Below are 112130 nucleotides of genomic sequence, written 5' to 3'. Positions count from 1 at the left end.
GTCCAGCTGCCCGGCCTGATCCTCAGCGGCATCGGCATGGCCCTCTTCTTCGCGCCCGCCTCCGCCCTGGTCATGGGCAGCGTCATCGCCAAGGAACAGGGCATCGCCTCCGGCGCCAACAACGCGCTGCGCGAGGTCGGCGGAGCGCTCGGCATCGCGATCATGTCCTCGATCTTCGCGGCCCAGGGCGGCTACGAGACCCCGCAGACGTTCGTCGACGGGCTGCGGCCCGCGATCGCGGTCGGCGCCGGGGTGGTCGCCCTGGCCGGGATGGCGGCCCTGCTGATCCCCGCCCGCCGCAAGGCCGTCCTCACGACCCCCGAACCGCCCGAGCCGGAGCCCGCCGCGCCGCTCGCCGAGACCGCGGCCCGCTGACTCGGAGAACGCCCGGAGAGACCCGAGAACACCTCTTCGACAGACCTGAGGAACACCCGCAAGAACACCGAGAACATCCGCAAAGAGACCGAGAACACCCGCAAAGAGACCGAGAACACCCACAGAGACACCGAGATCACCCACAGAGACACCGAGATCACCCGGAAAGGAGTACGACATGCCGACCCTTCCCTGGACCGAGCCCAACACCCCGCCGCGCGACACCGAGGTGCACGTCTTCGCCTCGCGCTTCGAGACGCGGACCCTGTGGGGAGCGCTCAGGTTCCTCGTCCGAACGCCGGGAGTCTGGCGGCAGGTGAGCCGGGCGCCCGGCGCCTACGGGGCCTCCCTGAAGGCCGAGCCCTTCAAGCGGACCTTCTGGACGCTGTCCGCCTGGGAGTCGCCCGACGCCCTCAAGACCTTCGCCCACGGGGGCATCCACGCGCCGACCGCGCGGGGCCTGGCCCCGCAGATGCGGGACGCGAAGTTCGCCTCGTGGACGGCGTCCAGCGCCGACCTCCCACTGAGCTGGTCGGAGGCGGCGCGCCGCCTGACGTGAGCGCACGCGCGCGTACGGCCCCGTCGGCAAGGACGGGGCCGTACGCCTGGGCGCCTGCCCGGTACCGGGGCCGTACGCGCGCGTGCCCGCCGCCCCCTCGCCGCCGTCCGGGGCTGTCAGTGCCGTCTCGTAGTCTTGGGCGCGTGCAGGAACTCCACGACGCCCCCCTCGCCCCGCTGACCACCTTCCGGCTGGGCGGCCCCGCCACCCGGCTGGTCACCGCGACGACCGACGCCGAGGTGATCGCCACCGTACGCGAGGCGGACGCCAGCGGTACGCCGCTGCTGGTGATCGGCGGCGGCTCCAACCTGGTCATCGGCGACAAGGGCTTCGACGGCACCGCCCTGCGCGTCGCCACGTCCGGCTTCGAGCTGGACGGTACGCGGCTGGAGCTGGCCGCGGGCGAGGTCTGGACCGACGCGGTCGAGCGCACCGTGGCCGCCGGGCTCGCGGGCGTGGAGTGCCTCGCGGGGATCCCCGGCTCGGCGGGCGCGACGCCGATCCAGAACGTGGGGGCGTACGGGCAGGAGGTCTCCTCGACCATCACCGAGGTGATCGCCTACGACCGGCGTGCGGGCGAGACGGTGACGCTCTCCAACGCCGAGTGCGCCTTCTCCTACCGGCACAGTCGCTTCAAGGCCGACCCCTCCCGGTACGTGATCCTGCGGGTCCGCTTCCGGCTGGAGGACGCCGGAGGGCTCTCGGCGCCCCTCAAGTACCCCGAGACCGCGCGGGCGCTCGGGGTCGAGGCGGGGGAGCGGGTGCCGCTCGGGGACGCGCGCGAGACGGTGCTCAAGCTGCGGGCCGGGAAGGGGATGGTCCTGGACCCCGAGGACCACGACACCTGGTCCGCCGGGTCCTTCTTCACCAACCCGATCCTCACCGACGCCGACTTCGCGGAGTTCCACGCGCGCGTGCGCGCCCGCCTCGGCGACGGCGTCGAGCCGCCCGCCTACCCGGCCGGTGCGGGCCGTACGAAGACCTCCGCGGCCTGGCTGATCGACAAGGCCGGATTCACCAAGGGCTACGGCACCGGCCCCGCCCGCATCTCCACCAAGCACACCCTCGCCCTCACCAACCGCGGCGACGCCACCACCGAGGACCTGCTGACGCTGGCCCGGGAGGTCGTCGCCGGGGTCCATGAGGCGTTCGGCATCACCCTGGTGAACGAGCCGGTGACGGTGGGCGTCGCCCTGTAGGGACCGCCACAGAGCGATCCGCGTCAGCCCGCGAGCCAGTCGTCCACGCCCGCCAGCAGCTTGGCCTTCACGTCCTCCGGAGCCGCGGACCCCCGCACCGACTGCCGGGCCAGTTCCGCGAGTTCCCGGTCCGTGAAGGCGTGGTGGTGGCGGGCGATGTCGTACTGGGCCGCCAGGCGGGAGCCGAACAGGAGGGGGTCGTCGGCGCCCAGGGCCAGGGGGACGCCCGCCTCGAACAGCTTGCGCAGGGGTACGTCCTCCGGCTTCTCGTAGACGCCCAGCGCCACGTTCGACGCCGGGCACACCTCGCACGTCACGCCCCGGTCCGCCAGCCGCTTCAGCAGCCGGGGGTCCTCCGCGGCCCGTACGCCGTGGCCGATGCGGTCCGCGTCCAGGTCGTCCAGGCAGTCCCGCACCGACGCCGGGCCGGTCAGCTCGCCGCCGTGCGGAGCCGACAGCAGCCCGCCCTGCCGGGCGATCGAGAACGCCCGGTCGAAGTCCCTCGCCATGCCCCGCCGCTCGTCGTTCGAGAGCCCGAAGCCCACCACACCCCGGTCCGCGAACCGCACCGCCAGCCGTGCCAGCGTCCGCGCGTCCAGCGGGTGCTTCATCCGGTTGGCGGCCACCAGCACCCGCATCCCCAGACCGGTCTCCCGGGACGTCGTCTCCACCGCGTCCAGGATGATCTCCAGCGCCGGGATCAGCCCGCCCAGCCGGGGCGCGTACGACGTCGGGTCCACCTGGATCTCCAGCCAGCCCGAGCCGTCCTTCAGGTCCTCCTCGGCGGCCTCCCGCACCAGCCGCTGGATGTCCTCGGGCTCCCGCAGACACGACCGGGCGGCGTCGTACAGCCGCTGGAAACGGAACCAGCCCCGCTCGTCCGTGGCCCGCAACTGCGGCGGCTCCCCACTGGTCAACGCCTCACTCAGCGCCTCCGGCAGGCGCACGCCGTACTTGTCGGCCAGCTCCAGGACGGTCCCGGGCCGCATCGACCCGGTGAAGTGCAGATGCAGATGGGCTTTCGGCAGCTCGGAGACATCACGTACACGTTCCATTCCGTGATACTGCCAAACGGCCCTCCGGCCCCGGTACCGCTTTCCCCGTTCGTGGTCTTGCTCGCACGAAAAAGCGGGCCCTCAGGTACTCACCATGAGCACCTGAGGGCCCGCCCGGGGCGGCGGGACCTCAGTCCCGCGCCTCCGCCAGCAGCTTCTGGATCCGCGAGACGCCCTCGACCAGGTCCTCGTCACCCAGCGCGTACGACAGCCGCAGATAGCCGGGCGTGCCGAACGCCTCGCCGGGCACGACGGCGACCTCGGCCTCCTCCAGGATCAGCGCGGCCAGCTCGACGGTGTCCTGCGGACGCCTGCCGCGGATCTCCTTGCCGATCAGGGCCTTCACCGACGGGTAGGCGTAGAACGCGCCCTCCGGCTCCGGGCAGACCACGCCGTCGATCTCGTTGAGCATCCGGACGATCGTCCTGCGGCGCCGGTCGAAGGCCTCGCGCATCTTCGCGACCGCCTCCAGGTCGCCGGAGACCGCCGCCAGCGCCGCCACCTGGGCCACGTTGGAGACGTTGGACGTGGCGTGCGACTGGAGGTTCGTCGCTGCCTTCACGACGTCCTTCGGGCCGATGATCCAGCCGACCCGCCAGCCGGTCATCGCGTAGGTCTTGGCGACGCCGTTGACCACGACGCACTTGTCCCGCAGCTCCGGCAGGACCGCGGGCAGGGACACCGAGGTCGCGTCGCCGTACACCAGGTGCTCGTAGATCTCGTCGGTCAGCACCCACAGGCCGTGCTCGACGGCCCAGCGGCCGATCGCCTCGGTCTCGGCCTCGCTGTAGACGGCGCCGGTCGGGTTCGACGGCGAGACGAAGAGGACGACCTTCGTCTTCTCGGTGCGGGCCGCCTCCAGCTGCTCCACGGAGACGCGGTAGCCGGTGGACTCGTCGGCGACGACCTCGACCGGGACACCCCCGGCCAGCCGGATCGACTCCGGGTACGTCGTCCAGTACGGGGCCGGGACGATGACCTCGTCACCCGGGTCGAGGATCGCGGCGAACGCCTGGTAGATGGCCTGCTTGCCGCCGTTGGTCACCAGGATCTGGGTCGGGTCGACCTCGTAGCCGGAGTCGCGCAGCGTCTTCGCGGCGATCGCGGCCTTCAGCTCGGGCAGGCCGCCCGCCGGGGTGTAGCGGTGGTACTTCGGGTTCTTGCAGGCCTCGACGGCCGCCTCGACGATGTAGTCCGGGGTCGGGAAGTCGGGCTCGCCCGCGCCGAAGCCGATCACCGGACGCCCGGCGGCCTTGAGTGCCTTGGCCTTGGCGTCCACGGCGAGGGTGGCGGACTCGGAGATCGCGCCGACTCGGGCGGAGACCCGGCGCTCGGTGGGAGGGGTTGCAGGGCTCATGGGGCCCATCGTTTCAGACCGGAAATGTCCCCGGCACGCGGGTTTCACGTACTGAACAGGAGCGGGCAAACCGCTGAACACCTGACCGAAGCGTCACCCCGGACCGCCGGGATCCGGCCGTCGCTTCGGCGATCTTTCTCCCGATCTTTCCACCGGGAGCGCCCTCACGGGCACTTTCTGTTCGACGCCCGGGCCAGGAACACGTACACTCACACGTCGTTGGCCTTCAGCGAGCCGTGCTCAACGGGTGCATACACCGAGCACCCGTCCGGATGCGGTACGTTGGGGGAGACACAAAGGGTCGTAGCTCAATTGGTAGAGCACTGGTCTCCAAAACCAGCGGTTGGGGGTTCAAGTCCCTCCGGCCCTGCTACACACACCGCCAGGATGTGTGCGCAGGTACGTACAGCATTGCACCGCCGTGCGGCTCAGACCGGGCGCGGCACGGCCACGACCCGGGATCAGGTGAGGATGAATGTCGGACGCCGTGGGCTCCCTCGACACGCCTGATGCCCAGGACGAGGTTCCCGAGTCGAGGAAGAAGACCCGAAAGGGTGGCAAGCGCGCCAAGAAGGGCCCGCTGAAGCGCCTCGCACTCTTCTACCGCCAGATCGTCGCGGAGCTTCGCAAGGTCGTCTGGCCTACGCGCACCCAGCTGACGAGGTACACGACCGTCGTGATCATCTTCGTGGTCGTGATGATCGGCCTGGTGACCGTGATTGACTATGGGCTCGACCACGCAGCCAAGTACGTCTTCGGCTGAGCCAAGAGCGAAGGGCGCCGTGATCGGCGCCCCTTTCGCGTGTTCCACCCGTATGTATCCAGGAAGAAGCAGCCACCGTGTCTGACCCGAACGTGAACGACGCCATGGAGCCTCGCGAGGACGTCGTCGAGTCCGTGGATGACGATCTCGACATCGTCGCGGGCGCGGACGAGGTCGACGAGACCCAGGCCGACGAGGCCGAGGCTGCGGACACCGCCGCCGACGAGGAGACGGAAGAGGCCGCCGAGGCTGAGGCCGAAGAGGCCGCCGAGGCTGAGGCCGAGGAGCCCGAGGCCGACATCGACCCCGTCGAGAAGCTCCGTCAGGAACTGCGCATCCTGCCCGGCGAGTGGTACGTGATCCACACCTACGCCGGTTACGAGAACCGCGTGAAGACCAACCTGGAGCAGCGCGCCGTCTCGCTGAACGTCGAGGACTACATCTTCCAGGCCGAGGTGCCGCAGGAAGAGGTCGTCCAGATCAAGAACGGCGACCGCAAGACGATCAAGCAGAACAAGCTCCCGGGCTACGTCCTGGTCCGCATGGACCTGACGAACGAGTCCTGGGGCGTCGTCCGCAACACCCCCGGCGTCACCGGCTTCGTGGGCAACGCCTACGACCCGTACCCGCTGACGCTGGACGAGATCGTCAAGATGCTCGCCCCGGAGGCCGAGGAGAAGGCCGCCCGCGAGGCCGCCGAGGCCGAGGGCAAGCCCGCGCCGCAGCGCAAGGTCGAGGTCCAGGTGCTGGACTTCGAGGTCGGCGACTCGGTCACCGTCACCGACGGCCCGTTCGCCACGCTCCAGGCCACCATCAACGAGATCAACGCCGACTCCAAGAAGGTCAAGGGTCTGGTGGAGATCTTCGGTCGTGAGACCCCGGTCGAGCTGAGCTTCGACCAGATCCAGAAGAACTGATCCCTTCTGGACGAACCGCTTCCGAGCAGGTCAGGCACTGCCTGACCTGCTCGGTTTTTGGCCGCGCATCTATACCCGTTATCGTTGTGCGGTATGCCTGCGTTCGGTTGGTCCCGTCGCGCGGGCATGGACCCGATTGAAAGGACCCGGAGAGCTATGCCTCCCAAGAAGAAGAAGGTCACGGGGCTCATCAAGCTCCAGATCCAGGCCGGTGCCGCCAACCCGGCCCCGCCGGTCGGCCCCGCGCTGGGTCAGCACGGCGTGAACATCATGGAGTTCTGCAAGGCCTACAACGCCGCGACCGAGTCGCAGCGTGGCTGGGTGATCCCGGTGGAGATCACGGTCTACGAGGACCGTTCCTTCACCTTCATCACCAAGACCCCGCCGGCCGCGAAGATGATCCTCAAGGCCGCGGGCGTGGAGAAGGGCTCCGGCGAGCCGCACAAGACCAAGGTCGCGAAGATCACGCGTGACCAGGTCCGTGAGATCGCCACCACCAAGATGCCCGACCTCAACGCCAACGACCTGGACGCCGCCGAGAAGATCATCGCCGGCACCGCCCGTTCCATGGGCGTCACGGTCGAGGGCTGAGCCCCAACCTCCCCACCAGCAGATGAGTGGCGGGGCCTGCTCGGCCCGGACCACGACTCCTAAGAAAACCCAGGAGCAGTAGTGAGCAAGCGCAGCAAGTCTCTCCGCGCTGCGGACGCCAAGGTCGACCGGGAGAAGCTCTACGCCCCGCTCGAGGCCGTCCGTCTCGCCAAGGAGACCTCCACGACCAAGTTCGACTCCACCGTCGAGGTCGCCTTCCGTCTGGGTGTCGACCCGCGCAAGGCCGACCAGATGGTGCGTGGCACCGTGAACCTCCCGCACGGCACCGGTAAGACCGCCCGGGTCCTGGTCTTCGCGACCGGCGACCGTGCCGAGGCCGCGCGTGCCGCGGGCGCCGACATCGTCGGCGCCGACGAACTGATCGACGAGGTGTCGAAGGGCCGTCTGGACTTCGACGCCGTCGTCGCCACCCCGGACCTCATGGGCAAGGTCGGCCGCCTCGGCCGCGTGCTCGGCCCGCGTGGTCTGATGCCGAACCCGAAGACCGGCACCGTCACCCCCGACGTCGCCAAGGCCGTCACCGAGATCAAGGGCGGCAAGATCGAGTTCCGCGTCGACAAGCACTCGAACCTGCACTTCATCATCGGCAAGTCGTCCTTCGACGACAGCAAGCTGGTGGAGAACTACGGCGCCGCGCTGGAGGAGATCCTCCGTCTGAAGCCGTCGGCCGCCAAGGGTCGCTACATCAAGAAGGCCGCCATCACCACCACGATGGGCCCCGGCATTCCGGTCGACCCGAACCGCACCCGCAACCTCCTCGTCGAGGAGGACCCGGCCGCCGTCTGATCCTGACGACGACCGAGGCGCGCGTACGCGTATCCGTCGACGGGCCCCGCGACCTTCCGAGGTGCGGGGCCCGTTGTCGTACCCGCGGGTTAGCGTGGGGGGAGTGGCCGGGACGTCCGAGGGGGGCACGGGTGAGGTACGGGCTGGTGGGGCGGGGGATCGCCGTGGTGGCGCTGGTGCTGGCGGCCGCGTGCGGCTCGCCCGGGGGCTCGGAGAAGCCGACGAAGCCCACCGCCGCCCCCACCGGCACGAGGGGCGCTCCGGCGGCCGTGAGCGAGGAACTGCGTGCCGTGGAGAAGGCCACCGGCAAGGCCGGTTCCGCCCGGGTGACCTCCACGACGGTCATGGGCAGCGTCCTGTCCATGGAGACCACCGGCGCCCTGTCCTGGGCCGAGCGCCCCGTCGGCCTCCTCACCCTCACCTACACCGGCGGGGAGGTCGCCGACACCATGCGGAAGCTGGGCAGCGTCTCGATGCGGGCGCGGCTGCTGCCCGACGCCTACTACGCCGAGTTCGGCGACGCCTTCGCGGACCGGATGCACGGCAGGCACTGGATCAAGTACGACCACGACAGCCTCCAGGAGCTGCCGGGCGGCTCCGGGGCGCAGCTGAAGGAGGAGCTGGAGCGCACCGCTCCGGTCCAGCCGATAGAGCTGCTGCTGGCCTCGCCGACCACACGGCGGGTCGGTGTGGAGGGCGTCGGCGGCCGGACCGCTACCCGCTACTCGGGCACGCTCGACGTGGCGGAGCTGGCCGATTCCGCCCTGAAGCGGCGGCTCACCGACGCCGGGGTGGTCACCCAGACCGTGGACATATGGGTGGACGAGCGGAACCTGCTGGTCAAGAAGGTGGAGAAGGGGGAGCTGGAGGAGACCGGCGAGCTGAGGCAGACCGCTTTCTACGACGACTACGGCCTGAAGGTCTCTGTCGAGAAACCGCCGGTCGATGACACGGTGGACTTCACGGAGCTGCTGGAGCATCACGACACAGGCTCCTGAAGCACCCGAAACGGCCAGCTATATGAGTCACACGAGTCACACCGGCCCCACAGCAATTGAGCGGACTCTGTCAGTCCCCTGAGATACGCTCACGTTTCGTTGAGGGTCGGCCATGCTCCTTGGGGGGAATCAATGGGTCTTTCCGTACGTACGCGCCGTACTCGGCGCGGGGCGATGGGCGCCGGACTGTCCGCGCTGCTGCTGGCCGCGGGCGCGGTCGGCTGTTCCTCCGGTGACGGTGGCGACTCGCCGGAGATGGAGCCCGCCGCGGCGGTCGCGGCGGCGGCGAAGAACGCCGAGGAGATCAAGTCCCTCCGGTACAGGATCAGCGGCGACATCCCCGAGCAGGGCACGATCGACGGCGAGGCCTCGATGTCCCTGGACCCGCTGGCGATGGACATGAAGATGTCGGTCGAAGGTGCCAGCCCCACCCAGTCCGGCGAGGCGGAGATCCGTCTGCTCGACCAGGTCATGTACATCGGCGGTGGCGCCGAGATGGCCAAGGAGCTGGACGGCAAGAGCTGGATGAAGATGGACCTGTCCGCGCTCGGCGAGGACAACCCGCTGAACCTCGACGAGCTGGGCGCGGGCCAGGCCGGTCAGAACCCGGCCGCGGAGTCCGGTTTCTTGGCCGGTGCCGAGGACGTGGAGAAGGTCGGCACCGAGACTGTCGACGGCGTCGAGACCACCCACTACAAGGGCACGGTCGACCTCGATGACCTGCGCAAGGCCACCAAGGGCGAGAGCAGGACCCTGCGCGAGCAGCGGGAGAAGAGCATCGAGCAGTACGAGAAGATGGGCGTCGAGTCCCTCAAGATGGACATGTGGATCGACGGCGAGGACCGGGCCAAGCAGTTCCGGATGCAGGGGGACGCCACCGGCGGCCCGCTGGACATGACCGTCACCTTCCTCGACTACAACCAGCCGGTGGACATCGAGGCCCCGCCCGCCGCGGACACCGTCGACTTCGCCGAGATGATGGAAGAGGCCATGGCCTCCGAGAGCTGAGTCACGGAGAGCCGAGCCTCACCCGCGTGACCGGATTTGCTTGACGGCGATCCGGTCACGTACTCTCTCCACGAAGCCAAAGACCGCTGGTCGTTGCCGTGTGCTCGTTCGAGGGCACGGTGGCCGAAGGATCCGCTGAACAGCGGACGACCCGCGCAGGTGACAGTGGAAGAACTCCCGGAGTGCGTGCGTCCCGCGTATGCGCGTCCGGTCGAGTCCGCCCCGTGCGCCTGCGCCGGGGCGTTTCGTTTTCTCCAGTCCTCCTTCGGGTCCGCGCGGTCCGAATCACCCGGAAGGAGGCCGAGGCTCTATGGCGAGGCCCGACAAGGCTGCCGCGGTTGCCGAGCTGACGGACAAGTTCCGTAGCTCCAACGCCGCCGTGCTGACCGAGTACCGCGGTCTCACCGTGGCCCAGCTCAAGCAGCTGCGCCGTTCGCTCGGTGAGAACGCCCAGTACGCCGTGGTGAAGAACACGCTGACCAAGATTGCGGCCAACGAGGCCGGGATCACCACGCTGGACGACCAGTTCAATGGTCCGACGGCGGTTGCCTTCATCACCGGTGACCCGGTGGAGTCGGCGAAGGGTCTTCGTGACTTCGCCAAGGACAACCCGAATCTCGTCATCAAGGGCGGTGTCCTTGACGGCAAGGCGCTGTCCGCCGACGAGATCAAGAAGCTTGCGGACCTCGAGTCGCGCGAGGTTCTGCTCTCCAAGCTGGCCGGTGCCTTCAAGGCGAAGCAGTCCCAGGCTGCCTCCGTCTTCCAGGCGCTGCCGTCGAAGCTCGTCCGCACCGTGGACGCGCTCCGTGCCAAGCAGGACGAGCAGGGCGGTGCCGAGTAACTCGGCTCGCACTCCGGCCGCCGCTGCCTGAACGCGGAGGCCGTCGCGGGCCAGACGTACGCCCGCCACACCAGTACATCCGGCACCTGCCGAATTAGTGGAAGGACCGCCATCATGGCGAAGCTCAGCCAGGAAGACCTGCTCGCGCAGTTCGAGGAGATGACCCTCATCGAGCTCTCCGAGTTCGTGAAGGCGTTCGAGGAGAAGTTCGACGTCACCGCCGCCGCTGCCGCGCCGGTCGTCGTCGCCGGTGGTGCCGCTGGTGGCGCCGCCGCCGAGGCCGTCGAGGAGAAGGACGAGTTCGACGTCGTCCTCACCGGCGCCGGTGACAAGAAGATCCAGGTCATCAAGGTCGTGCGTGAGCTGACCTCCCTCGGCCTGAAGGAGGCCAAGGACCTGGTGGACGGCGCCCCGAAGCCCGTCCTCGAGAAGGTCGCGAAGGACGCCGCGGACAAGGCCAAGGAGGCCCTCGAGGGCGCCGGCGCCTCCGTCGAGGTCAAGTGACACCACTGAGGTGACCGCGGCCCCCGCAGGGCTGTAACACCGACGTACCGAAGAGCGATCATCCATCCGGGTGGTCGCTCTTCGGCGTGTTCGGGGGTGTGGCCACGGTTGCCTTGCACCCGCGTATGCGAGGGGTATGGTGATCTTCGTCGTGTCTCTGGGTGGCCCCGTTCGGGCAGGGGGTTCGGGCAGGGGGGCCTTGACGAACCGCACGCAGCGCGCAATTCTCAGGACGCGTCGTCACAAGGATCCGAATCCGAGGCATGGATCGGCGACGAAGAGGGCAGTATCAACGTGCGTTGAGGGCAGGGCCTTGTCGCAGAGGTTGAGAACAACGAGGACAACGAGGGTCAACACGGGTGCCAAGAACCCGCACTGGACATCAGTGTGCCAAGTGGCTACACTGACCCTTTGCGCTGCCTGTTAGCTGTCCCCTGCCCGTCACCAGGGGTCTGCCCTCGCCTCAGCATCGATGACCAGTAAGTCCCCGACCTGGGATTTCTGTCTCCCTGCGGCGGTGAGGGGCCGGTACGCGCGTAGTGAGTCCGAGCCCTCGGAAGGACCCCCTCTTGGCCGCCTCGCGCACTGCCTCCGCGAATACGAACAACGGCGCCAGCACCGCCCCGCTGCGCATCTCCTTTGCAAAGATCAAGGAGCCCCTCGAGGTTCCGAACCTTCTTGCGCTGCAAACCGAGAGCTTCGACTGGCTGCTCGGCAACGACGCGTGGAAGGCTCGTGTCGAGCAGGCTCTGGACAACGGTCAGGACGTCCCCACCAAGTCCGGGCTCGAGGAGATCTTCGAGGAGATCTCCCCGATCGAGGACTTCAGCGGGTCGATGTCGCTGACCTTCCGCGACCACCGTTTCGAGCCGCCGAAGAACTCGATCGACGAGTGCAAGGAGCGTGACTTCACCTACGCGGCTCCGCTTTTCGTCACCGCCGAGTTCACCAACAACGAGACCGGCGAGATCAAGTCCCAGACCGTCTTCATGGGCGACTTCCCGCTCATGACGAACAAGGGCACCTTCGTCATCAACGGCACCGAGCGTGTCGTGGTGTCGCAGCTGGTTCGTTCGCCGGGTGTGTACTTCGACTCCAGCATCGACAAGACGTCCGACAAGGACATCTTCTCGGCCAAGATCATCCCGTCCCGGGGTGCCTGGCTGGAGATGGAGATCGACAAGCGCGACATGGTCGGTGTCCGCATCGACCGCAAGCGCAAGCAGTCCGTCACCGTCCTGCTCAAGGCGCTCGGCTGGACCACCGAGCAGATCCTCGAGGAGTTCGGCGAGTACGAGTCCATGCGCGCCACCCTGGAGAAGGACCACACCCAGGGCCAGGACGACGCGCTGCTCGACATCTACCGCAAGCTGCGTCCGGGCGAGCCCCCCACGCGTGAGGCCGCGCAGACGCTGCTCGAGAACCTCTACTTCAACCCCAAGCGCTACGACCTCGCCAAGGTCGGCCGCTACAAGGTCAACAAGAAGCTGGGTGCAGACGCTCCGCTGGACGCGGGCATCCTGACCGTCGAGGACATCATCGCGACGATCAAGTACCTGGTGCAGCTGCACGCCGGTGAGACCGAGACCGTCGGTGACAACGGCGACAAGGTCGTCGTCGAGACCGACGACATCGACCACTTCGGCAACCGCCGTCTGCGCAGCGTCGGCGAGCTGATCCAGAACCAGGTCCGTACGGGTCTGGCGCGTATGGAGCGCGTCGTGCGTGAGCGCATGACGACCCAGGACGTCGAGGCGATCACGCCGCAGACCCTGATCAACATCCGGCCGGTCGTCGCCTCCATCAAGGAGTTCTTCGGCACCAGCCAGCTGTCGCAGTTCATGGACCAGAACAACCCGCTGTCGGGTCTCACCCACAAGCGCCGTCTGTCGGCGCTCGGCCCGGGTGGTCTCTCCCGTGAGCGGGCGGGCTTCGAGGTCCGTGACGTGCACCCGTCGCACTACGGCCGCATGTGCCCGATCGAGACCCCCGAAGGCCCGAACATCGGTCTGATCGGCTCGCTCGCCTCCTACGGCCGGGTCAACGCGTTCGGTTTCGTCGAGACGCCGTACCGCAAGGTCGTCGAGGGCCAGGTCACCGACGAGGTGGACTACCTGACCGCCGACGAGGAGGACCGCTTCGTCATCGCGCAGGCCAACGCGCCGCTCACCGAGGACATGCACTTCTCGGAGCGCGTCCTGGTGCGCCGCCGCGGCGGCGAGGTCGACTACGTCCCCGGTGACGAGGTCGACTACATGGACGTCTCGCCGCGCCAGATGGTGTCGGTCGCGACCGCCATGATCCCGTTCCTCGAGCACGACGACGCCAACCGCGCCCTGATGGGCGCGAACATGATGCGCCAGGCCGTTCCGCTCATCAAGGCGGAGGCCCCGCTCGTCGGCACCGGCATGGAGTACCGCTCCGCCGTCGACGCCGGTGACGTCGTCAAGGCCGAGAAGGCCGGTGTGGTCCAGGAGGTCTCCGCGGACTACATCACCACCGCCAACGACGACGGCACCTACATCACCTACCGCCTGGCCAAGTTCGCCCGCTCCAACCAGGGCACCTCGGTCAACCAGAAGGTCATCGTCAACGAGGGCGACCGCGTCATCGAGGGCCAGGTGCTCTCCGACGGCCCGGCCACCCAGAACGGCGAGATGGCGCTCGGCAAGAACCTGCTGGTCGCGTTCATGCCGTGGGAGGGTCACAACTACGAGGACGCGATCATCCTGTCGCAGCGCCTCGTGCAGGACGACGTCCTCTCCTCGATCCACATCGAGGAGCACGAGGTCGACGCCCGTGACACCAAGCTCGGCCCCGAGGAGATCACCCGGGACATCCCGAACGTCTCCGAGGAGGTCCTCGCCGACCTCGACGAGCGCGGCATCATCCGCATCGGCGCCGAGGTCATCGCCGGTGACATCCTCGTCGGCAAGGTCACGCCCAAGGGTGAGACCGAGCTGACCCCGGAGGAGCGCCTGCTGCGCGCGATCTTCGGTGAGAAGGCCCGTGAGGTCCGTGACACCTCGCTGAAGGTGCCGCACGGCGAGACCGGCAAGGTCATCGGCGTCCGCGTCTTCGACCGCGAGGAGGGCGACGAGCTTCCCCCCGGTGTGAACCAGCTGGTGCGCGTGTACGTCGCGCAGAAGCGCAAGATCACCGACGGTGACAAGCTCGCCGGCCGCCACGGCAACAAGGGCGTCATCTCGAAGATCCTGCCGATCGAGGACATGCCGTTCCTGGAGGACGGCACCCCGGTCGACATCATCCTCAACCCGCTCGGTGTGCCGTCCCGAATGAACCCGGGTCAGGTCCTGGAGATCCACCTCGGCTGGCTCGCCAGCCAGGGCTGGGACGTCTCCGGTCTCGCCGACGAGTGGGCGCAGCGCCTCCAGCAGATCGGCGCCGACGTGGTCGAGCCCCGGACGAACGTGGCGACGCCGGTCTTCGACGGCGCCCGTGAGGACGAGCTGACCGGTCTGCTCGAGAACACCCTGCCCAACCGCGACGGCGACCGCATGGTCCAGCCGTCCGGCAAGGCGCGGCTGTTCGACGGCCGCTCGGGTGAGCCGTTCCCGGACCCGATCTCGGTCGGCTACATGTACATCCTGAAGCTGCACCACCTGGTCGACGACAAGCTGCACGCCCGCTCCACCGGCCCGTACTCGATGATCACCCAGCAGCCGCTGGGTGGTAAGGCGCAGTTCGGTGGCCAGCGGTTCGGCGAGATGGAGGTGTGGGCCCTCGAGGCCTACGGCGCCGCGTACGCCCTCCAGGAGCTGCTGACCATCAAGTCCGACGACGTCACCGGCCGCGTGAAGGTCTACGAGGCCATCGTCAAGGGCGAGAACATCCCCGAGCCCGGCATCCCCGAGTCCTTCAAGGTGCTCATCAAGGAGATGCAGTCGCTCTGCCTGAACGTGGAGGTGCTGTCCAGCGACGGTATGTCCATCGAGATGCGTGACACCGACGAGGACGTCTTCCGCGCTGCGGAGGAGCTCGGCATCGACCTGTCCCGGCGCGAGCCGAGCAGCGTCGAAGAGGTCTGACGGGAGTCCGGCGGTGCCCCTGACCGACCAGGGGCCCCGCCGACCCCCAGGCCCCCGTACAGACCAAAGACTTACGACCCTGAGAGGGATTGACGCATAGTGCTCGACGTCAACTTCTTCGACGAGCTCCGGATCGGCCTGGCCACCGCTGACGACATCCGTCAGTGGAGCCACGGCGAGGTCAAGAAGCCCGAGACCATCAACTACCGCACCCTCAAGCCCGAGAAGGACGGACTCTTCTGCGAGAAGATCTTCGGTCCGACCCGGGACTGGGAGTGCTACTGCGGCAAGTACAAGCGCGTCCGCTTCAAGGGCATCATCTGCGAGCGCTGCGGCGTCGAGGTCACGCGCGCCAAGGTGCGCCGTGAGCGGATGGGCCACATCGAACTGGCCGCGCCCGTCACGCACATCTGGTACTTCAAGGGCGTTCCCTCGCGCCTCGGTTACCTGCTCGACCTCGCCCCGAAGGACCTGGAGAAGGTCATCTACTTCGCGGCGTACATGATCACGTTCGTCGACGAGGAGCGCCGCACCCGCGACCTGCCCTCGCTGGAGGCCCATGTCTCCGTCGAGCGCCAGCAGATCGAGCAGCGCCGGGACGCCGACCTGGAGGCCCGCGCCAAGAAGCTCGAGACCGACCTGGCCGAGCTGGAGGCCGAGGGCGCCAAGGCCGACGTGCGCCGCAAGGTGCGCGAGGGTGCCGAGCGTGAGATGAAGCAGCTGCGCGACCGTGCGCAGCGCGAGATCGACCGCCTCGACGAGGTGTGGAACCGGTTCAAGAACCTCAAGGTCCAGGACCTGGAGGGCGACGAGCTGCTCTACCGCGAGCTGCGCGACCGCTTCGGCACCTACTTCGACGGCTCGATGGGCGCCGCGGCGCTGCAGAAGCGCCTGGAGTCCTTCGACCTCGACGAGGAGGCCGAGCGCCTCCGCGAGATCATCCGTACCGGCAAGGGCCAGAAGAAGACCCGTGCGCTCAAGCGCCTGAAGGTCGTCTCCGCGTTCCTGCAGACCAGCAACAGCCCCAAGGGCATGGTGCTGGACTGCGTGCCGGTCATCCCGCCGGACCTGCGTCCGATGGTGCAGCTGGACGGTGGCCGCTTCGCGACCTCCGACCTGAACGACCTGTACCGCCGTGTCATCAACCGCAACAACCGCCTGAAGCGGCTTCTCGACCTCGGCGCGCCCGAGATCATCGTGAACAACGAGAAGCGCATGCTCCAGGAGGCCGTGGACGCGCTGTTCGACAACGGCCGTCGTGGCCGCCCGGTGACGGGCCCCGGCAACCGTCCGCTGAAGTCGCTGTCCGACATGCTCAAGGGCAAGCAGGGCCGCTTCCGTCAGAACCTGCTCGGCAAGCGCGTCGACTATTCGGCGCGTTCCGTGATCGTCGTCGGCCCGCAGCTGAAGCTGCACCAGTGCGGTCTGCCGAAGGCGATGGCGCTGGAGCTGTTCAAGCCGTTCGTGATGAAGCGGCTGGTCGACCTCAACCACGCGCAGAACATCAAGTCGGCGAAGCGCATGGTCGAGCGTGGCCGGACCGTGGTGTACGACGTCCTCGAAGAGGTCATCGCCGAGCACCCGGTGCTGCTGAACCGCGCGCCCACCCTGCACCGCCTCGGCATCCAGGCCTTCGAGCCGCAGCTGGTCGAGGGCAAGGCCATCCAGATCCACCCGCTCGTGTGCACCGCCTTCAACGCGGACTTCGACGGTGACCAGATGGCCGTGCACCTGCCGCTGTCCGCGGAGGCGCAGGCCGAGGCCCGCATCCTGATGCTGTCCTCGAACAACATCCTCAAGCCCGCCGACGGCCGTCCGGTGACGATGCCGACCCAGGACATGGTGCTGGGTCTGTACTTCCTGACGACCGACAGCGACGCCCGTGAGGTCAAGGGCGAGGGCCGGGCGTTCGCGTCCGTCGCCGAGGCGATCATGGCCTTCGACGCGGGCGAGCTGTCGCTCCAGTCGAAGATCGACGTCCGCTTCCCGGTCGGCACCATCCCGCCGCGCGGCTGGACCCCGCCGGTCCGCGAGGAGGGCGAGCCGGAGTGGCAGCAGGGTGACAGCTTCACGCTGCGCACCACGCTGGGCCGCGCGCTGTTCAACGAGCTGCTGCCCGAGGACTACCCGTTCGTCGACTACGAGGTCGGCAAGAAGCAGCTCTCCCAGATCGTCAACGACCTGGCCGAGCGCTACCCGAAGGTCATCGTGGCGGCGACGCTCGACAACCTGAAGGCGGCGGGCTTCTTCTGGGCGACCCGTTCCGGCGTCACCGTCGCGTTCTCCGACATCGTCGGTCCGCCGGAGAAGCCGCAGATCCTGGAGCGCTACGAGGACCAGGCGCTGAAGATCCAGAAGCAGTTCGAGCGCGGCCTCGTCACCAAGGAAGAGCGCACGCAGGAACTGATCGTCATCTGGAACAAGGCGTCCAGCGAGGTCGCCGAGGCGATGCAGCGCAACTTCCCGCGCACCAACTCGATCTTCATCATGATCGAGTCCGGCGCCCGAGGAAACATGATGCAGCTGCGTCAGATCGCCGGTATGCGTGGTCTGGTGTCCAACGCCAAGAACGAGACCATCCCGCGGCCCATCAAGGCCTCGTACCGTGACGGTCTCACCGTGCTGGAGTACTTCATCGCCACGCACGGTGCCCGTAAGGGTCTGGCGGACACCGCCCTGCGTACCGCCGACTCGGGTTACCTCACCCGTCGTCTGGTCGACGTCTCCCAGGACGTCATCATCCGCGAGGAGGACTGCGGCACCGAGCGCGGTCTGCGGCTGCGGATCGCCGAGCGCAACGCCGAGGGCACGCTCCTCAAGGCGGACGACGTCGAGACGTCCGTGTACGCGCGCTGCCTCGCCGAGGACATCGTCGTCGACGGCAAGGTGCTCGCCCCGGCGGGTACCGACCTCGGTGACGTGCTCATCGACGAGCTGGTCCGCTACGGCGTCGAGGAGGTCAAGACCCGCTCGGTCCTGACCTGCGAGTCCGCCGTCGGCACCTGCGCCATGTGCTACGGCCGCTCGCTGGCCACCGGCAAGCTGGTCGACATCGGTGAGGCGGTCGGCATCATCGCCGCCCAGTCCATCGGTGAGCCCGGCACCCAGCTGACGATGCGTACCTTCCACACCGGTGGTGTGGCCGGTGACGACATCACCCAGGGTCTGCCGCGTGTCGTCGAGCTGTTCGAGGCCCGTACCCCGAAGGGTGTCGCCCCGATCTCCGAGGCCTCCGGCCGGGTGCGGATCGAGGAGACCGAGAAGACCAAGAAGCTCGTCGTCACCCCGGACGACGGCAGCGACGAGACGGCGTACCCGATCTCGAAGCGCGCCCGTCTCCTGGTGTCCGAGGGCGAGCACGTCGAGGTGGGCCAGAAGCTCACCGTGGGTGCCACCAACCCGCACGACGTGCTGCGCATCCTGGGCCAGCGGGCCGTTCAGGTCCACCTGGTCGGCGAGGTCCAGAAGGTCTACAACTCGCAGGGTGTGTCGATCCACGACAAGCACATCGAGATCATCATCCGGCAGATGCTGCGCCGGGTGACGATCATCGAGTCCGGCGACGCCGAGCTGCTGCCCGGTGAGCTGGTCGAGCGCTCGAAGTTCGAGACCGAGAACCGTCGTGTGGTCCAGGAGGGCGGTCACCCGGCCTCCGGTCGTCCGCAGCTGATGGGTATCACCAAGGCCTCGCTGGCGACGGAGTCCTGGCTGTCGGCCGCCTCCTTCCAGGAGACGACCAGGGTCCTGACGGACGCGGCGATCAACGCCAAGTCCGACAGCCTCATCGGCCTCAAGGAGAACGTCATCATCGGTAAGCTCATCCCGGCCGGTACGGGCCTGTCCCGCTACCGCAACATCCGGGTCGAGCCGACCGAGGAGGCCAAGGCCGCGATGTACTCGGCCGTCGGCTACGACGACATCGACTACTCGCCGTTCGGCACCGGCTCCGGCCAGGCCGTTCCGCTGGAGGACTACGACTACGGTCCGTACAACCAGTAAGCGAGTCGCCTGAGCCGAAGGGCGGTCACCCCCGGGGGTGGCCGCCCTTCGGCGTGCCGGGGGGACGCACCGGTGCCGTACGGGCCGCTTTCGGCGCACTATGGAGTGAGTCCGGTGCCCGGGAGGTGCCCCGTGTCGCAGCCGCCGTATCCGCCGCAGCCGTCCTGGCAGCCCTGGGGGCAGCCGTCGCCGTCCCCGGCCCCGCAGCACATGCTCGCCTCGCACGCCGACCGGGAGCGGGCCGTGGACGTGCTCAGAGCCGGTTACGGCGAGGGCCGCATGGAGCAGGAGGAGTTCGAGAAGCGGGTCGCACGGGCGTACGGGGCCCGCACGGTGGGAGAGCTGGCCCTGCTGGTGGCCGACCTGCCCCAGGGGCCCGTACCGCAGCCCGCGGCCGTTGTGGAGGTCCCGCGGACGTTCCTGCCGACGCCGCGGCCACAGACGAACGGGAAGGCGGTCGGGGCGGCCATCTGCGGGCTGCTGTGTCTGCCGACCTTCGGGCTCACCGGCATCCCCGCGGTCGTGCTCGGGCACGCGGCGCGCGCCGAGATCCGGCGTTCCGGGGAGGGCGGGGACGGCCTCGCGCTGACCGGGCTGGTTCTGGGGTGGTTGTCCACCGCGGGCTGGGCACTCGTACTGGTGCTGCTGACCATGGTGTCGGTCGCGGTGGGCTGACACCGGTGTGGTGATTAGGGCGAGGTCCATTTGTTTTGACCGCAGCGAATGCGGTAGGTACGCTCAGACCTTGTGCCTGGGGTGTGCCCTGGCCCTCGTGCGTGCCTTCACACCGCACAGCGGGGCCGCGAGCGGCCACCGTAATCTGCGCTTCTTTCTGCCTAGCGGCGGGAGTCCGCGGGATTCGACACACCCGACCGCGTGGGTCGGCGACGTTCCAGGTTAGCTGTACCCATCGGCACACAGAAACCGGAGAAGTAGTGCCTACGATCCAGCAGCTGGTCCGGAAGGGCCGGCAGGACAAGGTCGAGAAGAACAAGACGCCCGCACTCGAGGGTTCCCCTCAGCGTCGCGGCGTCTGCACGCGTGTGTTCACGACCACCCCGAAGAAGCCGAACTCGGCCCTGCGTAAGGTCGCGCGTGTGCGTCTGACCAGCGGGATCGAGGTCACGGCCTACATTCCGGGTGAGGGACACAACCTGCAGGAGCACTCCATCGTGCTCGTGCGTGGTGGCCGTGTGAAGGACCTGCCGGGTGTTCGCTACAAGATCATCCGCGGTTCGCTCGACACCCAGGGTGTCAAGAACCGCAAGCAGGCCCGCAGCCGCTACGGCGCCAAGAAGGAGAAGTAAGAATGCCTCGTAAGGGCCCCGCCCCGAAGCGCCCGGTCATCATCGACCCGGTCTACGGCTCCCCTCTGGTGACCTCCCTGATCAACAAGGTGCTGCTGAACGGCAAGCGCTCGACCGCCGAGCGCATCGTCTACGGCGCCATGGAGGGCCTGCGCGAGAAGACCGGCAACGACCCGGTCATCACGCTCAAGCGCGCTCTCGAGAACATCAAGCCGACCCTCGAGGTCAAGTCCCGCCGTGTCGGTGGCGCCACCTACCAGGTGCCGGTCGAGGTCAAGCCCGGCCGTGCCAACACCCTGGCGCTGCGCTGGCTGGTCGGTTACTCCCGCGCCCGTCGCGAGAAGACCATGACCGAGCGTCTGCTCAACGAGCTTCTCGACGCTTCGAACGGCCTCGGTGCGGCCGTCAAGAAGCGCGAGGACACGCACAAGATGGCCGAGTCCAACAAGGCCTTCGCGCACTACCGCTGGTAGTCGCAGTCCACATCGAGACCGAGAGAAGACGAAAGCCTTATGGCTACCACTTCGCTTGACCTGGCCAAGGTGCGCAACATCGGCATCATGGCCCACATCGACGCGGGCAAGACGACCACCACCGAGCGGATCCTGTTCTACACCGGCGTCTCGTACAAGATCGGTGAGGTCCACGACGGCGCTGCCACCATGGACTGGATGGAGCAGGAGCAGGAGCGTGGCATCACGATCACCTCTGCTGCCACCACCTGCCACTGGCCGCTGGAAGACGTCGACCACACCATCAACATCATCGACACGCCGGGCCACGTCGACTTCACCGTCGAGGTGGAGCGTTCGCTGCGCGTGCTCGACGGTGCCGTGACGGTGTTCGACGGCGTCGCCGGCGTTGAGCCCCAGTCCGAGACGGTGTGGCGTCAGGCGGACCGCTACGGCGTTCCGCGTATCTGCTTCGTGAACAAGCTCGACCGCACCGGTGCGGAGTTCCACCGCTGCGTCGACATGATCACCGACCGTCTGGGCGCGCAGCCGCTGGTCATGCAGCTGCCGATCGGTGCCGAGGCCGACTTCAAGGGCGTCATCGACCTCGTGACGATGAAGGCCCTGGTCTGGTCCGCCGAGGCCACCAAGGGCGAGATGTACGACGTCGTCGACATCCCGGACACCCACCAGGAGGCCGCCGAGGAGTACCGCGGCAAGCTCCTGGAGGCCGTGGCCGAGAACGACGAGGAGCTGATGGAGCTGTACCTGGAGGGCGAGGAGCCCTCCGTGGAGCAGCTGTACGCGGCGATCCGCCGTATCACCATCGCCTCCGGCAAGGGCGACGGCACCACCGTCACCCCCGTCTTCTGCGGCACCGCGTTCAAGAACAAGGGCGTCCAGCCCCTGCTCGACGCGGTCGTGCGCTACCTGCCCTCTCCGCTGGACGTCGAGGCCATCGAGGGCCACGACGTCAAGGACCCGGAGACGGTCATCAAGCGCAAGCCGTCCGACGACGAGCCGCTGTCGGCGCTGGCGTTCAAGATCATGAGCGACCCGCACCTCGGCAAGCTCACCTTCGTCCGGGTGTACTCCGGCCGCCTGGAGTCCGGCACCGCCGTGCTGAACTCCGTCAAGGGCCGCAAGGAGCGCATCGGCAAGATCTACCGCATGCACGCCAACAAGCGTGAGGAGATCGAGTCGGTGGGCGCCGGTGACATCGTCGCCGTCATGGGCCTGAAGCAGACCACCACCGGTGAGACGCTGTCCGACGACAAGAACCCGGTGATCCTGGAGTCCATGGACTTCCCGGCGCCGGTCATCCAGGTCGCCATCGAGCCCAAGTCGAAGGGCGACCAGGAGAAGCTGGGCGTCGCGATCCAGCGGCTCGCCGAGGAGGACCCGTCCTTCCAGGTCCACTCGGACGAGGAGACCGGCCAGACCATCATCGGCGGTATGGGCGAGCTGCACCTCGAGGTGCTGGTCGACCGTATGCGCCGTGAGTTCCGGGTCGAGGCCAACGTCGGCAAGCCGCAGGTCGCGTACCGCGAGACCATCCGCAAGTCGGTCGAGAAGGTCGAGTTCACCCACAAGAAGCAGACGGGTGGTACCGGCCAGTTCGCTCGCGTGATCATCGCGATCGAGCCGATCGAGGGCGGCGACGCCTCGTACGAGTTCGTCAACAAGGTCACCGGCGGTCGCATCCCGAAGGAGTACATCCCCTCGGTCGACGCCGGCTGCCAGGAGGCCATGCAGTTCGGCATCCTCGCCGGTTACGAGATGACCGGTGTCCGCGTGACCCTGCTCGACGGTGCCTACCACGAGGTGGACTCCTCCGAGCTGGCCTTCAAGATCGCCGGTTCGCAGGCGTTCAAGGAGGCCGCGCGCAAGGCGGCCCCCGTGCTCCTCGAGCCGATGATGGCCGTCGAGGTCACCACGCCCGAGGACTACATGGGTGACGTGATCGGCGACATCAACTCCCGCCGTGGCCAGATCCAGGCCATGGAGGAGCGGGCCGGTGCCCGCGTCGTGAAGGGCCTCGTGCCCCTGTCGGAGATGTTCGGCTACGTCGGGGACCTCCGCAGCAAGACGTCGGGTCGCGCAAGCTACTCGATGCAGTTCGACTCCTACGCCGAGGTTCCGCGGAACGTCGCCGAGGAGATCATCGCGAAGGCCAAGGGCGAGTAACGGACCTCGTCCGTACGCCGTAGGCTTGACTCCGGAGCCTCCCGGGCCATTCCTCCGCATTCATGGCGGAATGGCCCGAGGCCCGGGACCTAACAGCAAAGATCACCTGGCGCCGTTGAAGTAAGGCGTACAGAACCACTCCACAGGAGGACCCCAGTGGCGAAGGCGAAGTTCGAGCGGACTAAGCCGCACGTCAACATCGGCACCATCGGTCACATCGACCACGGTAAGACGACCCTCACGGCCGCCATTACCAAGGTGCTGCACGACGCGTACCCGGACCTGAACGAGGCCACCCCGTTCGACAACATCGACAAGGCGCCGGAGGAGCGTCAGCGCGGTATCACCATCTCCATCGCGCACGTCGAGTACCAGACCGAGGCGCGTCACTACGCCCACGTCGACTGCCCGGGTCACGCGGACTACATCAAGAACATGATCACGGGTGCGGCGCAGATGGACGGCGCCATCCTCGTGGTCGCCGCCACCGACGGCCCGATGCCGCAGACCAAGGAGCACGTGCTCCTGGCCCGCCAGGTCGGCGTGCCGTACATCGTCGTCGCCCTGAACAAGGCCGACATGGTGGACGACGAGGAGATCATGGAGCTCGTCGAGCTCGAGGTCCGTGAGCTGCTCTCCGAGTACGAGTTCCCGGGCGACGACCTGCCGGTCGTCCGTGTCTCCGCGCTCAAGGCCCTCGAGGGCGAGCAGGAGTGGGTCGACTCCGTCCTCAACCTGATGAAGGCTGTCGACGAGTCCATCCCGCAGCCCGAGCGTGACATCGACAAGCCGTTCCTGATGCCGATCGAGGACGTCTTCACGATCACCGGTCGCGGTACGGTCGTCACCGGCCGTATCGAGCGTGGTGTCCTCAAGGTCAACGAGACCGTCGACATCATCGGCATCAAGACCGAGAAGACCACCACCACGGTCACCGGCATCGAGATGTTCCGCAAGCTGCTCGACGAGGGCCAGGCCGGTGAGAACGTCGGTCTGCTGCTCCGCGGCATCAAGCGCGAGGACGTCGAGCGCGGCCAGTGCATCATCAAGCCGGGCTCTGTCACCCCGCACACCGAGTTCGAGGCCCAGGCCTACATCCTGTCGAAGGACGAGGGTGGCCGTCACACCCCCTTCTTCAACAACTACCGCCCGCAGTTCTACTTCCGTACGACTGACGTGACCGGTGTCGTGCACCTCCCCGAGGGCACCGAGATGGTCATGCCGGGCGACAACACCGAGATGCGCGTCGAGCTGATCCAGCCCGTCGCCATGGAGGAGGGCCTGAAGTTCGCCATCCGTGAGGGTGGTCGGACCGTGGGCGCCGGCCAGGTCACCAAGATCGTCAAGTAAGTACCGCTTGCTTGGTCGTCTGACCTGAGTGCTCGAAAGGGCCCGTACGACTTCGGTCGTACGGGCCCTTTTGCCGTGTACGCGGGGACCTTCGGCCCCGGCGCCACGCGGGCGCGCTCGTCGAGAGTGGGGGGCGTGGAGTCACCCCTACGCCGGGCACGCGGCCCCCGCGCCGCGCTGCTCCTTCTGCTCGCCGCCCTGCTCGCCCTCCTGCTGCCCGCCTCCCCGGCGGTCGCGAGCGCCGCGGACGAGAAACCGGTCACCCTCACCCTCTTCTGGGGCGACGGCTGTCCCAAGTGCAAGTCCGAGCGCGCCTTCCTGGAGGACTTCGGCGCGGACCACCCGGATCTGGAGATCGTCCAGTACGAGGTCTGGAACGACACCGGCAACCGCGGTCTGTTCAAGGAGTACGCCGACCGGCACGGCATCAAGGCCACCGCGGTCCCCGCCACCTTCGTGGGCGAACGGGCCTGGGTCGGCTGGACCGACGCCATTGAGGCCGACCTGCGCAAGGTCCTGGAAGGGGCGCTGCGGGGCGAGCCGGTGCCCAAGGGGGTCTACGGCACCGGCGGATCGTCGTCGACGTGCGACATCACCGAGAAGTGCGAGGTGCGCGAGGAGAGCAACAAGGTCGACGTACCGTTCGTCGGGACCGTGGAGCTGGCCGACGACTCGCTGGTCGTCTCCACCCTGGTGATCGGCTTCGTCGACGGCATCAACCCCTGCTCGCTGTGGGCCATCTCGATTCTGCTGGCGATCGTGCTGCGTACCGGGAGCCGACGCCGGGTGGCCGCGGTGGGCACGGTGTTCCTGCTGGTCACCGCCGGGATGTACGCGGTCTACATGGCCGGTATCTACAGCGCCCTGACCGTCGTGGGCTATCTGGACGCGATCCAGGTCGGCATCGCGGTGGCGGCCGGTGTCTTCGGGGTGCTGAGCGTCAAGGACTACTTCTGGTTCCGCAAGGGCGCGACCCTGTCCATCCCGGAGGGCCGCAAGCCCGCGCTGTACAAGCGGATGCGGGACATCGCCCTGCACCGCTCGCTGCTGCCCGCGCTGGCGGCGACGACCGCGCTCGCGGTGGCCGTGTCGCTGCTGGAGACGCCGTGCACGGCGGGCTTCCCGGTGATGTGGACGGGCATGCTGGCCGCGCAGGACGTGCCGTTCGCGGAGGCGGCGGGGCTGTACGGGCTCTACATGATCCCGTTCCTCGTCGACGAGTTCCTGGTGTTCGGCGTGGCCGTGGTGACCATGCGGGCGGCGAAGCTCCAGGAGAAGCACGGGCGGCTGCTGAAGCTGGTCAGCGGGACGGTCATGCTGGCGCTGGCCGGGGTGATGGTGACGGCGCCCGAGGTGATGGAGGACGTGGTCGGGGCGACGGTGGTCTTCCTGGGGGCGCTGCTGCTGGCGGTCGGCGTGCACCTGGTGACACGGGCCTTCGCGCGCAAGGGCGAGGCGGAACTGCCCGTGACCTGAGAACGCGGAACGAAGGGGCCCGTACGAGTGATGGCGTACGGGCCCCTTCGCCGTGTGGTGCGGTTACGCCCGCTGCCAGAGGGCGGGCACGTTCGGGGGCTCCCAGCCCGCCTGTGCCTGGTGGCCCTGGAGGCAGCGGTAGGTGGCGCCACCGTAGGTCACCGTGTCGCCGGGCTGGTAGACGGTACCGGCGGCCCAGGTGCCGCCGGGGTCGCCCGGGTCGCCGGGGTCACTGGTCGTCGTCTTCAGGGTGAGGCCGTAGTTCTGCAGGAGCGGGTTGATCGGCTGGTAGAAGGTGGTGCCGCCGCTCGAGCAGTTGCCCGAGCCGCCCGAGGTGACGCCCTGGGCCTGGCTGCCGGAGATGTAGGAGCCGCCGGAGTCGCCGGGCTCGGCGCACACGGTGGTGCGGGTGACGCCGGAGATGGTGCCCTCGGGGTAGGTGACGCTGGTGTTGTGCTGCTGGATGGTGCCGCAGTGCCAGCCGGTGGTGGACCCGGAGCGGCACACCGAGGCGCCGACGGGCGCCTGGGTGGACCCGGTGACCTGGACGTTCTGCCCGCCCGCACCCTTCACGTACGGGGTCGCCGTCCACTGGGAGTTGGTGGCGACCCAGGCCATGTCCAGGCCGGGGAAGGTGGAGGCCTGGAAGGTGCCCTGCGCGACCCGGTTGTGGCCGCTGGTGCTGGCCCCGGCCCGGCCGCAGTGACCGGCGGTGGCGAAGCCCTGCTGGGTGCCGCGGGTGACCGGGAAGCCGATCGAGCAGCGGCCGCTGTTGTTGATGTAGTACGCCTCGCCGCCGCGCAGGTCGTACAGCGGGCGGGGCCGCTCGGCGGACTTGGCCACGCGGGCGAGGGAGGCGTCGACGCCCGCGGCGCGCAGCAGGTCGTGGGCGGCGGAGGGCCGTATCGCCTGGACGACGAGGGAGTTGCTGCGGACGTCGACGTACCAGACGGGGGTGTCGGTGGTGTCGTGGCTCTGGGCGGCCCGGTCGAGGCGGGACCTGGCGGCGTCGAGCGTGGCCAGGGAGTGGGCTACGACGGTGGCGTGGGCGCCTTGCTTCTTGATGGCGGCGGTGTCGGCGGGGTCGGTGGTGGCGACGGTGAGGGTGCCGGAGTCGGCGCCCCGCACCCAGGCGCCCGCGAAGTCGGCGCCGAGGGCGGCGCGCAGGCGGCCCGCGGTGGCGCCCGCCTCGGCCTCGTTGGCGAGGCGCCGTTCGGCCTGCGGGGCGGTGAGCCCGAGGTCGCGCTGCAGGGCGCCGAGGAGGGCGGGCGGGGCCTGGTCGGTGCGGAGGGTGTCGGCGGCGGTACGGGTCTCACCGGCGTTCGCGGTGCCGGTGAGACCGGTGAGACTCGTGAGCAGGAGGGCACCGGTGGCCGCGGCGGCGGCGCAGGCGGCTCTGGTGTGGCGTCGGAGCATGGGGGAGGTCTCTCCTCGGTTTCGGGGTCTCCGCGGGGAGGCGCTGCGAGAGCTACGGAGGTGCCGAAACCGTAGGGAGGGCGGATCCGTGGGCGTAAGGAATCAGTTGGCCCCCTGCCCGGCGTTATGGAGGGGATACGGCCAGCTCGGGGTGGGCGGCGCGGGCCTGGGCGAGGACGCGGGCGGCGGCGTCGGGGGACTGGACCGCCGGGTGCCAGCCCAGCAGATGCCGCCAGGTGAGCGGCGTACCGGCGAGAGGGCGGACGGTGATGCCGGGGGTGCCGGGGAAGGTGGCCCGGCACAGTCCGACCGCCCGGCCCACCTGCGCGAGGTGGACGCAGGACGCGGTGTCCGTCTCGTACAGGCGCCGTGGGGTGAACCCGGCGCGGGCGCAGGCGGCGGTGAAGCAGTCGCCGAAGCAACTGTCGCCGGGGACGCAGGCCCACTCCTCGTCGGCGAGGTCGGCGAGGTCGATCTGGTGGGCGTGGGCCAGGGGGTGCTGTTCGGCGAGCATCACGCACACCGGGTCCACGGCGATTTCCCGCCAGGTCAGCCGGTCGGGGCCGGGTGGGGGAGCGGAGCCGCAGGCGCCGGTGAGGGCGTAGTCGAGGCGGCCCTCGGTGAGCAGGTCGGCCAGTTCGCGCTCGGACCAGGAGGTGCGGGTGGTGACGTCGGTGCCGGGGGCGGTGCGGGCGAGGCGGTCGACGAGGGCGCCGAGGAGGGGGCCGTGGGTGGAGCCGATGCGCAGGCGGGGGGTGTGCCTGTGCTGGGGGGCGTGGGCGAAGCGGGTCGCCTCCTGCTGCAGCTCGGTGACGGCGGGCAGCAGGATGCGGGTCCGCTCCAGGACGAGTTCACCGAGGGCGGTGGCGCGCACGCCGTACCGGTGGCGTTCGAAGAGGGGGCCGCCGAGGGTGCGTTCGATGCGCTTGAGCTGTGCGCTGAGCGCGGGTTGTGCGAGGCCGAGCGCGGTGGCGGCCCGGGTGAGGCTGCCCGCGTCGGCGATGGCGCGGACGGTTCTGAGATGGCGCAACTCCAGCTCCATGAGGGGAGCTTGGAGGGTGGGCGGGGGCGAGGCAAGGGTTTGGTACGGACCAGCGTGGGACGAGTTGTGGAGAAAGGGTCCACCTGCGTGTGAATTCGCGTGTTCCCGGGCGGTGGGCGAGGGGTGTACCCCCTAGCGTGCTGTGGGTGTTCCGTGGATCGTCCGTAGCGGCGCGTGGTGTCGCGCTCGCCGACCGCCGCCCCGCCGTCTCCTTCCCGCCGCCGGTGCCCACCGCCCGTGGCCGACCCCGCCTCTATGTGCTCGACGGAATCCGGCTGGCCGCGGCGCTGATGGTGGTCCTGCACCACTACGTCGGCACCCGCCGGGTCAACGAGCCGGGCAACCCGGTCTGGGACCGCCCGGTCTCGGAGATCGTGCCGACGTGGTTCCGGCTGACGTCGTTCGGCTGGATCGGCGTGGAGATCTTCTTCGTCATCAGCGGCTTCGTGATCTGCATGTCGTGCTGGGGGCGGACGCCGAGGCAGTTCTTCGTGTCACGGGTGATCCGGCTGTACCCGGCCTACTGGTTCGCGGTCTTCTTCACCACGGCGGTCGTGACGCTGCTCCCCGGGGTCTGGGAACGGCTCCCGGTCCGGGAGGTGCTCCTGAACCTGACGATGCTGCAACAGGGCTCCGGGGTGCCGCACGTGGACCTCGTGTACTGGACGCTCTGGTCGGAACTGCGGTTCTACCTGCTGTTCATGGTGGTGGTGGCGGTCGGGCTGACGTACCGGCGCGTGGTGGTGTTCTGCTGCGTGTGGGGCGCCGCGGCGATGCTCGCGCCGGTCTCCGAGTTCCCGCTGCTGGTCCTGGTCGCCAATCCGACCGGCGCGTGGTTCTTCATCGCCGGGCTCGCGCTCTACCTGATGTACCGCTTCGGGCAGGACCTGCTGTTGTGGGGGATCCTCGGGATGGCCTATCTGATGGGCCAGTTGGAGCTGGGGGAGCGGGCGGCGTACGAGCAGGTCAGCAGCTGGCGGGGCGCCGTGCTGATCTATACGGCGTTCCTGCTGGTGATGGTGGCCGTCGCGCTCGGGTACACCGACCGGGTGCGGTGGCGGTGGCTGGTGACGGCCGGGTGTCTGACGTACCCGCTGTATCTGACGCACTACGCCGCCGGGACGGCCCTGATCGCGCGGTTGCGGGACGTGGTCGATCCGCGGTTGCTGGTGGTGGGGTTGATCGCGGGGTTCCTGGTGTTGAGCTGGGGGGTTCACCGGTGGGTGGAGCGGCCGGTGGGGCGGGTGGTCAAGCGGGGGTTGGACGCGTCGTTCGCTCGGGTTCGGGGGGTGTGAGGGGGCCTCCCACGGTCGCCGCCTACCAGCCCAGGTCGTACGTCGGAGGCGTCCTCGCGGGACCCGGCCCCGCACAGGGCGCAGCGATTGCCACTCCATGGCCGTGACGAACGCCCCGTCCTGCGTCCGCTGGATCTCCGGCAGACGACCGGGGACGATCCATGTGCTGGAAGAGGCGCCGCCGCGGAGGCCCACCGGGGGCACACTGGTGTGGCGACGGCAGCTCGAACGGCTGCCGGAGGCGGGGCAGCTGCGTGACGTCGTGCTCCAGGTGACGCCGCTCGACTGCGAGACGCACTCCGGCCTTGACGGCAGGATCGAACTGCTGAAGTTCGTGGACGGCACGGCGGTGGGGCGTTCGGACGGGGCCTGCAACGGCCGCCCTGCGACGGAACCCGAGTTTCCTGTGGTGCGGAGCCCGGGGCGGGCGGTCCGCGGTGATCCGAGTCGGTGCGGTGGGTTGTACGCCGTCTATCCGCCAGGGGCGGTCTGCCAGCGGTGCACGATGCCGCCCGACGGGTCCACGCCGAAGATCACCATTCCGGCTCCGTGGTCCACCACCGACGGGATCCCGACGCTGACGCGGGCTCTCGGCGGTGGGCCCGTCGCCTCCGCCGCCTCCGCCAGCAGGGCGCGTGCCTTGGACTCGGCCTGGTCGTAGCGGTCGGGGAAGGCGGAACGCTGGACCTTCTGGGCCGTCTGGCCCGCCGTGAGGTGGGGGTGCTGCTGCTCCACCCGGACGGCGCGGGTGAAGAACTGCTCCGCCGCGTACGGGACGTGCAGGATCTGCTCGGGGGTGCCCCAGCCCTGGCTCGGGCGTTGCTGGAAGACGCCCAGGGAGTCGCGGTCGCCGCAACGCAGGTTGTTCATGTGGGACTCGACCCAGCCCGCCTCGAACCCGGCGAGCATCACCTTGTCGGAGACGCCGAGGCGGCGGCCGACGCCGTACACCGCCTTCGTCACTTCGAGGTCGCGGTCGGGTGGGACGTGGCACGGTGCCATCGTGGTGTTCCTCTCGACGTGAAGGGGTGGGTGGGCGGGCCCCCGTGCGCCCCGCCCACCCACGATCTCGGCCTCAGCGGCTCAGGGATGGCTGACGTCCTGGGCGAGGTTGCCGCCCATGTCCACCCATGTGTCGTTCCAGGCGTGACCGTGCTCGGGGCCGCGCTGCCAGGTGTGCGTCACCCGGCCCTCCGGGTCGCGGCCGAACACCGAGAGGTCGCCGCTGGGGTTGAGGACCACGGCCGGGTCGTCCGTGAGCCGTCCGTGCAAGGGGGCCCAGTCGGACCAGGGGCCGCCGGTGCCGGTCTGCCAGCGGTGGTGCAGGGCCTTGTCGGCGCCCCGGGCGAAGAGGACCATGCCGCCGTCCCGGCCGACGAGGGCCGTGGGGCGGCCCTGGATGGCGCCGCCCATGTCGGCCCAGGAGTCGTTCCAGGCGTGGCCTTGCTCCGGGCCGTGCTGCCAGGTGTGGGTCACCCGGCCGTCCGGGTCGCGGGCGAAGACCGACAGCGCGCCGTTCGGGCTGAGCAGTACCACCGGGTCGCTCGTCAGCCGTCCGCCCAGCGGGCTCCAGTCGGACCAGGGGCCGCCGGTGCCGGTCTGCCAGCGGTGGTGCAGGGCGTCGTCGGTGCCCCGGGCGAAGAGGACCATGCCGCCGTCGCGGCCGACCAGTGCCGTGGGGCGGCCCCGGACCGAGCCGCCCATGTCGGCCCACGACGCGTTCCAGGCGTGGCCCTGTTCCGGGCCGTGCTGCCAGGTGTGGGTCACCCGGCCGTCCGGGTCGCGGGCGAAGACCGACAGCGCGCCGTTCGGGCTGAGCAGCACCGCCGGGTCACTCGCCAGCCGCCCGCCCAGGGACACCCAGTCCGGCGCCCACTCGCCCGCCTCCGACTGCCAGGTGTGCCACAACGCCCCGTCGGCACCCCGCACGAACACCGCGAGCTTGCCGTAGCGGCCGACCAGCGCCCAGGGTCGCCCCACCGCCCCGGGCGACGGGCGTCCCAGGGGCGTCCAGTCCGACCAGGCCCCGCCCGCCCGGTGCTGCCAGCGGTGCGCCACCTCGCCCGAGCCCTCGACGCCGGACACCACCATGCCCGCGCCGTGGTCCACCACCGACGGCACCCCGACACTCACCCGGGGCGCGGCCCGGCCCGGCTCGGTCCACCAGGTGGTCTCCTTGCGGGCGCCCGCCCAGCCGAAGCTGAAGTGGACGTGGTCGGTGTGCGGGCTGCGGCCGGTGTACGGGGTCCAGCCCTCGTGCGCCCGGTACGACTCCCAGATCCGCCGGTTCCAAATCATGTACATGATCCCGAAGCGGCGGGCCAGGGCGTGCGGGTTGCCGTGCCGGTCGGTGGCCAGGAGCCAGTTCAGGAGGTCGGCGGCCAGGTGTTCCTGGGTGTGCACGTCCACGCCCCAGTCCCAGGCGCGGCCCTCCTTGTGCTCACTGACCCCCGGCGCGTCGCACGACCTGCCGATGCCCAGGCTCCGGGTGACCGGGTAGGCGGCCAGCACCAGTTCGCGGAAGGCGAGCAGTCCCGGCTTGGCCGTGGGGTCGCAGCCCTGCTGGCCCTCGTACGGCGCGTACGGGTCGATGTGGGGACCGAAGTCGGGGGCGGTGGGCGGCATGAGGGGGCTCCAGGACTCGCGTCGTGCCGTCGGCGCCTTCGCCTCCGGCCTCTCCTGAACCACTGTCGCGACCCGCCCTCTCACCCCGGTCACGCCTCGGTCACTCCCGTCCGCGCCAGCCGGGCCGGGCTCGCCGCCGTCCGCCGGTGGGTCCCGCGCGCGATGCCGAGGGCCATCGCCACACCGTCCTCGGCCGTCGCGCCCCGCTGCCACGCCTCGGCGTACGCCTCCTCCGTCAGGTGTTCCCGTACGCACGCCCGGGTGCGGGTGTGGAGTACGGCGAAGGGGCGCAGGCCGGTGATGTTCGCCCCGGTCACCTGGCGATGACGGTGCGCCGCCCCCAGGACGACGGCCGAACCCTCGTACTGCCCGAGGGCGGCCAGCGTCCAGGCCAGGGTCTCCAGCATCCAGGCGGGGCCCCAGTTGTCGTCGATGGCGCGCTGCCGTACGAGCGCGTCGCACAGCGGTATGAGGCCCTTGGACGGCTCGCCGTGCAGCAGCTCGGTCAGCGCGACGCACCACTGGGCCCAGGTGTGCGCCCAGTCGGCACCGGCCGCCTCGGCCTCGGCGACGTACGTCTCGCACGCGGCGCGGGCCTGCTCGCGGTCGCCGAGAAAGGCGGCGGCCATCGCCCAGAACATGGTGGCCATGTGGGCGTCGCCGGTGAGGCCGTGGGTGAGCAACTCCTCGCGTGCCCCCGCCAGTTGTGCGATGCACGCGGGATCGGCAGGTACCAGCAGCGCGTACACCCCCTCGACGTAGGCGACCGGCGGGGCCTTCGCCTCGCCGAGGGTCGCGTGGCACTCGGCGAGGAGGGCGCGGGCCGCCGCGTGATCGCCCTGGAGGATCGCGATGAACGCCTTGAGCGCCGCCACCGACACCCTCAGCTCACCGAGGGCCGGATCCGTCGGGTCGAGCAGTGCGGACAGGCGTTCGATCCAGCCGCGGGCCTCCCCGAGTGTGCTGCTGACGAACCAGGAGCGGGCCCGCGTCAGATCGACGGTGATGGCCGCCCCGGCCGGAGCCCGGCCCGGCTGGACGCGGCAGAAGTCGAGCGCGGAGCGCAGATTGGGCAGCTCCCGGCGCAGCCGCAGCAGCCAGCCGGTCTCGCCGGGGCCGAACCACTCGTCGGCGGCCCGGGCGGCGAGTGCCTGGTAGTAGTCGCTGTGCCGGAGCAGCAGGGCGGTGGCGTCGCCCCGCGCGCGCAGCCGGTCGGCGCCGTACTGGCGGATGGTCTCCAGCAGCCGGTAGCGGGTGACCGTGCCGGGGCGGCCCACCGTGGCGACGGATTCGGTGGTGACGACGGACTTGTGGACCAGGCCGTCGAGCAGGTCCAGTACGTCGTCCCGCGCGATGCCCTCGCCCGCGCACACCGCCTCGGCGGCCGGGAGGTCGAAGCCGCCGACGAAGACCGACAACCGGGTCCACAGCAGGCGCTCCCCGGGGGTGCACAGGCTGTGGCTCCAGTCCATGACGCCGCGCAGGGTGTGCCGGTAGCGGCTGGCGGCGGGCCCGGGCCCGGGGGCCTGGTGGCTGGGGGCGGCCAGCAGGCGGAAACGGTCCTCCAGGCGTTCCAGCACCTCCGCCACGGTCAGCGCGCTCAGCCGGACCGCCGCGAGTTCGATGGCCAGCGGGATGCCGTCCAGGCGTCTGCACAGTTCGGCCGCCTCGGCGTGGTCTCCGGCGCCGGTGTGCAGGCTGGCCGAGGAGGCCGCCGCCCGGTCGGCCAGCAGCCTGAGCGCCTCGCTCGGGGTGCCGTCGGGACCGTCCCGGAGCGTCAGACAGGGCACCGGCATCAGGTGTTCGCCCGGCACGCCGAGCCGCTCCCGGCTGGTGGCCAGCACCCGCAGCTCCGGGGCGGCCCGCAGCAGCCGCAGCACCAGCGCCGCCACGGCCGCCGTCAGATGCTCGCAGTTGTCCAGTACGAGGAGCAGTCGCCGCGCGCCGAGATGCTCGGCCACCGCGTCGGCGGCGGAGCGCGTGGACTGGTCGCGCAGCCCCAGCGACTCGGCGACCGCCCGCGCCACCAGTGCCGGGTCGGTGACGGCCGCGAGGTCCACCAGCCACACCCCGTCGGGGCAGCCGGACCCCGGGCGCCGGGCGACGCGCAGCGCCAGGCGGGTCTTGCCGACCCCGCCCACGCCGGTCAGCGTGACCAGCCGGGAGCGGCCCAACAGCCGCCGGACCTGCGCCAGTTCGCGCTCGCGCCCGATGAAGGACGTGGTCTCGGCGGGCAGGTTGCCGACTCCTCCCGCGCCCATCGCCGGAGGGCGCGTGAGGTCGGGGGCCGCTGTCAGCATCCGCTGGTGCAGGGTCTTCAGCTCGCTGCCGGGGTCGATGCCCAGCTCCTCGGCGAGGACCGCGCTGACCTCGTGGAAGCAGCGCAGCGCCTCGCCCTGTCGGCCGCACTGGTAGAGGGCGAGCATGCGCTGCGCCCAGAAGCGTTCCCGCAGCGGATGGGTCCGGGTCAGCGCACGCAGCTCCGGCAGGACGTCGGCGGGGCGCCCGCACCGGATCATGGCGTCGATCCAGGCCTCCCGCGCGGCGAGCCGCTGCTCGCACAGGGCCGGGATCACATCGGCGAACCGCTCCTGCGGCAGGTCCGCCAGCGGCTCGCCCCGCCACAGCGCGAGCGCCTCGCCGAGCAGCCCCGCCGCCCGCTGCGGCCGGTCCTCGGCGAGCGCGGCACCGCCCTCCCGGACGAGCGCGGTGAACCGGTGGGCGTCCAGGGCGTCCGCGGTGCCCACGCGCAGCACATAGCCGCCGTGCTCGGTGCGCACCGCCTCCGGGCCGAGGGCCCTGCGCAGCCGTAGCACGTAGTTCTGCACGGCGTTGCGGGCCCCGCGCGGGGGGTCCTGCCCCCACAACCGGTCCACCAGGTCGGCCATCGGGACGACATGGCCGAGGTCGATGAGCAGGGCCACCAGCAGCGTGCGCAGCTGGGCCGCGCCGAGGCTCACCCGCGCCCCGTCGCGGGTGACCGTCAGCGGCCCGAGAATCCCGAAATCGTACTGTCCCATTCACATGACGCTAGTACGCGGAGTAACCGCTTTGCTACGGCGCGTGAACGTGGGGTGGGGGTGTGTGCCGCTCGCCCGCGCTACGGCGCGCGCTGGAACCCGGGTCGCTTCAGCGGTAGCGGATCACATGCAGCCGGTGGACGCCCGTCGCGTCGAGCGACGCCGGGTTGCCGGACGCACCGTCGTACAGGGCCACGCCCCGCGGTGTCGCCGCGGCGTTCACCAGCCAGCCCACGGCCTCCCGCGACCGGCCGTCGGTGCGGCGCACCCACACCAGGGCCCGCGCTCCGGCCGGGAGGTCCGAGAGCGCTCGGAGCGTCTGCTGCCAGTCGTCGTGCTCGGAGGTGGACAGTACGGGGCCCAGTTCCGCCAGGGTCGGGGCGAACCAGGCGGCGCGGCCGGGCGCGGGCGGCAGGGGCAGGTCGGCGGAGCCCGGGGTCCCGCCCGCGTCCCAACGGGCCAGCCAGCCCCAGGGATCGGCGTTGGGCAGACCGAACGGGGCGGTCTCGTCCTTGGGGACGACCACGGTCGCGTCGAGCAGGGCGTCCTGCCAGTGGCCGTCGCGCAGGAAGCGGGTGGAGTTGCAGGAGAAGACCCAGCCCCGGGCCGTCTCGTCCCGGGCGGTCGGCGCCGCCAGTTCGACCTGTCCGTGGTAGGCGTCGGCCAGCCAGAGCCGGGCCTTCTCGACCGCCGCGGCGAAGTCGGGCGCCTGCCGCTCCCACGGCTGCCGTGCGGGCGCGTGTGCCTCCGGCAGGGACCGGAAGAGGACCAGCTCGCGCACGAGCGCCGGGTCGAGCCGGGCGAGGGACGACGTCAAGCCGTCCAGCAGGACCACGTTCCCCTTGTTGTTGTGGGCGTAGAGCAGGTTGCCGGTGGCCTCGGCGCCGCCCAGCTCGCGGCGGACCCAGACCACGCCCCGGGTGTCCGGGCCCGGCTCGGCCATGGCCCGCACCACGGCGTCCCAGTCACCCACCGGGACGGGCCGGAACCCCGGGAAATAGCGCCGCGTCAGCCTCGCCCACCAGCCGGGGGCCTCGTCGGACGGCTGCCACGGCAGCGGCGACGACGGGGCCCGGTCCAGCGCGGAGTGCACGGCCACCAGGCAGCCCCGCGCGTTGATCCGCCGCGCCTGCCCGGCCGACCGGGCGGCCGTGCGCTCCGGGTCTGCGGGGGCCAGGTCGGCGAGCGGGTCGCTGGGCGCCGGGTGGAAGGGGGCGGAGCCGTCCTTCGGCACGACGACCGAGGCCGCCAGCATCGGCGTCGCCGGGTAGCCCGGCTGGCTCAGGGTCCGGCAGGCGAACATCCAGGCGGTGGGGGTTTCGTACACCGGGTGGGGGGCGGAGAGTTCGGCCAGGCCCCGGTAGGTGTCGTTCAGCCAGGCTGTCGCTCGGGCGACGGGGTTCATCACGGGGTTTGGCTCCTCGGGGGCCAGTTGCCGGTGGCGCGCATGTCCATGTAGCGGTCCACGGGGTAGGCGGTCGGCGGGAAATGGGCCGGTGTTCCGTCGTGCGGGACGACTACGACCGAGGTGAAGGGGGCTGTGGCCATGTCGCCCGTGTCGATGTGCTCCTGGAAGTCGAAGCGGACGGTCCAGCCGTAGCCGAGTTCGATCGCCGTGTCCGGGAGCATGACGACGGAATCGGCCCGGTCCGGGTAGGCGGCCGTTTTCAGAAAACGCTCGGCCGAGGAAACTGCCTGGTCTTTGGTCACCATTTATTTGACTCCGTCGCGATAAGGGATGTGCCCGATGGACGACACGTTTCTCTCCAGGACGCCGAGCGTCCCTGTCTGGCCGTCGAGGAACACGACCCCGTGTGGTGTGCTCACGGCGTTGAAGACATGGGCGCTGCCGTCGGGGCGGCTGATGTAGACGACGCTGCGCGAGCCCTCGCCCCGGGACTGAAGATCCTTGATGATGTCATCGTAGCTGTTGACCATGTCGTACTGGCCCTTGACTCGATTCGTCACCCCGAGCTGCTCTGGTGGAATGTGGTCGGCGGCCTGCTTGGGTGCCGCGCTCACCTCTATTCCGTCCAGTTGGCGGTCGACGGTGACGACATTGTGGCTGCAGTTGTCCGTATAGCCGGGCATTCCGGTGTTGTTGACGTCCCGCAGCCATGGGTATTCGCTGTCCAGGAATTCCTGCGCGGTCTTCGGGTCGACCGATTCATAGTGAATTGCCTTTTCCGAGACGTCATTCGTGGGCTTGGCCAGCCCGCTCCAGTCCTTGGGCCCGGCGAGACCGTCGGCGTGCTTGGCGCCGGTCGTCGCCGCGCTCGGCACGCCCTCCTTCAGACCGGTCCGCAGCGCCGTACGGCCAAGGCCCGCGCCCTTGGTGCCGATCAGTTCCGGGATGAGGCGGCCGACGAACTCCGAAGGGTCCTTCTTGAAGCCGTCGACGACGGACTGGACGACGCGCTCGGGGTGGGCGGCGGTGGAGACGAGGCCGGAGAGCGTGAGGCTGACGTTCTGGAGGTACTGGGCGGGGTGCGTGAGGTTGTACGGGTCCAGCGGGTTCAGGCCCCGGACGAAGTTGACCAGGCCCGCCGTGCCCTTGAGGGCGCCGCCGACGACATGGGTGAGTTCGGTGTTGACGGCCTGGTAGCCGTCCATCAGGTTGCTGCCGAGCCGGTCCAGCGGCGGCGGTTCGGCGGGGGCGTGCGCGAGCGCCGCCCTGACCCTGCCCGCCGCCTCGGCGGCGGCGGTGTTGCGCTGCTTCCTGGCCTGGGCGAGCCGGTCGCGCGCCGCCCGCATGTCGGCCACGCCGGGGTCGTGGAACGGGCCGGGCAGCGGACCGGGGTCCTGGTCGGCCTTCAGCCTGGCGTTGTAGGTGTCGACCTTCCGGTTGTAGGCGTCGACCGCCTCCACCGAGGCCTTCTTGCCCTGCCGGTACAGCTCGATGGCCTCCCGGGCCTGCCCCTGGGCCCACTTGACCGTCCCGGCGTAGCCCTCCAGCGCCGCCGCGGCCGTCTCGCAGGCGTCCGCCGCGTGCAGCCACTTCGCGGGGTGCACGCCGAACTTCTCGCGGAAGGTGTCGCCCGCGGCGCCCTTCCAGTCGGCGGAGTCGACCTTCTTCATCCCGGTGCCGACCTTGTCGAAGGCCGACTGGAAGTCCCGCAGGTGCCCGGCGCTCTCGCGGATGCGGTCCGGGTTCCCGTGGATCAGCTCGTTGGCCTCCTCGGTCTGGCCGAGCTGCTGCTCGCCGGGCATCGCGCCGAGGTCCGCGGCGACCTCGTCGCCCCAGTCCTCCACCGCGTCGGCCGCGTCGTGCAGGCCCACGTAGTCGAGGCCGTCGCCCGCCTTGTCGGTGGCCCAGTCGACGCCCTCGCCGAGCTTCTTCTTGCCCTCGTCGACGAGGTTCTCGCCGAACTCCAGGCCGGAGTTGATGCCGCCCTTGATGTCGTCGACGATGCCCACTAGCCCTCGCCCCCGGTCTGCTGCTGGGCGGTCTGTGCGGTCTGGGCGGCCTGCGCGCGCGCCTCCGGCGACGGTCCGAACTGCTCGTCGAGCAGTCGGTCGTACTCGGCGTCCGAGACGCCCATCGCCTGGCGCATGCTGTCCGGGTTGACGCCCGGGAGGCCCACGGTCTGCGAGGTCATGACGTCGCGCCCCGCGTCCTTCCAGCCCTGCTTGCTGGTCTCCCAGGCCTGTTCGAACGACTCCTTGCTGTAGTCGACGCCGCCGCCGAAGACGCCGGAGGTGGCGACATCGCCCCAGCCCATGGCGGTGACCTCGTCCTCGGAGGCGTAGGGATTGCCGATGAGGGAGTTGGTGACGACCTTGAAGCTGCCCTCGACGTACTGCTCGGTCTCGTGGAGCGTCCCGGCTGCCAGTCCGGTCTTGACGGCGAACGCGTTGCCCTCGTGGATCAGCGCGCGCACCCCCCACTCCCAGCGCTCGCAGAACGTCCCGAACGCCTCGGTCAGCCCCTCGTGCCCGAGGTCCAGCCCGTTCAGGGCGATGTCGCCGAAGCCGCGCCCGGCACCGGCCATGCCGACCATGCCCAGTTCCTTCAGCTCGCCCAGCGCGTCGGTCAGCCCCTTGGCGACCAGTGCCATCCCGGCGGTCTTGAGGTCCGGAGCACCCCCGTTCACAGCTCGGCCCCCCACTCGCCGTCCACCGCCGCCTCGTCCGGCACGATCCCGCGCACCGGCGGGAACAGCACGCCGTCCGGGCCGTCCGCGCAGTCCAGGGCCACCCCGCAGGGCACGCCCGCCGCGGGCACGGCCACGTCCAGCAGACGGGCGCCGAGGACGCTCTGGTAGACCCACTCCCGGTGGTACTCGCCGCGCGCCTGGGCGTAGCGGGCCAGCGCCGGGCCGTCCGAGAAGGCCAGGATGAAGCGGACGCCGTTCCGGTCGGCGGTGAGGAAACCGCGCTCGTCGTCCGGGCCGGGACCGTCGCCCAAGGGCACCAGGACCGGCGTCCGGCGGAACTCCGCCAGCAGCTCCGTGACCCGCTCCCGACGCGCCACCGCCTCGGGGGGCGGCTCCTGGTCCCGCGCCGTCATCTCCACGTGGTCCTCGATCACATGCTCCTGGAGCACATGGTCCCGGAGCACATGGTCCTCGCTCCCATGGTCCTGGAGCGCATGGTCCTCGCTCCCATGGTCCTGAATCACATAGTCCTGGAGCCGTGACCTGGGGGCTCCGTTCTCCTCCGGGCTGCTTGGCCCGTCCCCGTGCGAAGGCATGCGGCGATTATGGCGATCTTCCGGCACACGACCCGCCCCGGGTCCCGGCACCTTCACGCCTCCCGCACGGATGTGTGTGCACGGGTATTGACCCACCACTCCCTCGGGCCCTAGCTTCCGTCTTCAAAAGTTTCGGATTTTACTTCGAAACATTCGAAGAAACGGAATGAGGCTTCCCGTATGAGACCCGCACGCCCCATACGTTCCCTGCGTTTCACCACCGTCGCCCTCGCCACCGCCGCCCTCACCCTCCCGCTGCTGAGCGGCGTGGCCACCGCCGAGCCCTCCGTCGAGCGGCACTCGAACGCCAAGCACGACCGGCTGCGCGTCGCGGCGCCCGACGGGTTCTTCGTGGGCACCGCCGTGGCGGGCGGCGGGCACCACCTGGAGCAGGACTATCCGGACCCGTTCACCCACGACAAGAAGTACCGGAAGATCCTCGGGCAGCAGTTCAACTCGGTCTCGCCCGAGAACCAGATGAAGTGGGAGGCCATCCACCCCGAGCGGGACCGCTACGACTTCGCCGCGGCCGACGCCATCGTGGACTTCGCCGAGCGGCACCGTCAGGTGGTGCGCGGGCACACGCTGCTGTGGCACAGCCAGAACCCGGCGTGGCTGGAGCAGGGCGACTTCTCGAAGGACGAGCTGCGCGCCATCCTGCGGGACCACATCACCACCGTCGTCGGGCGGTACGCGGGCCGCATCCAGCAGTGGGACGTCGCCAACGAGATCTTCGACGGTGAGGGCAAGCTGCGCACCCAGGAGAACATCTGGATCCGGGAGCTGGGCCCGGACATCGTCACCGACGCCTTCCGCTGGGCGCACGAGGCCGACCCCGAGGCGCAGCTGTTCTTCAACGACTACGGGGTGGAGAGCGTCAACGCCAAGAGCGACGCCTATCTCGCGCTCGTGAAGGACCTGCTGGCGCAGGGCGTTCCCGTGCACGGCTTCTCCGCGCAGGCCCACCTGAGCACCCGCTACGGCTTCCCGGGCGACCTGGAGCAGAACCTGCGGCGGTTCGGCGCGCTGGGTCTGGAGACCGCCGTCACCGAGCTGGACGTGCGGATGGACCTGCCGGAGAGCGGGGTGCCCACCCGGGCACAGCTGACGCAGCAGGCCGACTACTACCAGCGGGCGCTGTCCGCCTGCCTGGCCGTCGACGGCTGCAACTCCTTCACCATCTGGGGCTTCACCGACAAGTACTCCTGGGTCCCGGTGTTCTTCGAGGGCGAGGGCTCCGCGACCGTCATGACCGAGGACTTCGGCCGCAAGCCCGCCTTCCACGCCCTGCTGTCCACGCTGAAGAGGGCATGAGACCCTGGTGCCGCTCGATTGGTCTGTACCTGCGGCAAGGGGTCCAAGCCATGCGCGGCACCACCGTTCCACCCGGCACGCCCTGTCTCGTCCCGCGTCCCGACGAAATGCCCCTGCACCGGCTTGAGGTGGCCGGTGCGGGGGCACCCCCCTTCGCCGCGGGCAGCTTCGACGCCGTAGGGCCGCTGTCGCGGTCCGCCCGGCCGCACCGGCACACCTTCTACGAGATCGTGCACGTGACCGGCGGCTCCGGCACCCACGTCGTCGACCTCGCCCGCTGGCCGCTCGCCCCGCCGCACCTCGCCGTGCTGCGCCCCGGGCAGGTGCACCACTGGGAGCACAGCCGTCGTCTCGACGGCACCCTCGTGCTGTTCACCGAGGAATTCCTCGTCGACCATCCCGGTGATCGTGAGCTGTTGCGGCAGCTCGCCGCTCGCTCCTGGTTGCGGCCCGAGGGCGGGGAGGGAGAGTGGATCGGGCGGTTGATGGCCGAGCTGGTGGGGGAGTTCCGGCAGCGCGCCCCCGGCTACGAGAGCGTCCTGCGGTCGCTGTTGCACGTGCTCGTCGTACGGGCTTCCCGGCTCGCGGGGGACCCCGTGCCCGGTGTCATGGCCGAGGGGCGGACCGCCGCCGTCGCCGAAAGTTTCGGACGGCTGATCGCCAGTCGGGAGGCCGTCACCTGGACCGTGCGTGAGTGCGCCGAGCGGCTCGGCGTCAGCCCCGGCTACCTCACCCAGACCGTGCGCGCCGCCACCGGCCGCAGCCCCGGCCGCCTGCTGATAGAGGCCCGCACGCGGCGGGCCCAGCGGCTGCTGGCCCACACCGAGCTGTCCGTGCGGCAGGTCGCCGTCCGTACCGGGTTCACCGACCCCGCCTACTTCAGCCGCTTCTTCCGCAGGGAGACCGGGCTGAGCCCCGGGGCCTTCCGACAACACCACGCTCGAAAACACCACGGTTCCGTTGACCAGTCCCTCGAACGGGGCTGAGGCGCGGATCTAGCTTCGGTGGCGTTCCGGTACCCCCCCACACGAGGAGCGCACCAACCCATGGATGACACGAACAGTCCCCTCATCCGCCGCAAGACGGTCTTACGTGCCGCACTCGCCGCCACCGCCGCCGTCCCGGCTGCCCTGATGGGCGCCCCCGCCCTGGCCCGCACCCTCGCCCCCGGCGACGCGGCGCCCCCGCTCACCCCCGCCTGCGACGACGGGGACGACCCGACGCCGCCGCAGATGGAGGGGCCGTACTTCAAGCCCGGCTCCCCGCGCCGCGGCAGCCTGCTGGAGGCGGGCATGCCCGGGACGCGGCTCACCGTGAGCGGCTATGTCTTCGGGCTCGCCTGCCGACCCGTCGCCGGGGCCCTGCTGGACTTCTGGCAGGCCGACGCGAACGGGGCGTACGACAACACCGGCTTCCGGCTGCGCGGCCACCAGTTCACCGGGGCCGACGGCGCCTTCGTGCTCACGACGATCGTGCCCGGTCTGTACCCGGGGCGGACCCGGCACCTCCATGTGAAGGTGCAGGCGCCGAACCGTCCGGTCCTGACCACGCAGCTGTACTTCCCGAACGAGCCCCGCAACAACACCGACTCGATCTTCGACCCGCGGCTGCTGATGACCGTGCGGGATGGGGGTGGCGGCAGAGAGGGCGCCTTTGACTTCGTCCTGAACGTTCCCCAGGACCCGGGGCCTGATCCGACCCCGACTCCCACGGGGGGTACCTGGACGCAGGGAGCCACCTACCGAGTCGGTGACCGCGTCACCTACGCCGGGCGCGCCTACGCCTGTCTCCAGGCCCACACCGCCCAGCCCGGCTGGGAGCCCCCGGCCGCCCCGGCCCTGTGGCGGGCGGTCTGACGGTTCGCGTTCGCCTTCCGGGGCCGTTCCCGCGTAGCCCCGGGAGGCGATCCTGGTCCCCGCGTTTGACCTACGTCACGGTCGGGGTAATCTCTTCCGCTCGATTGGCCAGGCCCCTGCCCCATATGGCAGACTGTCCGAGTTGCTCGGTCGAGTGTTGATGCTGCGCGCCTCCCGCCGGGAGGACCGGAAGCGAGTCCCACAGTACTCGTCGTCCCAACTGCCGTAAGGCAGCAATGGGGCGGACGTACGGGAATCTTCCGGGAAGCGTGGGCGCGGCGCCGGCCAGGCGCCCGGTGGGTCTTTCGCCCCCGGTCCAGCGGTTCCGTAAGGGCCGTGCTCCCCAGCAGGGATGTTCGAACAAGGGACATTCATGTCAGCGAGAGCGCGACACGCCCGACCGCGTGGGTCGGAGAAGGACCAGCAGTAAACCCCCACCGGGTTCCAGAGCGTAAAGAGAGACAGGACTACGAAGTAGCCATGGCGGGACAGAAGATCCGCATCCGGCTCAAGGCCTACGACCACGAGGTCATCGACTCTTCGGCGAAGAAGATCGTCGAGACGGTGACGCGCACTGGTGCGTCGGTCGCAGGCCCGGTGCCGCTGCCCACTGAGAAGAACGTGTACTGCGTCATCAAGTCGCCGCACAAGTACAAGGACTCGCGCGAGCACTTCGAGATGCGCACGCACAAGCGCCTGATCGACATCCTCGACCCGACCCCCAAGACCGTTGACTCTCTGATGCGACTCGACCTCCCGGCCGGTGTCGACATCGAGATCAAGCTCTGAGGCCTGGTGATCTGAGAGATGGCTAAGCAGATCAAGGGCATCCTGGGCGAGAAGCTCGGCATGACGCAGGTGTGGGACGAGAACAACCGCGTTGTTCCCGTCACCGTCGTCAAGGCCGGGCCCAATGTCGTGACCCAGGTCCGTACCAACGACGTCGACGGCTACGAGTCCGTCCAGCTCGCCTTCGGCGAGATCGACCCGCGCAAGGTGAACAAGCCCCTCAAGGGCCACTTCGCCAAGGCCGACGTCACCCCGCGCCGTCACCTCGTCGAGATCCGTACCGCTGACGCCAGCGAGTACACCCTCGGCCAGGAAGTCACCGCCGAGGTGTTCGAGGCCGGTGTCAAGGTCGACGTGACCGGCAAGAGCAAGGGCAAGGGCTTCGCCGGTGTCATGAAGCGCCACAACTTCCGTGGCCTCGGCGCCGGACACGGCACCCAGCGCAAGCACCGCTCGCCCGGTTCCATCGGTGGCTGCGCCACCCCGGGCCGTGTGTTCAAGGGCCTCCGCATGGCGGGTCGCATGGGCAACGAGCGGGTCACCACCCAGAACCTGACCGTCCACGCCGTTGACGCGGAGAAGGGTCTGCTGCTCATCAAGGGCGCGGTTCCCGGTCCGAACGGCGGCCTCGTCCTGGTCCGCACCGCGGCCAAGGGGGCCTGAGGTAACCGATGAGCACTGTTGACATCCTTTCGCCGGCGGGCGACAAGGCCGGTACCGTCGAGCTCCCCGCGGAGATCTTCGGCGTTGAGAAGGTCAGCATCCCGCTGATCCACCAGGTCGTCGTCGCACAGCTGGCCGCTGCCCGCCAGGGCACCCACAAGACCAAGACGCGCGGCGAGGTCCGCGGCGGTGGCAAGAAGCCGTACCGCCAGAAGGGCACCGGTCGCGCCCGTCAGGGTTCGACCCGCGCGCCGCAGTTCGCCGGTGGTGGCGTCGTGCACGGTCCCGTGCCGCGCGACTACTCGCAGCGCACCCCGAAGAAGATGAAGGCCGCCGCTCTGCGGCACGCCCTCACCGACCGGGCGCGTCACGACCGCATCCACGTCGTCTCCGGCGTGATCGAGGGCGACACCCCCTCCACCAAGGCCGCGAAGAGCCTGTTCGGCAAGATCAGCGAGCGCAAGAACCTGCTCCTGGTCGTCGACCGCGCCGACGAGGCCGCGTGGCTGTCCGCCCGCAACCTGCCCCAGGTCCACATCCTGGAGCCGGGCCAGCTGAACACGTACGACGTTCTCGTCTCGGACGACGTGGTCTTCACCCAGGCCGCTTTCGAGTCCTTCGTGTCCGGCCCGAAGGCCGCCACCGACACCGAAGGGAGCGAGGTCTGATGGCCATCCGCCACCCCTCCATCGCCTCGAAGGCCGCCAAGGCCGCCAAGGCCGCGCGCGTCGCCAAGGCGCGTCGCCACGCCGCCGAGGGCAAGAACACCGTCGTCACCCCGGCCAGCAAGTCGTTCTCGGACCCCCGGGACGTGCTGCTGAAGCCGGTCGTGTCCGAGAAGAGCTACGCGCTTCTCGACGAGAACAAGTACACGTTCATCGTCGCGCCGGGCTCCAACAAGACCCAGATCAAGGAGGCCGTCCAGGCGGTCTTCTCGGTCAAGGTCACCGGGGTCAACACGATCAACCGCCAGGGCAAGCGCAAGCGGACCCGCACGGGCTTCGGCCAGCGTGCCGCCACCAAGCGCGCGATCGTGACCCTCGCCGAGGGCGACCGTATCGACATCTTCGGCGGTCCGACCGCGTAAGCGGGTCGGATCGTCCGATATCGGACGAGGACTGAGAAATGGGAATCCGCAAGTACAAGCCGACTACGCCGGGCCGTCGTGGCGCCAGCGTCGCCGACTTCGTCGAGGTCACGCGGTCCACGCCGGAGAAGTCGCTGGTTCGTCCCCTGCACAGCAAGGGCGGCCGTAACAATTCCGGTCGTGTGACCGTCCGCCACCAGGGTGGTGGCCACAAGCGCGCCTACCGCGTGATCGACTTCCGTCGTCACGACAAGGACGGCGTGCCGGCGAAGGTCGCGCACATCGAGTACGACCCCAACCGCACCGCGCGCATCGCGCTGCTGCACTACGCCGACGGCGAGAAGCGCTACATCCTCGCGCCGCGCGGCCTGTCGCAGGGCGACCGCATCGAGAACGGTCCCGGGGCCGACATCAAGCCGGGCAACAACCTCGCCCTGCGCAACATCCCGGTCGGTACCACGCTGCACGCCATCGAGCTGCGGCCGGGCGGCGGCGCCAAGTTCGCCCGCTCCGCCGGCGCCTCGGTGCAGCTGCTCGCGAAGGAGGGCTCGATGGCCCACCTGCGCATGCCGTCCGGTGAGATCCGCCTGGTCGACGTCCGCTGCCGCGCCACTGTCGGCGAGGTCGGCAACGCCGAGCAGTCGAACATCAACTGGGGCAAGGCGGGCCGCAAGCGGTGGCTGGGCGTTCGCCCGACCGTCCGTGGTGTCGTCATGAACCCGGTCGACCACCCGCACGGTGGTGGTGAGGGCCGGACCTCCGGTGGCCGCCACCCCGTGTCCCCGTGGGGCAAGAAGGAAGGCCGTACTCGTTCGCCCAAGAAGGCGTCGAACAAGTACATCGTCCGCCGCCGCAAGACGAACAAGAAGCGCTAAGGACGGGTTGAGATGCCTCGTAGCCTGAAGAAGGGGCCCTTCGTCGACGACCACCTGATCAAGAAGGTGGAAGCCCAGAACGAAGCCGGCACCAAGAACGTCATCAAGACCTGGTCCCGCCGCTCGATGATCGTCCCGGACATGCTCGGACACACGATCGCGGTGCACAACGGCAAGACCCACATCCCGGTGTTCGTCACCGAGTCGATGGTCGGCCACAAGCTCGGCGAGTTCTCGCCGACCCGCACCTTCCGGGGCCACGTCAAGGACGACCGGAAGTCGAAGCGCCGCTAGCAGCGGATCGCATTCAGACACGTAAGAAACTGAAGGGACAACCATGGAAGCCAGGGCCCAGGCGCGGTACATCCGCGTCACGCCCATGAAGGCCCGCCGCGTGGTGGACCTCATCCGTGGCATGGACGCCACGGAGGCCCAGGCTGTTCTGCGATTCGCTCCGCAGGCAGCCTCCGTGCCGGTCGGCAAGGTGCTCGACAGCGCCATCGCCAACGCCGCGCACAACTACGACCACACCGACGCCGACAGCCTCTACATCTCCGAGGCGTACGTCGACGAGGGCCCGACCCTGAAGCGGTTCCGGCCGCGCGCCCAGGGCCGCGCCTACCGGATCCGCAAGCGGACCAGCCACATCACCGTGGTCGTCAGCAGCAAGGAAGGAACCCGGTAATGGGCCAGAAGGTAAACCCGCATGGGTTCCGGCTCGGTGTCACGACCGACTTCAAGTCGCGTTGGTACGCCGACAAGCTGTACAAGGACTACGTCAAGGAAGACGTCGCCATCCGTCGGATGATGACGTCCGGTATGGAGCGCGCCGGTATCTCGAAGGTTGAGATCGAGCGCACCCGTGACCGCGTCCGCGTCGACATCCACACCGCGCGTCCGGGCATCGTCATCGGCCGCCGTGGCGCCGAGGCCGACCGTATCCGCGGCGACCTGGAGAAGCTGACCGGCAAGCAGGTCCAGCTGAACATCCTCGAGGTCAAGAACCCGGAGACGGACGCTCAGTTGGTGGCCCAGGCCGTCGCCGAGCAGCTGTCCTCCCGTGTCTCCTTCCGCCGCGCCATGCGCAAGAGCATGCAGTCGGCGATGAAGGCGGGCGCCAAGGGCATCAAGATCCAGTGCGGTGGCCGTCTCGGCGGCGCCGAGATGTCCCGCTCGGAGTTCTACCGCGAGGGCCGTGTGCCCCTGCACACGCTCCGCGCGAACGTCGACTACGGCTTCTTCGAGGCCAAGACGACCTTCGGCCGCATCGGTGTGAAGGTCTGGATCTACAAGGGCGACGTCAAGAACATCGCCGAGGTCCGCGCCGAGAACGCCGCTGCCCGTGCGGGTAACCGCCCGGCCCGCGGTGGCGGCTCCGACCGCCCGGCCCGTGGTGGCCGCGGTGGCGAGCGGCGCGGTCGCAAGCCGCAGCAGTCCGCCCCGGCTGCCGAGGCCAGCAAGGCGGAGGCCCCGGCCGCCGCCGCGGCCGAGCCGAGCGCTGCCGGAAAGGAGAGCTGACCCCATGCTGATCCCCCGTAGGGTCAAGCACCGCAAGCAGCACCACCCCAAGCGCAGCGGCGCTGCCAAGGGTGGTACGCAGGTTGCGTTCGGCGAATACGGCATCCAGGCGCTGACCCCGGCGTACGTCACGAACCGCCAGATCGAGGCGGCTCGTATCGCCATGACCCGTCACATCAAGCGTGGCGGCAAGGTCTGGATCAACATCTACCCGGACCGCCCCCTCACCAAGAAGCCCGCCGAGACCCGCATGGGTTCCGGTAAGGGTTCGCCGGAGTGGTGGGTGGCCAACGTCAAGCCCGGACGCGTGATGTTCGAGCTGTCGTACCCCAACGAGAAGATCGCCCGTGAGGCGCTCACGCGTGCGGCCCACAAGCTGCCGATGAAGTGCCGGATCGTCAAGCGCGAGGCAGGTGAAGCGTGATGTCGGCCGGTACCAAGGCGTCCGAGCTGCGCGAGCTGGGCAACGAGGAGCTTCTGGCGAAGCTCCGCGAGGCCAAGGAAGAGCTGTTCAACCTCCGCTTCCAGGCGGCCACGGGTCAGCTCGAAAACCACGGTCGGCTGAAGGCCGTCCGCAAGGACATCGCGCGGATCTACACCCTGATGCGCGAGCGCGAGCTGGGCATCGAAACGGTGGAGAACGCATGAGCGAGAACAACGTGACTGAGTCGAAGACCGAGCGCAACGCCCGCAAGACCCGTGAGGGTTACGTCGTCAGCGACAAGATGGACAAGACCGTCGTCGTCGCTGTCGAGGACCGCGTGAAGCACGCGCTGTACGGCAAGGTCCTCCGCCGTACGAACAAGCTCAAGGCGCACGACGAGCAGAACGCGGCAGGCGTCGGCGACCGGGTCCTCCTGATGGAGACCCGCAAGCTGTCCGCTTCCAAGCACTGGCGCGTCGTCGAGATCCTCGAGAAGGCCAAGTAGTCCCTGCGGGGCTTCGGCCTCGGGGACAGGTTCCGCCTACTCGGCGGGCGGGTCCGTAAGTCACTTACGGACCCGCCCGCCGGGACCGGCAAGTCATTCCTGCGGGGCAGACCTCGCAGGACGTTCCGCCAGGCTCTCCGGCTCAACGCCCGGAGGGAACCGGCAGACAAACAGGAGATAGACGTGATCCAGCAGGAGTCGCGACTGCGTGTCGCCGACAACACTGGTGCGAAGGAGATCCTTTGCATCCGTGTGCTCGGTGGCTCCGGTCGCCGCTACGCGGGCATCGGTGACGTCATCGTCGCCACCGTCAAGGACGCGATCCCCGGTGGCAACGTGAAGAAGGGTGACGTCGTCAAGGCGGTCATCGTTCGCACCGTCAAGGAGCGCCGCCGTCCGGACGGCTCGTACATCCGCTTCGACGAGAACGCCGCCGTCATTCTGAAGAACGACGGCGACCCTCGCGGCACCCGTATCTTCGGCCCGGTCGGCCGTGAGCTGCGCGAGAAGAAGTTCATGAAGATCATCTCGCTCGCGCCGGAGGTGCTGTAAGCATGAAGATCAAGAAGGGCGACCTGGTCCAGGTCATCACCGGTAAGGACAAGGGCAAGCAGGGCAAGGTCATTGCCGCTTACCCGCGCGACGAGCGCGTCCTGGTCGAGGGTGTCAACCGGGTCAAGAAGCACACCAAGGCCGGTCCGACCGCTCGCGGTTCGCAGGCCGGCGGCATCGTCACGACCGAGGCGCCGATCCACGTCTCCAACGTCCAGCTGGTCGTTGAGAAGGACGGCAAGAAGGTCGTCACGCGTGTCGGCTTCCGCTTCGACGACGAAGGCAACAAGATCCGCGTTGCCAAGCGGACGGGTGAGGACATCTGATGGCTACCACCACTGCTCCGCGTCTGAAGACGAAGTACCGCGAGGAGATCGCGGGCAAGCTGCGTGACGAGTTCAAGTACGAGAACGTCATGCAGGTCCCCGGCCTCGTCAAGATCGTGGTCAACATGGGTGTGGGCGACGCCGCCCGCGACTCCAAGCTGATTGAGGGCGCCATCCGCGACCTCACCACGATCACCGGTCAGAAGCCGGCCGTCACCAAGGCCCGCAAGTCCATCGCGCAGTTCAAGCTGCGTGAGGGCCAGCCGATCGGTGCCCACGTCACGCTCCGTGGCGACCGCATGTGGGAGTTCCTGGACCGCACCCTGTCGCTCGCGCTGCCGCGCATCCGCGACTTCCGTGGTCTGTCCCCCAAGCAGTTCGACGGCCGTGGCAACTACACCTTCGGTCTCACGGAGCAGGTCATGTTCCACGAGATCGACCAGGACAAGATCGACCGCGTCCGGGGTATGGACATCACCGTGGTCACCACGGCGACCAACGACGCTGAGGGCCGCGCGCTCCTTCGTCACCTCGGCTTCCCCTTCAAGGAGGCGTGAGCGAGATGGCGAAGAAGGCTCTGATCGCTAAGGCTGCTCGCAAGCCCAAGTTCGGTGTGCGCGCGTACACCCGCTGCCAGCGCTGCGGCCGTCCGCACTCCGTGTACCGCAAGTTCGGCCTCTGCCGCGTGTGCCTTCGTGAGATGGCTCACCGGGGCGAGCTGCCGGGCGTGACCAAGAGTTCCTGGTAGTCCCTCCCTCCCGTCGCCCGACCACCGCCCCTCAAGGGCGGCCCTTCGGGCCGACTGGTTGGATTGGGGATTCCGGAAGCTCTCGGTAAGTAAAGGGCGGTGTCAGGTGCCCACCCCTTCATGGCTTAGGCTAGGAGGGTTGGGCGCCTGGACGCCCAGACGACTTACTACGCCGTAGGTCCACCGCGCCGCACCCGTCCCGTCTCGGATCGGGGAGAGGGATGGCGCACCAGGAAACCCCGGCGAGAGAGGCCGAAGGCCAATTCATGACCATGACTGATCCGATCGCAGACATGCTGACGCGTCTGCGGAACGCGAACTCGGCGTACCACGACTCCGTGACGATGCCGGCGTCCAAGATCAAGTCTCACATCGCGGAGATCCTCCAGCAGGAGGGCTTCATCACGGGCTGGCGCGTCGAGGACGCGGAGGTCGGCAAGAACCTCGTCCTGGAGCTGAAGTTCGGCCCCAACCGTGAGCGCTCCATCGCGGGCATCAAGCGGATCTCCAAGCCCGGTCTCCGGGTGTACGCGAAGTCCACCAACCTGCCGAAGGTGCTCGGCGGCCTGGGCGTGGCCATCATCTCCACGTCGCACGGGCTCCTCACCGACAAGCAGGCCGGCAAGAAGGGCGTGGGTGGGGAAGTCCTCGCCTACGTCTGGTAGCGGAAGGGAACGGAGGAAACAGCTATGTCGCGCATCGGCAAGCTCCCCATCGCGGTTCCCGCCGGCGTGGACGTCACCATCGACGGCCAGACGGTTTCGGTCAAGGGCCCCAAGGGCCAGCTGACCCACACCGTCGCGGCGCCGATCGAGATCGCCAAGGGTGAGGACGGCGTGCTCAACGTCACCCGCCCCAACGACGAGCGTCAGAACAAGGCCCTGCACGGCCTGTCCCGCACGCTGGTGGCGAACATGATCACCGGCGTGACCCAGGGTTACGTGAAGAAGCTCGAAATCAGCGGTGTCGGTTACCGCGTTGTCGCCAAGGGCTCGAACCTGGAGTTCTCCCTCGGCTACAGCCACCCGATCCTCGTCGAGGCCCCCGAGGGCATCACCTTCAAGGTCGAGGCCCCCACCCGTTTCTCGGTCGAGGGCATCGACAAGCAGAAGGTCGGCGAGGTCGCGGCCAACATCCGCAAGCTGCGCAAGCCCGACCCGTACAAGGCCAAGGGCGTCAAGTACGAGGGCGAAGTCATCCGCCGCAAGGTCGGAAAGGCGGGTAAGTAAGCCATGGCATACGGGCAGAAGATCCTGAAGGGCGACGCCTACAAGCGCGCCGCGATCAAGCGTCGGCACATCCGGATCCGCAAGCGGATCAACGGTACGGCCGAGCGCCCCCGTCTGGTCGTGACCCGCTCGAACCGTCACATCGTGGCGCAGGTGATCGACGACCTGAAGGGTCACACCCTGGCGTCGGCGTCGTCCCTGGACGCGTCGATCCGCGGTGCCGAGGACAAGTCCTCGCAGGCCAAGAAGGTCGGCGCCCTGGTCGCCGAGCGTGCCAAGGCCGCCGGTGTCGAGGCCGTCGTGTTCGACCGTGGTGGCAACCAGTACGCCGGGCGCATCGCCGCCCTGGCGGACGCCGCCCGCGAGGCCGGGCTCAAGTTCTGAGCCGGTTCCGTAGCTAGCGGAAACAGAGAGAGGTAATTCCAATGGCTGGACCCCAGCGCCGCGGTGGCGGTGCCGGTGGCGGCGAGCGGCGGGACCGGAAGGGCCGTGACGGCGGCGCTGCTGCCGCCGAGAAGACCGCGTACGTTGAGCGCGTTGTCGCGATCAACCGCGTCGCCAAGGTTGTGAAGGGTGGTCGTCGCTTCAGCTTCACCGCGCTGGTCGTGGTGGGCGACGGTGACGGCACCGTCGGTGTCGGATACGGCAAGGCCAAGGAGGTGCCGGCCGCCATCGCCAAGGGCGTTGAGGAGGCCAAGAAGCACTTCTTCAAGGTCCCCCGGATCCAGGGCACCATCCCGCACCCCATCCAGGGTGAGAAGGCTGCCGGTGTGGTGCTGCTCAAGCCCGCGTCGCCCGGTACCGGTGTTATCGCCGGTGGTCCGGTGCGTGCCGTGCTCGAGTGCGCCGGTATCCACGACGTGCTGTCGAAGTCGCTCGGCTCCGACAACGCCATCAACATCGTGCACGCGACCGTGGAGGCCCTGAAGGGTCTTCAGCGTCCCGAGGAGATCGCGGCCCGCCGCGGTCTGCCGCTCGAGGACGTCGCCCCCGCGGCCCTGCTCCGTGCGCGTGCCGGGGCGGGTGCGTAATCATGGCGCAGCTCAAGATCACGCAGGTCAAGTCCTACATCGGCAGCAAGCAGAACCACCGTGACACCCTGCGGTCGCTTGGTCTCAAGGGGATCAACACCGTGGTCGTCAAGGAGGACCGCCCCGAGTTCCGCGGCATGGTGCACACCGTCCGCCACCTCGTGACGGTCGAGGAGGTCGACTGATCATGGCGGAGAACAACCCGCTCAAGATCCACAACCTCCGTCCCGCCCCGGGCGCCAAGACCGCCAAGACCCGTGTGGGTCGTGGTGAGGCGTCGAAGGGTAAGACGGCCGGTCGTGGTACCAAGGGCACCAAGGCCCGTTACCAGGTTCCGGAGCGCTTCGAGGGTGGGCAGATGCCCCTCCACATGCGCCTCCCGAAGCTGAAGGGCTTCAAGAACCCGTTCAAGACCGAGTACCAGGTCGTGAACCTCGACAAGCTGGCCGCCCTCTACCCCGAGGGTGGCGAGGTCACCGTCGAGGGTCTGGTGGCCAAGGGTGCCGTTCGCAAGAACAGCCTCGTCAAGGTGCTCGGCCAGGGCGAGATCTCCGTGGCGCTGCAGGTGACGGTCGACGCCGTCTCCGGTTCCGCCAAGGAGAAGATCACCGCCGCCGGCGGTACCGTCACCGAGCTCGTCTGAACACCACAGGCGTCTCGATGACTTGAGCGATCCCGACCGGGGATACCCCACAAATGGGGTATCCCCGGTTGGTCGTTCCAAGGGTGGCAGTCTCGCCGGTAAGGTGGCCTGCACTGCCAACTTTCACCGGGGTACCTCACAAGGGCACTCCGAGCGGCGGTTGGCCGTTACCTAAGTCGTTGTTTCATTGGACCTTCAAGACCGTCACCCTTGACGCAGATGCGCGGGGGTCGCAGGAGGCACCGTGCTCACCGCGTTCGCCCGGGCGTTCAAGACGCCCGACCTGCGCAAGAAGCTGCTCTTCACGCTCGGCATCATCGTGGTGTACCGGATCGGTACGCACATTCCGATCCCGGGTGTCGACTACCGGAGCGTCCAGACCTGTATCGACGTCGCCGAGGGCAACCAGGGTCTGTTCGGCCTGGTCAACATGTTCAGTGGCGGTGCGCTGCTCCAGATCACGATCTTCGCGCTCGGCATCATGCCGTACATCACCGCGAGCATCATCCTCCAGCTGCTGACGGTGGTCATCCCCCGTCTGGAGGCCCTCAAGAAGGAGGGCCAGGCCGGAACCGCGAAGATCACGCAGTACACCCGCTATCTGACGGTCGCGCTCGCCGTGCTGCAGGGCACCGGCCTGGTGGCCACCGCCCGCAGCGGCGCCCTGTTCAGCGGCTGCCCCGTCGCCTCGGAGATCGTCCCGGACCGTTCGATCTTCGTGACGATCACCATGGTCGTCACGATGACCGCGGGTACGGCCGTCGTCATGTGGCTCGGTGAGCTGATCACCGACCGCGGCATCGGCAACGGCATGTCGATCCTGATGTTCATCTCGATCGCCGCCACCTTCCCGTCCGCGCTGTGGGCCATCAAGCAGCAGGGCACCCTGGCCGACGGCTGGATCGAGTTCGGCACGGTCATCGCGGTCGGCCTGGTCATGGTCGGCCTGGTGGTCTTCGTCGAGCAGGCCCAGCGCCGCATTCCGGTGCAGTACGCGAAGCGCATGATCGGCCGCCGGTCCTACGGCGGCACGTCCACCTACATCCCCCTCAAGGTGAACCAGGCGGGTGTGATCCCCGTCATCTTCGCCTCGTCGCTGCTCTATATCCCTGCCCTGATCGCCCAGTTCTCCAGCGGAAATTCTTCGTGGAAGACGTGGATCGAGGGACACCTCGTCCAGGGCGACCACCCGATTTACATCAGTCTGTACTTCTTGCTCATCGTGTTCTTCGCGTTCTTCTACGTGGCGATCTCCTTCAACCCCGAGGAAGTCGCGGACAACATGAAGAAGTATGGTGGCTTCATCCCGGGCATCCGGGCTGGCCGACCGACCGCTGAGTATCTGAGTTACGTACTCAACCGGATCACCTGGCCGGGTTCGCTGTACTTGGGTCTGATCGCTCTCGTTCCAACAATGGCGTTGGTTGGTTTCGGGGCAAACCAGAACTTCCCGTTCGGCGGTACCAGCATCCTGATCATCGTGGGTGTCGGTCTCGAGACGGTGAAGCAGATCGAGAGCCAGCTCCAGCAGCGCAATTACGAAGGGTTCCTCCGCTGATGCGAATCGTCCTCGTCGGGCCACCGGGCGCGGGCAAGGGTACGCAAGCCACCCGCCTTGCCGAGAAGCTGTCGATCCCGCACATCTCCACGGGTGACCTGTTCCGCGCCAACATCAGCCAGCAGACGGAGCTGGGGAAGCTCGCCAAGTCCTACATGGACGCGGGCAACCTCGTGCCGGACGAGGTCACCATCGCGATGGCCAAGGACCGCATGGAACAGCCCGACGCGGAGAACGGCTTCCTGCTGGACGGCTTCCCGCGCAACGTCTCGCAGGCGGAGGCGCTCGACGAGCTGCTCACCGCCGAGTCCATGGAGCTGGACGCGGTGCTGGACCTGGAGGCCCCCGAGGACGAGGTCGTCAAGCGGATCGCCGGGCGGCGGATCTGCCGCAAGGACTCCAGCCACGTCTTCCACGTCACGTACAGCGCGCCGAAGCAGGAGGGCGTCTGCGACGTCTGCGGCGGTGAGCTGTACCAGCGCGACGACGACTCCGAGGAGACGGTCCGCAAGCGGCTGGAGGTCTACCACACGCAGACCGAGCCGATCATCGACTACTACAAGGCGCAGGGGCTGGTCGTGACCATCTCCGCGCTGGGTGCGGTGGACGAGATCACGGGCCGCGCGCTGGAGGCGCTCAAGCGCGAGGACGAGCAGTAGTCCTCCCGGCCCCTTCCGGATCCACACGCTGTCACGGCCGCGGTCCCTCGCTTTCCGGGGGGCCGCGGCTGCTGCGTGAGGGGTGGGTGCCGGTCCCCCGTATCGTTGGAAGCAGTCCATCTCTTCCGGTCCAGAAAGGCCGTAGTCCCCATGGTGCAGATCAAGAGCCCTGAGCAGATCGCGAAGATGCGTGAGGCGGGGCTGGTCGTGGCCGCCATCCACGCGGCCACTCGGGAGGCCGCGGTGCCGGGTGCGACGACGAAGGATCTGGACGAGGTCGCGCGCAAGGTGCTCGCGGAGCACGGGGCGAAGTCGAACTTCCTGGGGTACGGCGGTTTCCCCGCCACCATCTGCACGTCGGTGAACGAGGTCGTGGTGCACGGCATTCCGTCCGAGGACGTCGTCCTCAAGGACGGCGACGTCATCTCCGTCGACGCGGGCGCGATCATCGACGGCTGGCACGGCGACGCGGCGTACACCGCCTTCGTCGGCTCCGGTCACTCCGCGGAGCTGATCGAGCTGTCCCGGGTGACCGAGGAGTCGATGTGGGCCGGGATCGCGGCGATGAAGCAGGGCAACCGGCTCGTCGACGTCTCCCGCGCGATCGAGACGTACATCCGCCGCCAGCCCAAGCCCGGCGGCGGCCGGTACGGCATCGTCGAGGACTACGGCGGCCACGGCATCGGCTCCGAGATGCACATGGACCCCCACCTGCTGAACTACGTCGACCGCAGGCGCGGCAAGGGCCCCAAGCTGGTCCCCGGCATCTGCCTCGCCATCGAGCCGATGATCTCCCTGGGCACCCCGAAGACGGAGGTCCTCTCGGACGACTGGACCGTCATCACGACCGACGGCACCTGGTCCTCCCACTGGGAGCACTCGGTGGCCCTGACCCCGGAGGGCCCCCTGGTCCTGACGGCTTGGGACGGTGGGAAGGAAAAGCTGGCGGAGCTGGGTGTCACGGCCGCGCCGGATCCGCTCGCATGATGATCTCCCTTGTAGGGCAGGATTGCTCGATTCGTCTTTCCGGGTGCGCTGACGTAGACTGACTCGTCGGCTCCGGTGTACCCGCATGTCTGCATGCGCTTCTACGGTGCAGCCGGAGTCGATCAAGGTAGTCGATTCGAAGGGCGAAGCGTGGCCAAGAAGCAAGGTGCCATCGAGATCGAGGGCACTGTCGTCGAGTCTCTTCCGAACGCCATGTTCAAGGTCGAGCTCCAGAACGGCCACCAGGTCCTGGCACACATCAGCGGCAAGATGCGTATGCACTACATCCGCATCCTCCCTGACGACCGGGTCGTGGTGGAGCTGTCTCCGTACGACCTGACGCGTGGCCGGATCGTCTACCGGTACAAGTAGATCTTGCCCGCGCCCCGCCCACGGCGGGGTGATGGCACTGACCCGGAGAACCTCACCCCATGAAGGTCAAGCCGAGCGTCAAGAAGATCTGCGACAAGTGCAGGGTGATCCGCCGTCACGGCCGGGTCATGGTCATCTGCGAGAACCCGCGCCACAAGCAGCGCCAGGGCTGATCGCAGATCCTTTCCCTCTGCTTTCGCAGAGTTTCGCGCGACGCGAGCTGAATATGTTCATAAGCAGGGCCCGAGCCTCACGGCTCGACACCCCCGGTTCGGAGGCCGGGGACCCAGTTCGTACCTGGTACGGCGGCTGGGAGTCGGCTCTGCGGAAGACCTCCGAAGAACCAACTGGAGCCATTGAATGGCACGCGTTTCCGGTGTTGACATCCCGCGCGACAAGCGCGTGGAGGTCGCCCTCACCTACGTGTTCGGCATCGGCCGGACCCTTTCGCAGCAGACGCTGGCCGCCACCGGCGTCGACCCGAACACCCGCGTCCGCGACCTCTCCGAGGAGCAGCTCGTCGCGATCCGCGAGTACGTCGACAACAACATCAGGACCGAGGGTGACCTCCGTCGTGAGATCCAGGCCGACATCCGCCGCAAGGTCGAGATCGGCTGCTACCAGGGTCTCCGCCACCGTCGCGGCCTGCCCGTCCGCGGTCAGCGCACCAGCACCAACGCTCGCACCCGCAAGGGCCCGCGTCGCGCCATCGCCGGCAAGAAGAAGCCGGGCAAGAAGTAGTCCACAGCGGACAACGCTTCATCAGCGGTCTTCGCTGTAGGACCGACCACCTCCCCGTAGGAGTTACAGATGCCCCCCAAGGGTCGTCAGGGCGCTGCCAAGAAGGTGCGCCGCAAGGAAAAGAAGAACGTCGCTCACGGCCACGCGCACATCAAGAGCACGTTCAACAACACCATCGTCTCGATCACCGACCCGTCCGGCAACGTGATCTCCTGGGCCTCCGCCGGCCACGTCGGCTTCAAGGGCTCCCGGAAGTCCACGCCGTTCGCCGCGCAGATGGCCGCCGAGTCGGCCGCCCGCCGCGCCCAGGAGCACGGCATGCGCAAGGTCGACGTGTTCGTGAAGGGTCCGGGTTCCGGTCGTGAGACCGCGATCCGTTCGCTCCAGGCGACCGGTCTCGAGGTCGGCTCCATCCAGGACGTCACCCCGACCCCGCACAACGGTTGCCGTCCGCCCAAGCGCCGCCGCGTCTGACGCGTTCGCGCCCTTCGCGGGCTGGGTTTCCGGGCGGTACGGCTCCTTCGAGTCGTATCGCCCGTACCCTTGTCACATATCAGGGCGTCAAATAGCGGGCGCCCCTGACAGAAGGATCTGATCCACACATGCTGATCGCTCAGCGTCCCTCGTTGACCGAAGAGGTCGTCGACGAATTCCGCTCCCGGTTCGTGATCGAGCCGCTGGAGCCGGGCTTCGGTTACACCCTCGGCAACTCCCTCCGCCGGACCCTGCTGTCCTCCATCCCCGGTGCGGCTGTCACCAGCATCCGCATCGACGGCGTGCTGCACGAGTTCACCACCGTGCCGGGCGTCAAGGAGGACGTCACCGACCTGATCCTCAACATCAAGCAGCTGGTCGTCTCCTCGGAGCACGACGAGCCGGTCGTGATGTACCTGCGCAAGCAGGGCCCGGGTCTGGTCACCGCCGCCGACATCGCGCCTCCGGCCGGTGTCGAGGTGCACAACCCCGACCTCGTCCTCGCCACGCTCAACGGCAAGGGCAAGCTGGAGATGGAGCTGACGGTCGAGCGTGGCCGCGGCTATGTCTCCGCCGTGCAGAACAAGCAGGTCGGCCAGGAGATCGGTCGTATTCCGGTCGACTCGATCTACTCGCCGGTGCTCAAGGTCACGTACAAGGTCGAGGCCACGCGTGTCGAGCAGCGCACCGACTTCGACAAGCTGATCGTCGACGTCGAGACCAAGCAGGCCATGCGTCCGCGTGACGCCATGGCGTCGGCCGGTAAGACCCTGGTCGAGCTGTTCGGTCTGGCCCGTGAGCTGAACATCGACGCCGAGGGCATCGACATGGGTCCGTCCCCGACGGACGCGGCGCTGGCGGCCGACCTCGCGCTCCCGATCGAGGAGCTGGAGCTGACCGTCCGCTCGTACAACTGCCTCAAGCGTGAGGGCATCCACTCCGTGGGTGAGCTGGTCGCGCGCTCCGAGGCGGACCTGCTGGACATCCGTAACTTCGGTGCGAAGTCCATCGACGAGGTCAAGGCGAAGCTGGCCGGGATGGGTCTGGCGCTGAAGGACTCGCCTCCCGGGTTCGACCCGACCGCCGCGGCGGACGCGTTCGGCGCGGACGACGACGCGGACGCCGGGTTCGTGGAGACCGAGCAGTACTGATCGGTTGCGCGTGCCGGTCCGTCGTGGCTGGTCGCGCGGTTCCCCGCGCCCCTTCCGGGAGGGCCCCCTTCGGGGCGCCTCCCGGATCTCTGACAGACAACCGTCTGCTCAGATACTGACCCCGGTACCTGACACGGCCGGGGCAGACACCTAGGAGAAACACCATGCCGAAGCCCACCAAGGGTGCCCGTCTGGGCGGCAGTGCCGCGCACGAGAAGCTGATGCTCGCGAACCTCGCGAAGGCGCTTTTCGAGCACGGCAAGATCACCACCACCGAGGCGAAGGCCCGCCGCCTGCGCCCGTACGCGGAGCGTCTGGTCACCAAGGCGAAGAAGGGCGACCTTCACAACCGCCGCCAGGTGCTCCAGGTCATCACGGACAAGAGCATCGTCCACACGCTCTTCACCGAGATCGGCCCGCGCTACGAGAACCGCCCCGGTGGTTACACCCGCATCACCAAGATCGGTAACCGCCGTGGCGACAACGCGCCCATGGCTGTCATCGAGCTGGTCGAGGCGCTGACGGTCGCCCAGCAGGCCACGGGCGAGGCCGAGGCCGCCACCAAGCGTGCGGTCAAGGAAGACGCCCTCAAGAAGGACGAGGCCGTCGAGGCCAAGTCCGACGAGGCCGTCGAGGACGCCAAGCCGGAGGCCGACGAGGCCGCCGAGGAGTCCAAGGACGCCTGACGCCCAGGCGTCGCGCCGGGCCCGCCCTCTTCTTCGTGAAGGGGGCGGGCCCTTTCGCGTTCCCGCCCTCCCCAGGGCAACCCTCCCGGAGGTTCAGCGGTCAAGCAGGTGCGGCACCGCTCAGGTGTTCGCTCCATGCCATGTCATGTCGTGTCTGACTTACGGGGGACTCATGACTTCTCTCGCCGCCCTGCGGCGCACCGTCTCCGCGTGCGCGCTGGCAGCACTGGCCGGAACGGCGCTCACCGTCCCGGCGCACGCCCAGGCCCAGGCGGAACCGCTGCCGGTCGCCGTCACCGGCCCCGACAGCGTGAACCTCTCACTGCACCCGGAGTCCGGTGAGCCGGTCGAGCCGCAGATCGAACTCGGACTCCGGGCGCCCGGCGAGCCGGTACCGGACGAGAACGGCGTCATCTACCCGATCCACACCGGCGACTACACGGTCACCGTGGACGCCAGTTCCCTGGCGGGCGTCGCCGCGGTGGACTTCTCCAGCCTCGGCGGCTGGCAGGGCTGCTCGGTGACCGGGCTGGTCGCCACCTGCACCGACTACGACATCTACGCGGGCCAGGAGTACAACGACCTGGGCGGCATCCGCCTCGACGTGACCGACGAGAGCGCCGCGGGCGACTTCGGCGCCATCGAGGTCACGGCCGTCGGCGAGGGGCTGGCCTTCACCGGGCACACCGTGGACGTCCTGGTCGGCGGCCCCGAGCTGCGGATGAGGCAGCTGGCCGAGCCCCAGGGCTTCCAGGCCGGTGACACCTTCCCGGCGCCGCTGGGCTTCCGTAACGTCGGCGGGCTGGGCGGCGACGGTGTCGTGCTGCGCGTGTCCGGCAGCCGGGGCCTGTCCTTCCCCGGCACCTTCGGCAACTGCTGGTACGACCCGCGCGAACCCGACGACCTGTTCGGGCGGTCCACGGCGCTGTGCGTCTTCGACAGCGAGTTCGCGGGCGGGACCGCGTACGGCCTGAGCGAGGGCTTCCCGGTCCAGACCGCCGACTTCGCGCTGTACGACGCGCTGTCGTACTCCTTCAGCGCCGTGCCCGCCGACCAGGTGGACGAGCTGCTGGCCGAGGGCGACTACCAGGCGGGCACCGGTGCGGTGCTGGAGCTGGTGCCGCTCCCGGACGCGGACCCGGCCGACTACACGCGCTGGGCGGAGCTGGACTTCCCGACGGGCAACACCTTCGACCTCGATCTGACCGGCGAGCGGCTGCGGGCCCGCAAGGGCGCCACGGTGTCGGTCGACATCGGCTTCGCCAACCACGGCCCCGCCTGGCTGGCGCTGCTCCGCTCCGGCGGCGAGCCGATCTCCTTCTGGGTCGACCTGCCCCCGGGCACCACGGCCACCACGGTCCCCGAGGGCTGCCGACCCGGCGACTGGGAGGGCGCCGAGGGCGACTACCTCTGCTTCATCGACACGCCGGTCCTGGAGGACGCTTCCATGACCTTCACCTTCGGCCTCCGCGTCGACGAGGTGATCAGGAACGCCACCGGCCGGGCGTTCTTCGCGTACACCATGCCGAACGAGGGCAACCCGGCGAACGACGCCGGGAAGATCGTGCTGAACCCGGCGGGCAGGTACTGACTCCCGGATCGGCCGGGCGCCGCGGGTCCGCCCCTTGGGGCGGGCCCGTTCCGCGTTCCTGAGAGGATTCAGGGGTGAGCGACGAAGTACAGCCCGGTTACGTCCGCATCCGCCTCGACCTGTCCTACGACGGCACCGACTTCTCCGGCTGGGCCAAGCAGGCCGGTGGGCGGCGCACCGTCCAGGGGGAGGTCGAGGACGCGCTGCGGACCGTCACGCGGTCAGGGGAGACGACGTACGAGCTGACGGTGGCCGGGCGCACCGACGCCGGGGTGCACGCGCGAGGGCAGGTGGCGCATGTCGATCTGCCGCGCGAGGTGTGGGCGGAGCAGGGCGCCAAGCTGCTGAAGCGGCTCGCCGGGCGGTTGCCGAGGGATGTGCGGGTGTGGGCCCTGCGGGAGGCGCCGGGCGGCTTCAACGCGCGGTTCGCGGCCGTCTGGCGGCGGTACGTCTACCGGGTGACCGACAACCCCGGGGGCGTGGACCCGCTGCTGCGGACGCATGTGCTGTGGCACGACTGGCCGCTGGACGTGGCCGTGATGGACGCCGCCGCCAAGTCGCTGATCGGCGAGCACGACTTCGCGGCGTACGCGAAGAAGCGCGAGGGCGCCACCACCGTGCGGGAGATCCTCGACTTCGGGGTGCGCCGGGGCGCGGACGGGATCATCGAGATCGAGGTGCGCGCCGACGCCTTCTGCCACAACCAGGTGCGCGCGATGGTCGGCGCCCTGCTGTTCGTCGGGGACGGGCACCGGGGCGTGGAGTGGCCGCGCCAGGTCCTCGACGCGCGGGTGCGGGACAGCGCGGTGCACGTGGTGCGGCCGCACGGGCTGGTGCTGGAGGAGGTCGGCTATCCGGCCGATGAGTTGCTGGCGGAGCGGCAGCGGCAGGCGCGGCGGGTGCGGGGCGCGTTGGACTGAGACGGAAAGAGGGCTCTGCGGTGGTCGGTCGCAGAGCCCTCTGGGGTATTCGGTGCCTGTCAGCCGTTCAGGGCCTTCTCCAGGGTCGGCTTCAGGAAGGGCACCAGGGACTTCGCGTAGCCCGCCGTGATGTGGCTGGAGTCGAAGTAGACCACCTGGTCGGCGATGACTGTCGGGCACACACCGTCGGCGCAGAACGCGGGCAGCGTCTCGATGATGGCGGCCCCGTGGGCCTCGGCCACCCTTTGCTCCATGGCCCGGAAGTCCGGGTACTCGATGGCCTTGCCCTGGGCGGGGTTGCACGCCGAGATGTCGTCGATGTGGGTGGCGAGGCAGTCGGGCACGTTGGTGCCGGGCTGCGGAGTGTCGGTGATGTAGACCAGCTCGGCTCCGGTGCCCTCGAAGACCTTGAAAGCCTCCTTGGCACCGGCCTCGGTCGCCTCGCGGCGCGTGCGGTTGGTGACGACGATGACGTCCGGCTTGACCTTCTCGATTTCCTCGAACGCCGTCTTCCGCCAGCTGTCGCACTCGGTGTAACGGCGGTTCAGTTCAGGGTTCTTGATGGCGTAGACCTCGGGGGAGCAGCCGCCCTTTGCCATGGTCACGACCTTGACATTGAGCGACTTGCCGAGTTCGTTGAAGGCGTCGCCCCACTGCCAGGCGTGCGAGTCACCGATGATGACCAGCGACTTCTTGCCTTGCGGGTCGCCGATGATGCAGTTGTCCCGCATGACGAACGTGTCGACTTCGGTGTTGTCGATGCAGCCGTAGTTGGTGTGGTCGTCGGGGGACTTCGCCAGAGTGCCCTGGACGGCCGTGGAGAGCTGTGTCTGGGTGACGGCGGTCTTCACCGAGGCTTCGCCGTTGTACCCGGAGTCGCCGCTCGCGACGGTCGTCGGCGTCGCGATGTTGAGCGGGACGACCATGGCGAAGGCCATGGCTCCGGCCGTTCCCGCCGTGGCCGTGCCGCCGACGAAGATGCCCTTCCACGGGCGTGCGACCAACTGGGTGTTGTTCCTGAAGCGGCGCTCGACCGCGTAGTGCATGAGGTAGGCCAGCGCCAGGGAGACGACTGCGACCCGCAGGCGGTCCTGGTAGGTGAACTCCCGCTCGATGATGTTGGGCCAGAGGATGAGAATCGGCCAGTGCCAGAGGTACCAGCCGTAGCTGACGTTTCCTATGGAGTTGAAGACGGGGTTGTCGAGCAGCTTCTCCGCGCCGAGGCGCGGCGCGGCACAGCCACCGGCGATGATCAGCGCGGCGCCGAGCAGGGGCCCAGCAACCGCGTACCCGGGCAGGGGGGTGTGCTCCGTGATGAGCAACCCGGTGACCAGGGTGGTACCGAGTCCGACCCAGGTGAGGAAGGCCGCCAGCGCGGTGTTCATACGGGAGAGGAGCGGTGCGCTGAGGGCGAGGAGGACACCGAGGGCGATCTCCCAGATGCGGGTGTGCGTACTGAAGTAGGCGAGGGGCTGGTTTTCCGAGGTCTTGGTGTACCCCAGATAGAACGAACCGCCCACCACGGCTATGAGGAACAGAGCGACCAGGGCGCGGTTGCGGAAGATCTTGCGGCTGGTCCAGACGAGGGCCACCAGCGCGATCGGGGCGACGACGTAGAACTGCTCCTCGATGCCCAGCGACCAGAAGTGCTGGTACGGGGACTGGCTGCCGTCGTTGGCGAAGTAGTCGGTACCGGTCTCGACGAGGCGCCAGTTCATGATGCTGAGCGCCGCGCTGAAACCGTCCGTGACGTAGTCGCGGAACCTGAGTGGGCTGGCGAACACCCACGACAGGATGGCTGTGCCGATGATGGTGACGGTCATGGCCGGGGCAAGCCGTCGGAAGCGACGCGCCCAGAACTTGCTCAGCGAAACCTTGCCGGTCTTGTCGATCTCGGCGAGCAACTGGCTGCCGATGAGGAAGCCACTCAGCACGAAGCTCACGTCCACGCCACCGTGGATGTCGAGAATGCCACAGTGCATGGCGACCACCATCATGATGGCGACGGCACGCAGGCCCTGGATGTCAGGCCGATACTTGCGAAGACGTTCCGTCTTCTCGGCTTCTGTGCGATGGCGGGACATGATTCTCCAGTAGCTGACCGTCCGGTCTGACCGTGCGGCGGGTGGGCGAGGTCAGTGGATCGTCGCGCAGGCGGCAGCCGTGCCGCTGACGCGTACTCCTTGGGCGGGGATGCGAATTCCGCACGACAGCCTCAGCTGGGCGGGCAGTTCGTTGTCGGCGCCGATGTGCGCGTGGCAGCCCACGACTGCTTCGCGGAGGCGGGAGTTCTGGCCGATGGCGGAGTCATGGTCCACGACGGAGTCGTGGATCTGGGCGCCCTCCGAGACCGTGACGCCCGCGCCGATGATGGAGCGGTCCACGATCACGTGTGGACCGATCACGGCGCGCGGTCCGATCGTGGAACCGCCCATGATGCACGCGGTGGCGTCGATGGTGGCCGTGGGGTCGATCAAAGTGTCAGCGGGCTTCGGTACGAGAGGAGAGGCCACCGTGCCGGTGACCAGGTCGGCGGAGCCGTGAACGAAGGCCAGCGGGGTGCCGAGATCCCGCCAGTAGCCGCTCGTGATGTGGCCGAACACGCGCCGCCCTTCGGCGACGAGTTGCGGGAAGGTCTCCTGTTCCACGGAGACCTCGCGGTCGGCGGGGATGGACTCGAGCACGGAACGGCGGAACACGTAGCAGCCGGCGTTGATCTGGTCGGTGACGCATTCCTCGGTGGTCTTGGGCTTCTCCAGGAAGGAGAGCACCCTTCCGGTCTCGTCGGTGGGGACCAATCCGAAGGCCCGCGGGTCGGAGACCCGGGTGAGATGTAGCGTCACGTCGGCTTCCCGCGCCTGGTGCTGCTCGAGGACGCCGCGCAGGTCGAGGCCGGACAGGATGTCGCCGTTGAGGACCAGGACCGGAGCGTCGGCCGGACCCCGCAGCAGGCGGCCAGCGTTGCGGATCGCTCCGCCCGTACCGAGCGGGACCTCCTCGACGGCGTAGGAGATGTCCAGGTCCTGGGAGAAGTCCTTGAACTCCTCCTCGAAGAGGCTGGCGAGATACGAGGTGGCGAAGACCACATGCTCGACTCCGGCGTCCATGAGCTTGGCTATCTGGTGCCGGATGAAGGAGGAGCCCGCGACGTTGAGCAGCGGCTTCGGGGTGTGGTTCGTCAAGGGGCGCAGGCGGGTTCCCTTGCCACCCACCAGGATGATGGCTTCTTGCATGATGGCCTCGCTCGGTCAGCTGGCGTCGTCGACGCCAGGGCCTGCGTAGTCGGAGGTGAAGCAGGCCGTGATGGCCTTCTCGGTCTGCGGGCGCCCGGCGAAGTCCAGTCGGGACTGCTTCTCGTCGTCGGGCTTGGTGTTCGGGTCGTCGTCGAAGTAGATCGACCACCAGTACACGCCGCTCATCTGCCGTTCCTGCACGACCTGGCAGACGGCCGTGTACCAGTTCGCCTGCACCTTCGGATTCACGGCGCGCTTGGTGTAGAAGTCGCCGGGAGCCTGATAGGCGCCGTCCATGGCACCGATGCCGGCCTCGGCGATGGTGATCTTGGGGAGGGGGCCGGTGGCCTTCTTGTCCAGCCACTCGTTCCAGCCCTCGGCCAGGGTCTCCACGGAGGCGGTGTCCGGGACTTTGACGGGGAAGTAGGCGTCGATGCCGAGGTTGGTGACGGGCATGTTGACCGGGCCCGCGACATAGGCGTCCCAGTTGGCGTCGTAGGCGACCTCGCCGGAGAACAACTGCTCAGCCCGGTCCACGAGGCTGTCCCAGCCGGGGGAGCCCTCCATGGAGTTGAGCTCGGTGCCGATGACGAAGGTGGCTGCCTTCTGGGCTTCCGCCTCCCGCAGATAGGGAGTCAGGAACTTCTCGTAAGACGTGAACCAGGCGTCAGGGTCAGACGGCTCGATGTTGCCGCGCCAGTCGCCGTTGTCCACGTCGAGGGACGTCTCGTCCAGCAGGGGCCTGACCGTCGTCCTCAGTCCGGCCTGGTGGAAGATCGCCAGGACGTCAGCCATCCGCTGGGGCGAGGGCGTCTTGTCGCTCGCGCTGATCTCCGTGGAGGCACGGCCGCCGGTGGCGAAGGGAAAACTGATGCTCACCGAGTTGGCGTGCAGTCCAACCAGGTAGTTGGCCTGGATGCGGGCCTGCTTCTTGATGTACTCCGTGGAGGCGGCGTGGTCTTCCCAGTAGAGCTGGACACCCCACTGCGGCATGCCCTCCTTCCATTCCTTTTCCACTTTGGCCAGTTCCACCACCGGTGATGCGGAGTCGCCGCCTGTATCAGGGGACTGGTCGGACGTGGAAGTCTCCTCGTTGATCACCAGGTTCGGCACCAGGGACCCGGACTCCCACCGCAGGGGATGGTCCCCGAGGACGAAGGGAACGGCGATCACCGAGGCGATGACGGTGACGGGCAGAACCGCGAGCATGGGCAGGCGGGTGCGCTTCATGGACGGATGTCTCTTCCGGATCAGGCGGGCTTGGCGATGACGACGAACTTGTTCTCCTCGCGGCGGATGAACTTCATCAGGCCCTTGAAGCCGCCGAGCCCTTCGAGGAGGGAGAACAGGGGCAGCATGAGGAGCACCGCGATGGGCTCCCACCACTTGCGCTTGCCGTTCGCCGAGGCGATCGCGTTCAGTCGCAGCCCTTCCCAGTACGCCCAGATGACGTAGGCGAAGCTGATCGACCACAACACCACCACGGACTGGGTCACGGGGGAGGTGTTCATGTCGTTGATGATCCAGCCGGCCAGCAGAATGGCGCCGACGTGCTGGAACGGGCCCAGGATCCAGCTGGTCACACACACGGTCATGAACCAGCGGTAGCGGAAGGGCACCTTGCGGTTGAAGCAGAGGGCGACCAGGCCCCAGGCCCAGCGCTCACGCTGCTTGACGAAGTCCTTCATGTTGGCCGGGGAGGCGCCGTAGCAGCGGCCGTTGAACCAGTCGCTGCGGCCCGGGTAGATACGGCAGAACGTGAGGGCGAGCCGGGCGTCCTCGACGATCTCCTTGGGGCCGAAGTCCCAGCCGATCTCGGCCTCGATGGACGCGCGGATGACGAGCAGCTCGCCGTGCACACCGGCGGCCGGGGTGCCGAGCCCGGTGAAGGCACGGAACCGCGCGATGTCGTCCGCCGGGCGGATGGCGTCGGCGAACCAGGTGAACATGCTGACCGCGTTCTCGCGCGGGTAGGTCAGGATGCCCTGCGCCATGTGCTTGACCTCTTCGGGGGTCGCACGGCGCTGGCGGTTGATGAACTGCGCGAGGGACGCGGCGGTGTCGGGGCCCACACCGGTGTCGTCGTCCATGTGCAGCACCCAGACGTTCTCCAGCGCCTCGCCCTCCGCGATCCGCAGCTCGTGGGCGTAGTTGTTGGCGCGGGCCTTGAAGCGGGTGCCGTTCTTGGTCTCGTAGGCCTTCGGGACGGTGACCACGCGGATCCACGGGTGGGTGGCCGCCAGCGCGTCGATCCGCTCGGCGGCCTCGCAGCCCTCCTCGGTGAGCACGTCCACCCGCATGTACGGGAACCACTCGGGCAGGTGCTCCACGTAGGAGAGGACGGACCGCTCCAGCGCCGGGTAGGTGTCGTGGCGGCCGATGGTCGGCACCAGCGTGATCAGGAAGTCCTGTTCCACCAGTGCGGGCGGTGTCATCAGATGCGCCTTGCGGTTGCGGCGCCGGATCAGCATGAAGCCCTGGATGGACACCAGCACACCCGGCACGGGCAGGGCCCAGCAGATGGTGATCAGCCACGCCAGCGGCGAGTCTGTGGGTGTGTAGGACCAGAGGCTGAAAAAGAGGAGGACCACCAGCGGTATGAGGAACGGCAGGATGCCCGGCTTCCACGCGGCAGTACGTTTGGCCAGCTTCGCGTTGTGACGCGAATGCGGCACGCCCCCCTCGACGACTGTCGATGCCATGACTTCTGCGGAACTCCCGTGAGATCGGCGGTGCGTTGAGGCAGCACTGGATCTCGGCACGGCGCATCAGCGCACCGCACACCGCAGTTCTGGGCCTAGAGCCCCCCAACGCCTTCTTTGGCATACCGGCCATGTGCCACTCGGATGCCCCCCCAGGCGTCCAGACCGCTGGCCGAAACGGCTGATCGATCCTCGCACACTTGTGTGCACTACGAAACGACTATGTGAAAGCTGTAGTCAAAAGTTAACCATTCCGCTTATTGAGTAGTGATCCCCAGGTATGCGCGGTGACCACGGCGGACGACCCGTATGTCCTCTTCACGTCGGCGCCGGTGTTCTTGTGCCGGGGAGAGGAGGTGTTCTCGTACGACAGTGCCTGGCCCCACACCGTCCACAGCACCCACGGTGTTTCGGCCAGCGTGCGCGGCTGGTGCGCGTTGAGCGGCACATGGAAGGACTCGGCGACGATCCGGGGTCTGCGGTACTTCTCCAGCCCGCGGTACCAGACCCCGGTCCAGGCGCCGTCGCCGAACGGCCGGGCTGGGGAGTCGCTGTAGTCGTCGACGCCCACGACGTCCACGTAGCGACCCCCGGGGTAGTACGCGTGCGGCTCGCGCCCGTAGGTCCCGTCCCAGGAGTTCGGCGCCCACACGAAGACCAGGTTGTGCAGGCCGCGCCGGTGCACCAGGTAGTCGTACGTCAGCCGCCACAGCCGCCGGAAGGCGGCCGGGTCCTGGCCGGACCACCAGAAGCCCTTCCCGGGTGTCGTGTTCATCTCGTGGTACGGCCGCAGCAGCACCGGCACGCCGTGGTCGGCGAGGTAGCCCAGGTGGTCCGCGAGGAACGCCAGGTCGTACAGCAGGGCCTGGTGCTCGGTGCTGCCCGGGGTGAGCACCCGCTCGAACCAGCCGCTGTCGCGCGCCCCGGGGGAGTTGCGGTGCAGTGTCTGGGGGAAGCCCTTGACCGGGCTGCCGGGGTACGGCTGGTGGAAGGAGAAGCCGACCAGACCCGCGGGCCCGCCCCCGTTCTCCGGCAGTCGCACCTCGGAGCCGGAGGAGCACTCCCGGTGCGTTCCGGAGGGGCGGTAGGAGCCGTCGGCCTCCCGGGGCAGCCCGGCCCACACGCCCAGGGCCAGGTCCATGGCGTCGTCCGTGTACCCCCACATCCGGCGGCAGCTCGGCCAGGCCCGCGAGTAGGACCGGGACTCGCCCACGGCCCAGCCCGGCTGCCCGTAGCCGGGGCCCAGGTCCAGTTCCACGAAGGCGGGCAGCCGCCCGGTGATGTCCTGCGCCTTGCGGTAGTAGTAGCCGGGCGGCTTGGTGCCCCGGGTGTCGCCGTAGTTCGCGTTGTACCGCTCGTTGTGCAGCTCCACGTGCTGCCCGATCAGAGTGCGGCTGGGGCGCCCGCGCCGGGCCTCGTTCTCCAGGCCCGCCAGCGTCGCGTACACGCGGCGGGCGGCCGGGGTGGCCTTCGGGTCACGCGCCCGCAGGTCGGTGGGGACGGACGGGTCGGCCGCGTCCGCCGCCTCGTCCTCCGGCCAGGCCCACACCCCCAGCGGCACCAGCACCGCGGCCCCCGCCGCGGCGCCGAGCAGCCCGATCCGGTCGCGCATCCGCACGGTCTTGCCCCCGTCCCCACCTGATCCGTCGTACGGGGATTCTCCCTGGTGCGGGAGGGGGCCGCCGTATCGGGTGGTGGGGCGGCGCGGGGGCGCGAGGGGGAGCTACTCGTTCGCCGCCGCCGACGCCTGCGCCTCGCCCCGCCGCCGGATCTGGCGGAAGGTGAACTCGGCCAGGTCGTCGCCGGTCGAGAAGACGGCGTTGTCCTTGGTGGTGACGTCCTTGCCGTTGGTGAAACCGGCGAGGGTGAAGTAGGCGTAGCGGCCGTAGGAATTGGTCGTGGAGCGGCAGACGGCGCCGGTGCAGAAGGCCTGCACGCCGCCGCCGGACAGCGGGCGGACGATGCTCTTGGTGTCGGCCTGCTTCTTGGCCCTGGTGGCCTGGGCCTCGGTGTCGAAGACGGCCACGCCGACGGTGACCGCGACGCCGTCCCTGGTGTACGTGACCCGGATCAGCCGCGTGCAGTCATTGGCTTCCAGCACCTTCGGCAGGGTGGCCTGCGCGGCCGAGGAGCAGGTCGTCGTGTCGGCCGTGGGGCCCTTCTTGTAGACCGTGTCGCCCATGGTCAGCTGGGTGCCCGGGAACAGCGTCTGCGGGCTGAGCGGCGCCTTGTCCTTGGCCTTGCTGGCGATGAAGTCCTTCGGGTCCAGCGGCGGCGGCGCGGAGGTCGGCTCGAACGACGGCGCGGCCGGGCTGCTGGGCAGGTCCGCGGTGGCGGGCAGCTGGGAGGACGGCTCCTTGGCCGTGTCGTCGCCGTTCGCCGATACGACGGCCACCGCGACGGCGGCCCCGATCGCGACGGTGGCGAGCGCGCCCCCGCCGATCAGCAGCAGCCGGCGCCGTTTGTTGCGCGCCTCGGACGCCTCGGCCAGCGCGGCCCAGTCCGGCGTCTGGCTGCCGCCGCTGTTCCACGGCTGCTGCTGCTGGGAGTGCGGTGTCCAGGGATCCCACTGCGACTGAGGTCCCCCCTGCCCAAAGCTCATGGGCCGCATCTTAGACGGGCCGCGCGGCGGGCCGAGCCGTGCCAACCAAGCCTGGGAGCCCTGGGGTTAGGGTGCCCGGAGGGGGTTCGTCACCCTCCGTGTCCGAAGGTCCGGTGGCGGTAGCCGCGGGTGTCCGCCGATCGCTCGTTTTGACCCGTCCGCGCGCCCCCGGTATCCTGCTGGTTCGTTGTGTATTGGCTTGCTCATTCTCACGGGACGGGCCCTTACACCGGTCCACCGGGCCGATGACCAGCGATTCCACGCACGCGGTATGCGTCGCCGCCGTGGCCAAGGCTGTCGTGATCGTTTCGGTGACCTTGTCAGGACCATTCACTCGAAGCGAAGGCTACGAACCGTGCGTACGTACAGCCCCAAGCCCGGCGATGTGACGCGCCAGTGGCACGTCATCGACGCTCAGGACATCGTCCTGGGTCGTCTCGCCTCCACCGCCGCGTCCCTTCTGCGGGGCAAGCACAAGCCGATCTACGCGCCCCACGTCGACACCGGTGACTTCGTCATCATCATCAACGCCGACAAGGTGCACCTGTCCGGCAACAAGCGGACCCAGAAGATGGCGTACCGCCACTCCGGCTACCCGGGTGGTCTGCGCTCCGTCCGCTACGACGAGCTCCTCGAGAAGAACCCCGAGAAGGCTATCGAGAAGGCCGTCAAGGGCATGCTCCCCAAGAACACGCTGGGCCGTCAGATGCTCTCGAAGCTGAAGGTCTACAAGGGTGACCAGCACCCGCACGGCGCGCAGCAGCCGCAGCCGTTCGAGATCACCCAGGTCGCGCAGTAAGTCCGGCCACCCCCTAAGACTGAAGAGAATCTGAGGAGAATCGTGGCCGAGACCACTGCCGAGCAGCCGCTCGAAGAGCTTGACATCGACAGCTACACCACCGAGTCCGAGGTCCCCGTCGAGGGCGAGTACACCTCGGAGTCCATGGCCTCCCGCTTCGGCGAGCCCCAGCCCGCCGCGGGCCTGGGCCGCCGCAAGAACGCCATCGCCCGCGTCCGGATCGTCCCGGGCACCGGCAAGTGGAAGATCAACGGCCGCACCCTTGAGGACTACTTCCCCAACAAGGTGCACCAGCAGGAGGTCAACGAGCCCTTCAAGGTGCTCGAGCTGGAAGGCCGCTACGACGTCGTCGCCCGCATCGCCGGTGGCGGTGTCTCGGGCCAGGCGGGCGCCCTGCGCCTGGGCGTGGCCCGCGCGCTGAACGAGGCCGACGTCGACAACAACCGCGGTCCGCTGAAGAAGGCGGGCTTCCTGCGCCGCGACGACCGTGCGGTCGAGCGCAAGAAGGCCGGTCTGAAGAAGGCCCGTAAGGCTCCGCAGTACAGCAAGCGTTAATCTGCGGGTCTGCACGTACTCCGAACGCCCCGGCGGCACGCCTCGTGCTGTCGGGGCGTTCGTGTATCACGGCCAGCGGGCGTATAACGGCACAAGACGCTCAAAGGCTTGTGTGATGGGCTGGTGTGATGGGATGGCGGGACCTTCGCGGTCCGGCCACGGGAGCCCCCGCACGCATATGCGGGCCGCAGCGGGCGGCGGCTGCCGGAACTGATGCTTCCTCAGGAGGACAAGTGGGACGACTCTTCGGCACGGACGGCGTGCGCGGCGTCGCCAACGCGGATCTGACGGCCGAGATGGCCCTCGGTCTCTCCGTCGCGGCGGCACACGTACTGGCCGAGGCGGGCACCTTCGCGGGCCACCGGCCGACGGCGGTGGTCGGGCGGGACCCGCGTGCGTCCGGGGAGTTCCTGGAGGCCGCCGTCGTGGCGGGCCTGGCCAGCGCGGGCGTGGACGTCCTGCGGGTCGGCGTGCTGCCGACCCCGGCCGTGGCGCATCTGACCGCCGCGCTCGGCGCCGACCTCGGCGTGATGCTCTCCGCCAGCCACAACGCCATGCCGGACAACGGCATCAAGTTCTTCGCCCGCGGCGGGCACAAGCTCGCCGACGAACTGGAGGACCGTATCGAGGCCGTGTACGAGGGCCATCGCCACGGTGAGCCCTGGTCGCGGCCCACCGGTGCCGGGGTCGGCCGGGTGCGGGACCACGAGGAGGGCGCGGACCAGTACGTCGAGCACCTGCTCGGCGTCCTCCCCAACCGGCTCGACGGCCTGAAGATCGTCCTCGACGAGGCGCACGGCGCCGCCGCGAAGGTCTCCCCGCGGGCCTTCGCCCGCGCCGGGGCCGAGGTCGTCACCATCGGCGCCGAACCCGACGGCCTCAACATCAACGACGGCTGCGGCTCCACCCACCTCGGCCAGCTCAAGGCCGCCGTCCTCGCCCACGGCGCGGACCTCGGCATCGCCCACGACGGCGACGCCGACCGCTGCCTGGCTGTGGACCACACCGGCGAGGAGGTCGACGGCGACCAGATCCTCGCCGTGCTCGCGCTGGCGATGCGGGAACGTTCCGCACTGCGCTCCGGCACCGTCGTCGCGACCGTCATGTCCAACCTCGGCTTCAAGCTCGCCATGGAACGCGAGGGCATCCACCTCGTGCAGACCGCGGTCGGCGACCGCTACGTCCTGGAGGAGATGAAGGAGCGGGACTACGCCCTCGGCGGCGAGCAGTCCGGCCACGTCATCGTCCTCGACCACGCCACCACCGGCGACGGCACCCTCACCGGCCTGCTGCTGGCCGCGCGGGTGGCCCAGAGCGGTCGCCCGCTGCGGGAACTGGCCTCCGTGATGGAGCGGCTCCCGCAGGTACTCATCAACGTCCCGGACGTGGACAAGGCACGCGTCGGCACCTCCGCGGACCTGGTCGCGGCGATCACCGAGGCGGAACGGGAACTGGGCTCCACGGGCCGCGTCCTGCTGCGCCCGTCGGGGACCGAGCCGCTGGTGCGGGTGATGGTCGAGGCGGCGGACATCGATCAGGCCCGGTCGGTGGCGGGGCGGTTGGCGGACGCGGTGAAGTCGGCGCTCGGATAGGTGCCCGCGCCCCTGAGGTGCGTAGGGCCGCCCGGTGTCACGGACGGCCCGACCGCCCGGTGACCGGGACGTGCATACGGCGACGCTGCTTGGCCCACAGCCACTTCTGGAGCAGCAGCGTCGTCGTGCCCGCGACGGTGATGCCGAACAGGTTGAGCAGCAGTTGCTTGCTGGAACCGGCCGTCTGGGCCATGTCGCCGTAGCTGAGGGCGACGGCCGCGTTGGCGGCGGCCGGGATCGTGGTCACCGAGATGGCCACGCCCACCAGGGCGCCCGACTTGGCCGAGGTCAGGGAGAGCGTGCCCGCGATCCCGGCCAGGACCGCCACGACGAACGAGAAGGCGTCCGGGGCGTACACGAAACCCGTCTGTGGCCGCTCGCCCTCCAGCCCCGCCTCGGTGAACAGCCCCCCGGCGTCCATCAGCAGGCTGAAGACCACCGTCACCGCCATCGCCAGGGCGAAGCCCACCAGCAGGGCGATCAGCGAGCGCAGCGCGAGACGGGGCCGCCGCTGCACCACCGACGTGGAGATACCGGTCAGCGGACCGAACTCCGGGCCGACCGCCATCGCGCCCACGATCAGGATCGCGTTGTCCAGGACGACACCGCAGGCCGCGATCATGGTGGCGAGCGTGATGAACGACAGATAGGTGACCGAGAGCGTCGACTCCTCGTGGGTCTCCTCGACCAGGTGCTCCCACAGCACCGCGTCCGCGGGCTCGCCCGGGGCGTCCTTCTCGGCGCGGACGGCACGCTCGGACAGCAACAGGTCGATGTTGTCCACGGCGATGGAACCGCACTCCTCGATGCCGAGCCGCTGGAGGCCGTTGAGGAGTTCGTCCCCGGCCTCCCGGGCGACGTCGCAGGTGACGACGTCCCCGGCCGGTTCCCGGGCCACTCCGGGCATCACGACGACATGGGCGGTCCCCACCGTGCCGTCGATCAGGCGCACCACGTCGTCGGTCTTCTCCGCGGGGACGATCAGACGCAGATGCAGCATGGCGGCAGCGTAGCCGTCACAGCTTGCGCAGACTGAGCCGTTGCACCTTGTGGTCCGGGCCCTTGCGCACCACGAGGGTGGCCCGGCCGCGGGTCGGGGCCACGTTCTCCACGAGGTTCGGCTTGTTGATGGTCCGCCAGGTGGTACGGGCGTAGTCCAGCGCCTCCTCCTCCGACACCTGGGTGTACTTGCGGAAGTACGAGGACGGGTTCTGGAAGGCGGTCTCGCGCAGCTTGCGGAAGCGGTTGAGGTACCAGCGCTCGATGTCCTCGGTACGGGCGTCGACGTACACGCTGAAGTCGAAGTAGTCGGCGAGGCCGACCCGGGTGCGGCCGTCCTTGCCGGGCAGGGCGGGCTGGAGGACGTTCAGCCCCTCGACGATCAGGATGTCCGGCCGCCGGACGACGAGCTTCTCGCCCGGGACGATGTCGTAGATGAGGTGCGAGTAGACGGGGGCGCTGACCTCCGCCTTCCCGGCCTTGATGTCGGCGACGAAGCGCGTCAGCGCCCGGCGGTCGTAGGACTCGGGGAAACCCTTCCGCGACATCAGGCCGCGGGCCTGGAGTTCCCTGGTGGGCAGCAGGAACCCGTCCGTCGTCACCAGCTCGACGCGCGGGTGCTCGGGCCACCGCGACAGCAGCGCCTGGAGCAGCCGGGCGACGGTGGACTTGCCCACGGCGACCGACCCGGCGACCCCTATCACGAACGGCGTCCCGGACTGGGAGCCCTGCTCACCGAGGAAGGTGTTCAGCGCACCGCGCAGGCCGTCGGTGGCGCCGACGTAGAGGTTGAGCAGCCGTGACAGCGGGAGGTAGATGTCCCGCACCTCGTCGAGGTCGATGACGTCCCCGAGACCACGCAGCTTCTCCACCTCCTCGGCGGAGAGCGGCAACGGCGTCTTGTCGCGCAGCGCGCTCCATTCCGCCCGGGTGAGGTCGACGTAGGGAGTCGCCTCCGGCCTGGGCCGGTGGGCGCTCCGGGGCATCGAGGAGACCGGAGAGATCACAGTCCATTGTTACGGCAGTACGAACGGACGGCGGGGTGGCGTCCGTCACTCGCCCCCATCGTGGACGAACGCGGACAAAGGGGGAATGTCAGTGGCGTGCGTCACAGTTGTGGGAAGGGTGGGCCCAGGCCGGGGTCCACGAACCCCGAGGGGTGACCCATGACGACGTATGCGATCGAGGCGGAAGGCCTCGTCAAGCGGTTCAAGGAGACCGAGGCGCTGGCCGGGGTCGATCTGGGGGCCCGCAAGGGCACGGTGCTGGGGTTGCTGGGGCCCAACGGGGCGGGCAAGACGACGGCCGTGCGGATCTTCGCCACGCTGCTGCGGCCGGACGGGGGACGGGCCCGGGTGGCCGGGCACGACGTGGTGCGGGACGCCGGGGTCGTACGGGCGATGGTGGGCCTGACCGGGCAGTACGCGGCCGTCGACGAGAACCTCACCGGGACGGAGAACCTCCTGCTCATCGGGCGGTTGCTCGGGCTCTCCCGACGGGACGCCAAGGGGCGGGCGGCCGAGCTGCTGGAGCGGTTCCAGCTGACGGAGGCGGCCGGGCGGGCCGTGAAGACCTTCTCCGGCGGCATGCGCAGGCGGCTCGACCTCGCCGCCTCCCTCGTCGGGCGGCCCAGCATCCTCTTCCTCGACGAGCCCACCACCGGGCTCGATCCGCACAGCCGCGGTGAGCTGTGGGACATGCTGCGGGGGCTGGTGGCGGAGGGCGCGACGGCGCTGCTGACCACGCAGTATCTGAACGAGGCCGATGTGCTCGCGGACGAGATCGTCGTGATCGACAAGGGGCGGGTCATCGCGGAGGGCACGCCCGATCGGCTGAAGTCGCAGGTCGGCGGGCAGGTGCTGGAACTGCGGCCGGTGCTGGCGGGGAACCTCGACCGGGTGCACCGGCTGGTGCGGGAGGCCGCCGGGCCGCAGGCCCAGATCGAGGGGGAGGCGGTCACCGCGCCGGTGAAGGACCCCGAGCTGATGCCCGCCGTCGTGCGCGCGCTCGACCGCGAGGGGATCGCGGTGGGGGAGCTGGCGCTGCGGCGGTCCTCGCTGGACGAGGTGTTCCTGGCCCTGACCGGCCACCGCGCGGAACCGGGCGCACCGGAGGGGGACGGCGGCGCGGCCGTCCGGGAGGACGATAACGAGCTGCGGAAAGCGGTGATGCGGCCATGACCGCCACCACCCTCACGGCCCCCCTCACCAAGTCGGGCCGCGTACCGCCGCTCGCCGGTCTCCAGCAGACGTTCACCATGGCCTGGCGGAGTCTGGTGGCCGTCAAGCACAACCCGCTGGAACTGGTGGACTACAGCATCACGCCGATCATGTTCGTGTTCCTCTTCACCTACGTACTCGGCGGACAGATGGCCGGATCTCCCGAGGCGTACCTGAAGTACGCGCTCCCCGGGATCATCGTCCAGAACACCCTGTTCATGACCATGTACACGGCCATGGCGCTGAACACCGACCTCACCAAGGGCGTCTTCGACCGCCTGCGCAGCCTGCCCATAGCCCGCTCCGCCCCGCTCATCGGACGGATCACCGCGGACCTCGCCAAGCACGTATGGGCGATGCTGCTGATGCTCGGCCTCGGCCTGCTGCTCGGCTTCCGGATCACCGGCGGTTCCACCGGATTCCTGCTCGGCGTCGTGCTCGTGGTGGTCTTCGCCGCGGCCGTGTCCTGGTGCGCCGTGCTCATCGGGATGCTGGCCGGGGACGCGGAGAAAGTGCAGGCGTTCGCCTTCACGCTGATCTTTCCGATCACCTTCACCAGCAGCGCCTTCGTGCGCGTGGACACCATGCCGGGGTGGCTCCAGGCCTGGAGCGACGTCAATCCCGTCACCCATCTGTCCGACGCCTTCCGTGGGTTGCTGCTCGGCGGGCCGGTGGCGGAGCCGGTGACGTGGTCGCTGGTGTGGGCGGCGGGGATCGCCGTGGTCTTCTATCCGGTGGCGATGAGGGTGTACCGCGCGAAGACGTGAGGTCTGAGGGCTCCCGGACCCGATCGGATCGGGCACGGGATGTCGGGTCCGCACCGGTGCCCGTTCCCTAGCGTGGGGAGCACGGAAGAGGAAGGGGACCGGGGTGCTGGACCGGCTCAACCAGTGCATGGAGCACATCGAACGCCATCTTGAGCAGCCCCTCGACGTGGTCGAACTCGCCCGGGTGGCGGCCACCTCCGAGTACCACCTGCGCAGGCTGTTCTCGGCCCTGGCGGGCATGCCGCTGTCGGAATACGTCCGGCGTCGGCGGCTGACCGTCGCGGGGGCCGAGGTGCTGGGCGGGCGGGGGACGCTGCTGGAGATCGCGGTGCGCTACGGCTACGGCTCGGGCGAGGCGTTCGCCCGGGCGTTCCGCGCCATGCACGGCGTCGGGCCCGGTGCGGCCCGGCGCGACGGGAGCCCGCTCGTGTCGCAGGCCCGGCTCACCTTCCGCCTCACCATCGAAGGGAGCAGCAGCATGCGGTACCGCGTCGTGGACAGGTCGGACTTCACCATCGTAGGGATGAAGGCCCGGGTCCCCCTGGTCCATGTGGGCCCCAACCAGGCGATCATCGACTTCGTCCGGGGGATCGACCGGCAAGTGGTCGCGGAGCTGGAGGGGTTGGCGGACCAGGACCCCCAGGGCATGGTCGCCGTCTGTGACGACCTGGACCCGAGCCGCGCCGAAGGCACGGAGCTGGACTACTACCACGGGGTGGTCGTCACGGCCGCCGACTCCGTCCCCGAAGGCGTCGTCGCACTGCCCGTCCCGGCAGGCTCCTGGGCCGTCTTCACCACCTCGGGACCGGCACCGGAGGCGATCCAGTACCTGTGGCGGGACGTGTTCACGCAGTGGTTCCCGTCGAACCCGTACCGCAGCCGCCCCGGCCCGGAGATCCTGCGCACCCGGTTGTCGCCGGACGGAAAGGAGGCGGAGGCGGAGCTGTGGCTCCCGGTGGAGCGGGAACCAGCGCGGAGCTGATTTCGCCGTAGCGGCGTTCCTACGACCGTGGGAATTTCCGATTTCGGGCAGGCAGAGGCCGGTTCGGACGGAGATTCGGACGTAGGGTGCCGCACATGTGCGGAATCGTGGGATACGTGGGGTCGCAGTCGGCGCTTGAGGTCGTGGTGGCCGGGCTGAAGCGGCTGGAGTACCGGGGGTACGACTCGGCGGGCATCGCCGTGCTCGCCGACGGCGGACTGGCGGCGGCCAAGCGCGCCGGGAAGCTGGTCAACCTGGAGAAGCAGCTGACGGAGTGGCCGTTGCCGACGGGGACCACGGGCATCGGCCACACCCGCTGGGCCACGCACGGCGGCCCCACCGACGCGAACGCGCATCCGCATCTGGACAACGCGGGTCGGGTGGCCGTCGTGCACAACGGCATCATCGAGAACTTCGCCGCGCTGCGGGCCGAGCTGACGGAGCGGGGGCATGAGCTGGCCTCCGAGACGGACACGGAGGTCGTCTCCCACCTGCTCGCCGAGGAGTTCTCGTCGTGCGCCGACCTCGCGGAGGCGATGCGGCTGGTGTGCCGACGGCTGGAGGGCGCGTTCACGCTGGTCGCCGTGCACGCCGACGAGCCGGACGTGGTGGTGGGGGCGCGGCGGAACTCGCCGTTGGTGGTCGGGGTGGGGGAGGGGGAGTCATTTCTGGCGTCGGACGTGGCCGCGTTCATCGCGCACACCCGGGACGCCATCGAACTGGGGCAGGACCAGGTCGTCGAGCTGCGGCGGGACGGGGTGACGGTCACGGGCTTCGACGGACGCCCCGCGGACTGCCGCTCCTACCACGTCGACTGGGACGCATCCGCCGCCGAGAAGGGCGGCCACGACTACTTCATGCTCAAGGAGATCGCCGAGCAGCCGAAGGCGGTCGCGGACACGCTGCTGGGCCGTATCGACGGCTCGGGGTCGCTGACGCTGGACGAGGTGCGGATTCCGGCGACCGTGCTGCGGGAGATCGACAAGGTGGTGATCGTGGCGTGCGGTACGGCCTTTCACGCCGGGTTGATCGCCAAGTACGCCATCGAGCACTGGACGCGGCTTCCGTGCGAGGTGGAGCTGGCGTCGGAGTTCCGGTACCGCGATCCGATCCTGGACCCGCAGAGCCTCGTCATCGCCATCTCCCAGTCGGGGGAGACCATGGACACGCTGATGGCCCTACGGCACGCGCGCGAGCAGGGCTCCAAGGTGCTGGCCATCTGCAACACCAACGGTTCGACGATTCCGCGTGAGTCGGATGCGGTGCTGTACACGCACGCGGGACCCGAAGTCGCGGTCGCGTCGACCAAAGCGTTCCTGACGCAGCTCGTCGCCTGTTATCTGGTGGCCCTGTGGCTCGGGCAGGTCCGGGGGACCAAGTGGGCCGACGAGATCCGGGACGTCGTCCGCGACCTGTCGGAGATGCCGGGGGCGGTGGAGCGCGTACTGGGCACGATGGAGCCGGTACGGGAGCTGGCGCGGTCGCTCGCCTCCAAGAACACGGTGCTGTTCCTGGGGCGGCACGTGGGGTATCCCGTCGCCCTCGAAGGCGCGCTGAAGCTGAAGGAACTCGCCTACATGCACGCCGAGGGCTTCGCGGCGGGCGAGTTGAAGCACGGGCCGATCGCGCTGATCGAGGAGGACCTGCCGGTCGTCGTGGTCGTGCCGTCCCCCCGAGGGCGGTCCGTCCTCCACGACAAGATCGTGTCCAACATCCAGGAGATCCGGGCCCGGGGCGCCCGTACGATCGTCGTCGCGGAGGAGGGCGACGAGGCGGTGGTGCCGTACGCCGACCACCTGGTGCGGGTGCCGGTCACTCCGACGCTGCTTCAGCCGCTGGTCGCGACCGTGCCGTTGCAGGTCTTCGCCTGTGAGTTGGCTACGGCTCGGGGGAACGAGGTGGATCAGCCTCGGAACCTGGCGAAGTCGGTGACGGTGGAGTGAGGGGACTTCAGGGTGTCGAGGAAGGGGGTGAAGGCGGCGGTCGGGAAGGTGAGTATGCCGTCGGCTGGGGCCTTTGAGTCGCGGACGGCGACATGGGTGGTTGAGTTCGCTATCTCGATGCAGTTGTTGCCGTCGCCACCGGCGGAGTAGGAGGACTTCCGCCAGTTGTCGAGGGTGGTCATGGTGTGTGCCTCACAGTTCCTTGGCCAGGCCGTGCATGAAGTCACGCGAACGCGCGGGGTCGAGTGCCACCGCTTCAACTCTACGGAAGAGCGTTCTAAGGACGTTGAGTTGGGCTTCGGAATCAATGAAGTCCGCGCCGTGGGGTGCGTCCCCAAGGGCTGTGTCCAGCCTGGGTACGGCTCCGCCTGCCAGCATCATGGACGTCCAGGTGCCACCGAAGCCATTCAAGTCGAAGGGGATGACTCGTACGGTGACATGGTCTGCCTCGGAAAACTCCAAGACGCGGGTGAGTTGAGTACGCAGGACGGCGCTATCGCTGACCTTGATGCGTAGGGCCGCCTCGTGGATCACCGCCTCGTACGGTACGGGAGTGGGTCCTTCAAGGATGACCCTGCGCTGCATTCGATGGCGGACGCGCAGCTCTAGGTCTTCATCGGGGAGTTCGGGAATCCGAGACGAGAAGGCGGCGCGGGCGTAATCCTCCGTCTGAAGCAACCCAGGGATGTAGAGGAACTCCACGTCGCGCCTGTACGTGGCGTGGTGCTCCAGTTCGGCCAGGTCGAGGAATGATGTGGGCAACTGCCACTTGTACGCCTCCCACCAGCCCTTGGTCCGATCGTTCGCCATGACTGCGAGGGCGTCGATCAACTCGTTGTCTGTGCAGCAGTAGTTCGAGGCGAGGCGACGGAGTCGCTGTTCGCTCACTCCTGAGAGACCCGTTTCGATCTGACTGATCTGGACGTTGCTCACGCCGAGCAGAGCGGCTGCTTCACGGGAGCTGAGCCCTGCCGCTTCGCGGAGCCTGCGCAGTTCCACTGCCAGGCGCAACTGTCGTGCCGTTGGTTCCCGCCTCGTGGGCATCGGCTGCTCCTTGCTCCAACGCGCCTGCTGGCGCGACTCGTTCGGGGGCAGATTACGCGGTTGGCTTGCAGCGCCGAAACTTTCAGGTCTACCGTCAGTGACGCAACTGGCACACTGCGGAAGCGCACCGCTCCGTCCTGCCATGACGGCTGCGGCAATGACACCGCGCCCCCCACCACCGAACCGGAGCTGACGCATGCCCGAAAACGACTCCTGGGAGTACACCCTCTACATCCCCGACGACATCCGCGCGGTCACGGTCAGCCGCCGCACCCTCCGTCTCATCCTCACGATGCATGGCCTGATCCGCTTCGTGGACGTGGCCGAGCTGTTGGCGACGGAGCTGGTCTCCAACGCCGTACTGCACACGAAGGGGCCCGCCGCCCTGCGGGTGCGCTGGGCGGCGGGCGTTCTGCGGATCGGGGCGTGGGACGCCGACCCCGAGCCGCCCGAACCCCCCGCTTCGTTCGAGCGGCTCGGGGACGCGGAGGAGGGGCGGGGGCTGGCGCTGGTGCGGGCCTGTGCCGACGTATGGGGGTGGCAGCCGCTGGCCAGAGACGGGAACCGGGGCAAGTACGTGTGGTGCGAGCTGACCTCGGCGGCGTGAACGATTCCCCGCCGCTCGAAAGAGTGAACCTCTCGGCATTCATCCGATCTCCGGCGCAACAGCCCGGCAAGGTGGCGCACATGGTCACATCCACCCACGAGACCTCACACCGGATCTTTCAGGATCATCCCGAGGTCCTCGCCCCTGTCTTCGAGGCGTTGGGGTTGACACCGCCCGCGAAGGCGGACATCGAGGCGATCACGCCTGACGCGACAGAGGTCAAGCCGCTCGAACGGCGTGTCGACTCGGTGCTGAAGGTCGTTCCGTCGGAAGGGGAAGCCTTTCTGCTCGCCATCGAGGCGCAGACCAGGCAAGCTCCGGACAAGGGTGTCAACTGGTCGTACTACGCGGCTTACTTGCAGGCGAAGTTCGGCCTGCCGGTCCTGCTCGTCGCGGTCTGCCGGAACAGGGGAACCGCCGCCTGGGCCGCAGGACCCTTCGAGTGCCGCGTCGGCTCCTGGCCGACCTTGGTCATGCGCCCGTTCGTGCTCGGTCCGGACTCCGTTCCCGAGATCACCGACGAGTCGGTGGTGACACGGCAGCCCGCTCTGGCGACGTTCAGCGCCATCGTCCACAGTGAGAGCCGGGGCATCGAGGCCATACTGAATCTGTTGGCCCACGGCATGCGGTCGTTCAACAAGGACACGGCCAGCTACTGGTCGGAACTGCTGGAAGTCGGCCTGGAGAACACTCCGGCCAGGGACACATGGAGAGAGCTACAGAAAATGGTCGCCAGCTTCTTCCCCGGCAGGGGCACCCTCATCGAAGAGACCTACCTCGACGGCGAAGCCAAGGGCGAGGCCAAGGGCGAGGCCAAGGGCAAGGCCAAGGGCAAGGCCGAAGCCGTGCTGCGCGTGCTGGAAGCCCGCGGTCTACCTGTCTCCGAGGCCGTACGGGACCTCGTCACCGCATGTGGCGACCTCGCCCGCCTCGATGAGCTGCTGGTCCGGGCCGTCACCGTCGCAGAGGCAGAGGAGTTGTTCGGCGAGGCGACAGAGGGTTCCTGACCTGGGTTGCCTCGATATCGAGACCGGCGCGGCGGCGATCCCGGCCGTCCTGCTTACCCCGGTGGATGAACCCCGCTGAGACAGGCCTCAGTGGAAGGCAGGGCTGCGCGGGCCCGCCGTAAGGTGCTCCCCATGAGCATCATCGGGGTCGGTATCGACGTTGCTGGGATTGACCGGTTCCGGGCGTCCCTGGAGCGGACGCCGGGGCTGGCGGAGCGGCTGTTCGTCGAGAGCGAGTTGGTGTTGGCCAGTGGGGAGCGGCGGGGGGTCGCTTCGCTGGCGGCCCGGTTCGCTGCCAAGGAGGCCTTGGCCAAGGCGTTGGGGGCCCCCGCGGGGCTGCACTGGACCGATGCCGAGGTGTACGTCGAGGACAGCGGGCAGCCTCGGCTGAAGGTTCGCGGGACCGTGGCCGCTCGGGCGGCGGAGCTGGGGGTGCGGTCGTGGCATGTGTCCCTGAGCCATGACGCGGGGGTGGCGTCGGCGGTGGTCGTCGCGGAGGGGTGATGCGGGGGCCGGGTGTGCGATGGGCTGCCGTGAGGCCGCCCGCTTCCTCGTCGGGGCCGGGCACGCCGGTTCCGTGGCGCGCGGCGCGGACACGGCCTGGCTACGGTGGGTGGCGACGGACGGGAGGAACCCATGGCCGAGGTGGAGATCGCCACACCGAGGGGAACGATGCCCGCCTACGTGGCCGTTCCGGCCGGACAGGGGCCTTGGCCGGGGGTCGTGGTGCTGCACGACTTCGGGGGGATGAGTCAGGACACGCGCGAGCAGGCCGACTGGCTGGCTGGCGAGGGGTACCTCGCTGCCGCTCCCGATCAGTACTGGTGGGGCGGCATGCTGCGGTGCCTGCGCACCATCGTCCGTGAGCTGGACGCCCGGCGGGGGCGTACTTTCGACGACATCGAGGCGGCCCGCGTGTGGCTGGCCGACCACGACTCGTGCACCGGGCGGGTCGGGGTGATCGGCTACTGCATGGGCGGCGGGTATGCCCTGGCGCTGGCGGCCGGGCGGGGCTTCGCGGCCTCCAGCAGCAACTACGGGGGCTGCCCGAAGGACGCCGAGCGGGTGCTGGCCGGTGCCTGTCCGATCGTGGCCAGTTACGGGGGCAGGGACCGGTCGCCGATGGGGTACCGCGCCGCCGGTCGGCTGGAGAGGGCCCTGACCGCCAACGGGGTGGAGCACGACGTCAAGGTGTACGCCGATGCCGGTCACGGGTTCCTCAACCGGCATCCGCCGTCCGACCTGACCCCGTTGACGGCGGTGCTGAGCAAGATCTCCGGGACCCGTTACCACGAACCCTCCGCCCAGGACGCCCGTCGTCGGATCGTCGCCTTCTTCGACGCCCATGTGAAGGATGCCCCGCTGAGGGATTAAGGCGGGTGCGAGGTGGGGGGCCGTCCGCTCGCCGCCGGGTGCGGAGCGGGCGGACGGGCCCGTGGCCGCGGTGGCGTCAGCAGATGGACTGGGTGCTGTTCACCAGGGTGTTGTTGCGGAACGTGGTGTTCGTGCCGCAGGGGCTTTCCCGGATCGCCGAGTTCGTCACCGTCAGGTTCTGGATGGTGATGTTGTCGTTGTTCGGGAATTCCGAGCGGGCGGCGAGGCGGATTTCGCCGCCGCCCGATACTGAGCCGCCCTGTGCCGCGATGTTCACGTTGTAGCAGTTCTCGACGAGGATCGCGTTGTTGCCGGTGTTGGAGACGGTTATGCGGTCGATTACCGCTCCTCCGCTTTCTGAGACGCAGAAGACGCCCCGGCCGCCGCCCCTCGCGACCACCTCGCCGACCCTGATGTTCGTCGGGTAGCTGCTGCCCACCCTGCCGTTGCGGTTGGCCATGCGGAAGGCGGCGTAGCCCGTGCCGGTGCCCGCGTTCTCCGCGTCCACCTTGCCCACCGTGGCGTTGATGGTCTGGTTGAGGAGGAGGCCCGAGTAGCCGACGTTTCGGGCCGTTACCGTGCCTATCGTCAAGCCGTCTACGCCGTATGTCTCCACCGCGTGGTTGGACGCGCCCGAGACGTAGGCGTTGTCTATGCGGACGTTGCGCGTCCACTGCGAGGTGTCGCCTCTGTTGTCTATGCGGATGCCCAGGCCCGCCGAGAGGCGCATGTCCATGTGGCCCAGGACGACGTTTTGGACGTTGCGCATGAAGACGCCGTAGAGCGGGGTGCCCGTGACGTTCAGGTGTTGGACCTCTACGTCCCTTGTGCCTCGGGAGTAGACCGGGGCCTGGTCGCCCGAGCCCGTGCCCGTGACGTTGATCGTGCCGCAGACGTCCAGGGTGGTGTAGGAGGGGAGGCTGATGCGGGTTGAGGCGGGGATTGAGCCTGAGCCTCGGACGACCACGCGTTCCTTTGCCGTGCGGTTCGCCGTGAGGCTGTTGATCGCTGACTGGACCGCCGTTCGCATGTCCGTGCCCGTGTAGACCGTGCTGCCGCCGCGGCGGGCCGTCCAGGTGCTGCCGCTCAGGGTTGCCTCCGCCTGGTACGTGCCGTCGCCGCAGGCGGCTGCCGTGGCGGTCGGGGCCGTGGTGAGCGCGCCTGCTGCCGTGAGCAGGGCCGTTGCTGTGGTGGCGGCGAGAAGTGCGGCTCTGCGTCCCATGAGAGTCCGTCTCCTGTCGTCGAACCGATTCGAGTGAATCGATTCATCCTGTGGGGATCGGTGAGTTTGGCAATGGGGTGGCAAAGCGTCAATGGGGGCGGCAGGGATCGGTACGTCGACGCGTGAGGCGGGAGAGACTTTCGGCTATGCGGACTGCTTACAGCGTGGAGACCGTCAGGGCGGCCGAGCGGGCGTTGATGGCGCGGCTTCCGGAAGGGGCCCTGATGCAGCGGGCCGCCGCCGGGCTCGCCGCCGCCTGCGCCGAGTTGCTCGGGCGGGTGTACGGGCGGCGGGTTGTGGTGCTGGTGGGGAGCGGGGACAACGGGGGTGATGCCCTGTACGCCGGGGCTCGGCTCGCGCGGCGGGGGGCCGGGGTGATCGCCGTACCCCTGAATCCCGAGCGGGTGCACGGGGGTGGGCTCGCCGCCCTGCGGAGGGCCGGGGGGCGGCTCGCCTCCGTCGAAGCCGCCGGGTCGCTGATCTCCCGGGCCGACCTCGTGCTGGACGGGATCGTCGGTATTGGCGGCAAGGGCGGGCTGCGCGGGGACGCTGTCGGGCTGGCGGAAGCTGCCGCGCGCGGGCGCGGTGCCGTGGTCGCCGTTGATCTGCCCAGTGGGGTCGATGTCGAGAGTGGGGAGGTGCGCGGGGCCGCCGTGCGGGCCGACCTCACCGTGACCTTCGGGACGTACAAGCCCGGACTGCTCGTCGATCCCGCGCGGGAGTACGCCGGGGTCGTGCGGCTCGTCGACATCGGGCTCGAGTTGCCAGGTGCGGGGGAACTACAGGCCCTTCAGCACGCCGATGTCGCCCGGCTGCTGCCCGTCCCCGGCGTCGAGAGTGACAAGTACCGGCGTGGGGTGGTGGGGATCGCCGCCGGGTCCGCCCGATATCCCGGTGCCGCCGTGCTCGCCGTGGCCGGGGCGCTCCGTGGGGGCGCCGGTGCCGTGCGGTACGTCGGACCCGCTGGGGATGCCGTGATCTCGCGGTTCCCCGAGACGCTCGTGTCGGACCAGGGGCCGAAGCACGCCGGGCGGGTGCAGGCGTGGGTCGTCGGGCCCGGGGCCGGGGATGACGCCTCCGCCGTGGGGGAGGTCGTCGGGGCCGATGTGCCCGTGCTGCTCGACGCCGACGGGCTGCGGCTCGTCGATGTCGACGCGGTGCGCGCGCGAACCGCGCCCACGCTGATGACGCCGCACGCCGGGGAGGCCGCCGCGCTGCTCGGGGTCGCCCGGGAGGAGGTCGAGGGCGCGCGGCTGGGTGCCGTGCGGGAGCTGGCCCGGCGGTACCGGGCGACCGTGTTGCTCAAGGGCTCGACCACCCTCGTCGCCGATCCCGGGGGTGGGGCCGTACGGGTGAACGCCACCGGGACGTCCTGGCTGGCCACCGCCGGGAGCGGGGACGTGCTGTCGGGGCTGGTGGGGTCGCTGCTCGCCGCCGGTCTTCCGGCGCTGGACGCGGGCAGTGCGGGGGCCTATCTGCACGGGCTGGCCGGGAGGTTCGCGGCGGACGGGGCTCCGGTGGGGGCGCACGATGTGGCGGAGGCGGTTCCCGGGGCCTGGCGGGATGTCTGTGACGGAGGGTGACCACGGCCGGGCCGACGTGTCAGTGCCCTCTGAGACACTGGGCGCGATGACTGAGACAGCACTTCTGCCGACCGCCCCGCTGCGCGCCCGCGCCGAGATCGACCTGGCCGCGCTGCGGGCCAACGTGCGCGCCCTGCGGGAGCGGGCGCCCGGGGCCGCGCTGATGGCCGTGGTGAAGTCGGACGCGTACGGGCACGGTGCGCTGCGTGTCGCGCGGGCCGCCGTCGACGCGGGGGCTGAGTGGCTCGGGACCGCCACGCCCGAGGAGGCCCTCGTCCTGCGGGCCAAGGGCGGGCTGCCCGACGACGTGCGGATCATGTGCTGGCTGTGGACGCCGGGCGGGCCCTGGCGGGAGGCCATCGAGGCCGATCTCGATGTGTCCGTGAGCGGGATGTGGGCCCTGCGGGAGGTCAGCGAGGCGGCCCGGGACGTGGGGCGCCCCGCGCGCGTGCAGCTCAAGGCCGACACCGGGCTCGGGCGCAACGGCTGCCCGCCGGGCGGCTGGGAGGAGCTGGTCGGGGCCGCCGTGGAAGCGGAGCGTGACGGGCTCGTCCGCGTCACCGGGCTCTGGTCCCACTTCGCCTGTGCCGACGAGCCGGGGCATCCGTCCATCGCCGCCCAGCTCGGCGCCTTTCGGGAGATGGTCGGGTACGGGGAGCGGCGGGGGCTGCGGCCCGAGGTGCGGCACATCGCCAATTCGCCCGCGACCCTGACCCTGCCCGAGGCCCACTTCGATCTCGTGCGGACCGGGATCGCGATCTACGGCATCTCGCCCAGCCCCGAGATCGGCACCCCGGCCGACTTCGGGCTGCGGCCGGTGATGACCCTCTCGGCCTCGCTGGCGCTGGTGAAGCACGTACCGGCGGGTCATGGCGTCAGTTACGGGCATCACTACACCACGGCGGGTGAGACGACCCTCGGGCTCGTCCCGCTGGGGTATGCCGACGGGATTCCGCGGCACGCCTCCGGGGCCGGGCCGGTGCTGGTCGGCGGGAAGTGGCGGACCGTCGCCGGGCGGATCGCCATGGACCAGTTCGTCGTCGACCTGGGCGGGGACGAGCCGGGGGTGGGAGCGGAGGCCCTGCTTTTCGGGAGCGGTGACCGGGGTGAGCCCACCGCCGAGGACTGGGCGCAGGCCGCCGGGACCATCGCGTATGAGATCGTCACGCGCATCGGAACACGCGTTCCCCGCGTCTACGTGGACGAGGGGCATGTGCACGAACAGCCTGACGGGTAACTCGCAGGAGCACGACACACGGCGGACAGGTACGGCGAAGAGGAGCGGTACGTGAGCGAGAGCAGTGCGGAGGCGGTCGCGGACGCCGCCTCGGCGGCCGTCGCCTCCGCCACGGGGGCCGCCGCCGGGGGCTGGCGCAGGGCGACCGGGGTCGCGGGCACCGCGATAGGCGTGCTCGCGGCGGGTGCGGCGGCGGGGGTCGCCATCGAGCGGCTGACCGTCGGGCGCGGTATGCGGCAGAAGGCACGGCTCGCGCTGGACTCGGCCGGTCCGTACGGCGCCCTGCGCGGGATGCCCGGCAAGGCGTACGCCGACGACGGCACCGAGCTGTACTTCGAGGTCGACGACGTCGAGCCGGAGGCGCAGCTCGCGCCCCGCAGGCGTCGGCTGTTCGGCCGTAAGGCGCCCGCCCCGGTGACCGTGGTGTTCTGCCACGGGTACTGCCTGAGCCAGGACTCCTGGCACTTCCAGCGCGCGGCGCTGCGGGGGGTGGTGCGCACCGTGCACTGGGACCAGCGCAGTCACGGGCGGTCGGGGCGCGGCGTGGCGCAGATCCAGGACGGGCTGCCGGTCAGCATCGACCAGCTCGGCCAGGATCTGAAGGCCGTGCTCGACGTGGCCGTGCCGGACGGGCCGATCGTGCTGGTCGGGCACTCCATGGGCGGGATGACCATCATGGCGCTGGCCGCCCAGTTCCCCGAGCTGGTGCGGGAGCGGGTCGTCGGGGCCGCGCTGGTCGGGTCGTCGTCGGGGCGGCTCGGCGAGGTCAACTTCGGGCTGCCGGTCGCCGGGGTCAACGCGGTGCGGCGGGTGCTGCCGGGGGTGCTGAAGGCGCTGGGGCAGCGGGCCGAGCTGGTGGAGAAGGGGCGGCGGGCGACCGCCGATCTGTTCGCCGGGATCATCAAGCGGTACTCCTTCGCCGCGCGGGACATCGATCCGGCCGTGGAGCGGTTCGCCGAGCGGATGATCGAGGGCACGCCGATCGATGTCGTCGCGGAGTTCTACCCGGCGTTCACCGAGCACGACAAGACCGAGGCGCTGGTGCACTTCGCCGACATACCGGTGCTGGTGCTGGCCGGTGTGCAGGACCTGGTGACGCCCAGCGAGCACAGCGAGGCCATCGCCGATCTGCTGCCGGACGCCGAGCTGGTGCTGGTGCCGGACGCCGGGCATCTGGTGATGCTGGAGCACCCCGAGGTGGTCACCGACCGCCTCGCCGACCTGCTCACGCGCGTGGGCGCGGTCCCCGCAGGGGCTACCGTAAGTGGCTATGGAAGCACCAGCAGCACCGTACAACCCGGCTGAGAACCCGGCTGAGAACCCGGCTGAGACCGAGCTGGTCGTCACCTCCCCCGAGCAGATGCGGGAGCTGGGCCGCCGTCTCGCCGGGCTGCTGCGCGCCGGTGACCTCGTGATGCTCAGCGGGGAACTCGGCGCGGGCAAGACGACCCTGACCCGGGGGCTCGGTGAGGGGCTCGGCGTCCGGGGCGCGGTCACCTCGCCGACCTTCGTGATCGCCCGCGTGCATCCGTCCCTCGGGGGCGGGCCGCCGCTCGTCCATGTCGACGCCTACCGGCTCTCCGGCGGTCTGGACGAGATGGAGGACCTCGATCTCGACGTGTCCCTGCCGGACTCGGTGATCGTGGTCGAGTGGGGCGAGGGCAAGGTCGAGGAGCTGACCGAGGAACGCTTGCACATCACCATCCACCGGGCCGTCGGGGACACCACCGACGAGGTACGGCGGATGACGCTCACCGGGATCGGGGAGCGGTGGACGCGGGCGGACCTCGGCGCGCTCACGGCCTAGACCTCGGCATTCGTCTCGTCACCCCTAGCCACCCCGCGTTTTCCGACAAGTTGTCGGTACGTTATTGCGCGGGGTGGCTGCGGCGTGTTCAGATGGTAGCCAGCGCTGGTTAGGTTTACCTAACTAGAGCCGCCCGTACCTCAGGAGGCGCCCCATGCCGACCAGTGAACGAGACGAGGCACCGCGCGCGGTGCCGGGGGTCCACGGCGTGTCCATGCGCGATCTGCTGGCGTCCTGCGCCGCGGCCGACGCCGTCTCACGCCCACCACGCGACCCGGAGCCCACGGTCGCCCCGCGGCGCCCCGAGCGGCGGCAGGCCGCCTAGGGCCTGTCTGACCCTTCCCGCCTGCTCCGCGCCGCCATGCACGCCCTCTCGCCGCACCGAGCCCTGAAGTGCGTCCAGTACGTGGGTCGGGTCCCGGCACTCCCCCAAGCTCTTTGGGCAGGGGGCCCCCAGAGCACGCACCTGACGCCGCTGAGCCGCCCTTCGGGCGACGACGGGAACGGTCAGGCAGGCCCTAGCGGATCACCACCACCGGCCGCCCCACCGTCGCGAACCTCCACATCGCGTCCCCGTCCGCCCGCGTCTCCCGGATGCCGCCCGTCCGGGCGGTCGTGCCGGGGGCCGGTGGCGAGCCGTCCACGGCCGCGCTGAAGCCGACCGTCACCCCCTCCACCGTGGCGAAGCGGACCACGTGCTCGACGGGGATGCCGTCCGAGCCGGTGATGCGGCCCGAGCGGGAGGAGACGGTGTAGGTGCCCGGCGCCGGGTCGACCGCGCTGGGGGCGACCCGGAAGGTGCGCTGGACCGTGCCGTCGGCGGTGACCAGCCAGACGCGGTCGTCGTCGAGGGAGTACACGACCCGCTCGCCGGTGCCGGAGTGCGCGGGCAGGGCGGCGGGATCGCGGGTGTCGCGGGGCGCCTTGGAGGCGAGCGCCGCCGCCGAGACGGCCGCCTGGGGACGCGCGAGGTCGGCGGGCACGGTCGTCGCCGCCTGGTGGGTGAGGTAACCGATCGTCCCGAGGGCCGCCGCGGTGAGCCCGACCACGATCCCCGAGCTGCTGCTTGCCACCTTCGTCCACCTCTGCGTCTTATGTCCGCACTCTGACTGCGGCGACCGTAGCAGTGCGGGCGCCCCCGACCGGGGCGGCCATGCGGGCGGCGCGGGAGCCGTAGGCTGTTTGCGTGCTCTTGCTCGCTCTGGATACCGCCACCCCCGCCGTGACCGTCGCCCTGCACGACGGCACGGACGTCATCGCCTCCGCCGGTCAGGTCGACGCGCGTCGGCACGGTGAGCTGCTGCTGCCCACCGTCGACCGAGTGCTGCGGGAGGCGGGGCGCCGACTGGACGACGTCACCGGGATCGTCGTAGGAACCGGACCCGGCCCGTACACCGGGCTGCGGGTCGGGCTGATGACCGCAGACACCTTCGGGCTGGCGCTCGGGGTGCCCGTGCACGGCCTGTGCACGCTGGACGGCCTGGCGTACGCGGCCGATCTGCCCGGGCCGTTCGTCGTGGCCACCGACGCCCGGCGCAAGGAGGTGTACTGGGCGCGCTACACCGACTCGCGCACCCGGCTCACCGACCCGGCCGTGGACCGGCCCGCCGACATCGCCGAACAGGTCGCTGGACTGCCCGCGGTCGGCGCGGGCGCGCTGCTGTACCCCGACACCTTCCCGCAGGCGCACGAGCCCGAGCACGTGTCCGCCGCCGCGCTGGCCCGGCTGGCCGCGGAGAAGCTGGCCGCGGGGGAGGAGCTGGCGGCGCCCCGGCCGCTGTACCTGAGGCGGCCCGACGCCCAGGTCCCGAAGAACTACAAGGTGGTCACCCCCAAGTGACCGAGGACCGGACGACGCCCGTACTGCGTGAGATGCGCTGGTGGGACATCGACCCGGTACTGGCCCTCGAGCGGGACCTGTTCCCGGAGGACGCCTGGTCGCGGGGGATGTTCTGGTCCGAGCTGGCCCATGCGCGGGGGCCGGGGGCGACCCGGCGGTACCTGGTGGCCACCGACGGGGACCGCCTCGTCGGATACGCCGGTCTCGCCGCCGCCGGTGAGCTGGCCGACGTGCAGACCATCGCCGTCGCCCGCGACCGCTGGGGCACCGGCCTCGGGGCGCGGCTGCTGACCGGGCTGCTGCGGGCGGGGACGGCGTTCGAGTGCGCCGAGGTGATGCTCGAGTGCCGCGTGGACAACGTGTCCGCCCAGCGGCTGTACGAGCGCTTCGGCTTCGAGCCGATCGGCTTCCGGCGCGGGTACTACCAGCCGGGCAACGTGGACGCCCTGGTCATGCGCCTGACCGACCCCGCCGCCGCCATACCGGACTCCACAAGACGAGCCGACAACCAAGGCACCGAGAACCAAGGAACCGAGATCCATGGCTGACGAACCCCTGGTCCTGGGGATCGAGACCTCCTGCGACGAGACCGGCGTCGGTGTCGTGCGCGGCACCACCCTGCTGGCCGACGCGGTCGCGTCCAGCGTCGACGAGCACGCCCGCTTCGGCGGCGTCGTGCCGGAGGTCGCCTCCCGCGCCCACCTGGAGGCGATGGTCCCCACCATCGAACGGGCCCTGAAGGACGCCGGGGTCAGCGCGCGCGACCTCGACGGCATCGCGGTGACCGCCGGTCCGGGTCTCGCCGGTGCGCTGCTGGTCGGGGTCTCGGCGGCGAAGGCGTACGCGTACGCGCTGGGCAAGCCGCTGTACGGCGTCAACCACCTCGCGTCGCACATCTGCGTCGACCAGCTGGAGCACGGCCCGCTGCCCGAGCCGACGATGGCGCTGCTGGTCAGCGGCGGGCACTCGTCGCTGCTGCTGTCCTCCGACATCACCTCCGACGTGCGGCCGATGGGCGCCACCATCGACGACGCGGCGGGCGAGGCCTTCGACAAGATCGCCCGGGTGCTGGACCTGGGCTTCCCCGGCGGGCCCGTCATCGACCGGTACGCGCGCGAGGGCGACCCGGCGGCGATCGCGTTCCCGCGCGGGCTGACCGGGCCGCGTGACCCGGCGTACGACTTCTCCTTCTCCGGGCTGAAGACCTCCGTGGCGCGCTGGATCGAGGCGAGGCGGGCCGCCGGTGAGGAGGTGCCGGTGCGCGACGTGGCGGCCTCCTTTCAGGAGGCGGTGGTGGACGTGCTGACCCGCAAGGCGGTACGGGCCTGCAAGGACGAGGGCGTCGACCACCTGATGATCGGCGGTGGCGTCGCCGCCAACTCCCGGCTGCGGGCGCTCGCGCGGGAGCGCTGCGAGGCGGCCGGGATCCGGCTGCGGGTGCCGCGGCCCAAGCTGTGCACGGACAACGGCGCGATGGTCGCGGCGCTCGGCGCCGAGATGGTCGCCCGCAACCGGGCCGCCTCCGACTGGGACCTGTCGGCGGACTCCTCGCTGCCGGTGACGGACCCGCACGTACCGGGACATGACCATGTGCACGAGGTGGGCGAGGAGAACCTGTACTCATGACCGTCGCGCTGATGTGGGAGGCACGGGCGCTGCCCGGCCGGGGGGCGGACCTCCTCGACTGGGCCCGCGCCCAGGAACTGGCCGGGCGGCCCCTGCGCCGCGAGACCTTCCGCGCACCGGAGGACCGGGTGCTCGTCATCACCTGGTGGGACGCGGCGCTCGACGCCGTTGTGCCCGAACTGCCCGAGCCGGGCGGGGAGCTGATCGGACGGCCGGTGCACCGCTGGCGGTTCGAGTCGGTGGCCGGTGGGCCGTCCGCGGGGGCGGGGGCGAGCTGACGAGAGGGCCGGTTACAGGCTGACGCGCCGTCAAGTCAAGGCGTCGTGCCGGAAGTTCAACCGTATTGAGTCAGATGGCTCCTCCGTCCTCCGTATCGGCGTACCGTCCTGCCCGGCAGCCCCAGGTCGGTACCGCCGTTCCGGGCGCTTTCGTGCACTCCCTCAGCGACAGGCCCCGTGACGCGGGGTTGAGAGGCGGCCATGGACTTTTGCCATGCGGACGTGATCATCGCCGGTGCGGGGCCGATCGGCTGTGCCACCGCGCATGCCTTCGCCGACCAGGGCTCTCGGGTGCTGATGCTCGAGATGGGGCATGAGCCCGTGGCCCAGCTGGGCGCGGAGCTGGTCTTTCCCCCGGCCCTCCAGATGCTGGAGCGCTGGGGGGTGGAGCTGCCGCCGGACCGGCATGTGCGCGGCACCGGCGTGACCCTCTACGAACACGGCGGCGGCGAACCCATCGAGCTGCGGTTCCCCACCGCGGGCCAGCCGGTGGTGATGCCGTACCCGGACCTGGTCAACGCGTTGCGGGCCAGCATCATCGAGCGGATGGAGCCCGAGATGCTGCACGGCGTCGAGGTGCTCGCCATGGAACTCGACGGCTCGGTCCACGCGACCCGCGGCAAGTACGACACCCAGTACCGCGCGGACCATCTGGTCGGTGCCGACGGCCGCCACTCCGTCGTACGCCACAAGCTCTACGGCGAGGTGCCCGAGGGCGTCACCGCGCACACCGCGACCGCCCTGCTGGAGGGCACCGGGGCCAAGGGCTATGAGCAGGCCCGGGTGATCACCGACGACGACGGGCGCTGCGTGCGCATCCACGCGGTCGGCCCGGACCTGATCCGGGTGGCGCTGGACCTGCCGACGAACCGGCCCCCGGACGGGGAGGTGCGGCCCCATCTGGAGCAGCACTTCCTGCCGCTGCTGCCGCAGGAGTTCCAGGAGCCGATCCTCGAGGTGTGCGAGGACGAGGAGCGGATCGCCTGGACGGCCAGCGGCTTCCGCCACCGCACGTCGTACGAGCACGGCCGGATCGCGATGGTCGGTGACGCGGTCGGCCATGTGCACCCGCTGTTCGGCATCGGCATCACCGTCGGCATCCTCGACGGGCTGAGCCTCGCCCACTACGGCCGGGCCAAGGGGTACGGCGAGGCCCGTCTGGAGGAGGCGGAGGACGTCGAGTGGGTGACGCGCCACTTCTACCAGGCGCTGATGGGCCGTACCCCCGGCAACCCGGACGCCCGCCGCCTGCTCCATGAGCATCTGCGCCGGGACCCCGTCGCCCGCCGGGCCGCGATGTGGATGTTCTGCGCGGACGGGCGGGCGACGGGGCTGGTGCCGTTGATCGATCTGCTGGAGGGGACCGAGCCGGACGACGAGGACGAGGCCGACGACTACGAGGTCGGCTACACCCGCTGAGCGGCTCAGCTCGCGGACGTCACCTCCGTCTCGCAGCGCAGCCGCCGGTCCGCGCCCAGCTCGCGGCGCGGGCCGGTCAGCGTCAGCCGCGTGGTGTGCCGTACGTCCGCGCTGGAGGCCGCGAGGCGCAGCTCGAGGTCGCCGGGTTCGACGACGCGGCGGCCGGTGCGGTCGGTGAAGGCCGACAGGTCGGTGTGGAAGCGGAAGGTCACGCGGGCCGCCTCGCCGGGGGCCAGCCGGACCCGCTGGTAGCCGACCAGCCGGACGTCGGGGCGGGTGACGCTCGCGACCGGGTCGTGCAGGTAGAGCTGGACGACGTCGGCGGCGTCCAGGTCACCGGTGTTGGTGACGGTGACACCGATGTCGTACGACCCGTCCGTGTCGACCCGCGTGTCCTCGGCGCCCGTGAAGTCGCTCCACTCGAACGTCGTGTACGAGCGGCCGTGGCCGAACGGGTACAGCGGTGTCGGGTCCAGGTTGCTGACCTCGCCCGCGAGGCCGAGCGGGGGCTGGAGGTAGGTCCAGGGCTGGCCGCCGGGGTCGCGCGGGACGCTGACGGGGAGGCGGCCGGAGGGGTTGACGCGGCCCGAGAGGACGCCCGCCACCGCGGGGCCGCCCTCCTCGCCCGGGAAGAAGGCCTGGACGGAGGCGGCGAGCTTGCCGTGCCAGCGGCCCAGCGCGTAGGGGCGGCCGGTCAGCAGCACCAGCACCACCGGGACGCCGGTGGCGACCAGCGCGTCCAGGAGTTCGCACTGGACGCCGGGCAGCCGCAGGTCGGAGGCGTCGCAGCCCTCGCCTGAGGTGCCGCGGCCGAACAGGCCCGCCCGGTCGCCGAGCACCGCCACGCACACATCGGCCTCGGCCGCCCGTGCCACCGCCTCGTCGATGCCGGAGGTGTCCGGGTCGTCGACGTCGCAGCCCTCGGCGAAGGTGACCTTGGCGTCGGGCAGTTCGCCGCGCAGGGCGTCAAGGACGGTCGGGATGTCGACGCCCATCGGCTTGTCCGGGTGCAGGACGCCGACGTGGGAGGGGAAGGAGTAGCAGCCCAGCATCGCGAGCGCGTCGGCGGCGCGCGGGCCGACGACCGCGATCCGGGCGTCCGGCGACAGCGGCAGCACCGCGTCGGGGTTGTCCAGCAGGACCACCGACTGCTCGGCGATACGGCGGGCCAGGGCGCGGTTCGCGGCCGAGTCCAGGTCGATGCGCTCGCCCGGCTCCGGCCGCCAGTCCTCGTCGAGGAGGCCCAGCTCGCACTTCTGGAGCAGCACCCGGCGCGCGGCCCGGTCGATCAGGTCCTCGGGGACCTCGCCCGCCCGGACGGCCTCGATCAGCGGTTCGCCGTAGCACTTCAGGCCGGGCAGCTCCACGTCGATGCCCGCGGCGAGGGCCGCGTGCGCCGCCTCGGCGGGGGTGCCCGCCACCCGGTGCAGGGTCTGCAGGAAGCCGACGCCGAAGTAGTCGGAGACGACGGTGCCGGTGAAGCCCCACTCGTCGCGCAGGAGTTCGGTGAGCAGATGGGGGTCCGCCGATGCCGGGACGCCGTCGGTCTCGTTGTAGGCGGCCATCACCGAGCGGGCGCCGCCGTCGCGCAGGGCCAGCTCGAACGGGGGCAGCGTGAGGTCGGCGAACTCCCGGACGCCCGCGCGCACGGGGGCGAGGTTGCGGGCGCCCGCGGAGGCGGCGTACCCGGCGAAGTGCTTCAGCGTCGCCACGACGCCCGTCGACTCCAGGCCCCGGACATAGGCGGCACCGACCGTGCCGACCAGGTACGGGTCCTCGCCGATGGTCTCCTCGACCCGGCCCCAGCGCAGATCGCGTACGACGTCCAGGACCGGGGCGAGGCCCTGGTGGACGCCGACCGAGCGCAGGTCGCGGCCGATGTGCTGGGCCATCTGCTCGATCAGGCCGGGGTTGAAGGTGGCGCCCCAGGCGAGCGGCACCGGGTAGGCGGTGGCCTGCCAGGCGGTGAACCCGGCGAGGCACTCCTCGTGGGCGATCGCCGGGATGCCGAAGCGGCCCGCCTCGACTATCCGGCGCTGGGCGCGGGCGAGGGACTGGGCGCCGGTCTCCGGGTCGACGGGGGCGGTGCCGAAGGGGCGGGTGAGCTGGCCGAGGCCGCGGGTGATCAGGTCGTCCCAGTCGAAGTCGGTGTTCATGTCGTGCTGGTGGGGGGCGACTCCGTCGCCGTCCGTGGCGGCGCCCACCCACACCCCGTACAGCTGGGCGGTCTTCTCCTCCAGGGTCATCCGGGCGAGGAGGTCGTCGACGCGGGCGGCGGCAGGCAGGGCGGGGTCGCGCCAAGGGGCGGTGGTCATGGAACTCCAGTCGGTTGATGCGTCTCAAGGGGCGGTGTGCGGGTGCCGGGTTCTATTTGCCGCCCACACCCATCAGGCCGCTCACCAGCGCTCGGCGGGCCACCAGATAGACGGCGAAGATCGGGATGCCGGAGAGGACGACCGAGGCGAGCAGCGCGGGGATGTTCACGCCGAACCGGCTGACGTAGTTGAAGATGCCGAGCGTGAGCACGCGCGGACCGTCGGACTGGGTGAAGATCAGCGGGAAGAGGAAGCCGTTCCACGCCTGCAGCGCGGAGTAGATGACGACCGTGCTGATGCCGCCCTTGGCCAGCGGGACCGTCAACTGGAGCAGCATCCGCAGCGGTGAGGCGCCGTCCAGGGCCATGGCCTCGTACAGCTCCTCCGAGATGTCGCGCAGGGTGCCGACCAGGACCAGCACCGAGACCGGCATCGCGAAGGCCGCCGTCGGCAGGATGATCGCGGGCAGGGTGTCGTAGAGGCCCAGCTCGGAGATGAGCAGGTACAGCGGTACGACGACGGCCTGGGCCGGGATCGCGAGGCCCAGCAGGAACAGCCGGAACGCGGTGCCGGACCAGCGGGTGCGGGAGCGGACGATCACGTAGGCCAGCGGGATGGACAGGGCCAGCACGAGGGCGACGACGGCGACGGCGACGATCACCGTGTTGGTGAGCAGATGGCCGAAGCCGCTCTCCAGGACGGTGTTGTAGTTGTCGAGGGTCGGGTTGGACGGGGGCTTGAGCGGGTTGCCGTCGAGGGATTCGTCCTGGTGGGTCAGGGAGGCCGACAGCATGGCGTAGACCGGGACGAGGACGATCACCAGCCAGATCAGCGAGCCGAGGCCCGCGACCGGGTTGGCGCGCTTGGTCCAGTGGCGTCGGCGGCGCGGGGCGCCGGCCCCGTCCTGGGCGGGCTTGGTCTTGGCCGGGCGCGGCAACGTATCGTGTGACACTTCGTCACATCCCTTCGCGGGTGCTGCGCATGGTGCCGAAGCCGGTCAGCCGGACGAGCAGCAGGGACAGGCCGGTGGCCACCAGCACCAGGAAGGACGCGATGGCGCTGGCGTAGCCGAAGTCGTAGTTCTTGAAGCCCGCCTCGTACATCAGGTACGGCAGGATCGCGGTGTCGGTGCCGGGGCCGCCCTTGGTGAGGATCAGCACCGTCTCGAAGTAGGTGAGCGAGCCGACGACGATCATCACGGAGGACGTGGTGATGGTGTGGCGGAGCTGCGGCAGGGTGATCGAGAAGAACTGGCGGTAGCGGCCGGCGCCGTCGATGGCCGCGGCCTGGTAGAGCACCGCGGGGATCTGGCGGGCGCCGCCCTGGTAGATCAGTGTGTGCAGTGGCATGAACTGCCAGCCGCCGACGAACACGATCGCGAGGAAGGCGCCGTTGGAGGAGCCGAGGATGTCCTCCTGGATGATGCCGAAGTTCGGGTCGAGCAGGGCGTAGAAGAGGATCGCGATGGCGGTCGACGACAGCAGCAGCGGTACGAAGTAGATCGCGGAGAGGATCGCCCGGTTGCGCTGCGGGCCCGCCGCCCAGACGCCGAGCAGCAGGGCGACGACGGTCTGGAAGAGCCAGCTGGTGGCCGTCAGCAGCACCGTCAGCCACAGGGACTGGGTGAGGCGGGGGTCGTCGAGGAGGCGTTGCCAGTTGTCGAAGCCGACCGGCTGCGGGTCGCCGAGGCCGTCCCAGCTGGTGAAGGAGAGGTAGAACGCCAGCACCATCGGGACGCCCGCGAAGAATACGAAGAACACGACGGCGGGCAGGGCCCAGGCGGCGTGCGGACGCCCCGCCTGGGTCCTGCCGGTCCTGCCGGTCGTGCGGGTGGTGCCGGTCTTCGGATTGACCGTGGTGCTCACTTCAGCCCCTTGCAGGCGTCCACGAACTGCTGCGGCGAGGACTTCCCCGCGAACAGCTTGCTGATCTCGGTGTGCATCTTGGTGCCCAGCTCGTCGCCGAGCGCCTGGTCCCAGGAGAGGGTGAAGGCGCTGGCCTTCTCGACCATCTCGTACTGGAAGGTGGCGAACCCGGGGTTGGGCGCCGAGCGCAGCAGCAGGGCCGCGTTGGAGGTGGTCGGCACGTCACCGTTGGCGACCAGGTCCTTGGCGTACTGCTGGGAGGCGCAGTCCTTGAGGAAGGCGATGGCCGCGTCCTGGTTGCTGGCGCGGCTGTTGATCGACCAGTAGTTGGTGGGGTTGCCGACCACGTTGCTGATGTCGCCGGTGCCGCCCTCCACGCTGGGGAAGGGCGCCCAGCCCAGGTCCTTCTTGGCGAAGTCGGGGAACTTGCCGAGCTGCGTGGAGTACTCCCAGGAGCCCATCAGGTGCATCGCCGCCTTGCCCTTGGCGAAGACCGCGGGGGCGCCGCCGTTGACGTAGGACACCGAGGTGAACTTGGAGCCGAAGGCGTCGTCGTCGATGAGCTGCTTGACCAGCTCGGCCGCCTTCAGCATCGCCGGGTCGCCCCAGCCCTCGGCGTCGCCGTTCTGGATGCGCTTGAAGACCTCGGCGCCGCCGATGCGGTCGACCAGGTACTCCAGCCACATCAGCTCGGGCCAGATGTCGGAGCCGCCGAGCGCGAACGGGGTGATGCCCGCCTTCTTCAGCTTGGCGTTGTTGTCGAGGAGCTGGTCCCAGTTGGTGGGCGGCTGGAGCTTGTGCTCCCGGAAGACGGCCTTGTTGTAGAAGAGGATCACGGGCTGCATACCGCGCATCGGGATGCCGTAGTGGCGGCCGTCGAGGTCACCGGCGGCGAGCACCGAGGGCAGGAAGCCGTCCTTGAGGACCGGGTCGCCCTCGATGATGTCGGTGAGGTCGACGATCTTGTCGGCCTCCTGGTACGGCTTGATGGAGCCGCCGCCCCAGTTGAAGAACACGTCCGGCGCGCTGGGCGAGCCCATGGCCGTGCGCAGCTTGGGGGAGTAGTCGGAGCCGGGGATGCGCTCCAGCTTGATCTTGCCGCCCGCCTTCTTGGCGGCGGCCGACTTGTTGAACCGGTCCACGGCCGCCTGCTGGACCTTCACGGCGTCGTCGCCGTAGACGAACGCGGTGACCGTCTTGCCGTCGCCACCGCCCGCGCCGTTGCCGGAGCCGCATGCGGTCAGGCCGGTGGTGAGCAACGTGGTCGCGCCGGCCCCCAGGACCCAGCGCCTGCTGAACGTCCGTCCGCCCGGGCTGCCGCCGCCGGGCCGCCCGCCGTTGGACCGCCCTGTTGTGGACTCCATGACCGCACCTCTCGCGAATGTCGAGCACGAATGCTTGCGCCGTACGCCTTGCGCAGTACGAATGCCTGTGTTGTCTTGAATGCCTGTTCGATGTCGGGTGCGAAGCTCGTCGGGCACGAAGCCCGGCGCCGTACGAGGCTCGACGTCGTAGGAGGCCCAGCGTCGTACGAAGCGAACGAATGTTTCGCATCGTCTTCCGAATGTTTTGGGGAACCTATGGCGCCCCAGGGGCTCCGTCAAGAGGTCGTGCAGAGATACGATCGCCAGCATGACTGCCCCGGAACGCGCTCAAACCCAGACGACAGGACGGTCCGCGCAGACCGCGACCCTCGCGGAGATCGCCCGCGAGGCAGGTGTGTCCGCGCCGACTGTTTCGAAGGTCCTCAACGGCCGTGCCGACGTCGCTCCGGCGACCCGAACCCGGGTCGAGGAACTGCTGCGCACCCACGGCTACCGGCGGCGCCGGGCTGAGGCGACCCGCTCGCCCCTGCTGGACCTGGTCTTCCACGAGATGGAGAGCGCCTGGGCGCTGGAGGTCATCCGGGGCGTGGAGAACGTCGCCCGGGACGCGGGCCTGAGTGTGGTGCTCTCCGAGAGCGCCGGGCGGCTCACCCCCGGCCGGACCTGGGCCGACCAGGTCGCCGCCCGCCGCCCGCACGGCGTGATCCTGGTGCTGTCCGAGCTGGACGAGTCCCAGCGGGCACTGCTCACCAGCCGGTCCATCCCGTTCGTGGTGATGGACCCGGCCGGGGACCCCGGCACCGACGTGCCGTCCATCGGCGCCACCAACTGGCAGGGCGGGCTCGCCGCCACCCGGCACCTGGTCGAGCTGGGCCACACCCGGATAGGCGCCATCACCGGGCCGTCCCGGATGATGTGCAGCCGCGCCCGCATCGACGGCTACCGGGCCGCCCTGGAGACCGCCGGGCTGCCGGTCGACCCCGAGCTGATCAGGCCGGGTGACTTCCATCACGAGTCCGGCTACCGGCTGGGGCTCCAGCTGCTGCGCCGCGAGGACCGGCCGACCGCGATCTTTGCCGGGAACGACCTCCAGGCGCTCGGGCTGTACGAGGCGGCGCGCGAGCTGGGGCTGCGCATTCCGGAGGACCTGAGCGTCGTCGGATTCGACGATCTGCCGGTGGCGCGCTGGGTGGGGCCCCCGCTGACGACCGTACGGCAGCCGCTCACGGAGATGGCCGAGGCGGCGGCGCGGCTGGTGCTCGAACTGGGGCGCGGGGAGAGCGCGACGCCCGCCGCGACGCGGGTGGAGCTGGCGACGAGTCTGGTGGTGCGCAGCAGTACCGGGGCGCCCGCCTGAGGAGTCCTGGGGCCGGGTGGCCGGAAGTTGCCGTATTGACGCGGGGTGCGGTGACCCCAACACTCCTCCGAAGCCAATCGGTTATCGAACCGAAATTTTCGGAGGCCCCCGCATGAGATCTCTGAGACCAGGCTTCACCGTGGCGTCGCTGCTCACCGGCCTCGCCACCCTCGGCGCGCTGCTGTTCACCGCCCCCGCCGCCCAGGCGGCCGACGCCCCCTTGCGTGACCTCGCCGACGCCCAGGGCAAGGTCATCGGCACCGCGGTCACCGGCGGCAAGCTCACCGGCACCTACGCCGAGGTCGCGGCCCGGGAGTTCAACTGGCTCACCCCCGGCAACGCCATGAAGTGGGAGTCGGTCGAGCCCAGCCGCGGCTCCTTCAACTGGGCCGAGGCGGACCAGATCGTCGACTTCGCCGAGGCCAACGGCCAGGAGGTACGCGGCCACACGCTCGTCTGGCACAGCCAGAACCCGAGCTGGCTGACCAACGGCGGCTTCACCCCGGCCGAGCTGCGCACCCTGCTCATGAACCACATCGACACCGAGATGGGCCGCTACCGGGGCCGGGTCGAGGCCTGGGACGTGGTCAACGAGCCCTTCAACGAGGACGGCACCTACCGGCAGACCATCTGGTCCGACAACCTCGGCCAGGACTACATCGCCGAGGCCCTCACCCGCGCCCGCGCTGCCGACCCGTCCGCCAAGCTCTACATCAACGACTACAACGTCGAGGGCGTCAACGCGAAGTCCACCGCCCTGTACAACCTGGTCAGGTCGCTGAAGGAGCGCGGCGTCCCGATCGACGGCGTCGGCCTCCAGGCCCATCTGATCCTCGGCCAGGTCCCGTCCACCTTCCAGCAGAACATCCAGCGCTTCGCCGACCTCGGCGTGGACGTGGCCATCACCGAGCTGGACATCCGGATGCAGCTGCCCGCCACCGCGGACAAGCTGGCCCAGCAGGCCGCCGACTACCGGGCCGTCATGAACGCCTGCGTGGCCGTCGACGGCTGCTCCGGCGCCACCGTGTGGGGCTTCACCGACTCCGACTCCTGGATCCCGGACTGGTTCGAGGGATACGGCGCGGCGACCCCGTACGACGAGAACTACGCGCCGAAACCGGCCTACCACGCCATCGCCGAGTCGCTCGGCGGGACCACCCAGCCGGGCGACGGGTGCACCGCGACCTACAGCGTCGTCAACCAGTGGAACACCGGCTTCACCGGACAGGTGCGCATCGCCTGCACCGACACCGCGCTGTCGGCGTGGAAGGTGAACTGGACCTTCGGCGCGGGCCAGCGGATCAGCCAGGCCTGGAACGCCAACTGCACCCAGTCCGGCACGGCGGTGAGTTGTACGAACGCCTCCTACAACGGGACCGTGCCGCCCGGCGGTTCGGTGACGTTCGGGTTCAACGGCACCTGGAGCGGGAGCAATCCGGTGCCGGAGGTGACGCTGGGATGAGATACCGCCCTGGAATCTGAGATTTTCCCAAGAAAAGACGGCCTGGCGTTCCCGCTCGTAATATTTCGGACTTATGTTCCTGCTGTGGCGGGACTTGACACGAACGAGAACGGGCCGGGGAACGGGGACGGGGAAAAGGCCGGACCAGGGGGCCGGCGGTCGACGTTGCTGAAGGCCGCCGGTCTCACCCTCGCCGGAGCGCTGGTGCTGGGCGTCGCGGCGGCGGGCTGGGTCTACTGGCACCTCAACGACAACATCACCAGCGTCGACATCAACAGCGCCCTCGGCGACGACCGGCCGCCGCGGGCGCTGACCACCCCGACCGACGCCGCCGGGTCGGCGTCCGCCTCCCCGGTGCCCAGCCGCGCCCTGAACATCCTGGTCCTCGGCTCCGACTCCCGCACCGGGGCGGAGAACCAGAAGCTCGGCGGCGGCCCCAGCGGCGGCGCCCGCTCCGACACCGCGATGGTCGTCCACCTCGACGCCGGACGCACCGAGGCGACCGTCGTGAGCATCCCCCGCGACACCCTGGTCACCCGCCCGTCCTGCCCGCTGGAGGACGGCGGCGAGACCGCCGAGCGGCAGGGCGTGATGTTCAACACCGCCTACTCGGTGGGCGGTCCGGTGTGCGCGGTGAAGACCGTGGAGACGCTCACCGACGTCCGTATGGACCACTACGTCGAACTGGACTTCGCCGGGTTCGCGAAGCTGGTGGACGCCCTCGGCGGGGTCACCGTCACCACCGAGGAGGACATCGACGACGAGGACAGCCACCTCACCCTGGAGGCGGGCACCCACCACCTCGACGGCGAGCAGGCCCTCGCCCTGGCCCGCACCCGGCACGGCATCGGCGACGGCAGCGACCTGGGCCGCATCGAACTCCAGCAGCAACTGGTGACGGCGCTGCTCACCCAGGTCTCCGGCACCAGCCTGCTCAGCGACCCGGCCGAGCTGTACCGGGTGGCCGACACCGTCACCGGCAGCCTGACCACCGACACCGGTCTTGACTCCCTCGGCGAGCTGATCGGCCTCGGGGAGAGCCTGCGGGACCTGGAGCCGCAGAACGTGACGACCGTGACCATGCCGGTGGTACCGGCGCCGTGGGACGGCAACCGGGTGGTGGCGGAGGAGCCGGAGGCGACAAAGCTGTGGGAATCGCTCCGGTGACAGATTCCCGGAGTTTTCTTCGCGGGGGTGTCGATCCGGGCGTCTCCCGATCGACGTGGGGGTGAGGGGCGAGGAGCGACCCCGCCCCTGACCGACCGAAGGAGTCACCATGCCCCGCTTCATGTCGCTCGTGACGATCGACGAGAACGCCTACCCCGAGGGCCCGAGCGAGGAGCTGATGCAGCGGATGGGGGAGCTGCTGGAGGAGATGACCAAGGCCGGGGTGCTGCTCGACACCGCCGGGCTGGCCCCGACCGCGCAGGGCACCCGCGTGCACTGGGACGGCGAGCGGGCCTCGGTCACCGACGGGCCGTTCACCGAGACCAAGGAGGTCGTCGGCGGCTACGCGCTCATGCAGTGCAAGGACAAGGCCGAGGCGCTCGAGTGGACCAAGCGGTTCCTGCGGGTCCACGGCGAGGAGTTCCGGTTCTTCTGCGAGGTGCGGGAGGTCGTGACGGGCTGAGCGGTGTGAGCTTGGCCTGATCGCCGTGACGGGTGTCTGATGGTGGGCTGTGCAGGAGCAACAGCCCACCGCAGACCCCCGGCGCGCCGTGGAGACCGTCTTCCGGATGGAAGCCCCGCGCGTGATCGCCGCCGTCGCCCGGGTCGTACGGGACCTCGGCATCGCCGAGGAACTCGCCCAGGACGCCCTGGTCGCCGCGCTGGAGCAGTGGCCCCGCGACGGGGTGCCCGACAACCCCGGCGCCTGGCTCACCGCCACCGCCCGGCGCCGCGCCGTCGACCTGGTCCGCCGCCGGGAGAACTACGCCCGCAAACTCGCCGAGATCGGCCGGGACCTCTCCGACACACCCCCGCCGCCGGAGCCCGCCGACCCCGAGGACATCGACGACGACCTGCTCCGCCTGGTCTTCACCGCCTGCCACCCGGTGCTCTCCGCCGAGGCCCGCTGCGCCCTCACCCTGCGGCTGCTCGGCGGTCTGACCACCGCCGAGATCGCCCGTGCCTACCTGGTGCCGGAGCCGACGGTCGCCCAGCGCATCGTCCGCGCCAAACGCACCCTCGCCCGGCGGAACATCGCCTTCGAGGTGCCGTACGGCCCCGACCGCGAGGCCCGCCTCGGCTCCGTGCTCGACGTCATCTACCTGATCTTCAACGAGGGGTACGCCGCCACCGCGGGCGACGACTGGCTGCGCCCGGGGCTGTGCGAGGACGCGCTGCGGCTCGCCCGGCAGCTCACCGAGCTGATGCCGAAGGAGCCCGAGGTGCACGGCCTGGCCGCGCTGCTGGAGTTCCAGGCCTCCCGGATGCCCGCCCGCACCGGCGGCCCCGACGGCGCGCCGATCCTGCTCAAGGACCAGCAGCGCGCCCGCTGGAACCGCCTGCTCATCGCCCGCGGCATCACCGCCCTGGCCCGCGCCACCGCCACGGCCCCGCCCGGCCCGTACGCCCTCCAGGCCGCGATCGCCGCCTGCCACGCCCACGCCCCGTCCTACGAGGAGACCGACTGGGCCAGGATCGCCACCCTCTACGGCATGCTCGCCGCCCGCGCCCCGTCACCCGTCGTCGAGCTGAACCGCGCGGTGGCGGTCTCCATGGCCGAGGGCCCGGGCCCGGCACTGGAGATCGTGGACGCCCTGCTCGCCGTACCCGCCCTGCGCGACTACCACCTCCTGCCCAGCGTCCGCGGCGACCTCCTGCTGCGCCTCGGGCGTACGGCGGAGGCGCGGGCGGAGTTCGAACGGGCGGCGGCGCTGACGCACAACGCGAAGGAACGGGAGCTGTTGCGGGGGCGGGCCGAAGGGCTCTAGCCGACCTCGACCGGTCGCCCGACGAGCATCGCCGGGGCCCCGGCGACCCGGGTCAGGAAGACGGTCGCCGAGTTGGGGCCCTGCGGCTTGACCTTCCGGCGCAGCTCCTCCGGCTCCACGGCCGACCCGCGCTTCTTCACGGTCAGGGTGCCGACCTGCCGCTCCCGCAGCAGCGCCTTGAGCTTCTTGAGGTTGAAGGGGAGATGGTCGGTGATCTCGTAGGCCGTGGCGTACGGCGTCGGGCGGGCGGTGTCGGCCGTGATGTAGGCGATGGTCGGATCCAGCAGCCCGCCGTCCAGCTCGGCGGCGACCTCGGCGACCAGATGGGCGCGGATGACGGCGCCGTCGGGCTCGTACAGGTACCGCCCCACCGGCCGGACCTCCGGGTCGGGCAGCCCGCGCCCGAGGAGGGTGCGCGGGCCGGGCAGCAGGGTCGCGCGCACGGCGCCCGGCCGCGTCCCGAACCACAGCACCGCCTCCTTCACATCGCCGCCGTCCGAGATCCACTCGGCCTCGGCCGTGGCGGGCACGGCGTCGTGCGGGATGCCGGGGGCGACCTTCAGCGCGGCGTGCGGGGCGCGCTCGGCGGCGCGCACGGCCCACGAGAGCGGCGGGGAGTACGCCTCGGGATCGAAGATGCGCCCCCGCCCCCCGCGCCGCGCCGGATCGACGAACACGGCGTCGTACGACGCCACGTCGACGTCCGTCACATCGGCCTCCCGCACCTCGATCAGCCCGTCGAGCCCGAGCACCTCGGCGTTGGCCCGCGCCACGGCCGCCGTCAGCGGATCCCGGTCCACGGCGAGTACCCGGATCCCGGCACGGGCCATGGCGATGGCGTCCCCACCGATGCCGCAGCACAGGTCGGCGACGGAGCCCACGCCCAGCTCGGTGAGGCGCCGGGCCCGGTACGCCGCCACACTCGCCCGCGTCGACTGCTCGACGCCGTTGGGCGTGAAGAACATCCGCCGCGCGTCGGAGTCCCCGAACTTGGCCACCGCCCGCTGCCGCAGCCGCGCCTGGCCCAGCGCCGCCGACACCAGCTCGGCGGGGTGCTCGCGGCGCAGCCGGGTGGCGACGGCGAGTTCCCGGGCGGGGTCCGTGCCGCGCACCTCGTCGAGGAGGGCGCGGCCTTCGGGGGTGCGGAGGGGGGCGAGGGGGTCGTTCACGGGTTCATTGTCCTCGGTGTCGGCCAGTCGGTGGACGGTGCGGGGAGGCGTGGCGGTGTCGGCGGGGTGCCGGGGGTGGGGCCTGCGAGGATCCGGCACCATGCGCGAAGTAGTACAAAATGTCGTAGTACAAGGCGATAAGAGGTCGACGGGAGGGCGAGGGAGAGGAAGAGGGCGAACCAGGGGGCGGACGAGGGGGCTAACGAGGGGGCGAACGACGGGGCGAACGAGGGTTCTCTTCTGTCTGCTCGCCGCCACCGCGATCGCCTCCGGCTGCGCACCGGGCTCCGGCCCGAACGCGGGTCCCGCCCCCGGCCAGCAGCCGCCCCTCCGGGCCCCCGAGGCCCGCGCCCTGCACTCCTACGCCACCAGGCTCGAGGCCGCGTACACCGCGCGCGTGGCGGCCGCGAACCGCTGGGACCTGCGCCGGGTGCCGCTGACGGCGCCCCCGCCGCCCGCCCGCAAGCCGCACATCACCACCCGCGAGGGCTTCGAGGTCGACGGCCACCGGGCCCTGAACCTGCCCCCGGTCTTCACCACCGTCCCCACCCGCCACAAGATCGTCTTCCTCACCATCGACGACGGCGCCGAGAAGGACCCCGCGTTCCTGCGGATGATGAGCGAGCTGAGGATCCCGTACACCGCCTTCCTCAGCGACTACCTGGTCAAGGAGGACTACGGCTACTTCAAGCGGATGCAGGCCCGGGGCGTCGTGCTGAACAACCACACCCTCCACCACCCCTACCTGCCCGGCCTCTCCCACGCCCGCCAGAAGCGCGAGATCTGCGGCATGCAGGACGTCATCGAGAGGCGCTACGGCACCCGCCCCACCCTCTTCCGCCCACCCTTCGGCAACTACAACAAGGACACCCTGCGCGCCGCGAAGTCCTGCGGCATCACGCACGTACCCCTGTGGAACGAGGAGGTCTTCGTCGACCGCTGGGACTACCGCGAGTGGGACCGCGACCTCCACCCCGGCGACATCGTCCTCACCCATTTCCGGGGCCGCGGCGACTGGAAGGGCACGATGCCCGACATGATCCGCCGCTTCCTCGACAAGGTGACGGCGAAGGGGTACGCGGTGGCGCGGCTGGAGGACTACCTGTGAGGTCGCCGGTCGCCGTCGTCGGCTGGGCCTGCGCGGCGGTCGTCCTGCTCCTGGTCAGCGGCTGTGCCCGGTCCGCGGTGCCCGTGCCGCCGGTCGACGCGCGGGCGGCAGGGGGGCAGGCGCGGCTGCCGTCGGTGGTGGATCGGGTGGCGACCCGGGACCGGGTTGTCTTCCTCACGTATGACGACGGCGCGGAGCGGGACCCGAGGTTCGTCGAGGCGATCCGGGAGCTGCGGCTGCCCGTGACGCTGTTCCTCACCGACCGTGTCGCCGGGCCCGGTTATGGGCACTTCGCCCGGCTGCGGTCGGTCGGGGCGGGCATCCAGAACCACACCCTCGACCACGCTGCCCTGCGCGGACTGCCGTACGCCGGGCAGCGCGCGGAGATCTGCGGGCAGCAGCACAAGCTGCACGCACGCTTCGGTGTCCGCCCCCACCTCCTGCGCCCCCCGTACGGCGCCCACGACGCCACCACCCGCCGCGCCGCCGCCGACTGCGGCATCACCGCCATCGCCCTGTGGCGCGCTGTCGCCACCGGCGCCGGCCTGACCTACGTCCGGGGCCCCCAGCGCCTCCGGCCCGGCGACATCATCTCCGTCACCCCGGACGACGCCGACGCGACAGCGGTCGTCGACCGGACGCTGCGGGTGCTGGGGGAGGTGAAGGGGGCGGGGCTGAGTGTGGGGCGGCTGGAGGACTACCTGTAACTGTCGCTCACACGCCGGGCGCGCTCACACACCGGCATGAGCCAAAAACCCCCGCCGCGCCGCGGGCAATTGGCACTCCGCTTGACCGAGTGCTAACCGCAGTCATAGTCTCGGCTCTGGCACTCACCACCGGAGAGTGCCAACAACGCGACGGGCAGGTCCGGCACCCGCGACGACGGATCGACCTGGTCGCCACCTCAGACAGTTAACCCCGTGAGATCTCCGAAGGGGGAGGTCGGATCGTGACGACCGCCAGCTCCAAGGTTGCCATCAAGCCGCTCGAGGACCGCATCGTGGTCCAGCCGCTGGACGCCGAGCAGACCACGGCCTCTGGCCTGGTCATCCCGGACACCGCCAAGGAGAAGCCCCAGGAGGGCGTCGTCCTGGCCGTGGGCCCGGGCCGCTTCGAGGACGGCAACCGCCTTCCGCTCGACGTTTCCGTCGGCGACGTCGTGCTCTACAGCAAGTACGGCGGCACCGAGGTGAAGTACAACAACGAGGAGTACCTCGTTCTCTCGGCCCGCGACGTGCTCGCGATCATCGAGAAGTAGTTCACCCGAAGCACCTTGCTTCACACTGCGCCCCTGGCTGCCCCCGCGACCGATAACGAAGCCGGGCGCCCGGGGCGCAGTTTCTTTACCCCCTAGCTTTCCGAGAGGGCTCCCGCTGCCATGGCGAAGATCCTGAAGTTCGACGAGGACGCCCGTCGCGCCCTCGAGCGCGGCGTCAACAAGCTCGCCGACACCGTGAAGGTGACGATCGGCCCCAAGGGCCGCAACGTCGTCATCGACAAGAAGTTCGGCGCCCCCACCATCACCAACGACGGCGTCACCATCGCCCGTGAGGTCGAGGTCGAGGACCCGTACGAGAACCTCGGCGCCCAGCTGGTGAAGGAGGTGGCGACCAAGACCAACGACATCGCGGGTGACGGTACGACCACCGCGACCGTCCTGGCCCAGGCGCTGGTCCGCGAGGGCCTGAAGAACGTCGCCGCCGGTGCCTCCCCCGCCGCCCTGAAGAAGGGCATCGACGCGGCCGTCGCCGCCGTCGCCGAGGACCTGCTCGCGACCGCCCGCCCGATCGACGAGAAGTCCGACATCGCCGCCGTGGCCGCGCTGTCCGCCCAGGACCAGCAGGTCGGCGAGCTGATCGCCGAGGCGATGGACAAGGTCGGCAAGGACGGTGTCATCACCGTCGAGGAGTCCAACACCTTCGGTCTGGAGCTGGACTTCACCGAGGGCATGGCCTTCGACAAGGGCTACCTGTCGCCGTACTTCGTGACGGACCAGGAGCGCATGGAGGCCGTCCTCGAGGACCCGTACATCCTCATCAACCAGGGCAAGATCTCCTCCATCCAGGACCTCCTGCCGCTGCTTGAGAAGATCATCCAGTCGAACGCCTCCAAGCCGCTGCTGATCATCGCCGAGGACGTCGAGGGCGAGGCCCTGTCGACCCTGGTCGTCAACAAGATCCGCGGCACCTTCAACGCCGTCGCCGTGAAGGCCCCCGGCTTCGGTGACCGCCGCAAGGCGATGCTCCAGGACATGGCGGTCCTCACCGGCGCCACGGTCATCTCCGAGGAGGTCGGCCTCAAGCTCGACCAGGCCGGTCTGGACATCCTCGGCTCCGCCCGCCGCGTCACGGTCACCAAGGACGACACCACCCTCGTCGACGGCGCCGGTCAGAAGGCCGACGTCGAGGGCCGCGTCAACCAGATCAAGGCCGAGATCGAGAACACCGACTCCGACTGGGACCGCGAGAAGCTCCAGGAGCGCCTCGCGAAGCTGGCCGGCGGCGTGTGCGTGATCAAGGTCGGCGCCGCCACCGAGGTGGAGCTGAAGGAGCGCAAGCACCGTCTGGAGGAC

The 112130-nt window shown here is 69.7% G+C and carries 114 protein-coding genes, 1 tRNA gene and 1 pseudogene (2 of these 116 cut by a window edge); 87 read left to right on the top strand and 29 right to left on the bottom strand.

The features are described 5' to 3' along the window. The 3 genes from ACFVQG_RS35245 to ACFVQG_RS35235 form a co-directional block, all read left to right on the top strand. On the top strand, nucleotides 1-375 hold the end of the coding sequence (locus tag ACFVQG_RS35245; protein WP_383391662.1) for an MFS transporter. It extends 1110 nt beyond the left edge of the window; 375 of the gene's 1485 nt are visible here — the last part of the coding sequence; its start codon lies off the left edge, out of view; the stop codon is at nucleotides 373-375. 178 nt (nucleotides 376-553) lie between these two features. After that, nucleotides 554-934: a DUF3291 domain-containing protein gene (locus tag ACFVQG_RS35240; protein WP_383391660.1), complete on the top strand. Its 381-nt coding sequence runs from the start codon at nucleotides 554-556 to the stop codon at nucleotides 932-934. 143 nt (nucleotides 935-1077) lie between these two features. Then, nucleotides 1078-2133: a UDP-N-acetylmuramate dehydrogenase gene (locus tag ACFVQG_RS35235; RefSeq protein ID WP_383391658.1), complete on the top strand. Its 1056-nt coding sequence runs from the start codon at nucleotides 1078-1080 to the stop codon at nucleotides 2131-2133. A gap of 23 nt (nucleotides 2134-2156) precedes the next feature. Here ACFVQG_RS35235 and ACFVQG_RS35230 read toward each other — a convergent pair whose 3' ends face one another. Together ACFVQG_RS35230 and ACFVQG_RS35225 are read right to left on the bottom strand one after the other, a co-directional pair. Next, a complete protein-coding gene (locus tag ACFVQG_RS35230; protein WP_383391655.1) occupies nucleotides 2157-3188 on the bottom strand; it encodes an adenosine deaminase in 1032 nt (343 codons plus the stop codon). A gap of 130 nt (nucleotides 3189-3318) precedes the next feature. Further along, entirely contained in the window at nucleotides 3319-4545 is a 1227-nt protein-coding gene (locus ACFVQG_RS35225) for a pyridoxal phosphate-dependent aminotransferase (RefSeq protein WP_383391653.1), read from the bottom strand. Between the two features lie 297 nt (nucleotides 4546-4842). Between ACFVQG_RS35225 and ACFVQG_RS35220 the strand changes: the two genes are divergently transcribed. The 17 genes from ACFVQG_RS35220 (at nucleotide 4843) to ACFVQG_RS35140 (ending at nucleotide 25794) form a co-directional block, all read left to right on the top strand. After that, nucleotides 4843-4915: transfer RNA gene (locus ACFVQG_RS35220), tRNA-Trp, on the top strand. A 105-nt stretch (nucleotides 4916-5020) separates the two neighbouring features. After that, nucleotides 5021-5308: a preprotein translocase subunit SecE gene (gene secE, locus ACFVQG_RS35215; protein WP_210922676.1), complete on the top strand. Its 288-nt coding sequence runs from the start codon at nucleotides 5021-5023 to the stop codon at nucleotides 5306-5308. 77 nt (nucleotides 5309-5385) lie between these two features. Continuing rightward, nucleotides 5386-6225, top strand: coding sequence for a transcription termination/antitermination protein NusG (gene nusG / locus ACFVQG_RS35210; protein ID WP_383391650.1), 840 nt, complete (start codon nucleotides 5386-5388; stop codon nucleotides 6223-6225). 156 nt (nucleotides 6226-6381) lie between these two features. Then, entirely contained in the window at nucleotides 6382-6816 is a 435-nt protein-coding gene (gene rplK, locus ACFVQG_RS35205) for a 50S ribosomal protein L11 (protein WP_006130605.1), read from the top strand. 81 nt (nucleotides 6817-6897) lie between these two features. Beyond that, on the top strand, nucleotides 6898-7623 hold the full coding sequence (gene rplA, locus ACFVQG_RS35200; protein WP_360225223.1) for a 50S ribosomal protein L1: 726 nt from the start codon (nucleotides 6898-6900) through the stop codon (nucleotides 7621-7623). Between the two features lie 131 nt (nucleotides 7624-7754). Next, complete coding sequence (locus ACFVQG_RS35195; RefSeq protein ID WP_383391647.1) at nucleotides 7755-8621, top strand: hypothetical protein; 867 nt, start codon at nucleotides 7755-7757, stop codon at nucleotides 8619-8621. 132 nt (nucleotides 8622-8753) lie between these two features. Continuing rightward, the gene (locus ACFVQG_RS35190; protein ID WP_383391644.1) at nucleotides 8754-9629 is read left to right on the top strand and encodes an LppX_LprAFG lipoprotein; all 876 of its coding nucleotides are present in this window, start codon (nucleotides 8754-8756) and stop codon (nucleotides 9627-9629) included. A gap of 310 nt (nucleotides 9630-9939) precedes the next feature. Further along, on the top strand, nucleotides 9940-10470 hold the full coding sequence (rplJ, locus tag ACFVQG_RS35185; protein WP_358779919.1) for a 50S ribosomal protein L10: 531 nt from the start codon (nucleotides 9940-9942) through the stop codon (nucleotides 10468-10470). A 114-nt stretch (nucleotides 10471-10584) separates the two neighbouring features. Next, nucleotides 10585-10974, top strand: a complete 390-nt coding sequence (gene rplL, locus ACFVQG_RS35180) for a 50S ribosomal protein L7/L12 (protein ID WP_383391642.1) — start codon at nucleotides 10585-10587, stop codon at nucleotides 10972-10974. 569 nt (nucleotides 10975-11543) lie between these two features. Next, on the top strand, nucleotides 11544-15023 hold the full coding sequence (gene rpoB / locus ACFVQG_RS35175; RefSeq protein WP_383391640.1) for a DNA-directed RNA polymerase subunit beta: 3480 nt from the start codon (nucleotides 11544-11546) through the stop codon (nucleotides 15021-15023). 99 nt (nucleotides 15024-15122) lie between these two features. Beyond that, nucleotides 15123-19022 (top strand): DNA-directed RNA polymerase subunit beta', encoded by a 3900-nt coding sequence (locus tag ACFVQG_RS35170; protein WP_383391639.1) that lies wholly within the window; start codon nucleotides 15123-15125, stop codon nucleotides 19020-19022. A 210-nt stretch (nucleotides 19023-19232) separates the two neighbouring features. Beyond that, nucleotides 19233-19697, top strand: a complete 465-nt coding sequence (locus ACFVQG_RS35165; protein ID WP_383391788.1) for a DUF1707 and DUF4190 domain-containing protein — start codon at nucleotides 19233-19235, stop codon at nucleotides 19695-19697. Nucleotides 19698-19957: 260 nt separating this feature from the next. Then, a complete protein-coding gene (gene rpsL, locus ACFVQG_RS35160) occupies nucleotides 19958-20329 on the top strand; it encodes a 30S ribosomal protein S12 (protein ID WP_003948652.1) in 372 nt (123 codons plus the stop codon). Nucleotides 20330-20331: 2 nt separating this feature from the next. Further along, nucleotides 20332-20802: a 30S ribosomal protein S7 gene (gene rpsG, locus ACFVQG_RS35155; RefSeq protein WP_003998848.1), complete on the top strand. Its 471-nt coding sequence runs from the start codon at nucleotides 20332-20334 to the stop codon at nucleotides 20800-20802. 39 nt (nucleotides 20803-20841) lie between these two features. Next, nucleotides 20842-22968 (top strand): elongation factor G, encoded by a 2127-nt coding sequence (gene fusA / locus ACFVQG_RS35150; RefSeq protein WP_383391637.1) that lies wholly within the window; start codon nucleotides 20842-20844, stop codon nucleotides 22966-22968. 156 nt (nucleotides 22969-23124) lie between these two features. Beyond that, nucleotides 23125-24318 carry an elongation factor Tu gene (gene tuf / locus ACFVQG_RS35145; protein ID WP_383391634.1) on the top strand — a complete coding sequence of 398 codons (1194 nt, stop codon included), beginning with the start codon at nucleotides 23125-23127 and terminating at the stop codon, nucleotides 24316-24318. A gap of 135 nt (nucleotides 24319-24453) precedes the next feature. Continuing rightward, nucleotides 24454-25794, top strand: a complete 1341-nt coding sequence (locus ACFVQG_RS35140; protein WP_383391632.1) for a hypothetical protein — start codon at nucleotides 24454-24456, stop codon at nucleotides 25792-25794. Between the two features lie 63 nt (nucleotides 25795-25857). Here ACFVQG_RS35140 and ACFVQG_RS35135 read toward each other — a convergent pair whose 3' ends face one another. Then, nucleotides 25858-27210 (bottom strand): alpha-lytic protease prodomain-containing protein, encoded by a 1353-nt coding sequence (locus ACFVQG_RS35135; RefSeq protein ID WP_383391630.1) that lies wholly within the window; start codon nucleotides 27208-27210, stop codon nucleotides 25858-25860. A gap of 124 nt (nucleotides 27211-27334) precedes the next feature. Next, nucleotides 27335-28252: a LysR substrate-binding domain-containing protein gene (locus tag ACFVQG_RS35130; RefSeq protein ID WP_383391628.1), complete on the bottom strand. Its 918-nt coding sequence runs from the start codon at nucleotides 28250-28252 to the stop codon at nucleotides 27335-27337. 224 nt (nucleotides 28253-28476) lie between these two features. Here ACFVQG_RS35130 and ACFVQG_RS35125 point away from each other — a divergent pair, with 224 nt between their 5' ends. Further along, the gene (locus ACFVQG_RS35125; RefSeq protein WP_383391785.1) at nucleotides 28477-29547 is read left to right on the top strand and encodes an acyltransferase family protein; all 1071 of its coding nucleotides are present in this window, start codon (nucleotides 28477-28479) and stop codon (nucleotides 29545-29547) included. A 148-nt stretch (nucleotides 29548-29695) separates the two neighbouring features. Next, a pseudogene (locus ACFVQG_RS35120) lies at nucleotides 29696-29947 on the top strand (Scr1 family TA system antitoxin-like transcriptional regulator); the annotation flags it as partial. A 71-nt stretch (nucleotides 29948-30018) separates the two neighbouring features. On the opposite strand, the gene ACFVQG_RS35115 reads toward ACFVQG_RS35120, so the two are convergent. The 8 genes from ACFVQG_RS35115 to ACFVQG_RS35080 form a co-directional block, all read right to left on the bottom strand. Beyond that, on the bottom strand, nucleotides 30019-30549 hold the full coding sequence (locus ACFVQG_RS35115; protein WP_383391626.1) for a hypothetical protein: 531 nt from the start codon (nucleotides 30547-30549) through the stop codon (nucleotides 30019-30021). 81 nt (nucleotides 30550-30630) lie between these two features. Further along, nucleotides 30631-32172: a hypothetical protein gene (locus ACFVQG_RS35110; protein WP_383391624.1), complete on the bottom strand. Its 1542-nt coding sequence runs from the start codon at nucleotides 32170-32172 to the stop codon at nucleotides 30631-30633. Nucleotides 32173-32261: 89 nt separating this feature from the next. Beyond that, nucleotides 32262-35192, bottom strand: a complete 2931-nt coding sequence (locus ACFVQG_RS35105) for a BTAD domain-containing putative transcriptional regulator (RefSeq protein WP_383391622.1) — start codon at nucleotides 35190-35192, stop codon at nucleotides 32262-32264. A gap of 109 nt (nucleotides 35193-35301) precedes the next feature. Next, the gene (locus ACFVQG_RS35100) at nucleotides 35302-36597 is read right to left on the bottom strand and encodes a YrhB domain-containing protein (RefSeq protein WP_383391782.1); all 1296 of its coding nucleotides are present in this window, start codon (nucleotides 36595-36597) and stop codon (nucleotides 35302-35304) included. Next, on the bottom strand, nucleotides 36597-36905 hold the full coding sequence (locus tag ACFVQG_RS35095; RefSeq protein WP_383391620.1) for a YrhB domain-containing protein: 309 nt from the start codon (nucleotides 36903-36905) through the stop codon (nucleotides 36597-36599). The genes ACFVQG_RS35100 and ACFVQG_RS35095 overlap by 1 nt, the downstream gene beginning before the upstream one ends. Beyond that, nucleotides 36906-38609 (bottom strand): putative T7SS-secreted protein, encoded by a 1704-nt coding sequence (locus ACFVQG_RS35090; RefSeq protein ID WP_383391618.1) that lies wholly within the window; start codon nucleotides 38607-38609, stop codon nucleotides 36906-36908. After that, complete coding sequence (locus ACFVQG_RS35085) at nucleotides 38609-39286, bottom strand: hypothetical protein (protein WP_383391617.1); 678 nt, start codon at nucleotides 39284-39286, stop codon at nucleotides 38609-38611. The genes ACFVQG_RS35090 and ACFVQG_RS35085 overlap by 1 nt, the downstream gene beginning before the upstream one ends. Then, entirely contained in the window at nucleotides 39283-39702 is a 420-nt protein-coding gene (locus tag ACFVQG_RS35080; RefSeq protein ID WP_383391779.1) for a hypothetical protein, read from the bottom strand. The genes ACFVQG_RS35085 and ACFVQG_RS35080 overlap by 4 nt, the downstream gene beginning before the upstream one ends. A 363-nt stretch (nucleotides 39703-40065) precedes the next feature. On the opposite strand from ACFVQG_RS35080, the gene ACFVQG_RS35075 reads away from it, so the two are divergent. The 35 genes from ACFVQG_RS35075 (at nucleotide 40066) to truA (ending at nucleotide 62584) form a co-directional block, all read left to right on the top strand. Continuing rightward, nucleotides 40066-41199, top strand: a complete 1134-nt coding sequence (locus tag ACFVQG_RS35075; RefSeq protein WP_383391614.1) for an endo-1,4-beta-xylanase — start codon at nucleotides 40066-40068, stop codon at nucleotides 41197-41199. 50 nt (nucleotides 41200-41249) lie between these two features. Continuing rightward, nucleotides 41250-42185 carry a helix-turn-helix domain-containing protein gene (locus ACFVQG_RS35070; protein ID WP_383391611.1) on the top strand — a complete coding sequence of 312 codons (936 nt, stop codon included), beginning with the start codon at nucleotides 41250-41252 and terminating at the stop codon, nucleotides 42183-42185. A gap of 60 nt (nucleotides 42186-42245) precedes the next feature. Beyond that, nucleotides 42246-43055 (top strand): carbohydrate-binding protein, encoded by an 810-nt coding sequence (locus ACFVQG_RS35065; protein ID WP_383391608.1) that lies wholly within the window; start codon nucleotides 42246-42248, stop codon nucleotides 43053-43055. 480 nt (nucleotides 43056-43535) lie between these two features. After that, the gene (gene rpsJ, locus ACFVQG_RS35060; protein WP_003948644.1) at nucleotides 43536-43844 is read left to right on the top strand and encodes a 30S ribosomal protein S10; all 309 of its coding nucleotides are present in this window, start codon (nucleotides 43536-43538) and stop codon (nucleotides 43842-43844) included. Nucleotides 43845-43862: 18 nt separating this feature from the next. Continuing rightward, nucleotides 43863-44507: a 50S ribosomal protein L3 gene (gene rplC / locus ACFVQG_RS35055; protein WP_003998832.1), complete on the top strand. Its 645-nt coding sequence runs from the start codon at nucleotides 43863-43865 to the stop codon at nucleotides 44505-44507. 8 nt (nucleotides 44508-44515) lie between these two features. Further along, nucleotides 44516-45175 (top strand): 50S ribosomal protein L4, encoded by a 660-nt coding sequence (gene rplD, locus ACFVQG_RS35050; protein ID WP_383391604.1) that lies wholly within the window; start codon nucleotides 44516-44518, stop codon nucleotides 45173-45175. Beyond that, nucleotides 45175-45594 (top strand): 50S ribosomal protein L23, encoded by a 420-nt coding sequence (gene rplW / locus ACFVQG_RS35045; protein ID WP_383391603.1) that lies wholly within the window; start codon nucleotides 45175-45177, stop codon nucleotides 45592-45594. The genes rplD and rplW overlap by 1 nt, the downstream gene beginning before the upstream one ends. A 38-nt stretch (nucleotides 45595-45632) precedes the next feature. Then, nucleotides 45633-46469 carry a 50S ribosomal protein L2 gene (gene rplB, locus ACFVQG_RS35040; RefSeq protein ID WP_210922733.1) on the top strand — a complete coding sequence of 279 codons (837 nt, stop codon included), beginning with the start codon at nucleotides 45633-45635 and terminating at the stop codon, nucleotides 46467-46469. A gap of 12 nt (nucleotides 46470-46481) precedes the next feature. Then, entirely contained in the window at nucleotides 46482-46763 is a 282-nt protein-coding gene (rpsS, locus tag ACFVQG_RS35035; RefSeq protein ID WP_383391600.1) for a 30S ribosomal protein S19, read from the top strand. Between the two features lie 43 nt (nucleotides 46764-46806). Then, nucleotides 46807-47154, top strand: a complete 348-nt coding sequence (rplV, locus tag ACFVQG_RS35030) for a 50S ribosomal protein L22 (protein ID WP_019329637.1) — start codon at nucleotides 46807-46809, stop codon at nucleotides 47152-47154. Continuing rightward, nucleotides 47154-47987, top strand: a complete 834-nt coding sequence (gene rpsC / locus ACFVQG_RS35025) for a 30S ribosomal protein S3 (RefSeq protein WP_383391596.1) — start codon at nucleotides 47154-47156, stop codon at nucleotides 47985-47987. Before rplV ends, rpsC begins: the two co-directional genes overlap by 1 nt. Before the next feature lie 4 nt (nucleotides 47988-47991). Further along, nucleotides 47992-48411, top strand: a complete 420-nt coding sequence (gene rplP / locus ACFVQG_RS35020; protein ID WP_210922737.1) for a 50S ribosomal protein L16 — start codon at nucleotides 47992-47994, stop codon at nucleotides 48409-48411. Further along, the gene (gene rpmC / locus ACFVQG_RS35015) at nucleotides 48411-48635 is read left to right on the top strand and encodes a 50S ribosomal protein L29 (RefSeq protein WP_007494763.1); all 225 of its coding nucleotides are present in this window, start codon (nucleotides 48411-48413) and stop codon (nucleotides 48633-48635) included. Before rplP ends, rpmC begins: the two co-directional genes overlap by 1 nt. Next, a complete protein-coding gene (rpsQ, locus tag ACFVQG_RS35010) occupies nucleotides 48632-48916 on the top strand; it encodes a 30S ribosomal protein S17 (RefSeq protein ID WP_210922739.1) in 285 nt (94 codons plus the stop codon). The genes rpmC and rpsQ overlap by 4 nt, the downstream gene beginning before the upstream one ends. A gap of 183 nt (nucleotides 48917-49099) precedes the next feature. After that, complete coding sequence (gene rplN, locus ACFVQG_RS35005; protein WP_003998823.1) at nucleotides 49100-49468, top strand: 50S ribosomal protein L14; 369 nt, start codon at nucleotides 49100-49102, stop codon at nucleotides 49466-49468. 2 nt (nucleotides 49469-49470) lie between these two features. Beyond that, nucleotides 49471-49794 (top strand): 50S ribosomal protein L24, encoded by a 324-nt coding sequence (rplX, locus tag ACFVQG_RS35000; RefSeq protein WP_383391591.1) that lies wholly within the window; start codon nucleotides 49471-49473, stop codon nucleotides 49792-49794. Then, nucleotides 49794-50351, top strand: a complete 558-nt coding sequence (rplE, locus tag ACFVQG_RS34995; RefSeq protein ID WP_383391589.1) for a 50S ribosomal protein L5 — start codon at nucleotides 49794-49796, stop codon at nucleotides 50349-50351. Before rplX ends, rplE begins: the two co-directional genes overlap by 1 nt. A gap of 5 nt (nucleotides 50352-50356) precedes the next feature. Further along, nucleotides 50357-50542: a type Z 30S ribosomal protein S14 gene (locus tag ACFVQG_RS34990; protein WP_003956452.1), complete on the top strand. Its 186-nt coding sequence runs from the start codon at nucleotides 50357-50359 to the stop codon at nucleotides 50540-50542. A 266-nt stretch (nucleotides 50543-50808) separates the two neighbouring features. Continuing rightward, a complete protein-coding gene (gene rpsH / locus ACFVQG_RS34985) occupies nucleotides 50809-51207 on the top strand; it encodes a 30S ribosomal protein S8 (protein ID WP_030046382.1) in 399 nt (132 codons plus the stop codon). 24 nt (nucleotides 51208-51231) lie between these two features. Beyond that, nucleotides 51232-51771 (top strand): 50S ribosomal protein L6, encoded by a 540-nt coding sequence (gene rplF / locus ACFVQG_RS34980; protein ID WP_381611522.1) that lies wholly within the window; start codon nucleotides 51232-51234, stop codon nucleotides 51769-51771. 3 nt (nucleotides 51772-51774) lie between these two features. Beyond that, the gene (gene rplR / locus ACFVQG_RS34975; protein WP_019753098.1) at nucleotides 51775-52155 is read left to right on the top strand and encodes a 50S ribosomal protein L18; all 381 of its coding nucleotides are present in this window, start codon (nucleotides 51775-51777) and stop codon (nucleotides 52153-52155) included. 41 nt (nucleotides 52156-52196) lie between these two features. Beyond that, nucleotides 52197-52802 carry a 30S ribosomal protein S5 gene (rpsE, locus tag ACFVQG_RS34970; RefSeq protein WP_009190144.1) on the top strand — a complete coding sequence of 202 codons (606 nt, stop codon included), beginning with the start codon at nucleotides 52197-52199 and terminating at the stop codon, nucleotides 52800-52802. Nucleotides 52803-52804: 2 nt separating this feature from the next. Beyond that, on the top strand, nucleotides 52805-52987 hold the full coding sequence (gene rpmD / locus ACFVQG_RS34965; RefSeq protein ID WP_003998814.1) for a 50S ribosomal protein L30: 183 nt from the start codon (nucleotides 52805-52807) through the stop codon (nucleotides 52985-52987). A 2-nt stretch (nucleotides 52988-52989) separates the two neighbouring features. Beyond that, entirely contained in the window at nucleotides 52990-53445 is a 456-nt protein-coding gene (gene rplO, locus ACFVQG_RS34960) for a 50S ribosomal protein L15 (RefSeq protein WP_067018996.1), read from the top strand. A 244-nt stretch (nucleotides 53446-53689) separates the two neighbouring features. Then, nucleotides 53690-55003, top strand: coding sequence for a preprotein translocase subunit SecY (gene secY / locus ACFVQG_RS34955; RefSeq protein WP_383391583.1), 1314 nt, complete (start codon nucleotides 53690-53692; stop codon nucleotides 55001-55003). Then, nucleotides 55003-55662 carry an adenylate kinase gene (locus ACFVQG_RS34950; RefSeq protein WP_383391580.1) on the top strand — a complete coding sequence of 220 codons (660 nt, stop codon included), beginning with the start codon at nucleotides 55003-55005 and terminating at the stop codon, nucleotides 55660-55662. Before secY ends, ACFVQG_RS34950 begins: the two co-directional genes overlap by 1 nt. Before the next feature lie 150 nt (nucleotides 55663-55812). After that, the gene (gene map, locus ACFVQG_RS34945; RefSeq protein ID WP_383391578.1) at nucleotides 55813-56649 is read left to right on the top strand and encodes a type I methionyl aminopeptidase; all 837 of its coding nucleotides are present in this window, start codon (nucleotides 55813-55815) and stop codon (nucleotides 56647-56649) included. A 150-nt stretch (nucleotides 56650-56799) separates the two neighbouring features. Continuing rightward, nucleotides 56800-57021: a translation initiation factor IF-1 gene (gene infA / locus ACFVQG_RS34940; protein WP_003948620.1), complete on the top strand. Its 222-nt coding sequence runs from the start codon at nucleotides 56800-56802 to the stop codon at nucleotides 57019-57021. A 59-nt stretch (nucleotides 57022-57080) separates the two neighbouring features. Then, nucleotides 57081-57194 carry a 50S ribosomal protein L36 gene (gene rpmJ / locus ACFVQG_RS34935; RefSeq protein ID WP_003998809.1) on the top strand — a complete coding sequence of 38 codons (114 nt, stop codon included), beginning with the start codon at nucleotides 57081-57083 and terminating at the stop codon, nucleotides 57192-57194. A gap of 187 nt (nucleotides 57195-57381) precedes the next feature. Next, nucleotides 57382-57762, top strand: a complete 381-nt coding sequence (gene rpsM / locus ACFVQG_RS34930) for a 30S ribosomal protein S13 (RefSeq protein ID WP_019753104.1) — start codon at nucleotides 57382-57384, stop codon at nucleotides 57760-57762. A gap of 69 nt (nucleotides 57763-57831) precedes the next feature. Then, nucleotides 57832-58236, top strand: a complete 405-nt coding sequence (gene rpsK, locus ACFVQG_RS34925) for a 30S ribosomal protein S11 (protein ID WP_003956432.1) — start codon at nucleotides 57832-57834, stop codon at nucleotides 58234-58236. 128 nt (nucleotides 58237-58364) lie between these two features. Then, nucleotides 58365-59387: a DNA-directed RNA polymerase subunit alpha gene (locus ACFVQG_RS34920; RefSeq protein WP_003966937.1), complete on the top strand. Its 1023-nt coding sequence runs from the start codon at nucleotides 58365-58367 to the stop codon at nucleotides 59385-59387. A gap of 164 nt (nucleotides 59388-59551) precedes the next feature. Further along, nucleotides 59552-60073: a 50S ribosomal protein L17 gene (gene rplQ / locus ACFVQG_RS34915; protein ID WP_383391574.1), complete on the top strand. Its 522-nt coding sequence runs from the start codon at nucleotides 59552-59554 to the stop codon at nucleotides 60071-60073. 172 nt (nucleotides 60074-60245) lie between these two features. Further along, nucleotides 60246-61664 (top strand): hypothetical protein, encoded by a 1419-nt coding sequence (locus ACFVQG_RS34910; protein ID WP_383391572.1) that lies wholly within the window; start codon nucleotides 60246-60248, stop codon nucleotides 61662-61664. A gap of 74 nt (nucleotides 61665-61738) precedes the next feature. Then, nucleotides 61739-62584, top strand: a complete 846-nt coding sequence (gene truA, locus ACFVQG_RS34905) for a tRNA pseudouridine(38-40) synthase TruA (protein ID WP_383391569.1) — start codon at nucleotides 61739-61741, stop codon at nucleotides 62582-62584. A gap of 59 nt (nucleotides 62585-62643) precedes the next feature. On the opposite strand, the gene ACFVQG_RS34900 is transcribed toward truA, so the two are convergent. From ACFVQG_RS34900 to ACFVQG_RS34875, 6 genes are all read right to left on the bottom strand, one after another. After that, nucleotides 62644-64668, bottom strand: coding sequence for an acyltransferase family protein (locus ACFVQG_RS34900; protein WP_383391567.1), 2025 nt, complete (start codon nucleotides 64666-64668; stop codon nucleotides 62644-62646). A 51-nt stretch (nucleotides 64669-64719) separates the two neighbouring features. After that, the gene (locus tag ACFVQG_RS34895; protein ID WP_383391564.1) at nucleotides 64720-65817 is read right to left on the bottom strand and encodes a sugar phosphate nucleotidyltransferase; all 1098 of its coding nucleotides are present in this window, start codon (nucleotides 65815-65817) and stop codon (nucleotides 64720-64722) included. 15 nt (nucleotides 65818-65832) lie between these two features. Then, a complete protein-coding gene (locus ACFVQG_RS34890; protein WP_383391561.1) occupies nucleotides 65833-67047 on the bottom strand; it encodes a glycoside hydrolase family 113 in 1215 nt (404 codons plus the stop codon). Between the two features lie 20 nt (nucleotides 67048-67067). Further along, nucleotides 67068-68492 carry a glycosyltransferase family 2 protein gene (locus ACFVQG_RS34885; protein WP_383391558.1) on the bottom strand — a complete coding sequence of 475 codons (1425 nt, stop codon included), beginning with the start codon at nucleotides 68490-68492 and terminating at the stop codon, nucleotides 67068-67070. 271 nt (nucleotides 68493-68763) lie between these two features. Further along, nucleotides 68764-70131, bottom strand: a complete 1368-nt coding sequence (locus tag ACFVQG_RS34880) for a glycoside hydrolase family 26 protein (protein ID WP_383391556.1) — start codon at nucleotides 70129-70131, stop codon at nucleotides 68764-68766. 111 nt (nucleotides 70132-70242) lie between these two features. Beyond that, complete coding sequence (locus ACFVQG_RS34875; RefSeq protein WP_383391553.1) at nucleotides 70243-71121, bottom strand: hypothetical protein; 879 nt, start codon at nucleotides 71119-71121, stop codon at nucleotides 70243-70245. Nucleotides 71122-71476: 355 nt separating this feature from the next. On the opposite strand from ACFVQG_RS34875, the gene rplM reads away from it, so the two are divergent. The 3 genes from rplM (at nucleotide 71477) to glmM (ending at nucleotide 74067) form a co-directional block, all read left to right on the top strand. After that, a complete protein-coding gene (gene rplM, locus ACFVQG_RS34870; RefSeq protein WP_383391552.1) occupies nucleotides 71477-71920 on the top strand; it encodes a 50S ribosomal protein L13 in 444 nt (147 codons plus the stop codon). A 42-nt stretch (nucleotides 71921-71962) separates the two neighbouring features. Then, nucleotides 71963-72475: a 30S ribosomal protein S9 gene (rpsI, locus tag ACFVQG_RS34865; RefSeq protein ID WP_031118774.1), complete on the top strand. Its 513-nt coding sequence runs from the start codon at nucleotides 71963-71965 to the stop codon at nucleotides 72473-72475. A 233-nt stretch (nucleotides 72476-72708) separates the two neighbouring features. Further along, nucleotides 72709-74067: a phosphoglucosamine mutase gene (gene glmM / locus ACFVQG_RS34860; RefSeq protein WP_383391550.1), complete on the top strand. Its 1359-nt coding sequence runs from the start codon at nucleotides 72709-72711 to the stop codon at nucleotides 74065-74067. Nucleotides 74068-74104: 37 nt separating this feature from the next. Here glmM and ACFVQG_RS34855 read toward each other — a convergent pair whose 3' ends face one another. Next, entirely contained in the window at nucleotides 74105-75067 is a 963-nt protein-coding gene (locus ACFVQG_RS34855; RefSeq protein ID WP_383391548.1) for a DUF389 domain-containing protein, read from the bottom strand. A gap of 16 nt (nucleotides 75068-75083) precedes the next feature. Further along, a complete protein-coding gene (gene coaA, locus ACFVQG_RS34850) occupies nucleotides 75084-76052 on the bottom strand; it encodes a type I pantothenate kinase (RefSeq protein WP_383391545.1) in 969 nt (322 codons plus the stop codon). Between the two features lie 180 nt (nucleotides 76053-76232). Between coaA and ACFVQG_RS34845 the strand changes: the two genes are divergently transcribed. The 4 genes from ACFVQG_RS34845 (at nucleotide 76233) to glmS (ending at nucleotide 80977) form a co-directional block, all read left to right on the top strand. Further along, entirely contained in the window at nucleotides 76233-77246 is a 1014-nt protein-coding gene (locus ACFVQG_RS34845) for an ATP-binding cassette domain-containing protein (protein ID WP_383391543.1), read from the top strand. Next, nucleotides 77243-78052, top strand: a complete 810-nt coding sequence (locus tag ACFVQG_RS34840) for an ABC transporter permease (RefSeq protein ID WP_383391540.1) — start codon at nucleotides 77243-77245, stop codon at nucleotides 78050-78052. Before ACFVQG_RS34845 ends, ACFVQG_RS34840 begins: the two co-directional genes overlap by 4 nt. Before the next feature lie 103 nt (nucleotides 78053-78155). Then, entirely contained in the window at nucleotides 78156-79034 is an 879-nt protein-coding gene (locus tag ACFVQG_RS34835; RefSeq protein ID WP_383391538.1) for a GyrI-like domain-containing protein, read from the top strand. Nucleotides 79035-79129: 95 nt separating this feature from the next. After that, nucleotides 79130-80977 carry a glutamine--fructose-6-phosphate transaminase (isomerizing) gene (gene glmS / locus ACFVQG_RS34830; RefSeq protein ID WP_383391535.1) on the top strand — a complete coding sequence of 616 codons (1848 nt, stop codon included), beginning with the start codon at nucleotides 79130-79132 and terminating at the stop codon, nucleotides 80975-80977. Here the strand turns inward: glmS and ACFVQG_RS34825 are convergent. Next, nucleotides 80938-81159 carry a DUF397 domain-containing protein gene (locus ACFVQG_RS34825; protein WP_383391533.1) on the bottom strand — a complete coding sequence of 74 codons (222 nt, stop codon included), beginning with the start codon at nucleotides 81157-81159 and terminating at the stop codon, nucleotides 80938-80940. The two genes, glmS and ACFVQG_RS34825, sit on opposite strands and share 40 nt — an antisense overlap. A 10-nt stretch (nucleotides 81160-81169) precedes the next feature. Then, complete coding sequence (locus ACFVQG_RS34820; RefSeq protein WP_383391531.1) at nucleotides 81170-82021, bottom strand: helix-turn-helix domain-containing protein; 852 nt, start codon at nucleotides 82019-82021, stop codon at nucleotides 81170-81172. Nucleotides 82022-82217: 196 nt separating this feature from the next. Between ACFVQG_RS34820 and ACFVQG_RS34815 the strand changes: the two genes are divergently transcribed. From ACFVQG_RS34815 to ACFVQG_RS34800, 4 genes are all read left to right on the top strand, one after another. Next, nucleotides 82218-82628 (top strand): ATP-binding protein, encoded by a 411-nt coding sequence (locus ACFVQG_RS34815; RefSeq protein ID WP_383391529.1) that lies wholly within the window; start codon nucleotides 82218-82220, stop codon nucleotides 82626-82628. Further along, nucleotides 82625-83635, top strand: a complete 1011-nt coding sequence (locus ACFVQG_RS34810) for a hypothetical protein (protein ID WP_383391526.1) — start codon at nucleotides 82625-82627, stop codon at nucleotides 83633-83635. Before ACFVQG_RS34815 ends, ACFVQG_RS34810 begins: the two co-directional genes overlap by 4 nt. Before the next feature lie 132 nt (nucleotides 83636-83767). After that, nucleotides 83768-84139, top strand: coding sequence for a holo-ACP synthase (locus ACFVQG_RS34805; protein ID WP_383391524.1), 372 nt, complete (start codon nucleotides 83768-83770; stop codon nucleotides 84137-84139). A gap of 132 nt (nucleotides 84140-84271) precedes the next feature. Further along, nucleotides 84272-85009, top strand: a complete 738-nt coding sequence (locus ACFVQG_RS34800; protein WP_383391522.1) for a dienelactone hydrolase family protein — start codon at nucleotides 84272-84274, stop codon at nucleotides 85007-85009. A gap of 76 nt (nucleotides 85010-85085) precedes the next feature. Here the strand turns inward: ACFVQG_RS34800 and ACFVQG_RS34795 are convergent, their stop codons facing one another. Next, nucleotides 85086-86231 carry a hypothetical protein gene (locus ACFVQG_RS34795; protein ID WP_383391520.1) on the bottom strand — a complete coding sequence of 382 codons (1146 nt, stop codon included), beginning with the start codon at nucleotides 86229-86231 and terminating at the stop codon, nucleotides 85086-85088. 146 nt (nucleotides 86232-86377) lie between these two features. On the opposite strand from ACFVQG_RS34795, the gene ACFVQG_RS34790 reads away from it, so the two are divergent. The 5 genes from ACFVQG_RS34790 to ACFVQG_RS34770 all read left to right on the top strand — a co-directional run bounded on the left by ACFVQG_RS34790 (nucleotide 86378) and on the right by ACFVQG_RS34770 (nucleotide 91183). Then, entirely contained in the window at nucleotides 86378-87814 is a 1437-nt protein-coding gene (locus ACFVQG_RS34790; RefSeq protein WP_383391518.1) for an NAD(P)H-hydrate dehydratase, read from the top strand. A 46-nt stretch (nucleotides 87815-87860) separates the two neighbouring features. After that, complete coding sequence (alr, locus tag ACFVQG_RS34785) at nucleotides 87861-89051, top strand: alanine racemase (RefSeq protein WP_383391515.1); 1191 nt, start codon at nucleotides 87861-87863, stop codon at nucleotides 89049-89051. Between the two features lie 51 nt (nucleotides 89052-89102). Next, complete coding sequence (locus ACFVQG_RS34780; protein ID WP_383391513.1) at nucleotides 89103-90356, top strand: alpha/beta fold hydrolase; 1254 nt, start codon at nucleotides 89103-89105, stop codon at nucleotides 90354-90356. Then, on the top strand, nucleotides 90322-90858 hold the full coding sequence (gene tsaE / locus ACFVQG_RS34775; protein WP_383391510.1) for a tRNA (adenosine(37)-N6)-threonylcarbamoyltransferase complex ATPase subunit type 1 TsaE: 537 nt from the start codon (nucleotides 90322-90324) through the stop codon (nucleotides 90856-90858). The genes ACFVQG_RS34780 and tsaE overlap by 35 nt, the downstream gene beginning before the upstream one ends. Nucleotides 90859-91012: 154 nt before the next feature. Next, nucleotides 91013-91183, top strand: coding sequence for a hypothetical protein (locus tag ACFVQG_RS34770; protein WP_383391508.1), 171 nt, complete (start codon nucleotides 91013-91015; stop codon nucleotides 91181-91183). Between the two features lie 193 nt (nucleotides 91184-91376). On the opposite strand, the gene ACFVQG_RS34765 is transcribed toward ACFVQG_RS34770, so the two are convergent. Beyond that, nucleotides 91377-91931, bottom strand: coding sequence for a hypothetical protein (locus tag ACFVQG_RS34765; protein ID WP_383391506.1), 555 nt, complete (start codon nucleotides 91929-91931; stop codon nucleotides 91377-91379). 113 nt (nucleotides 91932-92044) lie between these two features. On the opposite strand from ACFVQG_RS34765, the gene tsaB reads away from it, so the two are divergent. The 5 genes from tsaB to ACFVQG_RS34740 all read left to right on the top strand — a co-directional run bounded on the left by tsaB (nucleotide 92045) and on the right by ACFVQG_RS34740 (nucleotide 96021). Beyond that, nucleotides 92045-92698: a tRNA (adenosine(37)-N6)-threonylcarbamoyltransferase complex dimerization subunit type 1 TsaB gene (gene tsaB / locus ACFVQG_RS34760; protein ID WP_383391504.1), complete on the top strand. Its 654-nt coding sequence runs from the start codon at nucleotides 92045-92047 to the stop codon at nucleotides 92696-92698. Between the two features lie 32 nt (nucleotides 92699-92730). Then, nucleotides 92731-93246, top strand: a complete 516-nt coding sequence (gene rimI, locus ACFVQG_RS34755) for a ribosomal protein S18-alanine N-acetyltransferase (protein WP_383391776.1) — start codon at nucleotides 92731-92733, stop codon at nucleotides 93244-93246. Continuing rightward, nucleotides 93239-94324: a tRNA (adenosine(37)-N6)-threonylcarbamoyltransferase complex transferase subunit TsaD gene (gene tsaD / locus ACFVQG_RS34750; RefSeq protein ID WP_383391502.1), complete on the top strand. Its 1086-nt coding sequence runs from the start codon at nucleotides 93239-93241 to the stop codon at nucleotides 94322-94324. The genes rimI and tsaD overlap by 8 nt, the downstream gene beginning before the upstream one ends. After that, a complete protein-coding gene (locus tag ACFVQG_RS34745) occupies nucleotides 94321-94602 on the top strand; it encodes a hypothetical protein (RefSeq protein WP_383391499.1) in 282 nt (93 codons plus the stop codon). The genes tsaD and ACFVQG_RS34745 overlap by 4 nt, the downstream gene beginning before the upstream one ends. Nucleotides 94603-94803: 201 nt before the next feature. Then, complete coding sequence (locus tag ACFVQG_RS34740) at nucleotides 94804-96021, top strand: FAD-dependent oxidoreductase (RefSeq protein ID WP_383391497.1); 1218 nt, start codon at nucleotides 94804-94806, stop codon at nucleotides 96019-96021. A 5-nt stretch (nucleotides 96022-96026) separates the two neighbouring features. Here ACFVQG_RS34740 and ACFVQG_RS34735 read toward each other — a convergent pair whose 3' ends face one another. The 4 genes from ACFVQG_RS34735 to ACFVQG_RS34720 are packed head-to-tail and all read right to left on the bottom strand — an operon-like array spanning nucleotide 96027 to nucleotide 101565. Next, nucleotides 96027-98336, bottom strand: a complete 2310-nt coding sequence (locus ACFVQG_RS34735) for a glycoside hydrolase family 3 N-terminal domain-containing protein (RefSeq protein ID WP_383391495.1) — start codon at nucleotides 98334-98336, stop codon at nucleotides 96027-96029. A 52-nt stretch (nucleotides 98337-98388) separates the two neighbouring features. Beyond that, nucleotides 98389-99288 carry a carbohydrate ABC transporter permease gene (locus ACFVQG_RS34730; RefSeq protein ID WP_383391494.1) on the bottom strand — a complete coding sequence of 300 codons (900 nt, stop codon included), beginning with the start codon at nucleotides 99286-99288 and terminating at the stop codon, nucleotides 98389-98391. A gap of 4 nt (nucleotides 99289-99292) precedes the next feature. Then, nucleotides 99293-100201 (bottom strand): carbohydrate ABC transporter permease, encoded by a 909-nt coding sequence (locus ACFVQG_RS34725; protein WP_383391492.1) that lies wholly within the window; start codon nucleotides 100199-100201, stop codon nucleotides 99293-99295. After that, complete coding sequence (locus ACFVQG_RS34720; protein WP_383391489.1) at nucleotides 100198-101565, bottom strand: ABC transporter substrate-binding protein; 1368 nt, start codon at nucleotides 101563-101565, stop codon at nucleotides 100198-100200. Before ACFVQG_RS34720 ends, ACFVQG_RS34725 begins: the two co-directional genes overlap by 4 nt. Before the next feature lie 268 nt (nucleotides 101566-101833). Between ACFVQG_RS34720 and ACFVQG_RS34715 the strand changes: the two genes are divergently transcribed. The 5 genes from ACFVQG_RS34715 to ACFVQG_RS34695 all read left to right on the top strand — a co-directional run bounded on the left by ACFVQG_RS34715 (nucleotide 101834) and on the right by ACFVQG_RS34695 (nucleotide 107281). Then, complete coding sequence (locus tag ACFVQG_RS34715) at nucleotides 101834-102883, top strand: LacI family DNA-binding transcriptional regulator (RefSeq protein ID WP_383391486.1); 1050 nt, start codon at nucleotides 101834-101836, stop codon at nucleotides 102881-102883. 112 nt (nucleotides 102884-102995) lie between these two features. Next, a complete protein-coding gene (locus ACFVQG_RS34710) occupies nucleotides 102996-104345 on the top strand; it encodes an endo-1,4-beta-xylanase (RefSeq protein ID WP_383391484.1) in 1350 nt (449 codons plus the stop codon). A gap of 84 nt (nucleotides 104346-104429) precedes the next feature. Next, nucleotides 104430-105512, top strand: a complete 1083-nt coding sequence (locus ACFVQG_RS34705) for an LCP family protein (RefSeq protein ID WP_383391481.1) — start codon at nucleotides 104430-104432, stop codon at nucleotides 105510-105512. A 109-nt stretch (nucleotides 105513-105621) separates the two neighbouring features. After that, complete coding sequence (locus tag ACFVQG_RS34700) at nucleotides 105622-105975, top strand: YciI family protein (RefSeq protein ID WP_383391478.1); 354 nt, start codon at nucleotides 105622-105624, stop codon at nucleotides 105973-105975. A 49-nt stretch (nucleotides 105976-106024) separates the two neighbouring features. Further along, the gene (locus ACFVQG_RS34695; protein WP_383391476.1) at nucleotides 106025-107281 is read left to right on the top strand and encodes an RNA polymerase sigma factor; all 1257 of its coding nucleotides are present in this window, start codon (nucleotides 106025-106027) and stop codon (nucleotides 107279-107281) included. On the opposite strand, the gene ACFVQG_RS34690 is transcribed toward ACFVQG_RS34695, so the two are convergent. Further along, nucleotides 107278-108450, bottom strand: coding sequence for a methyltransferase domain-containing protein (locus tag ACFVQG_RS34690; protein ID WP_383391473.1), 1173 nt, complete (start codon nucleotides 108448-108450; stop codon nucleotides 107278-107280). The two genes, ACFVQG_RS34695 and ACFVQG_RS34690, sit on opposite strands and share 4 nt — an antisense overlap. A gap of 100 nt (nucleotides 108451-108550) precedes the next feature. Between ACFVQG_RS34690 and ACFVQG_RS34685 the strand changes: the two genes are divergently transcribed. The 4 genes from ACFVQG_RS34685 to groL all read left to right on the top strand — a co-directional run. Then, nucleotides 108551-109558 carry a polysaccharide deacetylase family protein gene (locus ACFVQG_RS34685; RefSeq protein WP_383391469.1) on the top strand — a complete coding sequence of 336 codons (1008 nt, stop codon included), beginning with the start codon at nucleotides 108551-108553 and terminating at the stop codon, nucleotides 109556-109558. Next, nucleotides 109555-110265 carry a polysaccharide deacetylase family protein gene (locus ACFVQG_RS34680; RefSeq protein WP_383391466.1) on the top strand — a complete coding sequence of 237 codons (711 nt, stop codon included), beginning with the start codon at nucleotides 109555-109557 and terminating at the stop codon, nucleotides 110263-110265. Before ACFVQG_RS34685 ends, ACFVQG_RS34680 begins: the two co-directional genes overlap by 4 nt. 242 nt (nucleotides 110266-110507) lie before the next feature. Beyond that, a complete protein-coding gene (gene groES / locus ACFVQG_RS34675) occupies nucleotides 110508-110816 on the top strand; it encodes a co-chaperone GroES (protein ID WP_132856129.1) in 309 nt (102 codons plus the stop codon). 120 nt (nucleotides 110817-110936) lie between these two features. Continuing rightward, nucleotides 110937-112130, top strand: partial view of a chaperonin GroEL gene (groL, locus tag ACFVQG_RS34670; protein ID WP_383391465.1) — the 5' portion only. The gene runs 432 nt beyond the window's last position; the window shows 1194 of its 1626 coding nt (coding positions 1-1194); it begins with the start codon at nucleotides 110937-110939; its stop codon lies off the right edge, out of view.

Source organism: Streptomyces sp. NPDC057877 (genome assembly GCF_042796855.1).
Classification (GTDB): Bacteria; Actinomycetota; Actinomycetes; order Streptomycetales; family Streptomycetaceae; genus Streptomyces.
This window is presented reverse-complemented; position numbering and strand designations above follow the sequence as displayed.

Bases quoted from the DNA above. Each gene is read 5' to 3' on its own strand.
- ACFVQG_RS35240 (WP_383391660.1), top strand. From the start codon at position 554: ATGCCGACCCTTCCCTGGACCGAGCCCAACACCCCGCCGCGCGACACC.
- ACFVQG_RS35230 (WP_383391655.1), bottom strand. From the start codon at position 3,188: ATGGAACGTGTACGTGATGTCTCCGAGCTGCCGAAAGCCCATCTGCAT.
- ACFVQG_RS35225 (WP_383391653.1), bottom strand. From the start codon at position 4,545: ATGAGCCCTGCAACCCCTCCCACCGAGCGCCGGGTCTCCGCCCGAGTC.
- secE (WP_210922676.1), top strand. From the start codon at position 5,021: ATGTCGGACGCCGTGGGCTCCCTCGACACGCCTGATGCCCAGGACGAG.
- rplK (WP_006130605.1), top strand. From the start codon at position 6,382: ATGCCTCCCAAGAAGAAGAAGGTCACGGGGCTCATCAAGCTCCAGATC.
- ACFVQG_RS35190 (WP_383391644.1), top strand. From the start codon at position 8,754: ATGGGTCTTTCCGTACGTACGCGCCGTACTCGGCGCGGGGCGATGGGC.
- rplJ (WP_358779919.1), top strand. From the start codon at position 9,940: ATGGCGAGGCCCGACAAGGCTGCCGCGGTTGCCGAGCTGACGGACAAG.
- rplL (WP_383391642.1), top strand. From the start codon at position 10,585: ATGGCGAAGCTCAGCCAGGAAGACCTGCTCGCGCAGTTCGAGGAGATG.
- ACFVQG_RS35165 (WP_383391788.1), top strand. From the start codon at position 19,233: ATGCTCGCCTCGCACGCCGACCGGGAGCGGGCCGTGGACGTGCTCAGA.
- rpsG (WP_003998848.1), top strand. From the start codon at position 20,332: ATGCCTCGTAAGGGCCCCGCCCCGAAGCGCCCGGTCATCATCGACCCG.
- fusA (WP_383391637.1), top strand. From the start codon at position 20,842: ATGGCTACCACTTCGCTTGACCTGGCCAAGGTGCGCAACATCGGCATC.
- ACFVQG_RS35135 (WP_383391630.1), bottom strand. From the start codon at position 27,210: ATGCTCCGACGCCACACCAGAGCCGCCTGCGCCGCCGCCGCGGCCACC.
- ACFVQG_RS35130 (WP_383391628.1), bottom strand. From the start codon at position 28,252: ATGGAGCTGGAGTTGCGCCATCTCAGAACCGTCCGCGCCATCGCCGAC.
- ACFVQG_RS35115 (WP_383391626.1), bottom strand. From the start codon at position 30,549: ATGGCACCGTGCCACGTCCCACCCGACCGCGACCTCGAAGTGACGAAG.
- ACFVQG_RS35110 (WP_383391624.1), bottom strand. From the start codon at position 32,172: ATGCCGCCCACCGCCCCCGACTTCGGTCCCCACATCGACCCGTACGCG.
- ACFVQG_RS35105 (WP_383391622.1), bottom strand. From the start codon at position 35,192: ATGGGACAGTACGATTTCGGGATTCTCGGGCCGCTGACGGTCACCCGC.
- ACFVQG_RS35100 (WP_383391782.1), bottom strand. From the start codon at position 36,597: ATGAACCCCGTCGCCCGAGCGACAGCCTGGCTGAACGACACCTACCGG.
- ACFVQG_RS35095 (WP_383391620.1), bottom strand. From the start codon at position 36,905: ATGGTGACCAAAGACCAGGCAGTTTCCTCGGCCGAGCGTTTTCTGAAA.
- ACFVQG_RS35080 (WP_383391779.1), bottom strand. From the start codon at position 39,702: ATGACGGCGCGGGACCAGGAGCCGCCCCCCGAGGCGGTGGCGCGTCGG.
- ACFVQG_RS35075 (WP_383391614.1), top strand. From the start codon at position 40,066: ATGAGACCCGCACGCCCCATACGTTCCCTGCGTTTCACCACCGTCGCC.
- ACFVQG_RS35070 (WP_383391611.1), top strand. From the start codon at position 41,250: ATGCGCGGCACCACCGTTCCACCCGGCACGCCCTGTCTCGTCCCGCGT.
- ACFVQG_RS35065 (WP_383391608.1), top strand. From the start codon at position 42,246: ATGGATGACACGAACAGTCCCCTCATCCGCCGCAAGACGGTCTTACGT.
- rpsJ (WP_003948644.1), top strand. From the start codon at position 43,536: ATGGCGGGACAGAAGATCCGCATCCGGCTCAAGGCCTACGACCACGAG.
- rplC (WP_003998832.1), top strand. From the start codon at position 43,863: ATGGCTAAGCAGATCAAGGGCATCCTGGGCGAGAAGCTCGGCATGACG.
- rplD (WP_383391604.1), top strand. From the start codon at position 44,516: ATGAGCACTGTTGACATCCTTTCGCCGGCGGGCGACAAGGCCGGTACC.
- rplW (WP_383391603.1), top strand. From the start codon at position 45,175: ATGGCCATCCGCCACCCCTCCATCGCCTCGAAGGCCGCCAAGGCCGCC.
- rplB (WP_210922733.1), top strand. From the start codon at position 45,633: ATGGGAATCCGCAAGTACAAGCCGACTACGCCGGGCCGTCGTGGCGCC.
- rpsS (WP_383391600.1), top strand. From the start codon at position 46,482: ATGCCTCGTAGCCTGAAGAAGGGGCCCTTCGTCGACGACCACCTGATC.
- rplV (WP_019329637.1), top strand. From the start codon at position 46,807: ATGGAAGCCAGGGCCCAGGCGCGGTACATCCGCGTCACGCCCATGAAG.
- rpsC (WP_383391596.1), top strand. From the start codon at position 47,154: ATGGGCCAGAAGGTAAACCCGCATGGGTTCCGGCTCGGTGTCACGACC.
- rplP (WP_210922737.1), top strand. From the start codon at position 47,992: ATGCTGATCCCCCGTAGGGTCAAGCACCGCAAGCAGCACCACCCCAAG.
- rpmC (WP_007494763.1), top strand. From the start codon at position 48,411: ATGTCGGCCGGTACCAAGGCGTCCGAGCTGCGCGAGCTGGGCAACGAG.
- rpsQ (WP_210922739.1), top strand. From the start codon at position 48,632: ATGAGCGAGAACAACGTGACTGAGTCGAAGACCGAGCGCAACGCCCGC.
- rplX (WP_383391591.1), top strand. From the start codon at position 49,471: ATGAAGATCAAGAAGGGCGACCTGGTCCAGGTCATCACCGGTAAGGAC.
- rplE (WP_383391589.1), top strand. From the start codon at position 49,794: ATGGCTACCACCACTGCTCCGCGTCTGAAGACGAAGTACCGCGAGGAG.
- ACFVQG_RS34990 (WP_003956452.1), top strand. From the start codon at position 50,357: ATGGCGAAGAAGGCTCTGATCGCTAAGGCTGCTCGCAAGCCCAAGTTC.
- rpsH (WP_030046382.1), top strand. From the start codon at position 50,809: ATGACCATGACTGATCCGATCGCAGACATGCTGACGCGTCTGCGGAAC.
- rplF (WP_381611522.1), top strand. From the start codon at position 51,232: ATGTCGCGCATCGGCAAGCTCCCCATCGCGGTTCCCGCCGGCGTGGAC.
- rplR (WP_019753098.1), top strand. From the start codon at position 51,775: ATGGCATACGGGCAGAAGATCCTGAAGGGCGACGCCTACAAGCGCGCC.
- rpsE (WP_009190144.1), top strand. From the start codon at position 52,197: ATGGCTGGACCCCAGCGCCGCGGTGGCGGTGCCGGTGGCGGCGAGCGG.
- rpmD (WP_003998814.1), top strand. From the start codon at position 52,805: ATGGCGCAGCTCAAGATCACGCAGGTCAAGTCCTACATCGGCAGCAAG.
- rplO (WP_067018996.1), top strand. From the start codon at position 52,990: ATGGCGGAGAACAACCCGCTCAAGATCCACAACCTCCGTCCCGCCCCG.
- ACFVQG_RS34950 (WP_383391580.1), top strand. From the start codon at position 55,003: ATGCGAATCGTCCTCGTCGGGCCACCGGGCGCGGGCAAGGGTACGCAA.
- map (WP_383391578.1), top strand. From the start codon at position 55,813: ATGGTGCAGATCAAGAGCCCTGAGCAGATCGCGAAGATGCGTGAGGCG.
- rpmJ (WP_003998809.1), top strand. From the start codon at position 57,081: ATGAAGGTCAAGCCGAGCGTCAAGAAGATCTGCGACAAGTGCAGGGTG.
- rpsM (WP_019753104.1), top strand. From the start codon at position 57,382: ATGGCACGCGTTTCCGGTGTTGACATCCCGCGCGACAAGCGCGTGGAG.
- rpsK (WP_003956432.1), top strand. From the start codon at position 57,832: ATGCCCCCCAAGGGTCGTCAGGGCGCTGCCAAGAAGGTGCGCCGCAAG.
- ACFVQG_RS34920 (WP_003966937.1), top strand. From the start codon at position 58,365: ATGCTGATCGCTCAGCGTCCCTCGTTGACCGAAGAGGTCGTCGACGAA.
- rplQ (WP_383391574.1), top strand. From the start codon at position 59,552: ATGCCGAAGCCCACCAAGGGTGCCCGTCTGGGCGGCAGTGCCGCGCAC.
- ACFVQG_RS34910 (WP_383391572.1), top strand. From the start codon at position 60,246: ATGACTTCTCTCGCCGCCCTGCGGCGCACCGTCTCCGCGTGCGCGCTG.
- ACFVQG_RS34900 (WP_383391567.1), bottom strand. From the start codon at position 64,668: ATGTCCCGCCATCGCACAGAAGCCGAGAAGACGGAACGTCTTCGCAAG.
- ACFVQG_RS34895 (WP_383391564.1), bottom strand. From the start codon at position 65,817: ATGCAAGAAGCCATCATCCTGGTGGGTGGCAAGGGAACCCGCCTGCGC.
- ACFVQG_RS34890 (WP_383391561.1), bottom strand. From the start codon at position 67,047: ATGAAGCGCACCCGCCTGCCCATGCTCGCGGTTCTGCCCGTCACCGTC.
- ACFVQG_RS34880 (WP_383391556.1), bottom strand. From the start codon at position 70,131: ATGCGCGACCGGATCGGGCTGCTCGGCGCCGCGGCGGGGGCCGCGGTG.
- ACFVQG_RS34875 (WP_383391553.1), bottom strand. From the start codon at position 71,121: ATGAGCTTTGGGCAGGGGGGACCTCAGTCGCAGTGGGATCCCTGGACA.
- ACFVQG_RS34855 (WP_383391548.1), bottom strand. From the start codon at position 75,067: ATGCTGCATCTGCGTCTGATCGTCCCCGCGGAGAAGACCGACGACGTG.
- coaA (WP_383391545.1), bottom strand. From the start codon at position 76,052: ATGCCCCGGAGCGCCCACCGGCCCAGGCCGGAGGCGACTCCCTACGTC.
- ACFVQG_RS34845 (WP_383391543.1), top strand. From the start codon at position 76,233: ATGACGACGTATGCGATCGAGGCGGAAGGCCTCGTCAAGCGGTTCAAG.
- ACFVQG_RS34840 (WP_383391540.1), top strand. From the start codon at position 77,243: ATGACCGCCACCACCCTCACGGCCCCCCTCACCAAGTCGGGCCGCGTA.
- glmS (WP_383391535.1), top strand. From the start codon at position 79,130: ATGTGCGGAATCGTGGGATACGTGGGGTCGCAGTCGGCGCTTGAGGTC.
- ACFVQG_RS34825 (WP_383391533.1), bottom strand. From the start codon at position 81,159: ATGACCACCCTCGACAACTGGCGGAAGTCCTCCTACTCCGCCGGTGGC.
- ACFVQG_RS34820 (WP_383391531.1), bottom strand. From the start codon at position 82,021: ATGCCCACGAGGCGGGAACCAACGGCACGACAGTTGCGCCTGGCAGTG.
- ACFVQG_RS34815 (WP_383391529.1), top strand. From the start codon at position 82,218: ATGCCCGAAAACGACTCCTGGGAGTACACCCTCTACATCCCCGACGAC.
- ACFVQG_RS34805 (WP_383391524.1), top strand. From the start codon at position 83,768: ATGAGCATCATCGGGGTCGGTATCGACGTTGCTGGGATTGACCGGTTC.
- ACFVQG_RS34800 (WP_383391522.1), top strand. From the start codon at position 84,272: ATGGCCGAGGTGGAGATCGCCACACCGAGGGGAACGATGCCCGCCTAC.
- ACFVQG_RS34795 (WP_383391520.1), bottom strand. From the start codon at position 86,231: ATGGGACGCAGAGCCGCACTTCTCGCCGCCACCACAGCAACGGCCCTG.
- ACFVQG_RS34790 (WP_383391518.1), top strand. From the start codon at position 86,378: ATGCGGACTGCTTACAGCGTGGAGACCGTCAGGGCGGCCGAGCGGGCG.
- alr (WP_383391515.1), top strand. From the start codon at position 87,861: ATGACTGAGACAGCACTTCTGCCGACCGCCCCGCTGCGCGCCCGCGCC.
- tsaE (WP_383391510.1), top strand. From the start codon at position 90,322: ATGGAAGCACCAGCAGCACCGTACAACCCGGCTGAGAACCCGGCTGAG.
- ACFVQG_RS34770 (WP_383391508.1), top strand. From the start codon at position 91,013: ATGCCGACCAGTGAACGAGACGAGGCACCGCGCGCGGTGCCGGGGGTC.
- rimI (WP_383391776.1), top strand. From the start codon at position 92,731: ATGCGCTGGTGGGACATCGACCCGGTACTGGCCCTCGAGCGGGACCTG.
- tsaD (WP_383391502.1), top strand. From the start codon at position 93,239: ATGGCTGACGAACCCCTGGTCCTGGGGATCGAGACCTCCTGCGACGAG.
- ACFVQG_RS34745 (WP_383391499.1), top strand. From the start codon at position 94,321: ATGACCGTCGCGCTGATGTGGGAGGCACGGGCGCTGCCCGGCCGGGGG.
- ACFVQG_RS34740 (WP_383391497.1), top strand. From the start codon at position 94,804: ATGGACTTTTGCCATGCGGACGTGATCATCGCCGGTGCGGGGCCGATC.
- ACFVQG_RS34735 (WP_383391495.1), bottom strand. From the start codon at position 98,336: ATGACCACCGCCCCTTGGCGCGACCCCGCCCTGCCTGCCGCCGCCCGC.
- ACFVQG_RS34720 (WP_383391489.1), bottom strand. From the start codon at position 101,565: ATGGAGTCCACAACAGGGCGGTCCAACGGCGGGCGGCCCGGCGGCGGC.
- ACFVQG_RS34715 (WP_383391486.1), top strand. From the start codon at position 101,834: ATGACTGCCCCGGAACGCGCTCAAACCCAGACGACAGGACGGTCCGCG.
- ACFVQG_RS34710 (WP_383391484.1), top strand. From the start codon at position 102,996: ATGAGATCTCTGAGACCAGGCTTCACCGTGGCGTCGCTGCTCACCGGC.
- ACFVQG_RS34700 (WP_383391478.1), top strand. From the start codon at position 105,622: ATGCCCCGCTTCATGTCGCTCGTGACGATCGACGAGAACGCCTACCCC.
- ACFVQG_RS34685 (WP_383391469.1), top strand. From the start codon at position 108,551: ATGCGCGAAGTAGTACAAAATGTCGTAGTACAAGGCGATAAGAGGTCG.